This is a genomic window from Marinobacter sp. DUT-3 (assembly GCF_050379435.1).
In the GTDB taxonomy this organism is placed as follows: domain Bacteria; phylum Pseudomonadota; class Gammaproteobacteria; order Pseudomonadales; family Oleiphilaceae; genus Marinobacter.
Genome location: NZ_JBNRMG010000001.1, coordinates 633,520 through 748,291, shown reverse-complemented (window position 1 = coordinate 748,291; position 114,772 = coordinate 633,520). Strand labels below are relative to the sequence as shown.

The window sequence follows — 114,772 nt, the reverse complement described above, 5'->3', positions numbered from 1 at the left end:
CGCCAACGTCCCCATCATCGACCTGCGCGGCCCGGACCCCGGCATTGCCCACGACGCCTTCCACTCCTGGCAGGTACGGGCCCGGCTGCAAGAAACCCAGGGCCACGCCCGTAACCACGTGATCTGGTACGGCGCCTTCCCGCTGGCCGGCGATACCATCTTCACCACCGAAGCACTGCTGGTCATGGATCAGTGGCTGGCCGGCATAGAAGCTGATCAGGAAGCGACTCCGGTGCCGAACAAGGTCATCGCCAACAAGCCCGTCACCGCCAGGGACCGTTGCCTGTCGCTGTCCGCGCCGTTCTCTGCAGAAGGCCCCAAAGCGCCCTACACCGGTAACCTGCTTTATCCGGAGCCGCAAGTCTCCGGGCTGGATTCCGACCAGATTCCCACGTTTCCCGCAGAGCTGGGCCAGATACTGGACGTTGCCACCGGGCAAGTCTGTGGCCTGGATCTGGGCGACCTGGGGCTTCCCGACACCATCACCGACCCGCTCCAGCCCATCACAGACGAGGTCGTGAAAATCCAGGAACTGGTGGTCCAGACCCGCTTCGGCACCCCGCGCACCGTCGCCGGTGACTCCATCACCACACTGAACAACAAATGCCAACTGAAACCCGTGGACCCGGCGGACTATCCGGCCAGCATCCTCGACGGCGTGCTCACTTCCGATAACTTCGCCCAACAAGTCGCGGAGATCTTCCCGAACGGTGTCTGCGATTACAGCAAACCTCCGGTCGGCAAAGTGCCCACCCTGACCTGGTTGCAGTATGGCAATGAGAATGACGTCACCACCGGAGGCGAACCACTGCCCATACAGAAAGATACCGTCGCAGGCTGGGCTTCCCCGGCATTCGGGGTGAACCTGAACCCGAGAACCAATCCCTGATCCCTGCCAAACAGGGGCGGCGCCTGCTGCCCCTGTTTGGGTTGCTATCCTCCCTCCTCGCCCACAAGATAGAGACAGTTCAGCTATTTTCTCAGGGAGAGGACCATCATGCAGAAATCCACCATCCTCAAGATCGTTGTTGCCGTTGCCATCATCGTCGGCGGCATCTTGGTCGTCATGAAGGACGACCCGGCTGTGCCAACCGGAGACATCAACACCATCACCCCACTGCCAGATCAGGACAACCAGTAACACACGCCAGGGAACCGGTAACTTGACCGTAGAAACAACCCGGATAAAAGGGCTGACCATTGCCGCACTGGGCGTGCTGTTTATTACCCCGGACGCACTCCTCGTTAAGATCACCTCCGTCGACCCGGTTGTTTTCGTGTTCTGGCGAGGCCTTCTGCTGGCCATTAGCTTTTACGTGATCAGTTGGCTCAGATACCGCTCACGACTGGTACCCGAGATCCGCAAATGCGGCTGGAAAGGCCTGTTCTGCGCCGGCGCCTTTGCCATAAGCACACTGGGCTTTGTGGTGGGCATGAAAAACACCGCCGCCGGCAACGTTCTGGTGATCCTGAATACCGCGCCGGTGATTGCCGCCGTGATCGCGTGGGCGGTGTGGAAGGAGACCCTGCCCCTTAGAACCTGGGCCATCATCCTGGTGTGCGTCACCGGCGCCACGTTCATGGCGATTGGTGAATGGGGCAAGGGCAATCCGCTCGGGCTGATCATGGCATTCGTTGCCGCCACGGCCCTTGCCTCCAACCTCAACATGGCCCGCTCCAAACCAGACAGCGACATGAGCGTGATGCTGATGTTCGGCGCCCTGCTGCTGGCCGCAGTGGCCGCTCTGGCCGGCGGCGCACACATACCCTCACCCCGGGACAGCTTCTTTATCGCCCTGCTCTGCCTGGTGTTTCTCCCCATGGCCTGCATTCTTATCCAGATCGGCCCCCGCTACATTCCCGCGGCGGAAGTCAGCCTGATGCTGCTGTTGGAAACCGTGCTGGGCTCCTTCCTCGTCTGGCTGTTCCTTGGCGAAGTACCGCCCAGACTCAGCCTGATCGGCGGGGTTATCGTGTTCTCCGCCCTGGCCGTTCACGGCTGGATCGAAGTACGGAGGTACCGGCGAAGTCGCACGCAGTTGATCAACCCGGACCCGGCGCGGGAAGATACGCACTGACTGATCACAAGGAATCGAAGCCATGACCACCCTACCGCAACTGACCGACGCCCTGCTGACCCTGGAAAACCGGGTAGCCACCCTCACCCTGAACCGTCACGACCTGCGCAACGCCCTGACAGGATCCCACCTGATCGAGGACATCGTGAGCACCGCCGAATGGGTAAACCAGTGTGAAGATGTATCGGTACTGGTGATCACCGGCGCCGGCTCCGCCTTCAGCGCCGGCGGCAACATCCGCGATATGGCCAACCGCAGCGGTGATTTCGCCGGCGATGTGGCCGAATGCGCCGACCGCTACCGTAAAGGCATCCAGCGCATCCCCCTGGCCCTGCAGGATGTGGAAGTCCCCATCATCGCCGCCGTCAACGGCCCCGCCATCGGGGCAGGCTTCGACCTGGCCAACATGGCCGACATCCGCATCGCCTCGGAAACCGCAAAGTTCGGAGAAACCTTCCTCAACCTCGGCATCATCCCCGGCGATGGCGGTGCCTGGTTCATGCAGCGGCTGATCGGCTACCAGCGAGCCTTCGAGCTGACACTCACCGGCCGTATCATCGATGCGAAAGAAGCAAAGGAACTGGGCATTGTTCTGGAAGTCGTCCCCGCCGATGAACTACTGAACGCAGCACAAGCCATGGCAGACCGAATGGCCAGCCAGCCACCGAAAGCCACGCGCCTGACCAAGCGCCTGATGAAGATGGCCCCGCGGATGGAGCTGAAGGATTTCCTGGATGTATGCGCCAATTTTCAGGGCATGTGCCACAACGAGCCGGAGCATCTGGAGGCGGTTAATCGGATGTTGGAGGCTATGGCGAAGAAATAACGGCCTTTCCGTTAGCCGCATCAGGGGCAGCTTGAGCTGCCCCTGTATACTCAGCTTCTACAGTGCACCCGGGAACACATTGGCATCGAATTCGTCGCAGGTTTCATAAGACTCAACAGTATTATTGTTGACCTCCACGACAACGTCCGCGCCGGTGCCGGTGTCCATCCCGTAACGCACTTCAACCACACCATCCCCTGCCATACGATTGACCCCCTGGATGGGGCATAGGGTCTCCTGGGAGAGATCGATCACGACGGGGCTGGGCGTTGTATAGTCAACGTAGCCGTTCATTGCCGAGCTGATCAGTTTGAATTGCGTACTTAAAGACAGCTGGTCGCCCTCAACGCTGAGGGTAATGAGTGAGCCCTGCAATGCGACGTAACTTGTCCCTTTCTTGAACTCCAGAACATCAGAGGTCAGCGTCAGAGTGGCCTTTTCCGCAGCGGCATCAGAGGTTTCTGACCAGCTATCACCACCTTTGAGAGCGAATGGTGTGTCGGAGGCAACAAAGCTCCCGGAGATATTGAAAGTCTCCGAACCACTCCAGGATTCCGATCCGGAGCTGGAACTGCCACTTTCCTTGTAGGTGTAGGAACCGTTCAGCTCAACCTGACCGAAACTCACCGTCGTCAATCCACAATTGCTGAAGTCGTAACGCAGATCAGTGACGCCGGAGACAGAATTGTCGGTAACCTTGACCGAGCCGCCCTCATTTTCGCAAGCCAGATCCACGGAAGCAGCCTGCGCCTGAGCAGTCGCGCCATCTTGAGCGACCTCCCCCAGCCCGCCAGAGTTGATAACCTCTTCGACTTCAGTCACGAGGTCCAGGGCTTCTTCCGATGACTGATAGGCAGACGTCGTACCCTCGAAATCTTCTTGCGTGCTGAGCGATGCCTTACGGGTCGAATAGCCGCCATCGTCCAGAGAAAGCGAACCACCAGACGACACTTCACGATCACTCCCGCCTCCTCCACCGCCACCACCACAGGCGGACAAAACCAGAGCGACGGACGTCACCATGACCGACTTGATAAAGGTTTGCTGCTTCATATGATCTCATTCCCTTGGTTTTTCTTTGTGTTCACAGGGCACCCAGCCCCCGCCTTTTATAGCGGAATGTCGTGAAAATAACCATATTTGGCTTTCTGTGAGCGGTGGAGAGCATGACGGTGATCACGAAAGTTGGGGTGAGGTCATATGGTAGGAAGCAAATGGTGCCCGGAGCCGGAATCGAACCGGCACGGCCTTGCGGCCGAGAGATTTTAAGTCTCTTGTGTCTACCAATTTCACCATCCGGGCATCGGAGGGAGGTTTTGAGGGGCAGAATTGTATAAGGCCGTGTCGGCTAACGCAATTCCAATTGGCCACGGGGAAAGCTCATGCCGGTTTTACGGCCCTGCCCTTGTAGATATAGCCGGCGATTTTTGGGGCTTTCGGGATGTAGAGGTTGTCAAGTTCCAGAATGTCGAACCCGGTTTCGCGGATCAGGTCGGCTATCGGGCGGTTCAGGTGGCAGCCCCCGGCCAGTTTTTTCCAGCCCGGGGTGATCCGGTGTTGCCAGCGGCGAACGCCGTGATCGCACGACTCACCGTGCTCCAGGAACAGCAGTTCTCCGTCGGGTTTGAGTACCCGTTTCATCTGTTCCAGGGCCGCCCGCCAGTCGGGTATGGTGCACAGGGTGAAGGTCAGCAGAACGGTGTCTACGCTGTTGTCAGGCAGCGGGATTTTCTCTCCCGGCAGGTCCAGCCATTCCACGTTTACCGGTGACCGGCTGAGGTTTTCCCGGGCTTTTCGGCGCATGCCTTCGGACGGCTCCAGGCCGTAGACCAGGCTGACGGTGTCCGGGTTATAGAATTCCAGGTTGATGGCGGAACCCATGCCGACTTCCAGCACCACGCCCCTGGCCTTCGGTACGACCTGGCTACGCAGTTTCATCACCTGGCCCACGGAGCAGGTGCAGTCTATGATGTGAGGCAGTATTCGGTCTTCGTAAAAGCTCATTGGATTCGCCATAATTGTTATAGATCAAGGGGCAGAGACATTTTGTCCTGTTGGTCAGGGCCCTGTTTTTAGTAGCATGGCCCGCATCTGCCGGTAATAACAACTTTACAATATGAGCTTAGGCAGCGGCCGAACGGGTGCGCTTTGCCCGTTTTTGTAACGTGTGAGTAGTTACCGGAGGTTCCCAATGGAACTTGATCCTCTCATCCTATCGCGAATCCAGTTCGCGTTTGTGGTGTCATTTCACGCCATCTTTCCGGTGTTCACCATCGGGCTTGCTTCCTTCATCGCTGTGCTTGAAGGGCTCTTCTTTAAAACACGCAATCCGGTATGGGAAAAGCTTTCGGGCTTCTGGACCAAGGTCTTTGCCGTTGTCTTCGGCATGGGGGTGGTGTCTGGCATTGTGATGTCGTTCCAGTTCGGCACCAACTGGAGCAATTTTGCCCAGGCTTCGGCCAACTTCCTCGGCCCGGTTCTCAGTTATGAGGTGGTGACGGCGTTCTTCCTGGAAGCGGCGTTTCTTGGCGTGCTGCTGTTCGGGCGCAACAAGGTACCGGCCGGGGTTCACCTGTTTGCGGCCATTATGGTGGCGCTGGGAACCTTTATTTCCTCGTTCTGGATTCTGGCCGCAAACAGCTGGATGCACACTCCTGCAGGTACGGAACTGCGTGATGGCGTGTTCTACGTAACTTCCTGGAGCGAAGCCATTTTCAACCCGTCTTTCCCCTACCGCTTTATGCACATGGGGCTGGCGTCATTCCTGACCGGCAGTTTCGTGGTTGCCGGGGTCAGCGCCTGGTACCTGCTGAAGGGCCGCGAGATAAAGGCGAACAAGAAAGCGCTGTCGATGTGTCTCTGGCTACTGCTGTTCATCGCGCCGCTGCAAGCGGTTGTCGGTGATTTTCATGGCCTGAATACTCTGGAGCACCAGCCGATGAAGGTGGCGGCAATGGAAGGCAACTGGGAAACCTCTACCCATGTGCCGTTGTTGCTGTTTGCGATTCCGGACCAGGAAAACCAGACCAATCTGTTTGAGATTGGCTTGCCGGGCGTGGCAAGCCTCATCCTCACCCACGAATGGGATGGCGAGGTTCCGGGCCTGAACGAAATATCGGCCGATGAACAGCCCCCGGTTGCCTTGGTGTTCTGGTCATTCCGGGTGATGGTGGGCCTTGGCCTGCTGATGATCGCTTTTGCGGTGGCCGGTCTGATCCTCAGGGCGGGTGGTCGCTACTGGCGCTCTCCCTGGTTCCTGCAGGGGTTGCGGTTTATGAGCATTACCCCCTTTATTGCGGTACTGGCCGGCTGGATCGTGACAGAGACCGGCCGCGCGCCCTGGCTGGTGTACGGGATGATGAACCACGCTGATTCGGTCACCCCGTCCCTCACCGGCGGCATGGCCCTTTTCACTCTGATCGGCTATATCGTGGTGTACGCCCTGGTGTTCTCTGCCGGGGTCTATTATCTCATGCGTGTACTGTATGTCGGTCTGGAGGACTCACACGAAGACGACGATCATGAAGCGGAGCGCCCGAAACGCCCGTTGTCCGCAACCCATGTGCCCTTCGAGATTGAGCACAATGAAGGCGACCTTGTCGGTACCGCGAAACCCACCAAACACGGAGGCCATTGATTATGGAACTGTTTGATCTGCCCCTTATCTGGGCCTTCATTATTGGTTTTGGCATCATCATGTACGTGTTGATGGACGGGTTTGACCTGGGTGTTGGCATTCTCTTTCCCTTTGCGCCTTCCGAGGAAGACCGGGATACCATGATGAACACCGTCGCCCCGGTATGGGACGGCAACGAGACCTGGCTGGTGCTGGGCGGCGCCGGGCTATTGGCGGCGTTCCCGATGGTGTATTCCATCCTGCTGCCGGCCCTGTACATTGGTGTCTTCCTGTTACTGGCGGGGTTGATTTTCCGGGGCGTGGCGTTCGAATTCCGCTTCAAGGCCAACACATCCCGCTATCTCTGGAACTGGGCGTTCGCCGGTGGCTCCACGTTGGCGGCGTTTGCCCAGGGCGCGGTGGTTGGCGCCTACATCCAGGGGTTTGAAACCATGGATGGCGTGTACGTCGGTAGTGCCCTGGACTGGTTAACCCCGTTCACGGTGCTGACCGGGCTCGGCATGCTCGCCGGTTATGCGCTGCTCGGCACCACCTGGCTGATCCTGAAAACGGAAGGTCGCCTGCAGGACTGGGCGTACAAGCTGGCCCTGCCGCTGCTGGGTGGCGTGCTGGTGGTGTTTGGGATTATCAGTGTGTGGACACCGTTTGTGGATGACATGGTACGGGACCGCTGGTTCTCCAACCTCAGTGTGATCTGGATTCTGCCGGCGCTGACGCTGCTGTGTGCGTTCCAGATTTTCCGGTCGGTCCGCAAGCGCTCTGAAGGCATGCCCTTTGTTGCCACCATGGGATTGTTCATCTTTACCTACCTGGGCCTGATCGTCAGCCGCTGGCCCTATGTGGTACCACCGGATTACACCCTGTGGGATGCGGCCTCCGCCTATGAGTCCCAGCTGTTCCTGTTGCTTGGTCTGCTGTTCGTGATTCCCATTGTGCTGACGTATACCGCCTGGACGTATTGGGTATTCCGCGGCAAGGTCCGGGCCGGCGAGGGATATCATTAAGTGACCGAACCGACGCCTGCGGACGTCCGGACATGGCTGGGTGAACTGGCCCGGGGCAGCCGCTCCCTGATTCGGGGAGCGGTTATCGCGGGCACGGTGGCCGGGCTGGCCACCATTGCCCAGATGGCGTTGCTGGCACGCATTGTCTACCTCGGCGTGGTCGATAAAGCGCCGGTAACCGAACTGGGTGCCCTGTTCGCCGGGCTGGTGGCTGCCATCCTGGTTCGTGGTGTCGCCCAGGGCCTCCAGACCCGGGTGGCGGCCCAATGCAGCCGCAAGGTGCGCGCGGATGTCCGTCGCCAGCTCAATCGTCACTGGCGGGCCTGTGGCCCGGTTCATCTCGGGCAGCAATCCGCAGGTACGCTGGCGCGGGAATGGATTGACCATGTGGATGCCCTGCATGGTTATTTCGCCCGTTTTCTGCCGCAACTGGTGCTGGCCGTTGCGCTCCCGCTGATCATTCTGGTGGTGGTATTCTGGCTGGACTGGCTTGCGGGCATTTTCCTGCTGCTGTCCGCGCCCCTGATTCCGATATTCATGGCCCTGGTGGGGATGGGAGCGGAAAAGCTCAACCAACAGCATTTTGAAACCATCAGCCGGCTGTCCGGCCAGTTTCTCGACAAGGTGCGCGGGCTCACCACTTTGCAACTGTTTGGCGCGACGGATACCGCCATTACCGCCATTCGTGAACGCTCGGATCGCTACCGCAGAATCACCATGAAGACTCTGAAGGTGGCCTTCCTTTCCTCCGCCGTTCTGGAATTCTTTGCGTCGGTCGCTATTGCGGTCATCGCCATCTACATCGGGTTTGGCCTGCTGGGTTACATCGCCTGGGGCCCCGCCGGAGAGCTGACGCTGTTTTCCGGCCTGTTGGTGTTGTTGCTGGCGCCGGAGTTTTTCCAGCCCCTGCGTACCCTCTCCCAGCACTATCACGACCGGGCCGCAGCGCTGGGCGCCAGCGCCGAACTTCTGGCCAGGTTGCGCTCGACACCCGAACCCCATTCGCAACCAGTCACCCCGCCAACACAGCAACAGGGGGTAAATGGGAACAACAGCCGGATTAGCCTGCAGGGTATCTCGATGAGGTATGGCGATGGCCCGCCGGTTTTCAGCAATCAGTCCCTGGTCGTTGAACGGGGTGATATTGTTGCCCTGACCGGACCCTCCGGGGGCGGCAAGTCTACCCTGCTGCAAATCCTGGCCGGTTTTATCCGTCCCGATGAAGGCACTGTTGACGTGTTCGGCCAGCCCGCCGGCAGTTTCCGCTTTGGCTGGCTCGGGCAGTCCGCGTTTCTGGTGCATGGCAGCTGGGCGGATAACCTGCGGCTGACTACGCCGGATGCATCGGACATCGCCATCGAGGCGGCGCTGCGGCATGTGGGGCTGGGATACCTGATCGACAACCGGGACCAGGGAATCTACAGCACCGTCTCGGAGGATGGCCAGGGGCTGTCCGGTGGTCAGGCCCGACGCCTGAGCCTGGCCCGGATCTTTGTGGCGGATTATGACCTGATCCTGCTGGATGAGCCGACCGCCGGGCTGGACACCGACAGCGAGATTTTCGTGCTGGAGGCGTTGCACAAACTGTCGGTTGCCGGCAAAACGCTGATCTTTGCCACTCACCACCAGGCGCTGCTCACGCTGGCCAACCGTATTCTTCTGGTCTCGCAGGGAGAGGTTCGCAATGCCTGAGCTCAAACCCTGGCTGGCGCTGATCTTCCAGCGCCCGGGGCGGCTGATAACCGGCGGTCTGTTAATGTTGCTGACTCTGCTTGCCGGTATGGGGCTGCTGGCACTTTCAGGCTGGTTTATTACCGCAACGGCACTCACCGGACTGCTGCTGGCTGCCGGTGTGCAGGCGTCCCTCAATCTCTATATACCCGGTGGCGGTATCCGGTTGTTTGCGGTCACTCGGACCGTGGCGCGCTATCTTGAACGCGTCTACAACCACGATACGGTGCTGAGACTGCTCACTGATATCCGGGTTACCCTGTTCCGTCAGCTGTCCCTGGCCAGACGCGGCAGCCGGTCAGCCCTCAGGGGCTCCCAGTGGCTTTCACGGCTGACCAGTGATGTGGATGCGCTGGACACCCTGTACCTTCGCCTGATCGCCCCGACGGCGCTGGCCGCATTGGTGACCATGCTCCTGGTGATCACGGCGGCCCTGTTTTATAGCTGGCAACTGGCGCTGATCCTGCTCGCCCTGCTAACCGTGGCGTTCGTGGGGGCGACGGTGGCGGTATTTTTCAGAACCCGCGCGCTGACCTCTCGGCAAACCGACGAAACCGAGGAAATTCGCACCGGAGTGATAGAGCATCTGGATGGGTTTGCAGAGCTCACCGCCGCCGGACGTACCGGAAAGCATGCCGCCTGGCTGCTGCGTAACGCCTCCTGGGTGACACGGCAGCAGGCAGAGACGGAAACCCGCGTGGGCTGGCACTCTGCCCTCACCCAGGTATTGATCAACCTGGCGGTGGTTTGTGCGCTGTGGGTGGGGCTACAGCTCTACAGCATTGATGCCATTAGCGGTCCGGTCATGGTCTTGCTACCCATCGCGCTTCTGGGGTTGGGTGAAGTCTACGCCATGCTGCCTGACGCCTTTGGCCGACTCGGTGGCACGATAGCCTCCGCCGCAAGACTGAACCGGGACTGTCACGATACGCCTGATGGTCATCCGGCCCCGGAACCCAGCCCTGCCTTGAAGGAAAATGTAGCAGTCGAGATCCGTAACCTGACACTGCGGCACCCGAACCATCCGCCGCTGATGACCCATTTCAACCTGTCCGTCGAATGCGGGCAGTGGCTGGGAATTATCGGGGTATCCGGTTCCGGAAAATCCTCACTCGCCGACGCCCTGGCGGGACTGATAACGCCAACAGCCGGATCGCTGATCACCCGGGAATGTTGCTACCTGACGCAACAAACGGTGTTGTTCGAGGATACCTTGCGGTCCAATCTTTTGCTGGGTAATCCGGATGCCACGGATCAACAGCTTTGGAGCGTACTGGAACTGGTGGGTATGGCGGAACGATTCGTTCATGAGCCGGAGCAGCTGAATACCTGGCTTGGCGCCAGTGGCAGCCGTTTATCGGGAGGCGAGGCCCGGCGCATCGCCCTGGCCAGGGTGTTGCTGACGTCCCGCCCCATTGTCATTCTGGACGAGCCCTTCACTGGCGTGGATGCCACAACCCGCGACCGAATCAATGCGCGGCTGCAGGCCTGGCTCCGCGGGAAAACTGTAATCAGCCTGGGTCACGCGCCGGAAGCCATTCCTGGCTCCGGCGCGGTGGTTCACCTCAGCTAGGGTCGCTTCAGCGGGTTTCCACTACCTCAAAGGTCAGGCCCGCTTTGGAGGTCAGGCGCTCAAGCAGCTTGCCATCCAGCAGCGATGCCGGTGTCCAGAACCCCCCCGGCTGCTCGGCGGGCACATCAAACGCCAGGCACATGCCTGCCTCACCCAGCATTTTGCCGGTGGAACCGTACCCCGGGTCCTGATCGCCGGTCACCTTGGTGATAATGGTTTTGCCATCTTCGGTCCGGCCAACAAAACGCAGATCGTAGAACCCGGCTTTCTGGGCTTCCGGGCTGGGCCCTTCGCCGGGCTTGGGCACGAACTTCTCCACCAGCCAGCGGGTCGGCTTGATGGCAGAGGCGGTAAAGAACCCGGCCAGGCCGCCGATGATGGCGTAGGAAGCCAGTCGCCCCTTGGCGCCACGGCCGGTCATCATCGCTTCGTCGTAAGTGAATTCCTTGCCGTACCGGGCACCCTGCAAGGCGTTTGAGCGATGCACCACCCGGGTATTGATGGCCCCCATCACAAAGGGTGCCAACCAGACATTGAAGGTTTTGTCGAACTCGGCGCCTTTGAGGCTTGGCTGACGGGTTGTCGAGCGGTGCTCCGGCGGACAGATGGAGAACGGGTTCGCCAGTTCCTTTCGCAGCTGGGGATCCGCTGCGGCTTCCCTGGCCACGTTCATCATGGAAGCCACGGTACCCCCCGAAAACTCGCCTTTGGCGACCTTCACCCGCATACGAACATCACGACAAGGCGCGCCAAAGGTCTCCTCCGCTTTATTCTGCAGGAACCAGACGCCCATATCCGACGGGATGGAGTCAAAGCCGCAACAATGGACAATGCGGGCGCCGGACGACTGTGCCTCTTCCTCGTAGCGCTCGACCATCTTGCGAATCCATTGTACTTCCCCGGTCAGGTCGCAGTAATCGGTTCCGGTGCGCACACAGGCCTGAACCAGAGGCTCACCGTATAACGCGTAGGGTCCGACCGTGGAGATGATGACCCGCGTCTGGTCGCACATTACCTGCAAGCTGGACTCATCGGCGGCATCAGCAATGATGACTGGCAGTTCCGTACCTTTGGGCCCCAGATCGCCCTTGAGCTTGTCGAGTTTGCCCTGTGAACGTCCGGCGATTGCCCAGGAAACCGATTGCCCCACTCCGTAGGTCTCCAGCAGATACCGCGTGAGGATCTGCCCTACAAAACTGGTCGCCCCGAAGACCACCAGATCATAGGTTGTGTCCGTTGATTTTGTCATTGTTCATCCTTTTATTTATTACGTTGGAAAAAGTGCATGAAAATCGCGACGCCCAGGCCCCAGAAGCCGTTCAGTACCAGCCCGCCAATCCAGGTCTGGGCGGACACATCAAGGTTTTTCAGGGGAAATACGACCAGCATGGCAACCGCAGTGGGACCGATAGCGCCCACAATGACATGACCAAGCCAGAATTTTACGCCGGCCATCCTCCCCAGAACAGCCCACAACAGGACACCCCAAAGGCCTCCGAAAAACGCCAGGGATACCACCGCAGGTACGCCAAAAGGCGGTACAGCAGTCATGTTGAACGGCGCAGCTGGGACCATGCCCCCGAGGTAGAACAGTGCAAACAATCCCTGGTGGAAAACCAGGGTGGCGAGAAAGCCACTGACAAACGCCTTGAACCAAACCATGTAATATCTCCTGAAAATAACCGTCGGCACGGCCAATCGTTTGTCACAATGTATCCGGCACACTGCAGGAAACACAATGAAAAACACACACGTCCCGGAGGTCAACCTTGGTGACACTGTTACTGATACTGAGCCTGTTGCTTGCCGCCTTCAGTGCCTTTCTTTTCTGGCAGATCTGCGAGCAGCGTAAAGTCATCGCCCAGATGATGGAAAGTGATGACATCACAGAACCGGATCGGGACCCGGAGCTTATCCTTACGCTGCGGGTTGTGGATCCGATTTCCGTAGCCAAGCGGGAGTCCCGTTCAGCCCGCGTTCTGGCCGATCACCTGCCTGTTATGGTACGAAAAATGGTGTATCAGGAAGTGATGAAGGAGCTGGAACGGGAACTGGATGAACGTGAAATCGACGTGCAAATGCACATTGAATATCGCTGATTGAGGTAACCCATGTCTACTCTGATTGCCTCTGCCGCCCTGTTGACAGCAACCACAGCCGGCCTTTCCTACACATACTGGCAACTACTCGACAGCCGTCGCCGTCTACGGGTGGTGAACTCCCACCGTATTGCGGCGAACAGTGCCATCCAGAAAAGCCGGATGGACCTGCTGGAAGTCCGTAACCGTGCAAAGTTGCTGGAAGAAACCGTCACCGGCGGCGCGACAGCCGTGGAGAAGGTCCACAAGGCCATTTCCTCGACCACCTTTGGGCTGATTGATCATTTCTCCCGGGATGACCAGTTCCGTCAAACTGCCCGCAAGGCCCGGGAAACCCATGACCAGACCAGCCAACAGATCTACCATGGCGTGCGCACCACCAATCGGGCGCTGCACATACTGGCCGACACCCTGATTATCGGCAAAGCGGAAAAACGGATCGTTTCCAGGAAGCATAAAAAAAGGCACCCGTAGGTGCCTTTTTTCTGAGAGATCCGAAAGTTACAGAACTTTCTTCAACTCTTCCTCAAGCTGCGGAACCGCTTCGAACAGGTCCGCTACCAGGCCATAATCGGCAACCTGGAAGATCGGCGCTTCCTCGTCCTTGTTGATCGCAACGATCACCTTGGAGTCGGACATACCGGCCAGGTGCTGGATGGCACCGGAGATACCAACAGCGATGTACAGCTGCGGTGCAACGATCTTACCGGTCTGACCGACCTGCATGTCGTTCGGTACGAAGCCGGCATCAACGGCAGCGCGGGATGCACCCACGGCGGCGCCCAGCAGATCTGCTACCTGCTCCAGCATCTTGAAGTTGTCACCGTTCTGCATGCCACGGCCACCGGAAACCACAATACCGGCACTGCCGAGGTCCGGACGATCAGACTTGGCCAGCAATTCGCCTACGAAGGTAGACAGGCCGGCGTCTTTCACCACGTCCAGCTGCTCAACGGAGGCGGAACCGCCTTCTGCTGCAACCGGATCAAACGCGGTCGGACGCACGGTGATGACCTTGATGGCATCGTTCGCCTTCACAGTGGCGATGGCGTTACCAGCGTAGATCGGACGAACGAAGGTGTCTTCGGACTCGACGCGCATGATGTCGGAGACCTGAGCCACGTCCAGCAGCGCAGCAACGCGCGGCATGAAGTCCTTACCGGTGGTACCGGCAGCAGCCAGGATGTGGCTGTAGCCCTTACCCACTTCGGCAACCAGTTCACCCAGGTTTTCAGCCAGGAAGTGACCGTAAGCGGCGTTGTCGGCAACCAGAACCTTGTTGACGCCTTCGGCCTTGGCAGCAGCTTCCGCCACCGCACCACAGTTCTCGCCGGCAACCAGTACGTCGATGTCACCGCCGATGGCCTTGGCAGTAGCGACTACGTTGAGGGTCGCCTGCTTCAGGCTGCTGTTGTCGTGTTCAGCAATTACAAGGATGCTCATTTAGATCACCTTCGCTTCGTTCTTCAGTTTATCGACCAGCTCAGCAACGTCAGCTACCTTCACACCCGCCTGACGGGAGGCCGGCGCTTCCACTTTCAGAGTGGACAGACGATTGGCAATGTCGACACCCAGATCGGCCGGGCTCATGGACTCGAGCGGCTTCTTCTTGGCCTTCATGATGTTCGGCAGCGAAGCGTAACGCGGCTCGTTCAGACGCAGGTCGGTGGTGACCACGGCAGGCAGGTTCAGAGCCAGGGTCATCAGACCACCGTCGATTTCACGGGTGACGTTGACCTTGTCGCCTTCAACAACCACTTCAGACGCGAACGTGCCCTGACCCATACCGGTCAGCGCGGCCAGCATCTGGCCAGTCTGGTTGTTGTCGGAATCGATGGACTGTTTACCAAGGATAACCAGCTTGGGCTCTTCCTTTTCTACCACAGACTTGAGCAGCTTGGCCGCTTCGAGAGACTGAACCTCTTCGTCTGTTTCGATGTGGATACCACGGTCAGCACCCAGTGCCAGAGCAGTACGGATTTGCTCCTGGGCGGCCTTCGGGCCGATGGATACCACCACGATTTCACTGGCAACGCCCTTCTCTTTCAGGCGAACCGCTTCTTCTACAGCGATTTCGCAGAACGGGTTCATTGCCATCTTGACGTTGGCGAGATCAACGCCGGTGTTGTCCGGCTTGACGCGCACCTTTACGTTGTAGTCGATAACTCGTTTTACAGCGACCAGAACCTTCATAGATTCCTCGTTCTTCTACGATGGGTTTAATGACTCGCAATCAGAAACACTCTCAAAACACGACTCCACGTATGCGGAAAACAGAGTGTTTCTCGATTCCTGTCGTTTCGATGTGAGGCCGGAATTAAGGGCTTCAGACCGAACGTTCAAACAGCGGCCTCACGCGGGGCCTGCTGTCACGGCGGACTTATACTGCAGGCAAAGGTGCACGGGGTCAATAGCCCCATTCGACACGCCACGCCTGTTTTCACAGCCAACTGAACCGTGTTGACTCAGCAAAGCTGTGAGACGATACTAAAAAACGACTCAGAAAGCACGCTTAGTACCTTTATAAACAATGCCAAAGGACAGGCCAAATTTCAAACAAACGTTTGTTTGATTTCCGATATGCGCTACCCTTTAGGTTATCAAGTCGGGCTATTCGGCTTTGGGGAGTCGTCTATACGGAGTTTTACCGGTATGATAACCCCCCTGAATTATCCGCCTGCGGGCACATAATATCCATTAAAGAAGTATGAGGAGACCAACGTGGAACGCGAATCGATGGAATTTGATGTTCTTATCGTCGGCGGTGGGCCCGCTGGCCTTTCGGCAGCCTGCCGGGTCATGCAGCTGGCGCAGGAAGCTGAGCAGGAACTGACGGTCTGTGTCGTTGAGAAAGGTTCCGAAATCGGCGCTCATATCCTGGCCGGTACCGTATTTGAGCCAACCGCGCTGAACGAACTCTTCCCTGACTGGAAAGAGAAAGGCGCACCGCTCAACACCCCGGTTACCCGGGATGACATTTTCCTGCTGAAGAACCAGGAAAAAGCCACCAAGATCCCCAATGCCTTTGTGCCGAAGAACATGCACAACCACGGCAACTACATCATCAGCCTGGGCAACCTGTGCCGCTGGCTGGCTGAGCAGGCCGAAGCCCTGGGCGTGGAAGTCTACCCGGGCTTTGCCGCTTCCGAGACCATCATTGAAGATGGCCAGGTAAAAGGCATTATCACTGGTGACATGGGCGTGGCCCGTGACGGCAGCGAGAAAGACGGCTACATGCCGGGCATGGAGCTGCGCGCCAAGTACACCCTGTTCACCGAAGGCTGTCGTGGTCACCTGGGCAAGCGCCTGATCAATGACTTCAAGCTGGACGAAGGCAAGGACCCCCAGCACTACGGTATTGGTATCAAGGAACTGTGGGACATCGATCCGGCCAAACATGAGCCAGGTCTGGTGGTTCACTCCACTGGCTGGCCGCTGAGTGAAAGCGGCTCTACAGGCGGCTCCTTCCTGTACCACCTGGAGAACGGCCAGGTGTATGTCGGCCTGATTACCGACCTGTCCTACAGCAACCCGCACCTGAGCCCGTTTGGGGAATTCCAGCGCCTCAAGCTGCACCCGGAGTTCAAGCAGTATCTGGAAGGCGGCAAGCGTGTTTCCTACGGCGCCCGCGCCATCACCAAGGGCGGCTTCAACTCCCTGCCGAAGATGAGCTTCCCGGGTGGTCTGCTGCTGGGCTGTGATGCCGGCACCCTGAACTTCTCCAAGATCAAGGGCTCCCACACTGCCATGAAATCTGGCCTGCTGGGCGCGGAAGCGGTGTTCGAAGCCTTGAAGGAAGGCAAGTCCGGTGAGGAAATTACCAGCTTTGCCGATCGCTTCAAGGACAGCTGGCTCTACAAAGAGCTGTATGACGAGCGCAACTTTGGCCCGGCCATGCACAAGTTCGGCAACGTGGTTGGCGGCGGCATCGCCTTCTTCGAGCAGAACATCCTGCGTCGCAGCCTGCCGTTCACCCTGCACGACACCATCCCGGATTACGCCACCCTGAAACCGGCGTCCGAGGCCAAGGAGATCAATTATCCGAAGCCGGATAACACCCTGACCTTCGATCGCCTCTCCTCGGTGTTTATTTCCAACACCAACCATGAGGAAGATCAGCCGGTTCACCTGAAACTGACTGATCCGGACATTCCGCTGAAGGAAAACCTGCCCAAGTTCGACGAGCCCGCGCAGCGCTACTGCCCGGCCGGCGTATACGAGGTGGTTGAAGCCGAAGACGGCAGCGGCAAGAAGTTCCAGATCAACGCCCAGAACTGTGTTCACTGCAAGACCTGTGATATCAAGGATCCTGCCCAGAACATCAACTGGGTGACTCCGGAAGGGGGCGGTGGTCCCAACTATCCGAACATGTAAGTTCGGTTTCCGGTACAAAAAACGGCCCTTTATGGGTCGTTTTTTGTTTGGGGTGTCGGATTTTGAGGTGTCGGATTAGGCGCAGCCGTAATCCGACAAAACCTGCAGACATAAAAAAACGGCTCACAAGGAGCCGTTCTTCGATAACGCTTCGGAAAAGCTTAGTGCACGTGGCCGTGCTCTTGCTCTTCGTCGGTCGCATCACGAGTCTCTACCACTTCTACGTCGAAGTGCAGAGTCTGGCCAGCCAGCGGGTGGTTGGCATCGATGGTGACGGTCTCGTCGCCAACTTCAACTACACGAACAACCTGAGGGCCGCCCGGAGTCTGTGCCTGGAACTGCATGCCCGGCTCGATAGTATCAACGCCTTCAAATGCAGAACGGGGAACCGGCTGGATCAGTTCTTCGTTAACTTCACCGTAGCCTTCACCGGGCTCGACAGTAACTTTAGCCTGGTCACCGGCGTTCTTTTCGTTCAGCGCACTTTCCAGTCCGCCGATAATGTTTTGCGCACCTTCCACATAAGACAGAGGCTCACGACCTTCTACACGGGAAGAGTCAAGCTGCTCGCCCTGGTCATTAGTGAGTGTGTAATGGATGGTGACAACACGAGGTTGGGCCATGTGATCTCCTTGCGTGTCGCAATGACTGTTTAATTGAATTTGGGTAATCGCAAGTATTCATGAACAGCCATACTGCACAGAGGGACTAACGACCACCGGGCCTCGTTAGAGAGCCAGGCTCGGTAACAAGATCGAAAATACAGTTTAACAATTGTAGGACTGCCTTTTCTACCGTCAGTTATTTGGGGCGATGTCAGTCTTTTCAACTCCCCTGCCCGATTTCGTAAAAATTTCCGCCGCTCCACACTCCCAGTATCGGTGAGCCGTCATCCATCTGGCCCTCGCTGACATGCTCAGCCAGGTCGTAATACGCTGCTGTGACCAGCCTTGCCTCCAGACCATGCCGCACAACTACCACCGGTCGTGGCTCGTCGCTGCCTGGATAGCGCCCGACACTCAGCGGATGTTCGTTGCCGACAGCCAGGGTTTCCCCCACATTAGTTGTGAGGTATAGCGTCTGGTCGGTGCCCTTGCCCTTCACCTCAAGGGTGTGGGCAAGCAATGGTGCATCTTCCACCTGGACGCGCCATTTCTCGACCGGCGTTACCAGGTAATACTGGCCATCGTCTTCCCGGCGAAGAATGGTTGAAAACAGCCGGACAATCGCTTCTCTGGCAAGAGGTTCGCCTTCATAGATCCATTGTCCATCCCGGGTAATGCGGATATCGATGTCCCCGGACAGCTCCGGATTCCACTTGTCCAGCGGGGGCAGACCCTTGCCTGAGTCACCCGATTGCTCAACCTGCTTCGCAATGTTCTCCGGCTTATGCGCCATGATTTAAAGCCCTCTCATCCATTCCGGCCGCAAGGCCGCAGTGCCGGGGCTGGAAATCGCCAGATTCACTTCGTCCAGCAGCCGCTGCTTGTCGCGCCCAAGTGTGCCCTTCAATACCAGGTAATTGGAGGCGTGGTCACTGCGGAAGATCGTCCGGTCCAACTCCAGGTGTTCGAGAAACAGGCGGATCTCACGAAACAGGCCGTCCTGGTTCAGTGGTACGAAATCATCGCCAAATCCCTCACGAAATCGTTCCTCACCCTGCGGAAAGCTCACCACCAGTGTGGACAGATAATCCGGCTGGGTGTCACTGCAGAGTTTCGCGGTGTTGATGGCGTGCTGCTCTGACAGGGCTTCACCGCCAAGACCATTGAGAACCATCACCGAACTGGTCAGCCCCGCTTCGCGGATTTTCAGCAGGGCGGACCGGGTGGACTCGCCGGTTTCCCCTTTGTTGACCCGACGCAGGATCTCATCGTCACCGGATTCCATACCAACATACAGAATCTTCAGCCCCGCCTCCCGCAGCTGGACAAGCTCTTCAACGGATTTCCTGGCGAGGTTTCTTGGCAGGCAATAGCTGGATACCCGCTGGAGATCCGGAAACGCTGCTTTCAGGTCCGCGAGGATTTCAAGCAATCGGCGGGTGGGCAGTACCATGGCGTCACCGTCCGCCAGAAACACGCGGCGAACCCCGCCCAGGCTGCGTGCAGCCTTATCGATATCTGCACGTACGTCCTCCGGCTTTCTCGCCCGGAACTTCTTCTGGGGCTGAGTGTACATTTCGCAAAAGGTGCACTTGTTCCAGGAGCACCCATTGGTAACGGGCAGGATAAGGGATTTGGCCTCGCTGGGCGGGCGGAATACGGGTTCGATGTAATCAATCGGGAAACTGTACATAAATGATTCGGGTGCTCTCTGTTGGCTTTGACTCGCCTCGCTCAGGGCAGAAACTGTGCCCGTATATCGGCGCAACCAGGCCCTACTACCGGCATCTCCAACAATATGGCCTGGGAAGTCATGAACGGAATACCACGACGGTGCCCATCCACCAGCAAGGTAGACAGCGCACCCACAAATGGCATGTGCGACACCAGCATCAAGGGTGATGTCGCTGCCTCGAGCAATTCGTCGAGGCAGCGGCCGGGATCGTCATCCGGCGTTATGAAGTCCTTTTCAATAACCGGGCAATTGATAATTTCGGACATGATGGCCGCTGTCTGCCTCGCGCGGACCAGCGGGCTGCACCAGACAGCCTCCGGGCGCCAGGGTGATTCGGCGATGTCTGCCGCAACGGTGGCGACCGATGCACGCCCTGCTTCGGTCAGCTCACGTTCCTGATCGATGGTGTGCCACCCGGCCTCACCATGACGCATGACAATCAGATGCAAGGGCCACCTCCGGCTGTCACTGGTTGGTTATTGGCTAATGGTCCGGGGCAGAATAAATTCCACATCGGAGTTCTGAACCGACATCATCAGGCTGTTAATGACCGCACTGATGGACGCGGAGTCATAAAGAATCTCGTAGAGGCCACGGACCAGAGGCATGTAGATACCAATCGCCTCAGACTTTTCCTTGACCAGCTTCAGGGTGTAAATGCCTTCGGCCACCTGTCCCAGCTCCGCAACGGCATCGTCGAGCTTCTTGCCTTTACCGACCGCGTAACCGACCCGATAGTTCCGGCTTTTCGACGAGGTACAGGTCACGATCAGATCGCCGACACCGGCCAGCCCCATAAAGGTCATCGGGTTGGCGCCAAGACTGACGGCAAACCGGCTCATTTCCGCCAGGCCACGGGTCATCAGCATTGCCTTGGCGTTTTCCCCAAGGTCAAGCGCGGACGCGAGGCCGGAAACAATGGCGTATATGTTCTTCAGGGCCCCGGCCAGTTCAACACCGTAAACGTCCACGTTGGCGTAGACGCGAAAATACTCGCATCCGAGCAGGTCCTGTACGGCGCGGCGCACTTCCGGATCCTTGGCGGCAATAACAGTGGCGGTCAGGTCCTTGTTGACGATCTCGCCCGCCAGGTTGGGGCCGCTCAGCACACCGATACGACAGCGCGGGATCTCTTCCTGCAGGATTTCACTCATCAGTTTGAAGCCGTGCTCTTCGATACCCTTGGTCAGACTGATGACAATCTGGTCGTCGGAAAATTCCGCGCAATGGTCACGAATAACGACCCGAAATGCCTTGCTGGGAATCGCCAGGAATACAACCTCGGCCTTGTTGACGGCGGCCGCCAGGTTGGTGGTTGGCTGGATATCACCGGTCAGTTCGATGCCGGGCATATAGCGGCTGTTGACGCGGGTACTGCGGATCTCTTCTACCTGGGCTTCGTCGCGCATCCAGAAGTGTACGGTGTGGCCGTTATCCGCCAGCACTTTGGTCATGGCGGTACCGAAACTGCCGCCGCCCAGCACTGCAACATCACGGCCCGTGGAGGAAGCCCCTGTTGTTTGCGGGTCGTTTTTTTCAGGCATAGGTTGTCCGTTCTTTTATTGGATCGAATGAGGTCGCGGCTGCCATTCTCACAGGAGATGTGGCCGTGATCAGCCGTGCTCTTCACATTCCAGGGCGCGAACCAGATTCTTGAACTCTTCCCGGTTGCGGCTGTTCAGCCCCATCAGGACCCGGTGAGCGTCCAGTACTTTGTCGCGAACCTGCTGTTCGCTGGCACGCAGTACGGGAATTTCCTCGAGTTGTTCAATCCGGGATGCGGGCTCACGAACAATGATGAAGATCTTGTCGAAACCCATGGAAGTGATGATTCGGGTAATATCAGGGTTGGTGGATACCAGTGTGGGCAGGAAATGGCTTCGTTTCTGGGCGGCCATGGCGATCTTTGCCAGCAACCCCAGGGTGGTGCTGTCGATGATCTCGCACTCGGTAAGATCAATCACCACGGTTTTGAAGTCTGGATCCTGGGTGATGGACTCAACCAGATTATCCAGCGTCGAACACAGGTTCAGCCGGATTTCCCCGATAAACTTCAGGAGGTAAATACCCTGATTTTCAGCTTGCAGGATCTTGTAACCAGCCATGTTATACACTGCCACTATTCCGACGACGTGTTTTCTGAACCGGATTCGGTATCAGTAACCGAAACGATCGCGATATCGTCCGGCAACTCTGTAATCGCATCGAGATTCAGAGCCTGGTTCAGCGATGCGATAGTGTGACGACCTCCCGACACGAGTTCAAGTAGTGTCTGCTCCTTTTCATCCAGGCTTTTTGCCCGGATAACCTCAAGTATGCCATCCGAAAACAGAATGAGCCGGAACGGCTGCTCAAGCGGTACTTGATATACTTCCCACTCCGGTGCTTCAAATAGCCCTACGGGCAAGCCGCTTCCTTCCAGAAAGGATGTGCTGCCGCCCTCGAAGGAAAGAATCGGCATCGGGAAGTGGGCGCCTACCGCATAACTTAATGTACGCTCATTCACGGAGATTATGCCAACGAATACGGTTACGTGTTTACCGAGTCCGGTATCCAATAGCTCCGAATTGATCCTGCTCAGGAACCGGTCAGGGTACAGGATGTCATCACTGGACCCGCGCCGAAGGTTCCTCTGAAGCCGGTTGGTGAGGTTTTTCAGCAATACCGTAACGAACGCTGAGCTGGCGCCATGGCCGGAAACGTCGGCAATATAGACCAGCACTTTGTCTTTCGATATCCGGAAATAGTCCAGAAAATCGCCGCTCAGGTACAGGGATGGCTTGATCAGGTGAGACACGCTGAGGTTCGCCAGGCGCTGGTCGTTGTCCGGCAACATGCGCAGTTGTACCTTGCGCCCTGCCCGCTGATCCGCCCGCAACTCGGCAATCCCGTTGCGCAGGTCCCGGTTGGCTTCCTCCAGTTCCAGGCGGTACAGTTGGTTCAGTCGATTCACTCGAACCCGATCGAACAGCTTGCCGATGACATCGTCCAGGGCGCCCTTGTCGTCGGAACAATGCTTCAGGAAAAAGTCTGCGGCACCGGCACGAAGGGCATCCACCACAGCAGCGGAATCCGCTGCATCGGAACAGGCCACTATCGGAGTGAATGTTTCCAGGTCTTCCAGCCTTGAGGCCAGGTCATGGATCTCGGCGGGCAATATGTCGGCGAAGATAACATCAGGAACGGTCTGATCGAACATGTGGAAGGCCGCGCCAATGTCAGCGCATCCGGTGACGTAGAAGCCCCGTGCCTCCAGGTGCCGGCTCAATTCTGAGCGTGCCTTTTTGTCAGCATCAATAATTAATATGCGCTCGGTGCGCGAGGTCATGGCTTCTGCCCTAAACTACCATCGGTAAAGGATAAATCGGGTACTTAACGCCTATTCTGGCACGACCCTGTGATATAACAAGGCAAGTTTGATGATTTTGGGGGAACCAGGCAATGAGAAGTGCTGTAAATGACCTGCTCGGCGCATATGACAAGCTGATTATGGACCCCGTCCACGGCGGCATTCCACTCTATCGCCATGAAATACGGGTGATTGACCACCCTTTGTTCCAGCGCCTGCGCAACATCTGCCAGAACGATATTCTCAGCCTGGTATTCCCCGGGGCGACCCACTCCCGCTTCCTGCACAGTATCGGCGTCATGCATGTGGGCACCCGCATGTTCCGCTCGATGATTGATGCTTACCTGCGGGAAAAGCAGCTCAGCGAGAAAACCGATCTCAGCCTGAGCCAGCTGGACGCCATTGATTACCTGGCCAAAACCATCCGCCTCGGCTGCCTGCTCCACGACAGCGGGCATTCCAGTTTCTCTCACCAGTTCACTCAGGCGCGCCGCATCCGGGATCTGATGTCCCGCCGGGACCGGTTTGAAGACCTGTGGGAAGGTGTGGATTATTCCACCTACCACAGCAGCCAGCCGGATGAGCTTGAGCACGAACACTATTCGGTCCGCGTCGCCCATGAGGTTTTGAAGGATATCGACATCCGGGCCGCGGGGCTCGATGCCCGGGACGTTATCGGCATCATGGAGACCACCGACGTTCAGCCCAGTGAGGCGTTCCGCAAACACGCGCGGACGTTCTGGGCCTTTATCGCCGGGGATGATGCCCACTCCGGCGCCCTGAGCCATGCGGATATCCCCCGCCTGGTCATGGACCTGCTGTCTTCTATCGTGTCCGGGGAGATCGACGCTGACCGGGCGGACTATATGCTGAGGGACGGCTTTCACTCATCTGTGACCATTGGCGGTTTCAATCTTGATCACCTGCTCAGCAACCTGCGGTTCGGGTGGGATGTGTCTGAGCCCTGGCTGGGACTCGCCATCACCCAGAAAGGCCTGGGGGCACTGGAGGATTTTGTCTACAGCCGCCATCAGATGTATCGCAAGGTCTACGCGCACAAGACCGCCCTGGGCTTCGACTGGCTCCTGCGGGAAGCCATCAACGAAGTGCTGGAAGACGCGGAAAGCTTCGACTGGGTGGATACCTGCCTGAGCAACATGCAGTACTTTGCGGAGTTGACCGACAACTTCTTCTGGGAGGCCTTTCGCAAGGTCGCCCGCCGGTACCCCGACAGTTTTTCCCGCTGCATTGTGGATCGCATCAAGCTTAATCACCTGGATACCCGGGAAGATCTGTCTCCACAAGACATGGAGGATCATAGCCAATGGCTGGCGAAAGAGCTCGGATTGGACCCGGACCACGTGGTCACCTGCTCGATGCGTGCCCGTTTTTCCAACATCCAGGACAATTTTAACGGTATCAAGGTACTGGTCCGGGATCCGATTAACCGCCAGCGTTCATTGCGCAAGATTACCGACGTCAGCGCATTCTTCAGCAAGTTCAGTGACGGCACCATCACCCACTTTTACCTGCAGCCGGAGGTGACGCGGCCAGATGAGTGACCGCCGGTTACCGGGTCATGTTTTTAACCAGCGCGCTGGCGCTGTCAAAGGCACCCTCAACCCGGCCTCCGCACAGCCAGTCCCCCGCCAGCCCGATGCCCTCCCCGGGGAACCACAGGCATCCGGGCTTCTCGTTACTTTCAGAGCGCGCGTATAACCAGCGATGCGCTACGGTTTCGTCCGGGGAAAGATCTGTGCCGGTTACCGTCCGAAACGCCTCCAGCATCGTCGCGATGACCTCGGCAGGCGGCGTGTCCACATTTGCTGCGGACCATTGTGACGTGGCGTGAAGTACCCACCATTGACCCTCGCCCTCGCGCCCGGGTTTGCTGGAGTTATTGGCAACCCAGGACAGCACGTTATTGTCCGGACGCAAGCCATCGAATGCTTCATACGGCGCCGCCTTGAAATGGGCCGCCAAAGCCCAGCATGGTTGCATGGCGGCAACAGCGCCATCCAGCGATTGCGCCAGGTTCTGCAAACCGCTGTCTGCCAGAATATCTCTTGCCTGGGCCGGGGGAGCGGTAAGAACCACCTGGTCGAAAGGCCCGTGACATTGAGCCGCTGTATCGGTCAGAAACCAGCCACTGTCCTCCCGGGCCATCTGGGCAATGCGCACTTCCGCCTGGACGTCAACATTCGATGCCAGCGCCCGGCTGACCGCAGTCATTCTTGGAATGCCGACAAATCGTGGCTCTTCGGGGAACGCTTGCCAGTGCCCGTCGGACTGCTGGTAACCAAGGCGCGCCGGCCAGGAGCCAAACCTGTCCGTGCCGGCATGGCACTCAAGGAATGCCCGGAAATCCGGGTTACGGATGGTGAAGTACTGGGCGCCAATGTCAGCGGACCCGCCCCTAACCCGCTTTGCGGCAAGGCGACCGCCGGGGCCGCGGCTTTTTTCGAAGACCGTCACCCGGTGATTTTGCTGTTTCAGCAAAATTGCGGCAGACAGGCCTGCCAGACCTGAACCAACGACCGCTATGCGGCGTATATTCGGGCACTGGTTATTTTGGTCTTTCATCATTGATGGTGCATCCAGATACAGGTGTTTAAACGTAATGCAGGGCAAGCGTACGAAATATGCTCCCCGAAACACAAAACAGCAAAAGCTTACTCACGAAACAAAGGCAGTCTGGGTATGACCCGAGCGCAATACTGGCTAACAAACATTCTGAGATGGTTCGATTCCTCCGCTGGTTCGGATCACATCGATGCCACATCACGATCATTCAACTTTATACGAGTTATCCCGTTCATCGCATTGCATCTGGCGTGTCTGCTGGCCTTCTTCACCGGCGTCAGCGGATTTGCACTGGCCTTTGCGTTCGGCTTTTTCTTTTTACGGATGTTCGCGATAACCGGGTTCTACCATCGTTACTTCGCCCATAAAACCTTCAAGACCAGCCGCCCGGCACAATTCGTGTTTGCCATTCTGGGGGCAAGCGCGGCTCAACGGGGCCCCCTGTGGTGGGCGGCCCACCACCGCCACCATCATCAGCATTCCGACCAGGAGGAAGATCTGCACTCCCCGCATCAGGGCGGATTCTGGTGGTCCCATGCCGGATGGTTCACCTGTGATGCCGGTTTTGCGATGGACGAGCGGCGCGTCAGGGACTGGCTGAAGTTTCCTGAGTTGCGCTTCGTGAACCGTTTCGACTCGCTTGTTCCGGCCGCTGCCGCAGTGCTGATCTATGGCATCGGTGAGGCGCTGGCCGCCTGGGCTCCTGGCTTGGGCACCAACGGTTTACAGCTTCTGGCCTGGGGCTTTTTCATCTCCACGGTGGTGCTTTTCCATGCCACCGTATCCATCAATTCCCTGTCCCATGTATGGGGCAAGCGCCGGTTCGATACCCCGGATGACAGCCGTAACAATTTCTGGCTCGCCCTGCTCACCCTGGGTGAAGGCTGGCACAACAATCACCATCGTTGGCCACAATCGGTCCGCCAGGGCTTTCGCTGGTATGAAATCGATATTACCTGGTATGGACTCTGGGCGCTGTCCAGGCTCGGTATCATCTGGGATCTGAATCCGATTCCCAGGCACATACAGGAAGAAACACGGCAACTTGACGCGCAAAAGAGGAAGCAACTGTGAACACCGCCCCGGCAATCGAAGTTGGCACCCGGAATTCCTCCGTTCCCGGCACGCTCGAGCGCTTCCGGGAGCTGTTCAATTCGCTGGACGCCGGCAACCTGAACAAGCTGTCGTCGGTGTACAGCGAGAACGTTCAGTTCCAGGATCCGCTGTCTTCCGTGTCCGGACTGGATCAGCTTACCCGGTACTTCGCAGGCGCCTACGCCAACGTGCTGTCCTGCGAGTTTGAGTTTGGCGATGCCGTGATCACCGGGGAGCATGTGGCGATTACCTGGGTCATGCGTCTGCGCCACAAACGCATTCGACGCGGCAGGGAGATTCTCGTGGACGGCATGAGCCGGCTGGTTATCCATAATGGCAAGGTCACATACCACCGGGACTATTTCGATGCTGGCCAGTTGCTGTACGAACACCTTCCGGTGATCGGTCGTTTTATTCGCTGGATCAGGAGGGGCGCGGCATGAGTGGCAGGCTCCAGGTTCCGGAAAACATCTGGATTACCGGTGCCGGTTCCGGTATCGGTGAAGCGGTCTCCCGCGCGCTGCTCCAGCAGGGCCACAGACTGATTCTGACCGGCCGTCGGCGGGAACCTCTGGAGGCCATTCAGGCCGTAGCGCCGGATCGTGTGACTGTTGCGCCTGCGGACACCACCGACCCGCAACAGCTCGCGTCTATAGCTCCCCGGCTTGAGAGCCATGGCGAACTGAACATGGCCATCCTGAACGCGGGTACTTGTGAATACCTGGAGATCAGCCATTACAGCAGTGATGTCATCGCCAACAACCTGCAGACCAATGTGACAGGGACGGCACGCTGCCTGGATATTGCCCTGCCTGCACTCCGCCGGGCTCGCGCAAAGGGCCGTCCAGCGACTCTTGTGATCGTCAGTTCATCGGCCTGGTGGTTTCCTTTCGGGCGTGCCGAGGGCTACGGCGCCTCCAAGGCTGCGCTCAGCTATTTCGCGTATGCCCTCCGGGCCGACCTGGCTGCCGAAGGCATTGATGTCGTGGTGGTGTCCCCCGGCTTCGTGAAAACGCCCCTGACAGACCGTAACGATTTTCCGATGCCATTCCTGGTCACTGCCGAGGACGCTGCCCGGCGAATTGTGAACGGATTAGCCAGAGGGCGTCGCGACATCGCGTTTCCCAAACGTTTTACCTGGACGCTGCGGCTGCTTGGCGCCCTGCCCCGCGGAATCATTGACCGAATGGCTGCGGCGATGGCCCGGAAGAGCAACACTTAACAGGAATGATCAGATGAACGAACCACGTCAGCGCATTGCTGTCATTGGCGCCGGAGTTTCCGGTCTCACTGCTGCCTGGCTGCTATCGGAACACCATGATGTCCAGCTCTTCGAGGCTGGCGATTATGCTGGTGGTCATACCAACACCGAACACGTTCAGGCCGGCGGTAAGGAGTGGCCGGTCAACACGGGCTTCATTGTGTTCAATGACTGGACCTACCCCAACTTCATCAGGCTGATGGATCGGTTGGGCGTGGCATCGGAGGTCAGCGACATGAGTTTCAGCGTGGATTGCCACGCTAACGGTCTGCAATACAATGGCACCAGCCTGAACACCCTGTTTGCTCAGCGCAGCAACCTGCTGAATCTGCCATTCCTGAAAATGGTCCGTGAGATTCTCCGGTTCAATCAGGAATCCCGCGCCGATCTCGCATCAGGTGCCATCAATGATGAAGAAACCCTGGGCGAGTACCTGAACAGGAACCGCTATTCCCGCTATTTCCGCAACTACTACATTGTGCCCATGGGGGCTGCCATCTGGTCTGCGCCGGAAATTGTGCTGGAACGGTTCCCGATCCGCTTCTTCCTGCAGTTCTTCAACAATCACGGCATGCTGTCGGTGGATGACCGACCAACGTGGCGGGTTATCTCCGGCGGGTCCGCGCAGTATGTGAACAAAATGATGGACCGGCTTAGGGAGCATACCCACCTGAACAGTCCGGTGACGTCCGTTACAAGGTTGCCGGACAAGGTGCTGCTCACCGCCCGGGATCAGGAACACGAATTCGACCAGGTGATCTTCGCCTGCCACAGCGATCAGGCGCTGGCCATGCTCTCAGACCCAACGGATGCGGAGCGCAGTATCCTGGGAGCGATTGCCTACCAGCGAAATGACGTGGTGCTGCATACCGACCGTTCGGTACTGCCATCCAACCGGCGCGCCTGGGCGGCCTGGAACTACTTTATCCCCGGCCACAGCACCGAGCCGGTCTCCGTGACCTACAACATGAATATCCTTCAGAACTTCCACGATGCCCCGGAAACCTTCTGCGTCACGCTCAACCGCAGTCAGGACATCGCCAGTGAGCGCGTGATAAAACGTTTTGACTACGCCCACCCGGTGTTCACCCTGGAAGCCGTGGCCGCCCAGAACCGGTACCAGGAAATCGGTAATCGGAACCGCAGCCATTTTTGCGGTGCCTACTGGTTCAACGGGTTCCACGAAGACGGTGTACGCAGCGCCCTGCGTGTTACCAGCGCCTTTGGTGTGGAGCTCTAACCATGGTGATGCAACGGGCTGATAACATCGCCAGCGCACTCGCCAGCCAATGGCTGGAGGGTAGCATCCGCCACCGGCGCAAAAGCCCGGTTGGCCATGAGTTCAGCTACCACACCGGGATGCTGGCACTGAACCTGGGTGAATGGGACCGGGTAACCCGCATCAGCCGGCTGTTCTCCCTGGAGCGCTTCAACTGGCTGTCGCTGCACCGCAAGGATTACTTTGCTCCCGATTCAGGAGATCTTCTGGAGGCTGTCCGTCGCCAGGTCCGGCAGGCAACCGGATGGCAGCCAGACGGGGCCGTGGAGCTGATCACCCACCCGCGCTACCTTGGCTACGTGTTCAATCCGGTCAGTTTCTATTTTTGCTATGCCTCCGGCGATCGGCCCGAGGGCGGCGCTGTGCCCAGGGTCATTCTCGCCCAGATCACCAACACTCCCTGGCATGAGCGCCACGTCTATTGCCTGGAAACCACCGGGGAAACCGAAACCCGGAAGGGCTGGCGCTCGGAGCGGTTCGGTTTCAGCAAGCGCTTCCATGTATCGCCGTTCAATGGCATGGATCAGCATTACCAGTGGACCTTCAGTTTCCGCGGTCCGGAACTGCGTATTCACATGAACGTGCTCGAGGGTGGTCACAAACAGTTTGATGCCACCCTGGTGGTCCAACGCACCCCTCTGACACGTAAACAGTTACACCGAAGCCTGAGGCGGTTTCCGCTGGAAGCCCTGAAGGTCGCAGGCGGCATTTACTGGCATGCGCTGAAACTCAAGCTCAAGGGCGCGCCATTCTATTCCCATCCGGACAAACTGCGGAATTCCGACCCCGCCTACCGGCTGGGCCACAGCGACACCGGGCTTGATGTGACCGAAACAAACAACACCGAAAAGACAAGTGGAAGGGTCAGCTCATGGAGAACCTGAATACCTCACTGGAAACCGGCGAACGCAACACCCTTGCGCCGGTGACCAGTCGCGTTGCAAGACGGCTGGTGTGCCAGCAGTTGGCACAATTGAAGGAAGGCGTGCTGACGGTTCGCGAATCGGGTTATGACGATCTTGTGTTTGGCGATGGTGACTCCGGCCACGCGCCTGCGGAACTTGTCATCCATCACCACAGCACCTGGCGGGATCTGCTTACCGGCGGCAGCGTGGGAGCGGCGGAATCCTGGGTGGCTGGCGACTGGCATTCACCGGACCTGGTCGCCCTGCTGCGGTTCTTTACCCGCAACGTGGACCGGATGAATGCATTCGAGGACCGCTTCAGCTGGATCACCAAGCCGGCGCTGAAGAGCCTGCATTGGCTCAATCGCAATACCAAAGCGGGATCCCGCAAAAACATCAGCGCCCATTACGATCTCGGCAACGATCTGTTCGAGATGTTCCTTGATCCGACCATGATGTACTCCTCGGCCATCTATCCCGACAAAGACAGCACGCTGGACGAGGCCGCCGTTCACAAGCTGGACACCATCTGCCGTAAGCTCGACCTGAAGCCCGGTGACCGGGTCATCGAAATCGGCACCGGCTGGGGTGGATTTGCCATTCACGCCGCCAGGCATTACGGCTGCCACGTTACCACCACAACGATATCAGAAGAGCAGCTGACCCTGGCAAGACAGCGCGTCGCAGAAGCGGGCCTGGAAGACCGCATTACCCTGCTGTTCGACGACTACCGGGATCTTGAAGGCCAGTTCGACATGCTGGTGTCCATCGAGATGATCGAAGCCGTAGGGCCTCAGTTCCTCGACAGCTACCTGAGCCAGATCAGCGCACTACTCAAACCGGACGGACTGGCGCTGATTCAGGCGATCAACATGCCGGAGCAACGTTATCAGCGCGCATTGCGCAATGTGGACTTTATCCAGCGCTATATCTTCCCTGGAAGCTTTATTCCCTCTTTTGGCGCCATTCTGGACTCCGTCCGCAGGGGCAGCAACCTTGTGCTGACCCATGCCGAGGACATCGGATTCCATTACGCCCGCACGCTCCACGACTGGTGCGAGCGCTTCATGGCCAGCAGCCATCACCTTGAAGCCAATGGGTACGATCTGGCCTTCCGAAGGCTGTGGCAGTTCTATTTTGCCTATTGCGAGGCCGGCTTCAGTGAACGCGCCATCGGTGTCTCCCAGTTAATGCTCGCAAAACCCGGGAACAAGCGGGAAAATATCCTGAGCCTATGATTCGCTCCGAAACGTTGCGCAACGTCCTTAACTTTGTGCTTTTTCAGGCCGGCTGGCTGATCTGCGTGCTGTACCCCGGAATGCTTGCCGCCGGTGTCGTGGCCGTGTTCCTGGTGCTGCATTTTGTCCTGGTCAGCCAGCACCGCTGGCTCGAAGCACAATTCATCGGTTTTGGCACGGTGGTGGGTGGCGTTCTGGACGGCATCTGGTTTCAAACCGGAATTCTGGACGACGGCACCGGCGAGGTATTACTCACGCCGATCTGGCTGGTGGCGATCTGGGCCATATTCATGACCACCCTGTGTCATTCCCTGCAATGGATCGGCCGCAAACCATGGTTGCCGTGGGTTCTGGCCCCCATGGCAGGTCCGTTTGCCTATTGGTCCGCCAGTCAACTGGGCGCGGTTGAGCTGCCCCTGATGAATCTGTCGCTGCTGGCGCTGGCCCTGGGATGGCTATTGGTGTTTCCCCTGCTGTTGCTGGTTCGCAACGCACTGTATACGGAGCTCGCGTCATGAACATTCGATCCGCTGTTTCAGCCATTACGGCGTCGCTGGTGGCATGCGCGGTGTCCGCCGCCGAGTCAGAGCTCCGTTTCATCGGTAAGGCCAGTGAAGACGGCACCCCGGTTTACGAGGAACGACATCGCGTTTTGGGAGAATGCAGCGGCGGGCTCTGGCACCCGGATAGACACTCAGTCGATTACCAGCGCCCGGGCGGCGGCGATACCTTCGCCACCAAAGAACTGAACTACCAGCATTCTACCCTGCGACCGGAAGTTGAGTTTGAGCAACGGGATTTCGATGAAACCCTCTCCATAAAGCACGTGGATGACGACACCCTCAGGATCCGCTGGCAGAACCCATCGGGCGATGTCGAAAACTATGATGTCCCCTTCGATGAGACTGTTGTGGTGGATGCCGGCTTCGATAACCTGATCCGTCAAAACTGGAACGCAGTAACCGCGGGACAATCCGTCGACTTCCGGTTCCTGGGCCCGACCCGGGGTGAGCACTACGGCTTCGTCATTGAGCCTGCCAGCACGGAAAGGACCAACGCGGCCCACATCGTCCGTATACGGCCTTCCGGCTTTATTGCCCGTTTTCTGGTAGACCCTGTCACCCTGGGCTACAACGAATCCGGCGTCCTCACTGATTACTTTGGTCTGAGCAATATCCGCAAATCCAGAGAAGACAACTACACCGTCCACATCCGTTATGAAGTCACCCGGCAAGCGAATTGTGAACTGACTCCCTGAATGCGTCCTCTCAGCCAAGGCGGAATCCCTCGCAGGCTGTGATAAACTCCGGCGCTGAGCCCAAGCCAATGAGCCAGCGAATCAGAGAGTAATCACCCATGATCTTCGTTTCCTTCAATGTCAACAGTATCCGTACCCGCCTGCACCAGTTGGCAGAGGTGATCAACACGCTCAATCCGGACGTGATCGGGCTGCAGGAAACCAAAGTGACAGACCAGGATTTTCCTGTCGAAGCGATTCGCGAACTCGGCTATCACGTGCATTTCCATGGCCAGAAAACCCACTACGGCGTCGCCCTGCTATCGCGGCAGGAGCCTGACAAGGTGATCAAAGGTTACCCATGGGATGGCGAAGACGCCCAGCGCCGCCTGATTACCGGGCAGTTCTCAGCCCACGGCGAGAAAATCACCGTGATCAACGGCTACTTCCCACAAGGCGAAAGCCGGGATCATCCGGTCAAGTTCCCCGCCAAGGAGAAATTCTACAGCGACCTTATGCGCTACCTGGATGACCTGAAAGCGGAAGGCGGCCATGTGGTGCTCATGGGCGATATGAACATTTCACCGACGGACAGGGACATTGGCATTGGTGCGGATAACGCCAAGCGCTGGTTGCGCACGGGCAAGTGCTCGTTCCTCCCGGAAGAGCGGGAATGGCTAGGCCAGGTCGAGAGCCGTGGCTACACGGATGTTTTCCGGCATCTCCACCCTGAAGAAGCCGACACCTTCAGCTGGTTTGACTACCGCAGTAAAGGGTTTGAGCGTGAGCCCAAGCGGGGCCTGCGCATCGACCTGATCATGGCCAGCGACAGCCTTCTGCCATTGGCCAGGGAAGCCGGTGTGTCCTACGATATCCGTGCCATGGAGCGGCCATCGGACCACTGCCCGATCTGGGCCCGCTTCGACCTTTAATTCCGGAACCAGGCCGCGACATGAAAAAAATCAAAACCCGCGACCGTATACTCGATGCCAGCCTGATGCTGTTCAATGCCGTTGGTGAGCCCAACGTCACGACCCTGCTGATCTCCGACGAACTGGAGATCAGCCCCGGCAACCTGTATTACCATTTCAAGAGTAAGGGCGACATCGTCGAGGAATTGTTTGATCGCTATGAAGACGAGATGGTGGATCTGCTGTCAGTGCCGGAGGACGTGGAAGTCAGCCTCGACCAGCAGAGCTTCTTTCTCCACTTGCTGTTCGAAACCGTGGCGCGGTACCGTTTTCTCTATCAGGATCTGGTGAATGTCCTGTCCCGGCACGACCAACTGCAAAACCGCTTCAAGCGAATCCTGAAGAAGAAGACCGCGGCGTTTACCACGATATGCAGCAGCCTCCAGAATCAGGGCATGATGGATATCACTGACAGCCAACGTTCATCCCTGTGTGAACAGTTGACGCTAACTGCCTGTTATTGGAGTAGTTATGACAGCCTGTCCCACCTGGATAATCGGGACGCGGTTGACCCGGGCCGGGGCGTCTATCAGATGATGCAGCTGTTACTGCCCTACCTCGGCCCTGACGAGAAAGAACAGGTCTGCCTGATGAGCCAGGACTACCTGTAACCTGTCTACCCTGATCCGTTCACTCCTCCTCTGAGTGATCTTCGATCTCACCCCGTAACCGGTTCAATTCGGATTCCAGGGCTTCAATGCGCCGCTCCATTGCCTCGATTTCTTCGCGGCGATGAATCCCCAATCGGCGTAGCGCCCCGGATACCCGCTGGTCAAACATGTGCTCAAGCCTGTCCCAGGTGCCGGTGGCCCGTTCACGGACATCGCCAACACGATCCTCGACGGTCTTGATCTGTTTTTCAACGACGCCGCGGGTCTTGTTCTCCAGTTGCTCGCCTTCGTTCACCAGCCTCTCAAAGAACCGGCCGGCATCCTCTTCAGCCTTGGTATAGGCTCCCAGGCCAGCCAGCCAGATCTGGCGTGCGGAATCCTTTATCTTGCCCGCCAGTTGCGGATCATCCTGGGCTTTGTTTTCGTTTTCATCATCAGACATGTGACAACCTCGGGCTTGGAACTGCATTGTGGCTCTATTGTATTACAGGCAAGGGGGAATTTCAGTGGGTAGTGCACCCCTGTGACCCGCACAATGACAGGCGGCAGTATAAGCACTCAATCAATATGAAAAAATGTTTTCAAAGTATTGGCACTGTTGCTTGAAGTGTACAAATTATGGTCAATACTTCCCTATACCGGTGTCCCTGCTGACGCCGGTTTGTCTGGAAGTCTTTCATGGATACTACTCGCACGCCTCTGCCCGGCCATCAGCGCCGGGCTTTTTTAATGCATCCCTCCAGCCATATTCCTGTTACATCTATGCATATTCCATTTATAATCATGGCCAGCACAAGGTAATCACAGGGAGCCCTTTATGATCGACATTGCCTGGAACAGCTTCACCCCCTGGTCCGCCCTGGCCGGCGGCCTCTTGATTGGTCTGGCGGCCGCCGGCTTTATTCTCCTGAATGGTCGCATTGCCGGTATCAGCGGAATTCTCGGCGGCTTGCTTACTCCCCGCAGCAGCGATATTGGTTGGCGCGTCGCGTTTATTGCCGGCCTGGTTATCGCTCCAATCGTCTGGATCATAGCGGGAGATCTCCCGGAGATCCGGATAGAGGCTGGCTATCCGATGATCATTTTTGCCGGACTGCTGGTGGGAATTGGCACCCGCTTCGGCTCCGGCTGTACCAGTGGTCATGGGGTTTGCGGCATCTCACGCCTGTCGCCGCGCTCGCTGGTCGCCACCGTGTGCTTCATGGCCACCGGCTTCGTGACCGTTTATCTGGTTCGACATGTATTCGGAGGATAATCCAATGAAATATTCATTGTCGGCTTTTGGTGCGGGGCTGGTCTTCGGTATTGGACTGCTCATCTCGGGCATGGCGAACCCTGAAAAGGTGCTGGGCTTTCTGGATCTGGCCGGTGCCTGGGATCCTTCTCTGGCCTTCGTCATGGGCGGCGCCATCATTGTCGGAGTATTCGCCTTTACGGTTGCCCGTAAACGTACCCTGAGCTTTCTGGGCGCTGATATGAAACTCCCCGCCAACAAGCAGATTGACCGCCGCCTGATGGTCGGCAGCCTGATGTTCGGAGCCGGCTGGGGGCTTGCTGGCTTTTGCCCCGGGCCGGGGCTGGTGGCGCTGGGCGCGGGTGAAACCAAAGCCGCAGTATTTGTGGCGGCAATGATTGCCGGTATGGCGATCTTCGAGATGATTGAGCGGAGCCGGCGCAGCGCCTGAGGGAGAATATCCGGTAAAATAATACCAGGCCGCTCTGAAAGATCCTGTCTGCTATGTCATCATTGCGGCATACCTTCCATTCACATCCAAAGGCCTGTTTGCATTATGGACCTGAGAAAGATTGATGATCAGATAACCGTGGCTCCCCAGATCACCGTGGACGATGTGGCGGACATTGCCAGACTGGGATTCAAGACCGTTGTTGCCAACCGTCCGGACCAGGAAGAGCCGGGCCAGCCAGCGATGGCGGAACTTGAAGCAGCAGCCCGCGAACACGGCCTTGAATGGGTCTATATGCCGGTGGAGTCCGGCAATATCACCGATCGGGATGTGGACCAGTTCGCCCCGATGATCCAGCAGGCTGACAAACCCGTACTGGCCTTCTGCCGATCAGGAACCCGTTGCACCGTGCTTTGGGCCCTGAGCTCTGCCCGCGACACCGCCGCCGAGGAAATAGTCACCAAGGCATACAGCGCTGGCTATGACATTCGCGGCCTGGCCCCCAGGCTCGCACAACAAGCCGCCAAAAAGGGTTAAACCGGAAGAGCCATTCCCCACTACCGTCAGCCAGGACATTCCAGCATGCAGTACAAAGGAACAGAGAATTTCAACCACAGGCTCCCCGAGAAACTTGGTGTACTGGTCACCAATCTCGGCACGCCGGATGCCCCCACGCCTTCCGCACTTCGGCGCTATCTGGGGGAATTCCTGTCCGACCCTCGCGTGGTGGAACTGCCCAGGCCGCTCTGGTGGCTGATCCTGCATGGAATCATCCTGAGAATACGGCCGCGGAAGTCGGCTAAGGCCTACGCCGGCGTCTGGCGACCAGAGGGTTCGCCACTACTGACACACACAGCCAATCAGGCGGAAGGTATTCGCCAGGCGCTGGAAAAGAAATACGGCAATCAGGTCGTGGTCGGGTTCGCCATGCGCTATGGCAATCCAGCAATTGCCACTGTGCTGGATGAAATGCAGAACCAGGGCGTGCGCAAGCTGATGGTACTACCGCTCTACCCGCAATATTCGGCCTCAACCTCCGCCTCAACATTTGACGCTATTGCGAAGGACTTTACCCGCCGCCGCTGGTTGCCGGATTTCCGCTTCGTATCCCACTATCCGGATTATCCGCCCTACATTGAAGCCATGGCAGCCCACATCCGCGGCTTTTGGGAACAGCACGGGCGGAATGACAAGCTGATTCTGTCCTATCACGGTATTCCCCTGAAGTACCTGAAGAAAGGCGACCCCTACCATTGTGAGTGCCACAAGACATCCAGGTTACTCGCCGAATGCCTCGGCATTGGGCCGGACGAGTACCTGACCACCTTCCAGTCCCGTTTCGGGAAGGAGGAATGGCTGAAACCGTACACTGACGAAACCCTGAAGGCCCTGCCCGCCAAGGGTGTCCGTTCGATTGACGTGTTCTGCCCGGGGTTCTCTGCGGATTGTCTTGAAACCATTGAGGAAATTGACGAAGAGAACCGGGAATACTTTATGGAATCCGGCGGCGAGGGCTTCAGCTACATTCCGGCTATGAACGCAACGCCCGGGCATATTGATGCCCTGGTCCAATTGATTGAAGATAACCTTCAGGGCTGGTCACTTCCGGATAACAGTCCGGAAACGCTCCAGCAGCGTGACGCCCGGGCGCAGCAGCAACAGGACATGGTGTACCCGGGCGGGACTTCCTGAAGGTGCAACAACGATGAGACTGAACTGCGATCTTGGTGAAAGTTACGGCGCATGGACCATGGGTCAGGATGAACAGGTCATGCCCCTGATCGACATGGCAAACGTTGCTTGCGGCTTTCATGCCGGCGATCCCACGGTCATTCGCCGTACCATTGCCCTGGCCGCCCGACACGACGTTCAGATCGGCGCCCATCCTTCCTATCACGACCTTGTAGGGTTTGGCCGGCGGTCCATCGCTCATTCCGCAGAGGAAATCCAGGCGCTGATGCTGTATCAGCTTGGCGCCCTGGAGGGCCTGTGCCGTGCTGAGGGAGTGACCATCAGCTACGTGAAGCCCCACGGCGCGCTGAACAATGACATGATGAAAGACGCCACTCTTCTGCAGGCGGTCATGGAGGCCGTCCGGACCTTCCGAGCCGACCTGCCTCTGATGATACCGGTCACGGTCCATTATCGCCGGCACCAGCAGCTGGCCGGACAGGCCGGCGTCCCCCTCCTGATGGAAGCCTTTGCCGACCGCGCCTACGATGACCAGGGGCAACTGGTGTCCAGAAAGCAGCCAGGCGCGGTACACCATGAGCCACAACGCATCATCGACCAGGCCGTTTCGTTCGCCACCAAGGGCGGAATTAACAGCGTCAATGGCCAATGGCTGGAATTGCCGGCGGACAGTCTTTGCGTCCACGGCGATAACGACAGCGCTTTGGCCGCTGTGCGCGGCATACGAGACGCCCTGCATTCAGCGCAATGAAGATCTCCGCAATCTCCGAAGACAGCGTGCTCATTACCCTGGCGGATGCCATCGATGACACCCTTCCACGCCGCATTGCCCGGCTTTGCGAGCTTATCGAGGCGGACGGCAGCCAGGACTGGCTGGTAGACCTCGTGCCCTCCTACACCACCCTGCTGGTGATCTACGACCCGGAACGGATTGATTTCCGCCGCGTCATGGCACACTTGAGAAGATCCCTGCAGATGGGTGGAAAAACTGCTTCTGATAAAGCGTCCGGCAGCCAGTCCGGTCAGGCCGCCCGGGATATTCCGGTGTACTACAGTCCGGAAAGCGGCCCGGATCTGGAATGGATTGCCCGGGCAAACAATCTCAGCGTTGAAGACGTTATTGATTACCACACCGACGCCACCTACACCGTGTACGCCATGGGGTTTGCCCCGGGTTTCGCGTTTATGGGTCAGGTCGACCCGGCCATAGCCACACCCCGAAAAGACACTCCCCGTTCCCATGTGCCTGAGGGCTCCGTGGGTATCGCCAACCGGCAAACCGCGGTATACCCGAAAGCCTCCCCGGGCGGCTGGCAACTGATCGGTAAAAGCCCCGTCAAACTGTTTGACCCCACCAACCTGTCCCTGCTGAATGTCGGTGACCTGGTTCGTTTTCGCGCCATTACCCGGCAACAATTCATCGACCTGGGCGGTGAGCTGTGACAGGGCTTCGGGTGATCCATCCTGGCGCGCGTGCAACCGTGCAGGACAGCGGCCGGCAGGGGTATCGCAAACACGGTCTGTCAGCTGGCGGCGCTCTGGATATTCATAGCTACCACTGGGCCAACAAGCTACTGGACAACCCGACCAACTGCGCCTGCGTGGAAATCCTGTTGGGAGGTTTTGAAGCCGAGGCAGAGACCGACATGGTCATCGCCGTCGCGGGTGCCGCAACCAGCATTCGTATTAACGACGCTCCACGGGAAGGCTGGCAGAGCCTTCAGCTTCGCAAAGGAGATGTGATCGCCATCGACCCTGCCCGCACCGGGAGGGTCACCTACCTCGCGACCTCCGGCGGCTTTGATACCGCTACCTGGTTTGGGTCGCGTTCAGTCGTTGTGAGGGAGCAGATTGAAGGGATCGAACCGATCGGGCCCGGTGACCTCCTCGCACCGGCAGAGCACAACGCCGGATTCATCCCCCGCCGGGTTCCAGGGCGATTCCAGGGCAACTATTCAGAACGGCTGACCCTGAGACTGATTCCATCTGCCCAGTATTCCCTGTTTCACCGGGATGACCTGCTGAGACTGACAAGCAGCGTTTATCGTGTGGGAAACCAGTCAGACCGGATGGGATTCAGACTCGAAGGCCCCGCGCTGGAACGGGTACCGCCGGGTATTATTTCAGAAGGCATCCCAACGGGGTCGGTCCAGATCCCTGGAGATGGCAAGCCCATCGTCTTGCTGAATGACTGCCAGACCATCGGCGGATACCCGAAACCCGGTACGCTCGGCGCGTTGGACGCGGGACGGCTGGCCCAGAGACTACCGGGACAGGAACTGGAATTCTGTTTTGCCGATGTGACCGATATTCAGAATGAACGGGTCGTATTCCACCGTTTCTTCAGCAAAAGCCGCTGGCACGAGGATGGGATGGACCTGAGCTGGAGATAAGGCAAACGCCGTGATCAGAAAGCTTTTGAGAAGATGCAGAATCGGGGAATAATCAGGGAGTCAGGAAAAAATGGCGGTGGGCCAGGGATTCGAACCCCGGGAAGGCTACTAACCTTCGGCGGTTTTCAAGACCGCTGCATTCAGCCACTCTGCCAGCCCACCGTTTTTTCCATCGCCGTCATTGCGACAGCGGTGAGCATGATACCGGAATTGCCTGCCCTGTCAACGCCCTGCATAAAGCTGACCGGACTTTTCAACATTAACAGCATTTAATGGAATCTGGTGCGTGCTTTTCTGTCGTAAATGATTGAAAGTTGTGGTTGTGACATTATAGTGGTGTCAGTGACCAGACGTTTTACAAACGGAGATGACAATGGAAGACAGACGATTCGGCGTTCGCAACAATCAGGGAGCCTACTCCGCTCCCCAGACAGAGCGCGCGACCACTGGCATCAGCGCAGATGCCATGAAGGTGTTGCGCAACACCTATATGCTGCTGGGTATGACCCTGGCGTTCTCGGCCCTGACTGCCTTCCTGAACATGAACGGCACTCACCCGGGATTCCTGATCACGATTGTGGGCTACATCGGCCTGCTGTTCGCGACCTATAAATTGAAGAACAGCCCCTGGGGCATCCTCACCACCTTCGCACTGACCGGCTTCATGGGTTATACCCTGGGCCCGATCATCGGTGCACTCGTGGCTGGAGGCGCCTCTCAGATCGTCGCACAGGCACTCACGCTGACCGCTGTCGCATTTGTCGGGCTGTCCGCAACCGCGCTTATCACCAAGAAAGATTTCAGCTTCCTGTCCAGCTTCCTGACCGCTGGTGCATTTGTGCTGATCGGCGCCATGCTGCTGGCTTTCTTCATGCAAAGCTCCGTGCTTCACCTGGCGGTATCCGCAGGCTTCACGATCTTCGCCTCGATCATGATCCTGTTCGAGACCTCTCGGATCATCAAGGGCGGCGAGCGTAACTACGTAATCGCAACGGTGGGGCTGTATGTGGCTATCTACAACCTCTTCGTCAGCCTGCTGCACCTGCTGATGGCATTCAGCGGCGAAGACTGATCAATGACGGAACATTGATTCGGCCTGAAAGCCCCGGCATTTGCCGGGGCTTTTGCTTTCGGTACACTACCCCCCTGACCTCATCGGAATTAACCGTTACAGATGCCTGCTGACAAACATACGTTCACGCTGGTCATTACCGGCGCTCCCTACGCCTCACAGGCGCCTGAAACCGCCCTTGGGTTCGCCCGTGCCGCCGTCAGGGCCGGACACGGCATTGATCGTGTCTTCCTCTATGGTGACGGGGTCCATCTGGCCTCTTCGCTGGCATCCCCTCCCTCGGACGAAACCAACTGGACCCGCGCCTGGAGTGAATTCCTGGCCGAGCACGGCGTTCCCGGTATCGCCTGCATTGCCTCGGCGCTGCGACGGGGACTGGTTGATGAAGCGGAGCAGCGGCGCTACCAACTGCCGGCCAACAACCTTGCGGCGCCTTTTGAAGTTGCAGGACTCGGGGAATGGGTGGAGAGCACGGTTCAATCTTCGCGCGTTATCTATTTCCACGGTGGAGCCTGAAGCATGCACACGCTGATTGTGATTGATCAGCCCCCCTACGGCAGCTGGGGAGGACGGGAAAGCCTGGATATGGCCTTTTCACTGGCGGCTTTTGATCAGCCCGTGTCCCTGCTGTTTATCGATTCAGGCGTGCTCTGGCTGAAGCAGGGCCAGAACCCCCAGGGTATCCATCAGAAGTCGGTGGAGCGGAACCTGGCTGCGGCCGGCATTTTCGGGGTAGAGGCCATATTGGCGGACAAAGCGGCCTGCGAACGGTTTGGCCTCAGCGACGCCACCCTGATCGATGGCGTCAATCTGATTGAGAATACAGCCGAGACGCTGGAACAGTACCAACACGTCGTATTTTCAGGTTGAAACACCGACGCCCGGGAGACAGAACTGTTATGCACACACTTCATATCGTCAGCAAGCCGCCCGGACACACACGGTTTCGTGAGTGCCTTGGAATGATGGGCGTTCAGGACGCACTCCTGCTGACCGGCAATGCCGTCACGGCCCTGGCCGATTCAACCGTCACCCTGCCGGATACGGTGTATGCGCTGCAGGAAGATCTACGCGCCAGGGCGATTGAAACCGCACAGGATGCTTCAGGACACATCACTTTCGATGATATGGTCTACCTGACCACTCAGGCACAACGGGTTATCAGCTGGTAAATCATGGCAACGGTCATTCGCAATAACGAGGGGTTTCTGGAGGACGCATTTGCCTGGACCGAAGAGGTGGCCCGGGAAATTGCGTCAGAGGACGCAATTGATCTCTCAGAAAATCATTGGGAAATCATTATGTTCCTGAGGGGTTTTTATAAAGAACATGAAATGTCACCCCCCTCGAATCGCCTGTTCGTCAAGGCGGTCAAGGAAGCATTGGGCGAGGAAAAGGGAAACAGCATCTACCTGATGCAACTGTTCCCGGGCACGCCGGCCAAAACAGCCTGCCGCATCGCGGGGCTGCCCAGACCAACCAACTGTCTGTAGATTACTCCCGCGGGCCCAGGCCATTTTCGTGGGATTTACGCTCCAGATCCGCCGCGCTCCCCAGGAAGCTGCTCAATCCGTTCTCAAACAGCCCGGATCCGAACTTGAGAAACTGGCGGGTGGATTCCTTGACCGTGCTTTCAGGCAGTTCCCGTATCGTTTCCGCCACGCCTGCTTTCACGCCTCGCGTGACACCGGGCTCTATCTCTTTCGACGCTTCAATAAGCTCTTGCACCTTGCGGTCCAGATACGGGCGCACAACCCTGAACCAGAAGCCGGCAAGCACGCCCAGCACAACCAGGGCAGTAACGATAACCTGGGTCAGTAACATTAATCCGAATTCCATGCGTGACTCTCCTTGGAATAGGTGTTCAATAATCTAAAGCAGATGGTTGAGGGCGATAAACTGGAGAATGCCCGCTACGGCGCCGAACAACCCACCAACCACCATCAGTTGAATCTCTTCCTCCCGGAACGCCGGGCGAAGGATGTCCTGAAATTCCGATGGCCTCAGCGACTTCATCTGCCCGGCCAGTACCTCCGCAACGACTGGCGCCCGTTCACGATTGAAAGCAGGGTCACCGAAGACATCCCGGGTCGCGAGCACGGCCTTCTGGTTCATGGCCTTTTTCAGCTCTGTGTAACCGGTCATACCTACAGTGACCTGAGCAGTGAGCTTCATCAATACGGAATTGTCCAATAAGGGGCGGAGATGCTTCTGGATAATCGCTCGCGTACGGTCGCCGTGATTGCCGTTGATCATCGCGTCTGCGACTTTCTCGACCGTAATCAGCTCTTCCGCCACCAGGCGGGCCCACACATCGCTGATTTCTGGCTGCCGGCGCAGGAACAGGCCCTGGACCTTCCAGAACAGGATGCGCCTGGGCTTAAGGGGACTGAAGATCAGGTTGATCGCCAGCCAGTTGGTCAGGAAGCCAACGGCAAACCCGCCCACCGGCAACAACCAGGGTTCCGGGTATCTCGCCCACAATGGCGCGAGAATCGCGCCCAGCAAGGCGCCGATGATCGCCCCGCGATTGATAACGGAGCGAAGCTCGACCGAACCGGCCTGCTGGAAAATACGGTTCATCAGATCCGGGTGGTGTTCAAGCTCACGGCTGAGGAGGGTTTTGAGGTCCACCAGATCGTTGAGGTCATCCCCGAAATCCTCGACCAGGGATTCGATTCGCGAGGGCAACTGCTCCCTCGCCCACTCGTAGATCCGGTTGCGCAGAAACAGCGGCAGGTTATCCCACAATACCGGCTGGATTTCATACATCACTTCATCGATGTATTCGTCCAGTCGTGGATTCACCTGGGCTACCACCTGCTCGACGATCCGATGGGGTTCCAGTTTGCGGTAGACTGCGTTGAGGTCCCCGAACTGTTGCAGGGTACGATCAATACATATGTGCGCCATCTTCTCCGCTTTACGCGGGATAACGCCCTGCCAGCCGATCACGCCGATGCCGATAAACCGCACCGGATAGAAGGACATCTGAATAGCCAGCCAGTTGGTAAACCAACCAACGGCAGCCGCCATGAGTGGCACAGAAAGAAGTGCAACGTCGAACAAATCTAACCCCGGTTATAAAAGTGTCGCAGACTTGCTGTGCCCGCGATTGCGCCCTTATTTATCAGGCAGGCATGTTACCCGCCCATGGTTTTTGATTGTGTGACAGATGATGAAGTAATTGAAATGCAACGGCATTGGCCGTGTAGCCAAACAAGCGAGGGTAATGCGGCAGCAGCCAGGAGGGTTGCCAGGGCCCGGAATCAATCATCCGGAACCCGGCGAACTCGGTACGGGGATTACTGGTAGTACGCGTTCTCGGTAACGGTGTGATCCGTCACGTCCCGGACGGCGGTAATCTCGGGAACACGCTCTTTCAGAGTGGTTTCAACGCCCTGCTTCAGGGTCAGGCTCACCGCGCTGCAGCCCTGGCAACCGCCACCGAAGCGCAGAACCGCAACAGATTCGTCGACAATTTCCACCAGGGAGACATCGCCACCGTGGGAGGCCAGGTTGGGATTGATCTCGGACGCCAATACGTAGTTCACGCGGTCCGGCAGGGGCGCATCGTCGTCAACGTTCGGAACCTTGGCGTTGGGCGCCTTGATGGTAAGCTGGCCGCCCATCTGGTCCTTGGAATAGTCTACGTACGCTTCTTCGAGAAACGGTACGGAGTTGTGATCCAGAAACAGGGTGAACTTGCCCAGGTCCACTTGTTCGTCGGTTGGAACAACCTCGTTGGGCGGGCAATAGGCCAGACAGGTCTCAGCATTCTTGGTGCCGGGCTGGGTCACGAAGATTCGTACGCCCATGCCTTCCACGTCCTGCTTTTCGATAAGTTGTGCCAGGTAATCCCGTGCGGGATCAGTCACAGTAACCAATGCCATGTTTTCAACCCGTTTGAAAGTTTCACTTCATTTTAAGGGAGTTCGCCTGAACATGAAAGACCAAGTAAAATAGTCGGGCATTACGATGATGATGAATTTCCCCTATTGACGCCGATAGTTGACTATTGTCATCGGTACCGGGACGGAATCCTGCAATTTTGCTATGATCCCGCGCCGTTCAGTTAAATACGACGTTAAACACGACTTCCGGAAGTACGCTATGACCGATCGCACCACTCGCCTGGAACAGCTCCACAAGGCCCTGCAGGAACGCATTGTTGTCCTTGATGGCGGCATGGGTACCATGATCCAGAACCTCAAGCTGGACGAGGAAGCGTTTCGAGGTGATCGTTTTGCGGATTACGACCGGGAAGTTCAGGGCAACAATGACCTGTTGAACCTGACCCAGCCTGCCCTGCTCCGCAATATTCATGCGGATTACCTGGACGCCGGCGCGGACATCATTGAGACCAATACCTTCAACTCAACCCAGTTGTCCCAGGCGGATTACGGGCTGGAATCCATCGCCAAAGAGCTGAACGTTGCAGCCGCCAGGCTGGCGCGGGAGATCGCGGACGACTTTACCGCGAGAAACCCGGCAAAGCCGCGGTTTGTCGCCGGTGCCGTTGGCCCCACCTCGCGCACGGCCTCCATCTCTCCGGATGTGAACAACCCCGGCTATCGCAATGTCGATTTCCAGACCCTGGTGGACAACTATTACGAAGCGGTGGAAGGCCTGGTAGAAGGTGGCTCCGACCTGATCCTGATCGAGACCATTTTCGATACCCTGAATGCCAAGGCGGCCATTTACGCCACCCAGCAATATTTTGAAGACAGCGGCATTACCCTGCCGATCATGATTTCCGGCACCATCACCGATGCTTCCGGCCGCACCCTGTCTGGACAGACGACGGAAGCCTTCTGGAACTCGGTGGCTCATGCCAAGCCCATTTCCGTAGGCCTGAACTGCGCCCTCGGGGCCGACGCTTTGCGCCCGTACGTGGAAGAGCTGTCCACCAAGGCGGAAACCTACGTCAGCGCCCATCCGAACGCAGGTCTGCCCAACGAATTCGGCGAATACGACCAGACGCCGGAAGAAATGGCGGATATCATCGAAGGCTTCGCCAGGGACGGTTTCCTCAATATTATCGGTGGGTGCTGTGGTTCACGCCCTGACCATATCGAAGCCATTGCCGATGCGGTGGCCAAGTATCCGCCCCGCCAGATTCCTGACCGCCCCAAGGCCCTGCGCCTGTCCGGCCTGGAGCCATTCACCGGTGACGAGAACACCCTGTTCATCAACGTGGGTGAACGCACCAACGTCACCGGCTCCAAGCGCTTCCTGCGTCTGATCAAGGAAGAGCAGTACGAGGAAGCGTTGAGCGTTGCCCGTGACCAGGTGGAAAACGGCGCCCAGATCATCGATATCAACATGGACGAAGGCATGCTGGAATCGAAGGAGGTCATGGTGACCTTCCTCAAACTTGTTGCCTCCGAACCGGATATCTCCCGCGTTCCCCTTATGATCGACTCATCCAAATGGGACGTGATCGAAGCCGGCCTGCGCTGCATTCAGGGCAAGGCCGTGGTGAACTCCATCAGTCTCAAGGAAGGCGAAGAGGAGTTCATCAAGCGCGCCCGAGACTGCATGCGCTATGGCGCCGCCGTGGTGGTCATGGCCTTTGACGAACAGGGCCAGGCAGACACCTACGAGCGCAAGACCGAGATCTGCAAGCGCTCCTACGACGTGTTGACCGGCATCGGATTCAACCCGGGCGACATCATTTTCGATCCCAACATCTTTGCCATTGCGACCGGCATTGAAGAGCACAACAACTACGCCGTCGACTTTATCAACGCCACCCGCTGGATTCGGGAAAACCTGCCCCATGCCAGCATTTCCGGCGGCGTCAGCAACGTGTCCTTCTCGTTCCGCGGCAACGATGTGGTCCGTGAGGCGATCCACTCCGTGTTCCTGTACCACGCCATCAAGGCCGGGATGAACATGGGGATCGTGAATCCGGGCCAGCTGGTGATCTACGATGAGATCGATCCGGAGCTCAAGGAACTGGTGGAAGACGTCGTGCTCAACCGCAGGGACGACGGCACCGACCGCCTTCTGGAGATTGCCGAGCGCTTTAAGGGTAAAGGCGGCAAGACCCAGGAAGAGGACCTGGCCTGGCGTGAATGGCCAGTGCAGAAGCGTCTCGAACACGCACTGGTCAAGGGTATTACCAGCTACATCATTGAGGACACCGAGGACTGCCGCCTTGAGGCCGAACATCCCATTGAGGTGATCGAAGGTCCATTGATGGATGGCATGAACGTGGTGGGTGACCTGTTCGGTGACGGCAAGATGTTCCTGCCCCAGGTGGTCAAGAGCGCCCGAGTGATGAAACAGGCCGTTGCTCACCTGATTCCGTTTATCGAGGCGGAGAAGAGCGAAGGCCAGAAGGCCAAGGGCAAGATCCTGATGGCCACCGTGAAAGGCGATGTCCACGATATCGGCAAGAACATCGTGGGTGTGGTACTTCAGTGCAACAACTACGAAGTGATCGATATGGGCGTCATGGTGCCCTGCGACAAGATCCTGGAGACGGCGAAGAAGGAAAACGTCGACATCATCGGTCTCAGCGGTCTGATCACTCCATCCCTGGACGAAATGGTTCATGTTGCCCGGGAAATGCAGCGCCTGGATTTCCACCTTCCGCTGATGATCGGCGGCGCAACCACATCCAAGGCCCACACGGCCGTCAAGATCGAGCCCCAGTACAAGAACGACATTGCACTGTATGTCTCTGACGCTTCACGCTGCGTGAACGTTGCCTCGCAACTACTGAGCAACACAGCAAAACCTGCGTTGGTCGAGGCGGCCCGCACTGAGTACGATGAAATTCGCGAACGCCGCAAGAATCGTGGCGATCGCACCAAGCTGGTGTCATTGAAGGAAGCCCGTGACCGCGCGCCGGACATCGATTTTGATGGCTATCAGCCCCCGAAACCTGCCTTCACCGGCATTCGTGTCTTTGAGGACTATGACCTCAACGAACTGGTGGACTACATCGACTGGACGCCGTTCTTCATCTCCTGGGATATGTCCGGCAAATACCCGGCCATTTTCGATGACCCCAAGCGTGGCGAAGCGGCCCGCACGCTCTTTGACGACGCGCAGAAAATTCTGCGCCAGATGATCGATGAAAAGCGGGTGTCCGCGCGGGGCGTGATCGGTTTCTGGCCGGCCAACCGCAGGGGCGATGACATTGTTGTTTACAAGGACGACACCAGAACCGAGGAACTGACCACCCTGCACCACTTGCGCCAGCAGGATGATAAAGCCCCGGGCAAGCCAATGATGACGCTGTCGGACTTTGTCGCGCCGGAACAATCCGGCACCGCCGATTACGTAGGCGGCTTTGCTGTGACCACGGGGGTTGGCGCTGAAGAATTGTCCGTGGAATACAAAGACCGTAACGACGACTACAACGCCATTATGGTAAAGGCCCTGGCCGACCGGCTGGCCGAAGCCTTCGCTGAGCGGATGCACGAACGGGTGCGGCAGGAATTCTGGGGCTACGCCACGGATGAAAAGCTGGCCAATGAAGACCTTATCCGTGAACGCTATCGCGGCATCCGCCCTGCTCCCGGTTACCCGGCCTGCCCCGACCATACCGAAAAGGCTGCACTGTTCAGCCTGCTGGATGCGACCGGGCAAACCGGCATTGAGTTGACCGAGCACTTCGCCATGTTCCCGACCGCTGCGGTATCCGGCTGGTACTTTGCCCACCCCGAGTCCAAGTATTTTGCGGTCGGCAAGATTGGCGCGGACCAGGTCGAGGACTATGCTGAGCGCAAGGGTATTTCAAAGGCGGACGCAGAACGCTGGCTGGCTCCCAGCCTGGCTTATGACCCGGCTGAATAATTCACTGTAGCGGGATAGTTCCGATGGCAAACGAGGGAAAAGAGGACAACAGAAACGAAAAGTCCCGATCGGGAAATCCGGGGGTGCTGAAAATCATGCAAAGCATCATCGCCGGCGCTTTCGGCGTACAGTCGGACAAGCGCCGGCAGGAGGACTTTTCCAGCCACAGCCCGCTTCCCTATATCATTGCGGGCCTGCTGTTCACCATTGGTTTTGTCGTGACCCTGGTGATTGTCGTTAAACTGGTGCTGGCCGGACAGTAGGCTACTGTCCGCTTACCCAGACCACGGCAAATGCCACAACCAGCATGACCAGCAACACGGCTGCTACGGCATCAACACTGCTGTCAGAATGTGCGTTCTTCTTCATTCCGGATTCCTCCTGATACTGTTTTTTGTTATCTGGATCTGGCACACGGGATTGAGCCCCGCCAGAACACTCGCCCTTTAAAGTTAAGCACGGAATTGACATCCGTCCAGTGTTTTTCCCAATTCATTATCACCTAAATCGATAAACATATTTGGAAATAATCATTTTAAGAATATATACACGATGATATTCTGCCCACCAGAAAAGGCCTCAAAGCCTGATACCACGCGTTTTTGCAGGACGTTTTACTATGTACGTATACGATGAACACGATCGGCAGATAGCTGCCGAGCGGGTTGCCCAATTCCGTGACCAGACCGAGCGGGCTCTTGCCGGCGAACTGAGCGAGGACGAATTCCTCCCGCTTCGACTCCAGAACGGTCTTTACGTTCAGCGTCTTGCGCCCATGCTGCGGATCTGTGTCCCCTACGGCATGCTCCATTCCGGACAGCTACGCCGCCTGGCACGAATTACCCGTGATTACGATAAGGGCTACGCCCACTTCACTACCCGTCAGAATGTTCAGCTGAACTGGCCGGCACTGGAAGATGTGCCCGACATTCTGGCGGAACTGGCGGAAGTGGAAATGCACGCCAACCAGACCAGCGGTAACTGCATCCGTAACACGACCACGGATCAGTTCTCCGGCGTCCAGGTGGATGAAGTGGCCGATCCACGGCCGTACTGCGAAATCATTCGCCAGTGGTCCACTTTCCATCCGGAATTTGCGTTCCTGCCCCGCAAGTTCAAGGTGGCGGTGAATGCCTCCGAGAAAACCGACCGGGCCGCCATCCAGGTTCACGACATCGGCCTGCAGATGGTGCGCAACGATCAGGGCGAGCTTGGTTTCCGCGTTCACGTTGGCGGCGGCCTGGGCCGCACTCCAATGGTGGGTCCGGTGATTCGCGAGTTCCTGCCGGAGCTGGATCTGTTGACCTATCTTGAAGCCGTACTGCGGGTGTACAACCGTTACGGCCGCCGGGACAACAAGTTCAAGGCGAGAATCAAGATTCTGGTGAAGGCGCTGACGCCGGAAGGCTTTGCCGAGAAAGTAGAGGCTGAGTGGGCCCATATCAAGGACTCCCCCACCCGCCTGACCCGCGAAGCCATTGAGCGCATTCAGGGCTACTTCACCGAGCCGGACTATGACGCTCTGGAGAACGCTTCCGAACAGCTGGCCAGCCAGCGATTCGAGAATCGTCGGTTTGACCAGTGGCTGAGCCATAACGTCGACAGCCACAAGAAGCCCGGCTATGCGATCGTCACCCTGACCATGAAGAAGACCGGCACTCCGCCCGGCGATGTGTCCGATACACAACTGGAACAGATTGCCGAGCTGGCAGACCAATACAGCTTTGGCGAAGTTCGCGTCACTCACCAGCAAAATGTCGTGTTGGCTGATGTACGCCAGGACCAGCTGTTTGAGCTTTGGCAAGACATCGAGCCCATGGGCTTCGCGACCGCCAACCTCAACACACTGACTGACGTTATCTGCTGCCCGGGTGGCGATTACTGCGCCCTGGCCAACGCCAAGTCGATTCCGGTTGCCGAGTCTATCCAACGTCGCTTTGACGACATGGATTTCCTCTACGACCTGGGTGAGATTGATCTGAATATCTCCGGATGCATGAACGCCTGTGGCCACCACCACGTGGGCAATATTGGCGTTCTGGGCGTCGACAAGAAGGGCGAGGAGTTCTATCAGGTAAGTCTGGGCGGTTCCTCTCATCACGATGCGACCATCGGCAAGATTCTTGGGCCGTCTTTTGCCCAGGAGGACATGCCGGAAGTGATTGCCAAGATTATTGATGTGTACGTCAACAACCGGAAAGAGGAAGAGCCTTTCCTGGAGACTTACCGTCGGATTGGAATTCAGCCATTCAAGGAGCGGGTTTATGCCTGAAGTTATCACTAAAGACGGGGCCATCAAGCAGGATTCCTGGGTTGTTGTTCCCCGCCCGGCGGACGGTGATTCCCTGGATATTCCCGAAGGTCAGCCGGCGCTGATTCCTGTGGATCTCTGGCTGGCTGGCAAGGAGCATTTTGAGGGGCGCGATGATATTGGCGTCTGGTTCGACAGCCACGATGAGCCGGAGTTGCTTGAGGGTCAGGTCAATGAGCTGAAGCTGATTGCCGTGAACTTCCCCAAGTTTGCCGATGGCCGGGGTTACAGCATTGCGCGTCTGTTGCGGGAGCGTTTTGGCTACCAGTTTGAGCTGCGGGCAATCGGGGATGTTCTGCTGGATCAGTTGCAGTTCATGAAGCGTTGCGGGTTTGATAGCTACGCTTTGCGGGAAGATAAGGATGCTTCCAAGGCTGCCCGTGCTCTGAACTTTTTCAGTCAGGGTTATCAGGCTGCTACGGATACCGACGTGCCGCTGTTTCGTCGTCGGGCTTCTTAAACTTTTTTGACTCCCCAGACGAACAAAGGGGGAATGGGTTACCAAAACACGCCTCGAGACGTCCATGTGCGGCTTGGGCTCCGCCATCCATGGCTCCGCACAGTTTTGGTAACCCATTCCCCCTTTGTTCTGGCTGACTATTCAGACAGCCGTCCCTTCTAAAGAAAAGAATCGACTCTCTTAAAGAGCGTGATCTAGCACGATCTTGCCAGACGACTCCCCTTTCAAAAACGCTTTCAGCGCACCATCCAGCTCACCTCGACCAATGTCCCGGGCGGATGCTTCGGTTTTGGGGCACGCCCACTCGCCAGCGAACTTTTTCCAGACAGTGGCTTTATCTGCCAGCGGAATCTCTACCGAGTCCACGCCAAGCAGGTTTACACCCCGCAGGATGAACGGCAGAACCGTGGTTTCCAGTTGCGGGCCGGCGACGAGGCCGCAGCAGGATACGGAGCCGCCTGGCTGGATCTGTTTCAGGAGCTCTGCCAGGGGCTGTCCGCCGACGGTGTCTACGGCGTTGGCGAATGCGGGCTTGAGCATGGGCTTTTTCTCGGCGGTCAGGGCGTCACGGCCAACGACTTCGGAGGCTCCCAGGGCTTTCAGTTCGTCGGCGTGGTCCTGTTTGCCACTGATGGCGATCACGTCGAAACCAAGTGTTGATAACAGCTCTACCGCGACGCTACCGACAGCGCCGCTGGCGCCGGAGACCGCGACTTTGCCCTGCTCCGGGGCTGCGCCCATTTTGAGCAGTTTCTGGACGCACAGCCCGGCGGTCAGGCCGGCGGTGCCGTAGATCATGGCGGTGCGGTTTTCCCAGCCGTCGGGCATGGCAACGCACCAGGAGGCCGGGACGCGGATGTATTCACCAAAGCCGCCATCGGTGTTCATGCCCAGGTCGTAGCCGGTCACTATGACCTTGCTGCCAACCGCCGGCTCCCCAGTGGCGGATTCAATGACTTCACCAGCGGCGTCGATGCCCGGGGTATGGGGAAAGTTGCGGGTGACGCCTTTGTTTCCGGAAGCAGACAGGGCGTCCTTGTAGTTCAGGGACGAGTGACTGACCCTGATCAGCACCTCATTCGCCGGCAGGTCGCTGGTCGACAGGGTCTGTTCACTGCCAACGTACTCTCCGCCCTGCTCCTGTACACGCCAGGCTTTGAATTCGGTCGTTGTGGTCATACTGGTCCCCGTTTGTCTGTATCAGCTACTGGATTTTCTGGTTACGAAACGCACTCAGCAATTTCCATACGGTGTGCTCAAGGGCTGCGCTGGTCGCCAGGCCAAGCTTTTCCGGCAAGGTCCGTTTGCGCTGGTAACTCACTGAGATTACGTCTGCACTTTCGCAGGCCTCAATGAGATATTCGTCGGAGGTTTTGATTTCGTCGATCAGGTTCACGTCCAGTGCCCGGCGGCCAAACCAGATATCGCCATTGGCGACCGCCGAGATGTCGAGCTCCGGCCGGCGCTCGCTGACGTACTCCTTGAAAAGCACATGGGTATCTTCGAGATCTTCCAGGAATTTCTGCCGGCCTTTGTCGGTATTTTCACCAAACACCGTCAATGTACGCTTATGTTCGCCGGCGGTCAGGACTTCGAAATCCACGTTATTCTCTTTCAGGAGTCGGTGGAAGTTCGGCAGTTGGGCCACAACACCGATGGAGCCGAGTACGGCGAAGGGAGAGGCCACGATGCGGTCCGCCACACAGGCCATCATATAACCGCCGCTGGCGGCCACCTTGTCGACGCAGGCGGTCAAGTGCAGGCCCTTGCTGCGGATACGGTCCAGCTGCGCGGCCGCCAGCCCGTAGGAGTGCACCAGACCACCACCGCTTTCCAGTCGGATAACCACTTCGTCCGTAGCCGGATTCGCCACACTCAGTACAGCGGTAATCGCCTTGCGCAGAGGGTCGGTATCACTGGCTTTGATGTCGCCGTCGAAATCGAGGACAAACACTCGCTTCTTGTCTTCAGCCTGACCTTCCCCGGCTTTCAGTTTTTCCTTTTCTGCCTTGGCCCGGGCTTTCTCTTCTTTCTTGTGTTTCTTGGACCAGGCCTTGTGCTCATGACTGGAAAGCAAGCGGGCGTGCAGGGACTCTCGCAGTTTCCGATATTTTTCATTGAGCTTGCGAACCCTCAGTTCGCCGTCACCGTCGTCACCTTTATCCTTCTGGGCTGCTGACATGACCACCGAGATAACCACGACCAGGGCAACGACGATCGTCACGGCCTTGGCGATAAACAAACCGAACTCTGTCAGAAATTCCAAAGTGCTTCTCCAGCCAGATTTTAAAGCGGTGATTGTAACTTACAGGTGTCTTTGTGGTAAGCCGCCCGAAAATTTAAAACAAGCGTTCGATCGAGCTTGACACTGCTATGTTGGCACCATAAAGTCGAATGGCTGCGTCGGCTAACCCTGGCCTTCCGGAACAGGCTCACCGCCAGGGACGTCAAGCCGTCGCCAAGCCAAGACAATCATCAATAAGGGTAAAATAATGTCTGTAGCTCAGGTATTTGACAAACTCGAACAGAATTTCAACGCAGACGCAGCCGAAGGCCTGGATCTGGTATTCCAGTTCGATATCGAAGACGACAAGACCTACCACCTGGTCATCAAGGATGGCACCTGCAAACTCCACGAAGGTGCACACGACGATCCTTCCGTAACCCTGATCATGAACTCTGAAACCCTGCAGGGCATCGTGTCAGGCGAAACTGACGGTATGCAGGCATTCATGGCCGGCCAACTCCGCGCCGAAGGCGACATGATGCTGGCTACCAAACTGGGCGAGCTGTTCAAGATGGGCTAAGCAGTCCCGGACAGACAGACCTGAAAAACCCTGCTTTACTGAGCAGGGTTTTTTTATGCCTTTCTACAGGCCTACATCGTTCAGTGATGACTCGGCAAGGCGGAGCAGGTCTGCGTTACGATCTTCACGCTTGCCTATGCTCTCGATGTAATACTCCAGGGATGTCAGCGCATCCGCCAGAGCTTCCAGCACCTGTGGGGACGGCGCTTCCCGGGAATCCAGCAGTCGCTGCTGAATCGAGGCTGCAACCCGTTCCAGAACACTGGCGGCGCCGGGATCCCCGACCATATGCAACCCGCCCCAGATGCTGTGCAGCGTTCCAGGCAGGTTGGCAAGGTGCAGTTTATCGTAATCAGACTCAATAAAGGCGGTTATGGCACGCTTGGCCAGTGTCAGCGCGCTCCTGGCCTCATCGGCCACAACGTAAGTCGCTTCCTGCAGATACAGGGATTCATCGCGCTTACGTTCACCCGTTGCCAGGGCATCGGTTTCCGAGGTGATGCCACGAGTCACAATCTGCATTATGGCGTCTTCTATGCCAAGCACGGAATCCGCCAGTGCGTAGAGCTCGTCATCGGCAGGCGGTCGTGACTCAGACTCCCAGCTACGCAGGCGGGCTGCCTCGCCCCGGCATTTTCCGGCAAGCTGGTTCAGGTCCAGCATGACCAGGGTGTTACCGAGCCTCTCAAGGGTGTCCGCGATTGATGAGAATTCTGCCAGATCAGGTTCAATACCGCGCTCAATGATATCCAGCTTGTCCTTCAGCTGGTTCAGCTCATCCTGCAATGCTTCGGAAAGCGACTTGAGAACATCCGCACCGGGACCGTATAGCCTCCTTGCGTGCGCCTCCAGCATGGAGTCCGGGAACTCCGCCGGCGCCAGTCGGTACGCAGACAGAATGCCGGCCACCTCTGGATTGCCAGACCCGCTCCGGTAGAGGATATAGATCAAGTCGCGGATCAGTGAGTCGGGAGCGTCCTTGGAAGTGGCCACCTTGCCGACGTAGACCACTTCCCTGGCATACTTTTCTATCCGCATGAACATGCGCTTGCGGGCTTTGGTAAAAGGCATAGCCCGATCCAGCATGGTGTCCGCCACGATCGCGACAAGACACCACATCTGCCCCATCGGCGCTCCCTGGCACACCCTGGCCAGCCCCCTGGCGGCACGTCCGATCAGCTTTTTGCTGACCACGTCATTACGCTCCCGCAGAATGCCCAGCAGGGCGACCTGGAACGTCAGCCTCATGCGGCGCGCGAGGATTTCGTATTCTGATTCATTGCCCTCAAAGGGCTTAAGCGCGACCCCGGAACAGAAGTCCGGTCGGGCTTTGACATCAACGTCAAAGAAGCAGGATTCGGGGTAAGGTTTTTCCCTGCGGGCTTCGCGCAAGTCATTGATCACCGGGAGCAACAATTCCGGATGGTCCGCCCGCTGCTGGTGATAATATTCAACGTAACGGCGCAGAATGAACAATGCGCTGTTGAGCGTGGTCAGCAGAATGTTCTTGTCATCGTTGGCGCCGACAGGTACGTCGTTCGCCATGGTGACGGCTTCCTGGCACAACAGCGTGCCGCCGCGCAGTTCCACCAGAATGAAGATACCGCGAAGCTGATTCAGGAAGTCCACACAGTTTTGCAGATCTTCCCCACTCTCGCGGTTTTCCTGAAAGCGTTCAAGGCTGGACTCTGCCTGCTTTATGGTCTGCTCAATTTCACTTTTGACCAGATCAAAGGACTGTGACTTCGTCGCCAGAGACGATTGAACCATAAACGCTTCCTGTTGACTTCGCGGAAACTACCGCGTCCTGTTCTTGGAGTGTGACCCTGCCGATGGACTTCGAGGCCTTGTTATGAACCGGTTTTGTCCTGTCCGGTTAATTATTGTGTTCGCAAAAAACTGGCGAACTTATCATTACTTATAACATAAAACTCAAGTAGCTCAAGAAACCCGGAATGTAACAAAAAGTACAGCACGACCCAGTTCGCACTCTGGGTTCAGTGTACCCGGATCCGGCGTTACTCTCCCGGATTGTCCATACGCTCCCAGACGGTCCCGCCCGCCTGCTTGGAGAGCAGTTCCATGAACTCGTCATGGGCCGCACACTCATCTTCAGACGCTTTCAGAACCTTCAGCGGCTTCCGCTCGGCGGATAATCGACGAATGCCATCCATGCCGCTGTCATTGTCGGTACCGGCATCCAGGGAAAGTGCAGTCTGACCACCGGTCAGCAGCAGGTAGACATCCGCCAGGATCTCGGCATCCAGCAATGCGCCGTGCAACTCACGATTACTGTTATCAACGCCGTAGCGCTTGCACAGGGCATCCAGACTGTTTTTCTGGCCAGGATGCTTCTTCCGGGCAATAGCGAGGGAGTCCACAATACCGCAATGATCCGCGGTTTTGCGGACGGGTTTCAGGCGGGCAAATTCCGAGTCCATGAAGCCCACGTCAAACGCAGCGTTGTGAATGACCAGTTCAGCGTCCCGGATAAACTCGAAGAATTCGTCCGCGATTTCAGAAAACACCGGCTTGTCCGCCAGGAACTCATTGGTAATACCGTGGACCGTGATCGCTTCCGCTTCAACTTCACGCTCGGGATTGATGTAAACATGATAGTTGCGGCCGGTGAGCTGCCGCTCAACCATCTCCACACACCCGATTTCGATGATCCGATGACCTTCCGATGGATCAATACCCGTGGTCTCAGTGTCCAGTACTATCTGTCTCATACCCCTGCCCGTCTCTGATTACCCATTTGCCAGTTCTTCGACACCCCGGTTGGCAAGCTCATCCGCCAACTCGTTATCGGGAACTCCGGAATGCCCTTTCACCCAGTGCCAGTTAACAGCATGACGGGCCACCTGGCTGTCCAGTTCCCGCCACAGGTCCTCGTTCTTCACCGGTTTCTTTGCCGAGGTTTTCCAGCCGTTTCGCTTCCAACCGGCCATCCATTCAGTGATGCCTTTGCGGACATACTGAGAGTCGGTATAAAGCTCTATCTCGCAAGGCCGGTTTAAAGCCTCCAGCCCCTTGATGGCTGCCATCAGCTCCATGCGGTTGTTGGTGGTCTGCGGTTCACCGCCATGGAGAGTTTTCCTGGTCTCTCCGTATCGGAGCACCACGCCCCAGCCTCCCGGGCCAGGATTGCCCTTGCAGGCGCCATCGGTATAAAGCACAACCTTACCGGCCATTACTGCTCCCTGAATTGGATGATTTGATAGTGGATCGGCTGGCACATCCTCGCGATGCACCCACGGTTCCGGAACCGGGCAGTGTAATCACTTTCTGCTGTTTCCACACGGGGCGACGGGGAATGCGAGAGCAGACCCGCTTTTTCGCAAGGATACAGTAATAGGCACCCACCGGAAGAATCCCGTTACCACAGAGTTTCTCGAGCAGATTGCGGCGACGCTCCGTCACCGGCCTCTGCAGTGGCAAATGGTAAAAGCATGAGCGCGAAGACTCCACCGAAAAGTCCAGCAATCTGAGCCAGTCTTCCATACGGCTTTTCATCAGAAAACGCCCGCCCCATGGACCAGTACGAGATCTCGACAACAGCCTGCGCAACCCCCAGGTACTGATGGGGTTGAAGCCAATCAGCAGGATCGTACCCTCACCGCGTAGCACCCTGGAGGCTTCCCTCAATACCTGATGGGGATGGGGGGAGAAATCCGCCGTGTGGTGAAGTATCACCAGATCCATGGAGTCACCCGGGAAAGGCAATTCATCCGCATCACAGACGGCGACACCGTCGGGAATAGCCGGGCTCCAGTTCGGGGTGCTTACGATCTTCTGGGAGAAATCGGTGCCGCTGGCCAGCGGGAAACGATGACTGATCCCCACCTGCAGCTGCCTTGCCCCGGCCAGTTCGCTCAGATGGAAATCAACGCACGCACGCTGATCCGCAAGCAGCGCACGCCCAAGGGGCGTCTGGTACCACCTCTCAAAGCTGTCATGCCGTAAAGAGAAATCAACGGGTTCGCGCGATGCCATTGTGTTCTGCCCTCGGCCAGGTAATTTCCGCCCCCTTGGGGCGTTCCGGGTAATGCATTATCATAACAGGCACATCCATCTGGCACATGTAGGGCGCTATGCTGACCATCACCGCCATCCCGGCGTTTAACGACAATTACATCTGGTGTCTTGCGGATACCGATTCCGGCAAGGCTCTGATAGTTGACCCGGGCCAGGCGGAACCGGTCAGGGAACACCTCAGACAGCATGATCTGACGCTCGACACCATACTGGTGACCCATCACCATCCGGACCACGTGGGTGGGGTAAACTCCCTGGCCGGAGACGCACCGGATTGCAGGATCACCGGTCCGGCCGGGTCGCCATTCAAAGGAATTACCCAGGCAGTACGACCGGGCGACGAGGTCACTTGGTATTCGATGACCTTCCGGGTCATTGGCGTACCGGGGCATACCCTCGATCATATCGCCTACTTTTCCGCGACACCGGTCAACGACCACCCGGTGCTGTTTTGTGGCGACACCCTGTTTGTCTGCGGTTGCGGTCGCCTGTTCGAAGGCACGCCATCCCAGATGCGCGAGTCCCTCGCAAGCCTGAGAGACCTGCCCGATGACGCGCTGGTCTATTGTGCCCATGAATACACCCTGGCCAATCTCAGGTTCGCCCGGCACTGGCTGCCGGAGGATGACAACCTGCGGCGTTTTGAGGATAAATGCCAGGCTCTGCGCGATAAAGGGATGGCCACCGTACCCTCACTGCTAGGTGACGAGAAGCGACTGAACCCGTTTCTCAGATGGGATGACCCGGCGGTTATCGAATCGGCGCAAAGCTACTGCACCGACAACGGCTTGCCTTCGACTTCCGAGGATGAAGTGTTTGCCGCCGTCCGACATGGCAAGGATCACTTCTAACGCGGTTAACAAATCCTCTCAATGACGTAACCAGAGGTTTCTTGACCCCTTCTGACCGCGACCATAGAATCCTTTCAAAATTATTGCCATAACTTATTAAATGTGCCGGGCTTCCATACATATCCCGGCGTATACAGCCAGTCGGAAGTATTACTATGCCGGTCAGACAACTTTCCACGCTTTTGTTCGCGAGCGCCCTGATGGGCGGCTGCACTACCCTCGAAAATAGTACGCCTGACTGGATCAACCCCGCCACCTATCTCGGCGACAACAATGAGGACGGCGATAGCCCCCTCGACTCCAGGGAAACGACGGTTGCCGCCGGCGACGATGAGCTGAAGGAGTCCGTTGAATCCGGTGACAGCAGAGACAAAGACGCCCGCACAGAGCTCGACGAAGCCATCGCACCGGAACTGAAAGCCGCAGCGGAAGGTGCCAGGGACAAACTGGATTCTCCCCGGCAACAGGCTGACAATGACGCCGATGCCACAACAGACCTTTGGCACCGCCTCCGGGCCGGTTTTGAGCTTGATCACGACGTCACTGACCCCAGGGTAAAAAGCCAGCTCGACTGGTACCGTAAGCACCCGAGTTACATCCGCCGAGTGGTTGAGCGCGGCAGTCGCTATTTGCATTACATCGTTTCGGAAACCGAAAAACGTGGCCTGCCAACGGAGCTCGCCCTGCTTCCTGTGGTTGAAAGTGCGTTTGACCCTTTCGCCTATTCTCACGGTCGGGCTGCCGGGCTGTGGCAGTTTATTCCCAGTACCGGTAAATACTTCGGCCTGACTCAAAGCTGGTGGCACGACGACCGCCGAGACATTATTGAAGCAACAGACGCTGCCCTGACCTATCTGGACCGTCTGGCCAAACGGTTCGACGGCGACTACACCCTCGCCCTGGCGGCTTATAACAGTGGCGGCGGCACGGTTTCCATCGCCATGCGCCGAAATCGTAACGCCAACAAACCGACGGATTACTGGTCCCTGAAGTTGCCACGGGAAACCACCCACTACGTGCCCAAACTGATTGCCCTGGCAAAGATTTTCGACAAGCCCGAAGACTACGGCATCGAACTGCCGCCGCTGAGTGACGAACCCTATTTCGAAGTGGTGGAAACCGGTTCACAACTGGATCTTGCCCAGGCAGCAGAGCTGGCAGAGGTGGATGTCGACGAAATCTATCTGCTCAACCCCTCCTTCAACCGCTGGGCAACTGCCCCCGACGGTCCTCACCGCCTGCTGATTCCACGGGAAAAGGCCAGCACGTTCAGGGAGGCACTGAGCAAAATCCCAGAAAATGAACGAGTAGCCTGGCGCAACTATAAGGTGGTCGCGGGTGACAGCCTGAGCACCGTGGCAAAGAAGTTTTCCACCACAACGTCCGTTATTCGCCGTGTCAACAACCTCTCCGGCGACATGATTCGTGTTGGTCAACGACTGATGATCCCCTCCGCCAGCCAGAATTCCGACCAGTACGCGCTCAGTGCCAGTCAGCGTCTGGAGAAAAAGCAGTCGCGCAACCGGAAGGGTAATCGCGTCAACTATACCGTCCGGCGTGGGGACACGTTCTGGGATATCGCCCGCGAACATCGGGTCTCCGTTCGCCAGGTGGCGGCCTGGAACAATATGGCGCCGGGCGATCCGCTGATTCCCGGTAAACGACTCGTGATCTGGTCACAGACCACCCAACCAAAAACCACGGCCAGCAACGACCGGGGCAAGGCCATGGTTCGCAAGGTTGGCTACAAGGTGCGCAAGGGTGATTCCCTGTCAGCCATCGCCAGCCGGTTTTCAGTCAATGTGCGCGATATCGCAAGTTGGAACGACCTGAACTCCGCCCGTTATCTCCAGCCGGGGCAAAGTCTGGTACTCTACGTAGATATCAGGAACAGCCCCTGACAATTTCGCCAACGGCGGGAACTCCGGGCAATAAAAACAATCATTGATTCCTGGACGATTCACCAAAACGTGCGAGATCTATGACAACAACACGGACAACCTCATACCTTACGTCGTTTTGCTCACTGGCTTTGGCACTCCTGGCTGCCCCACTCCCCGCACAGGCGGCGGATGCCGATACCGCCACCGGACACGCCATCGCCATGCATGGAGCCCCCAAATACTCCGAGGGGTTCAGCCACTTTGATTACGTCAATCCGGACGCCCCCAAGGGCGGCACGCTACGCATGGCGGTCGTGGCGAACGGCTATGACTCCTTTAATCCGTTCGTGATTCGCGGTGTCGCCGCCGCCGGAGTCAGCAGCTATTTGTATGACACGCTGCTGGAATCGTCCGATGATGAACCCTTCAGCGCCTACGGGCTGATTGCGGAATCCCTGGAAACCCCGGAGGACCGCAGCTACGTCATATTCAACCTCCGTGAGGAAGCACGCTTCCAGGACGGCGAACCTATTACCGCAGAGGACGTCAGGTTCTCCTTCGAAACGCTTACAACGGAAGGACATCCGTTCTACCGGAATTACTACGCCGACGTCACCGAAGTCACCGTGGAAGATGAACACCGGGTACGCTTCGACTTTGGCGACACCAATAATCGTGAGTTACCACTGATCCTCGGACAAATGCCCATCCTGCCCGCCCATTACTGGGACGGCCGTGAGTTCGGTCGCAATGGTCTGAAACCGCCGGTGGGCAGCGGCCCGTACAGAATCGGCAGTTTCGAGGCCGGGCGCTCCATCACTTACAAACGGGTCGATGATTACTGGGCCCGGGATATTGGAAGTCGAAAAGGCCGTTTCAATTTCAATGAAATTCGCTACGACTACTACTCTGATGACACTGTGGCCCTGGAGGCTTTCAAGGCCGGCAGTTTTGATTTTCGCATTGAATCTTCCGCCAAGAACTGGGCCACGTCGTACAACGGCGACAAGTTCGACAACAACACGATTGTGACGGAAGCCATTGAGCATCAACGCCCCGCAGGCATGCAGGCATTTGTCCTGAATACCCGCAAATCGATGTTTTCGGACCCCAGGGTTCGGGAAGCGCTGTCTTACGGTTTTGACTTCGAATGGGCCAATAAAAATCTCTTCTACGGCCAATATACCCGCACAGAAAGTTTCTTCGAGAACAGCGAACTGGCCTCTACCGGATTGCCAGAAGGCCGGGAACTCGAGATTCTGGAGCAATATCGTGATCAACTGCCGGAGGACGTCTTCACCGAGGACTATCAGCCGCCGGTCATTGAAGGCAAAAACGGTCTCCGTCAAAACCTGCGCAAGGCGTTGCAGCTGCTCAAAGAGGCCGGATACGATATTCGCGACGGGAAAATGGTGAACACTGACAATGGCCAGCCGCTGGCGTTTGAAGTGCTGCTGCACCAGAAAAACTTCGAGCGTATTGTACTGCCCTTTAAAGATAACCTCGCCCGGCTTGGAATTGATGTATCCGTTCGGCTGGTCGATACCAACCAGTACGTTCAGCGCGTACGGCAGTTCGATTACGACGTGATTACCCAGGTGTTGCCCCAGTCCGACTCGCCGGGTAACGAGCAGCGGGAGTACTGGCATTCCTCCAATGTCGATGTGAATGGCTCCAGGAACTACATGGGCGTCAACGACCCGGTGGTTGATCAGTTGGTCAGCAAGGTTATCCAGGCCCCGGACCGGGAAGAACTGGTTCACCGCGTACGCGCGCTGGATCGCGTGCTTCTTCACGGTCACTATGTGATCCCCCAGTGGTATCTGCCCCGCGACCGTATTGCGTACTGGGGTTACCTGGAACGCCCTGACATGACACCCAAGAACGGCATTGATATCGACAACTGGTGGATTCAACCCTGACCCAATGATTGCGATCGGTACAACGGTGAAAGGGCTCCACTAGATGGGCGTATACATACTACGACGGCTGGCACTGATCATTCCGACGCTGATCGGCATCATGCTGCTTAACTTCGTTATCGTGCAGGCGGCGCCCGGCGGCCCCGTCGAGCAGCTGATCGCCGAAATGGAGGGTCATGGCGGGGGTGCCCTGGCCCGCGCCAGCGGCGGCGGCAGTGGCGGTGAAGTGGCCTCCTCCGACGGCGACACCCGTGGCTCACGGGGCATCCCGGACGAACTGCTGAAAGAGATCGAGGTCATGTACGGCTTTGACAAGCCGGCCCATGAACGCTTCTTCAAGATGCTGGGGGATTACGCCACCTTCAATTTTGGCGAGTCCTTTTTCCGTGAACGAACGGTGCTTGAGCTGATCGTTGACAAAATGCCGGTATCGATATCCCTCGGTCTCTGGTCCACGCTGATCATCTACCTGATTTCCATCCCCCTGGGCATTCGCAAGGCGATCACTGACGGTTCACGGTTTGATGTCTGGAGTAGCTCTGCCATTGTCGTTGGCTATGCCATTCCGGGTTTCCTGTTTGCCATCCTGCTGATCGTGCTGTTTGCCGGTGGCAGCTATTTCGACTGGTTTCCCCTTCGCGGGCTGACCTCCTCCAATTTCGACGAGCTTAACTGGTACCAGAAAATCGGCGACTATTTCTGGCACCTGGCGCTGCCGGTCACCGCCAATGTTATCGGCGGTTTTGCCACCCTCACCTTGCTGACCAAGAACTCGTTCCTGGATGAAATCAGCAAGCAGTACGTAGTGACGGCCAGGGCCAAGGGACTCGAGGAAAAGCAGGTACTCTATGGCCACGTGTTCCGCAACGCCATGCTGATTGTGATTGCCAGCATGCCGGGCGTACTGGTTTCGCTGTTCTTCACCGGTTCCCTGCTGATTGAAGTCATTTTCTCCCTGGACGGCTTGGGTCTGCTCGGCTTTGAAGCTGCACTCAACCGGGATTACCCGGTGATCTTCGGCACGCTTTACATCTTTACGCTGATGGGACTGGTGCTGAAACTTATCAGCGACATCACTTACGTGCTGGTGGACCCGCGCATTGATTTTGAAAGCCGGGAGGGTGCCTGAGGCATGATGTCACTCACCCCGATCCAGCAGCGAAGGCTGCGGAACTTTCGCAACAATCGCCGGGGCTTCTGGTCCCTGTGGGTCTTTCTGGCACTGTTCGGTTTGTCCCTGGTGGCGGAACTCATTGCCAACGATGCGCCCCTGGTGGTGTCCTATCAGGGTGATTTCTACTTTCCGGTAGTGGAGGCCGTGCCGGAGGAAACCTTTGGCGGCTTCCTACCCTCCGAAGCCAATTACCGGGATTCGTTCATCGCAGACGAAATCAAGGCCAATGGCTGGATGCTCTGGCCACCCATCCGCTTCAGCTATGACACCATCAATTATGATCTGGAGGTGCCCTCTCCCGCCCCGCCCAGCGCCGAAAACTGGCTTGGTACCGATGACCAGGGCCGTGATGTCGCCGCACGGGTGATCTACGGATTCCGGATTTCCGTGCTCTTTGGCCTGACACTGACCATTGCCAGTTGCATTGTTGGCGTTACCGTCGGGGCGATCCAGGGCTTCTATGGCGGCAAGATCGACCTGCTGGGCCAGCGATTCATCGAAATCTGGTCTGGTCTGCCGGTGCTGTACCTGTTGATCATTCTGTCCAGTATCGTCCAGCCCAATTTCTGGTGGCTGCTGGGAATCATGTTGCTGTTTAGCTGGATGGGCCTGGTGGATGTGGTCCGGGCCGAGTTTCTCAGGGCAAGGAACTTTGAATACGTTCGCGCCGCCAGGGCACTGGGGCTGGGTAATCGAAAAATCATGTTCCGGCACATCCTCCCCAATGCCATGGTGGCGACGCTCACGTTCCTGCCTTTCATTCTGACGGGCGCCATTACCGGGCTCACCTCGCTGGACTTCCTGGGGTTCGGCCTGCCTTCGGGGTCACCTTCGCTGGGTGAGCTGATCGCCCAGGGCAAGACCAACCTGCACGCGCCCTGGCTCGGTATCTCGGCTTTTGTGTCGCTGTCCGTGATGTTGACCCTGCTGGTGTTCGTCGGCGAAGCCGTGCGCGACGCCTTTGATCCGAGAAAAAACTGATATGTCCAAGCTGCTGGAAATCTCAGACCTCGCCATTCGCTTTGATCAAGATCATCTGGTGGTCGATGACCTCTCCATCGACATCACCCGGGGAGAAACCCTGGCCCTGGTGGGTGAAAGCGGCTCCGGAAAATCCGTTTCCGCGCTTTCCATTCTGCGGTTACTGGACGAACGACACGCCCGTTACCCTTCCGGGCGGATCCTCTTCCAGGGTGAGGACATGCTGAAGGCGGATGACAAAAGGCTTCGGCAAATTCGCGGGCACCGGATCAGCATGATCTTTCAGGAACCCATGACCTCCCTGAATCCCCTGCATACGGTTGAAAAACAGGTCAGTGAAACCCTCGCCCTTCACAAGGGATTGCGGGGCCCCCAGGCGCGCAAACGTTGCCTTGAACTACTGGAACTGGTTGGTATCCCTGAGCCTGAATCCCGACTGAACAGCTACCCTCACCAGTTATCCGGTGGCCAGAAGCAACGTGTCATGATCGCCATGGCGCTGGCCAACGAGCCGGAATTGCTGATCGCCGACGAGCCCACCACGGCGCTGGATGTAACCGTGCAACGTCAGGTCCTGGAACTGCTACGGGACCTGCAACGGGAATTCGGCATGGCCATCCTGCTGATTACCCACGACCTGTCCATCGTGCACCGTTATGCGGACCGGGTCGCGGTCATGGAACGGGGCAAACTGGTGGAGCTGGCCACCACTGAGCAACTGTTCAGCGCGCCGGAACACCCCTACACCCGTCGCCTGCTGGATGCCGAGCCCCCGGAGCATCCCGTCAGCACAGATCAATCAGATCAACCGCTGCTTGAGGTCAGCAACCTCGATGTGCGGTTTGTGATCAAAAAAAGCCTGTTTGGCCGAACAACCCGTTACTTCCACGCGGTTCAGGACACCAGTTTTACTCTGGCCCGCGGAGAAACCCTCGGCATTGTCGGGGAAAGCGGCAGCGGTAAAACCACCATCGGCCATGCCCTGCTCAAGCTCACGGGCGCCACCGGCAGTATTCGCCTGAACGGCGAGGAGCTGGCACATCTGGACCAGAAGCGGTTTCGGCCCTATCGCAGCCGTGTGCAGATTGTTTTTCAGGATCCCTTTGGCAGCCTGAGCCCGCGGATGTCCGTCGCCGAGATCGTTCGTGAGGGGTTGGAAATCCATACCCCGGCCAGTGCGGAAGAGCAGGACCGGAAAGTCATCCAGGCACTCTCTGATGTCGGCCTCGACCCGGAGGCAAGACACCGCTACCCCCATGAGTTTTCGGGCGGGCAGCGTCAACGCATCGCGATCGCCAGGGCCCTGGTGTTGCAACCGGAAGTCATCATTCTCGATGAACCCACTTCGGCCCTCGACCGCACGGTGCAGAAACAGGTTATCCAGTTGCTGCGGGATATCCAGGCCCGTTATCAGCTAAGCTACATCTTTATCAGTCACGATCTTTCGGTCGTAAGAGCGCTGAGCCATAAGCTGCTGGTGTTGCAGAATGGCAAGGTGGTCGAGTACGGAAACGCAACGGAGATATTCCAGTCACCGAAACAGGGCTACACTCAGGAACTGTTGAGTGCCGCACTGTTCTATCAAAAGCCTACGACCAATTGAGCGTTACCCCCTTTGATTCACATCAGGGATAATGCATGCAAACCGAGAACGCAGGGAGAAAACCAATGGGATTACTCAGTGGCAAGAAAGCACTGATTGTTGGCGTTGCCAGCAAACATTCAATTGCCTACGGCATTGCCGAAGCATTTGCCCGTGAAGGCGCGGAACTGGCCTTCACCTACCAGAACGAGAAACTTCAGTCCCGGGTTGAAAAATTCGCAGAGGGATGGGGTAGCAAGCTCACCTTCCCCTGTGATGTTGCCAGTGACGAAGAAATCGAAAATGTGTTCAAGGAACTCGGGAAGCACTGGGATAATATCGACATCATCATTCATGCGGTTGGCTATGCCCCGGCCCATGAGCTCGATGGCAATTTCGTCGATGTAACCACCCGTGAGGGCTTCAGGATTGCGCACGACATCAGCTCTTACAGCTTTGTCGCGCTCGCGAAAGGCGCCCGTGGCATGATGCACGAAAACAGCTCACTGCTGACACTGAGCTACCTGGGCGCCGAGAAGGTATTGCAGAACTACAACGTCATGGGTCTGGCCAAGGCTTCGCTTGAGGCCAATGTGCGCTACATGGCGGCAAGTCTGGGTCGTGATGGCATCCGGGTAAACGGTATCTCCGCCGGCCCGATCAAGACTCTGGCGGCATCCGGCATCAAGAGCTTCCGCCGTATGCTGGCTGAAAACGCCAGGCGCGCCCCCCTGCGCCGCAACGTGACCACGGCGGAAGTGGGTAACGCCGCAGCCTTCCTGAGCTCCGACCTGGCCAGCGGTGTCACCGGTGAGATCATGTATGTAGACGCCGGTTTCAACATCACCGGCATGGGCGAACTCGAGGACTGAGCTTGCTTTTCCACCGGGCTGTAACACGCCCGGTGGAGTCTTGCTAATCTTCGACCATCACCTTTGAGACAGCTTCCACCCAATCCAGGTAGGACGTATCGTCCGATTCCTGAATCCTGATACCCACCAGCCATTCGCCGGGACTGCCCTCATGGCACCACACCACCTCCACGGTGAATTGGAACGGCGAGTGCCCGCGCCCCAACGTTACACTGGCCGATAACAGTGCCCCAGTGGTTACCGGCAGAGACGTCACCAGACATAAGCCGCCGACGGAAAGATCCCTGATACGGCACTCCAGAATCCTCGCGCCCGACGACGGACCACCAGAGCTACCGGGCATCCCGGAATCCAGTTCCAGGGTCGCGTACGCACTGGCGAAAAGCCGATAGTCTCCCCGGGAGTCCTTACCTGCCGGCACGTCTTCGTTATTCCCGAAGTTGTAATCCACATCACTCATGGCTCTACACCCTGCTCCCTCAGTTGCGACCAACCCGTATTCGCCCCACGACCCGACTCAGGGTCTCATCAAATTCCGCGGAACTGCCCAGCACACGGACCTCCCCCGAAAGGACGCCCCGAACCAGTTCATCTCCGGGAAACTCCCTTCTGTTGAGACCGAGGCGATCAACAAACACCAGCTTGTTGGAAGCATTAATCCGTACGGCCAGCTTCAGCCTCACCGGATCACCGCTGGCGTCGTTCTCATTGAGAACAATCCAGCCACCGAGCTTTATGTTACCCACCAGCTTGCGCGCAGCCGCCAGCTTTTCCTGTTCTTCGCGCTCCTGTTCCGCCTGTTCGTCAGCCTGGCGTTTTTCCTGTTCTTCGCGCCTGCGCTTGTCGATTTCTGCCTGCCGTTCCGCTTCTTCTGCCTTGCGCCGGGCCTCCGCGGCTTCCTTTTCCCTCTTCAGCGCATCGGCCCGGTTGCGGGCTTCCCTGGCGGCTTTTTCCCGCAGCGCTTTCTGCTTTTCCAGCACAGTCGCAAGAGACGTGACCGCATCGGTGAGAATACGACCAAACGGCGTCAATGCCGGTAACGGGCGGATACGACCCTGGCTTCTTGCGGCCTCGAACTCCGCCCAGGGCTGCAGCCCCAGCTTTACGCCAGAGCCGTTCGTCCACAATATTTCAGCGGTGTCCGGCAATAACGCAAAAAAGTATCGCCGCTGTTCACCGGTTCCTTCCCCCTCGACAAACCAGTGACCTTCCAGCTCGTCAAGGCGTTGCTGATCCGGGCCTTCGAAAGACAACCAGGCGGTGTCCCAGGTAAAACCGGACTGACCCGACAGCCCATCGGCCAACTCCGGACTCTCTCCCCTCAGGCGAGCCATCATCACAGTCTGTATGCCTTCCAGAGCCTTTGTAGGCAGTGGTTCGCCCTGAACCCGTTGCCAGACATCCAGAATACGATCACCGATCTGCTCACCCACATGGTAAAGGCGGTTGCGGTCTTTGTCAGACAGTGCCGGGTCACCAATCCAGACCAGCCACTCAAGGAGTTTTCCGCTGTGCCGCCAGTTTTCACCATCCATGCCGCCAGACCAAACCACCTGCTTCAGTAGCGGCATCCAGTATTCGAAAATAAAGGCGATAATGGGCCTGGGTAACTGGCGATCATGGAGGGCACGCCCCACCAGGGCCCTGGCGGTCTGCTCGGCACGCCGCTGCCTGGCAGCGCCGCTCTCGGTTTCAAGCAGGCGCTGACGGAACCTGGATATCTGCTGAGCGCGCTTGTCGGAATCCATCTGCCAATCCCGGCAGAACGCCTCCAGAGGTTTCCGGGTACCCGTTTCGAAACAGGCCGAGACGGAAATCACCAGAGAGTCCAACTGGTCGAGCAATAATTTGGACGAGCGTCCTCCCGAATCGCTCCAGCCCCTCAGCTCCTGCAGGCCGTCCAGCCAGGACAGCAGGTTGTCGCTGAAGGCGGCCGCTCCCTCCTCGTTCATACGCCAGGCCAGGAAGAAGCGCAGGCGGGCAATCCGCCGGGCAAGCTCGGGGTGCAGCCCGCTGGTCTGCACGAACACATCCATGATGCGATCAGCCACATAGGCTGCGTTAATCTGGCGCACCGACCAGGTGAGGGAGACCGAACGTATCAGCTGTGTCACCCGTTCGTCCCGCTGCTCCGTCCAGCAGGAAAACAGCAATGGCTGCCAGTCGCTGACGGATTCCGTCGGGACTTTTCCGACCGGATACGGAAGGTCCGGTACTCGAATGCCGGACAGGACATCCGAAATCCTTTCCATTACCTGTCCAGGGGGCACTGCTGAAAGCGGTTTCCGCCGGTTCTGAGACATCCTTCATCCGCACGTAAGAAGCGTTGAAATGGGCTACCAAATGACGCAGTATAACCAACTCGCCGGGGTTTACCTCAATGTAGACCGGCTTGTTTAGTTAATATTGGCACGACCTGCAGGGTACCAGAATCCCTGTCTGAAGGGTCGCTGCACTGCTCAGAACCGGGGAAAACAACAGAATGTCGGGCAACAAACTTGAGAACATTAATGTGGCAAATCAGGAACAACTGATTACCCCTGAAGCGCTAAAGCAGGAACTGCCACTATCCAGCGCCGCAGCCGAAACCGTTGAGAAAGGACGCCAGGCCATCTATGACATCATGGATGGCAAGGATCACCGCCTGTTTCTGGTGGTTGGCCCCTGCTCCATCCATGATGTGGAAGCCGCTCGCGATTACGCCACCAGGCTCAAGAAACTTGCCGATGAAGTCAGCGACACGCTGCTGATCGTTATGCGTGTCTATTTTGAGAAGCCGCGCACAACCGTTGGCTGGAAGGGATTGATCAACGATCCGCACCTGAATGACACGTTTGATATCGAGCAGGGCCTGCACATTGGCCGCCGGTTGCTTCTGGACATTGCTGAAATCGGTCTGCCAACCGCGACAGAAGCGCTGGACCCGATTTCTCCCCAGTATCTGCAAGACACTATTTCCTGGTCAGCCATTGGCGCTCGCACCACTGAATCCCAGACACACCGCGAGATGAGCAGCGGCCTGTCCATGGCCATCGGTTTCAAGAATGGCACGGACGGCAGCCTCGACGTTGCGGTTAACGCCATGAACTCGGTTTCTCATCCTCACAGTTTCCTGGGCATCAACCAGCAGGGCCAGGTCGCGATCATTCGCACCAAGGGCAACAACTACGGTCACGTTGTCCTGCGGGGCGGCGGTGGTAAGCCCAACTACGATTCCGTCAGTGTGGCCCTGTGCGAACAGGCACTGGATAAAGCCGGCCTGCGCAAGTCCGTCATGGTGGATTGCAGCCACGCCAACTCCAGTAAGGACCCGGCTATTCAGCCACTGGTCATGCAGGACATTACCCATCAGATCCTGGAAGGCAACCAGTCCATCCAGGGCCTGATGGTTGAGAGCAACATCAACTGGGGCAACCAGTCCATTCCCGACAACCTGGCCGACCTGAAATACGGCGTATCCATTACCGATGCCTGTATTGACTGGCCAACCACCGAAAAGGCCATTCGGGATATGCGCGACAAGCTCCGCGACGTACTTCCGAAGCGAAAAGGCTGAGGTCAGACAAGAACGGGGAGCCCAGGCTCCCCGTTTTTTATGGTGTAGTGGAAATCGCCCCTATCCAGTCCAGGCGATCCCGTAAACTGACCACCTGCCCGATAATGACCAGCGTCGGAGGCTGTACCTGGCGCTTGTTCACCCGATCCACAATCGTCGACAGATCTCCGGTGATCACTTCTTGCTCAGGTGTGGTGCCTTTCGACACCAGCGCAACCGGCATATCACTGGCCATTCCGTGAGCCACCAGTTCCCGACAGATGATCGGCAGCCCCACCAAGCCCATGTAGAACACCAGTGTCTGGTTATTCTGGACAAAATCCCGCCAGGGCAGATCGCAGGTATCGTTTTTAAGGTGTCCAGTGACGAATCGCACCGACTGGGCGTAATCCCGATGAGTCAGCGGTATACCTGAATAAGCTGCACAGCCAGAGGCGGCAGTAATACCGGGCACCACCTGAAAACGGACACCGGCTTCAGCCAGGGTCTCGATTTCCTCTCCGCCACGTCCGAAGATAAAGGGATCGCCGCCTTTGAGACGCACGACACGACGACCTTGTCGCGCCAGCTCCACCAGGCGGTGATTAATCTGCTCCTGGGGCAGCGTATGATTGGCCCGCTGCTTTCCCACATGGATGCGCTCTGCGGACTCGGGAATCAATGCCAGGATCTGCGGTGACACCAGGCGATCGTACAACACCACTTCCGCCGAGTTGATCAATCGCCAGGCCTTCAGGGTAAGCAGCTCTGGGTCGCCCGGTCCCGCCCCTACCAGGGCGACTTCGCCGCTGGAGGTGTTGGGGTTGTCAGTGACCGGATTGGCCCTGTATCGAACTGGTGCATGCCCTGCCCTTACGCCCTTTCCTGGTGCATCGTCCCGATTAGTCATTGAATCTTTTCCAAACCTCCCATATACGGCTTCAAGACATCCGGAATCACAATGCTGCCATCGGCTTGCTGGTAGTTTTCCATGACCGCAATCAGTGCACGGCCCACCGCAAGACCTGAACCATTGAGGGTATGGACAGGCTCGGGCTTACCGGTTTCCGGGTTACGCCAACGAGCATGCATGCGCCGTGCCTGAAAATCACGGGTGTTGGAACAGGATGAAATTTCACGGAACTTGTCCTGGCCCGGCAGCCATACCTCGAGGTCATAGGTCTTGGCGGCAGAGAAGCCCATGTCGCCGCCGCATAGCGCAACCACCCGGTAAGGCAGCTCAAGCAGCTGGAGGACTTTCTCGGCATGGCCGGTCAGGGTTTCAAGCGCAGCTTCCGAATCTTCCGGACGGACCACCTGAACCAGCTCCACCTTGTCAAACTGGTGCTGACGAATCATGCCTCGCGTATCACGACCATAAGATCCCGCTTCGCTGCGGAAGCATGGGGTGTGGCACACCATCTGTAGTGGTAGCTCCTTGGCATCGAGAATGGTATCGGATACCAGGTTCGTTGCCGGCACTTCCGCGGTCGGAATCAGGTACAGGGGATTCTCGCCCTCGGTCTTGAACAGGTCTTCCTCGAATTTGGGAAGCTGCCCGGTGCCGTAGAGCGTCTCTGCGTTAACCAGGTATGGCACGTAGGTTTCGGTATAACCGTGATCACCGGTATGCAGGTCCAGCATGAACTGGGTGAGCGCCCGGTGCAGGCGTGCCACAGGCCCGCGCATCACTGCAAAACGGGAATGCGCCAGCCGTGATGCGGTTTCGAAATCCAGTCCTTTCAGGGCTTCTCCCAACGCAACATGGTCCTTCGGTTCAAACTCGAAAGATTTGGGAGTGCCCCAGGTCCGTATCTCGACGTTGTCGTCTTCGCTGTCGCCTGCCGGCACGTCGTCGTCCGGAAGGTTGGGGATGCCGGCCAGGAAGGCATTCAGCTGTTCCTGCAATGCACGGAGCTCGTCCTCAGCGTCTGACTTCTGCTTCTTGAGCTTTTCTACCTCGTCCAGCAGCGGCTGGATATCCTCGCCGGCAGCCTTGGCCTTGCCAATCGATTTGGAACGCTTGTTCTGCTCGCTCTGCAAAGTTTCCGTGCGCACCTGGATGGCACGACGGCGCTCCTCAAGCTGCTCGAAGGTGGCGGTATCAAATTCGACATTCTTGATGGCCAGCCGACGGGCGATCTCTTCTGTCTGAGTACGGACGCGTTTGGGATCGAGCATGATTATCCTGACTTTTCCGATTAGCAATATGTGTTGAATGACAGGCCATTATACCTGCACAGGCGCTGGTGGCTACCGTGCCGGAGCCTGCTCAGGAATAGCGTTTGCGGGAACTTTCGGTGTTGCGGGCATCCAGCCGCTGACGCTTTTCCGCCAGTTTGATCTCCAGCCCGCGGTGAACCGGTTCGTAGTAGCGACGTTGATGGATAGCTTCCGGCAAGTAGGATTCACCGGCCGCGAAAGCTTCGGGTTCGTCATGGGCATAGCGGTATTCATCCCCGTGGCCAAGGCTTTCCAGCAGCTTGGTCGGAGCGTTGCGCAGGTGGACGGGGACCTCGTAGTCCGGATCATTGCGGATGTCCGCCATGCACTGGTTAAAGGCCTTGTACACAGCATTACTCTTCGGCGACATGGCCAGGTACGTTACGGCCTGGGCCAGAGCCAGCTCACCCTCCGGGCTGCCCAGGCGCTCCTGCGCTTCCCAGGCATCCATTGAAAGCTGCAGCGCCCTCGGGTCGGCATTGCCAATATCCTCACTGGCGATACGAACCAGCCGACGGGCCACATACAAGGGATCGCAGCCACCATCGAGCATGCGACACAGCCAGTACAGGGAGCCATCGGGATCCGATCCCCGCACCGATTTGTGAAGGGCGGAGATCTGGTCGTAGAAGACATCGCCGCCCTTGTCGAAGCGGCGCAGGCTGGTCTGGAGTACCTGCTCGAGATGATCATCGGTAATTCGCAGAGCCCCCTGAGGATCTTCCTCGGCAAGGTCCGCCGCTACTTCCAGAATATTGAGCGCCCTGCGGGCATCGCCACCGGAGGCGGATGCCATCATGGCCAACACCGTTTCATCAACGGTTATCTGGCTGTTCAGGCCTTCTTCTGCTTCCAGCGCTCGCCGAAGGAGCACCAGCACATCGCTCTCTTCGAGATTCTTGAGGACGTAAACCCGGGTTCTCGACAACAGTGCGCTATTGAGTTCGAAGGAGGGATTCTCAGTGGTTGCACCCACGAAAATAAAGGTGCCATCTTCGATGTGGGGTAAGAACGCGTCCTGCTGCCCCTTGTTGAAACGGTGAACCTCGTCCACGAATAACAGGGTGTCCCTGCCTTCCGTATGCTTGCGGTTTTTCGCCCGCTCAACGATGGCGCGGATATCTTTCACGCCGCTGAGTACGGCTGAGACAGTCTCAAAACTGAGGTCACCAAGATTGGCCAGCAACTGGGCAAACGTGGTTTTACCAACGCCGGGCGGCCCCCACAAAATCATGGAATGGAGCTGTCCCTGCTCGACCGCTCGCCTCAGCGGCTTGCCAGGGCCCACGAGGTGGGCCTGACCAACGTATTCATCCAGATTTCGCGGGCGCATTCGGGCGGCGAGTGGGCGAAACCCCTGCTGCTGCCCGGAAAACAGGTTCTCCTGCATCAGGCCCCGTCCCGGATAACGTCCACCTCGTCTGGGTAATCGAGGGTGAAGGCGGTGTCTTCAATGGCCCTGTTAAGCTCGATATCGTCGAAGCTCAGCACACTGATCTGCGACAGGGAGTCTTCCATGCGCATTTCCTGGAGTTCGCCCTTGTAGAAAGTCAGGCGTAAAGACACAAACAGGGAGTCAGCGTTTCTCGGCTCCAGGGTAAATTCGCGGGTGTGCTCCCCTTTGTTGCGACCGGAGACCTTGTAGGTTTCATCAAGGTTCCCCACTTCGCCGCTCAGCAGTAATGCCGGGGTGGTCTGAACTCGTTCATCGAGGCTGTGAACGGTCACCTGCTCCAGGTCCGGATCGTATACTTCAACGGTGGAACCATTACTGACAATAAACTGGGGATACGGATCACGGGTTTCCCAGTAAAACAGCCCAGGGCGCTTGGCTTTCAGGAAGCCGCGGGATTCCTGAACCCGACTGCCGCCCTCATTGACAACAATCTGGATAAAGCGGGCCTGATAGGATTCGTAGCTTTCCAGCATTTGCGCCAGTTCGGAGGCATCCTGCTTACTGCCATCTTCAGCCTGTACCGCAAATGACGGCACCAGAACGGCCACCAGAAACGATATCCAGAACAGTCGGGCAAATTGTTTCATCGTCAGCTAACTCCTAGTCTCTTGGTGGGGGCGGTGCCAGCACTTCCCGCGCGCCATTATGGCCGGCGGCACTGACCACACCCGATGCTTCCATGGCATCAACCAGGTTTGCCGCCCGGTTGTACCCGATCTTGAATTTACGCTGAACGGAGGAAATGGAAACCCGACGCCCTTCGGTAACGAACGCCACAGCCTCATCAAACAAAGCGTCGCCTTCGTCACCACCACCCTCGGAAAGGGTCGGTACGCCGGGCAGATTTTCCCCTTCAGCGCCACTTAACACGTCATCTACGTATACCGGCTCGCCCCGTGCTTTCCAGGCACTGACCACCCGATGAACCTCATCATCGTCGACGAATGCACCGTGAACCCGAACCGGCAGGCCGGAGCCCGGGGGCAGGTACAACATGTCACCGTGGCCCAGCAATTGTTCCGCGCCGCCCTGATCCAGCACGGTACGGGAATCAATCTTGGAAGAGACCTGGAAAGACATCCGCGTCGGGATGTTGGCCTTGATCAGGCCGGTGATGACATCCACTGACGGTCTCTGAGTGGCCAGTATCAGGTGAATACCCGCTGCCCGGGCTTTCTGGGCGATTCGGGCAATCAGCTCTTCCACTTTCTTGCCGACGATCATCATCATGTCGGCGAATTCATCAATCACCACCACGATGAACGGCAGGGTTTCCAGCTCGGGGCGCTCCTGCTCATCGTTGGCCAGGTATTCGTCGGGTTTCCACAGCGGATCCAGTAGCGGTTCTCCAGCTGCTGCCGCATCACGGACCTTGCGGTTGTAACCGGCAATGTTACGAACACCCAGGTTGGCCATGAGACGGTAACGACGCTCCATCTCGGCTACGCACCAGCGCAATGCATTGGCCGCCTCTTTCATATCCGTGACCACAGGCGCCAACAGGTGCGGAATGCCGTCGTAAATGCTCAGTTCGAGCATTTTGGGGTCCACCATGATGAAGCGAACCTCTTCCGGCGTCGCCTTCAGCAGCATGCTCAGCAGCATGGCATTCACACCCACGGACTTACCGGACCCTGTGGTACCGGCGACCAGCAGGTGAGGCATTTTTGCCAGGTTGGCAACCATCGGGTTGCCACCAATGTCGTTACCCAACGCCAGCGTCAGGGCGGAGGAGGATTCCGTAAACACCCGGGCACCCAGAACTTCGCTCAGGCGAACCATTTCGCGCTCTTCGTTGGGAATTTCGATCCCGACAACGGATTTGCCCGGAATGACTTCCACTACCCGAACGCTCAGCACTGCCAGGGACCGGGCAAGGTCCTTGGCCAGGTTCGATATCTTGCTGACTTTTACCCCCGGCGCCGGCTTGATCTCAAAGCGGGTGATCACAGGTCCCGGATTGACTTCGACCACCTCAATGGAGACCCCGAAATCCGCCAGTTTTTCTTCCAGCAGCCGCGACATGTGCTCAAGGGATTCTTCCGAATAGCCCTTCTCCTTATGCTCCTCCGGCGGATCAAGCAACGTAATCGGAGGTATCGGGCTTTCCACGTCTTCCAGCAGGGATGGCTGGCTGCCCTTGCCGTTCTTGCCACTCGTGGCAGGCTCATCCCGCTTGAACGGCGATATCTTCAGTGCCCGGGATACGGGGCCGTCAGGTGCAGCCTTTTCTTTTCTGGCGGTGCCATTCACCGAGGGCGGATCCACCGGCTCCATATCATCCCGTGAACTGAAGCTTTCCAGACGTGCGGGTTCCTCGTCCGTCGAGGTGTGCAGGCCATCCATCGCCGGCTCCTTGCGGTCCGCTGACCTTTTGTCGGCCGGTGGCCCGGGCTGTTTGGGACCCAACCCCGGGATCTTTTGCCACCAGCGGACACCGGTCACTTTGCCCGACCGGGAGCTATCAACCCGATCCTTTACTACCGGCGGTTCCGGCTGCGGCTTCGCAGCCGATTCAGGCTTTTGTTTTTTAGCGGACTTTCCATCGGCACTGAACACATTCTTCAGCCAGGTGCCAAAACGGATAGTGGTCAGCCCCACCTGATCCATCAGCCAGAACCAGGACAAACCTGTGGTGACGGTAAGTGCAAACAGGAAAATTGAAATGAGCAGCAGGGTTGTCGCGGGCAGATTGAAAAACCGCACCATGGCTTCAGATACCGCAGCACCCAACACCCCGCCGGAAGACACTCCCAGGCCGAATACTGAGTACAGGGACAGCAGACTGGTCGCAGACAGCAGGATCAACAGGAACCCGCCGAATCGCATCATCAGCAAGGGCCAGTGGAGGTCCAGCGGGTCGTTCCGGCGGCGAATCAACATCACCGCGTAGCCTGCAATCATCAGCGGGAACAGGAAGGCCACGTGGCCGAAGAAGTCCATCAGCAGGCTGGCAATCCAGGCCCCGGTGCGGCCGGCGTAGTTATCGACACTGGTTTCATGGCCGATGCTGGCCCAGCCAGGATCAGAAGGGCTGAATGTCACCAGCGCCATTGCCAGGTAAATACACAGGGCAATCAGGGCGATCACGGCGCCCTCGCGGCTGCCCTGGGCGGCCAGCCGACGAAATCGCTGCTGTTTTTCGGTCAGTTCCCGTGCCTTTTGTGCTTTTGCAGACTCTGCCATGAATACTCAGACGTTTCCGTTACTGTTATTTTCAAGGGCCCTGAAGCCTCGCTCAAGATCGCTTTTCAGGTCCTCGACCGCTTCAATACCAACCGACAGTCTGACGAGGTTTTCTGTAATGCCGGCTTCCGCCTTGTCTTCCGGAGATAACCGACCATGGGTGGTTGTCGCCGGATGGGTAATCGTGGTTTTCACATCCCCGAGGTTCGCCGTAATGGAAATCATCCGGGTACCGTCAATGAATGCCCAGGCTTCTTCCCTGCCCCCTTTCAGTCGGAACGAGAGCACGCCACCGAAGCCGGTTTGCTGGCGTTTGGCCAGCTCATGTTGCGGGTGTTTCCCCAGTCCGGCATAGAATACCTCGGCCACTGCCGGCTGCTGCTCCAGCCACAGGGCCAACTCTAACGCATTGTCGCAATGGGCTCGCATACGGATTGGTAAGGTTTCCAGTCCCTTAAGGAATACCCAGGCGTTAAAGGGGCTCATGGTGGGGCCTGCCGAACGTAAGAAACCGTAGACCTCTTCCATCAGCTTGTCCGGACCTACCACAACACCACCGACACAACGGCCCTGGCCGTCGAGATACTTGGTGGCGGAGTGAATGACAATATCGGCCCCGTGCTCGAAGGGACGCTGCAGTACCGGCGTGCAGAAACAGTTGTCCACCACGAACAGGGCGTCATTCTGGTGAGCGAGGTCTGCCAGCGCTTTCATGTCAGCGACCTCGCACAGCGGGTTGGACGGTGTTTCAATGAACAGCATCCGGGTTTCCGGCCGGATGGCGGCTTCCCATTGCGCCATATCCGTCAGACTGACAAACGTGGTCTCCACGCCAAACCTGGCCATGTACTTCTGGAACAGCACATTGGTTGTGCCGAAGACGCCCCGGGAACAGATCACATGATCACCGGATTGCAGCAACGACATGCAGGTACTGAGAATAGCGGCCATACCGGACGAGGTGGCCACTGCCCTCTCCCCGCCTTCCATGGCCGCAATTCGGCCTTCAAACGCCTGCACCGTCGGGTTGGTGAACCTGGAATAGATGTTACCCGGCTCTTCCCCACCAAACCGTGCGGCAGCCTGGGCCGCACTGCCATAGACAAAACTGGAGGTCGGGAAGATCGCGTCACTGTGCTCCAGTTGGCCGGTACGGATCTGTCCGGCTCGCACCGCCAGGGTGTCAACTGACATGCCCTCAAGATCCGATTCCGGGATCCAGACCTGTTCGTCGCGGCAAAATGTCATGGTTTGCTCCTGAAATTCGCGGTGTGGCGGTTAGTCTTCATCGTTGTACAGATCAATGATGCCGTTGTCGGCGGATTCCCCTCCCGCCGCCTGGAAGCGATTCTCATCATTACGCATGGCTTCCAGCTTGTTGAGGTAGGCTTCGTCGACATCCCCGGTGACATACTTACCGGTGAATACGGAACACTCCCAGTCCTCAATGTCTGGATTCACGTCGCTGACACAGGTAATCAGATCACTCAGGTCCTGATACAGCAGCCAGTCAGCGCCAATCAGGTCGCGAATCTCATCTTCGGTTCGATCATGGGCAATCAGCTCGCTGGCCGACGGCATGTCGATACCGTACACATTCGGGTACCGAACGGGGGGCGCTGCCGATGCAAAGTACACATTACGGGCACCGGCATCCCGGGCCATCTGCACAATTTCCTTACAGGTGGTGCCACGGACAATGGAATCATCCACCAGCATGACATTCTTGCCACGGAACTCCAGATCGATGGGGTTGAGTTTCTGGCGCACTGACTTCTTGCGCATTTTCTGGCCAGGCATGATGAACGTCCGACCAATGTAGCGGTTCTTGATGAACCCCTCGCGGAACTTCACCCCAAGCAGGTGGGCCATCTGAAGGGCGGATGTCCTGCTGGTATCCGGTATCGGCATCACGACATCAATATCGTGATCCGGGCGCTCTCTCAATATTTTTTCCGCCAGGGTTTCCCCCATCCTGAGGCGTGCCTTGTATACCGACACCTTGTCGATGATCGAGTCGGGACGGGCAAAATAGACGTGCTCGAAAATACAGGGATACAGGTGCGGATTTTCTGAACACTGTTCCGTGTACAAGGTACCGTCGGTTTCAATGTAAACCGCCTCCCCTGGCGCGATGTCCCTGATCAGCGTATACCCGGCGGCACTCAACGCCACACTCTCGGAGGCAATCATGTATTCCTTGCCTTCGTCGGTTTCACGCACACCGTAACAGGCCGGACGGATGCCATTGGGGTCACGGAAACCTACGATACCGTACCCGGTAATCATGGCAATCACCGCATAGGCACCACGACAGCGCTTGTGAACTGCACGGACGGCAGAAAAGATTTCATCCTTGGTCGGATCCAGTTTGCCCAGCTTCTGGAGTTCGTGGGCAAACACGTTCAGCAGGACCTCGGAGTCCGAGTTGGTATTGATGTGGCGCAGATCAGTGCGGAACAGATCCTTGCTGAGATCGTCAGCGTTGGTCAGGTTACCGTTGTGAGCCAGGGTGATGCCGTAAGGGCTGTTTACATAGAATGGCTGGGCTTCGGCCGAACTCGAGCTGCCGGCCGTCGGGTACCGTACATGCCCTATCCCGACATTGCCGACCAGACGGCGCATATGCCGGGTGTGGAACACATCCCGAACCAGCCCGTTGTCCTTGCGGAGGTTAAACCGATCATCCTGAAACGTAACAATGCCCGCCGCATCCTGGCCCCGGTGCTGTAAAACGGTCAGCGCATCATAAAGCGACTGATTCACGTTGGAAGTACTGACTATGCCGACAATGCCACACATGGATACGGTAATCTCCGAAGCGTTATTACTGAATGTTAGCGGGACGCGGAAACAGGTTCCACGCCTTCTTTCTGCTGAGGTTCATCGGGACTGGCAGTCTCGTCGTCCGCCGGCCCCAGGAATCGGGCAAATTCATCCCCGAGTGTACGTCTGGACCAGTCTTCCACAACGGCCAGCCGATCAATCATGATAGAGGTTTTCCACCAGGTGTCCTGAGCCAAAGGGGTATAGCGAGTAAACGCAATGCCCACGATCACCACCACCACGCCACGAAGCAGACCAAACCCCATGCCAAGTACGCGGTCCGTGGCTGACAATCCGGTTGCACGGATAAGATGACCGATCATGTTATTGATAATGGCACCGATGATCAGGGTGCCAAAGAACAGTATGGCGAACGCTGCAACCAGGCGAACCAGAGGGGTCTCAACGGTACTTTCCAGCAGGGACTGCATCTGGGGATGGAATGTCCGGGCGATAATAAACGCGCCGACCCAAGTGACCAGCGACAGGGCTTCTTTAACGAAGCCCCGCTTTAGGCTGATAAGAGTGGATACGGTGATTAGGGCAATGATGACCCAGTCAATCCAGATCAGCGCTTCCATGAAAAACCCGGTGGTGATATTGAAGCGCGAATTCTAACAGGAAACGCCCCCGCACCAAACTGCCGGTTTCGCATAACACCTACGGAAGGCCGTGTTATTTGTCCCCGGTGGTCACCAGGCTGTTCAGACCAAACTCTCGATCGAGTGCTTTCTTGGCTCGTTCAGCCTCGGCTTTTTCCGCAAACGGGCCACTGAACACTCGGGTCAGGGTCGCATCGCCACGCTGTATTTCCTGCAGGTGGGAGCTGTAACCGGTATCGCGAACCTTGTTGCGGAGGTTCCGGGCATTATCGGCACTGCCAAAACTGCCCAACTGAACCACCCAGGCACCTTCCAGAGAGCCGGCGTATTCAGCAGAACCAGCCTGCTGAGGCTCTTCACCGTCATCCGGTTCAGGCCTGGATTGGTCTGCTACCGGCTGCGACACTGGCTCTTCCGGGGCAGCCTCAGGTTCCGGTTGCGGCTCTGGCGCCTGCTCAACAGGCTCTTCCACACGCTGTACCTGCTGGGAATCCCTGTCTGCGACTGGTTCGGGTTCATCCGTTTCCTCAAGCCGGTAGGCCGGAGCGTCTGCTTCCGGGGGCTCCGGGGCATCAACCTCGGGGAATGGAGGCTCCTCGGGAATCTTGATCGGGTTGGAGGTACGCTCGGAATGGGGCTCGTCAAACAGCATGGGCACAAAAATAACCGCGAGGGAAACCAGTACCAATGCGCCGATTATTCTTTGCTTAAGTCCGTCCACGTCTTGATGTCCCCTGTTTTATACCACTGGCGGCCACGGAAGTTGGCGATCAGGCCAGATACTAACCGCCTGCTGCGGAGAACTCAAAGTCTCTACCCGGGCATGACCAAACTTTAAGGCGGAAGTCCGCCATTTTATAACTCCGCCCCAAAGAACCGGCGGGTTTCCGCCACCGTATAGAACGAGCCAAAGGCAATCACCAGATCATCCGGCTTGGCCAGATTCATGGCCGCCTGAAGCGCACCGGAGACAGTATCGCACTCGGTAACATTGAGTCCGGAAGATGCAGAAGCTATCCGCCTCCCGAGCTCCCCGGCAGCCAATCCGCGATGACAATCCAGACCGCCCACGTACCAGTGGTCCACCACCGATGCCATGGCCGACACCACACCCTCGACATCTTTGTCGGAGAGCGCCCCATAGACCGCCAGAATCCGCCCTGCAGGCGATTTCATCGATTCAAGACGAATGGCCAGCCAGCGGGCCGCATGGGGATTGTGGCCGACATCCGCATACACGGCGGGGCTGTCACCCAGTTTTTCGAACCGGCCCGGCGCGCGGACCTGACCAATGACTGGAACAATCGAATCCAGCGACTGCTCAGGCTCCAGCTCGTGGAAGGCGACGATTGCGGCAGCAACACTGCCAAAAGGCAACGTTACTGGCGGCAGTGCAACGGTGACATTGCCGTCCCTGAAGTGAAGCGCCCTCACCTGCCCGGTCTCCTCCAGACTGTAGCTATCGCCCAGTCGATGCAACCTGACACGCTGTGCCGCCACCTGCTGCAAGACGGATCGCGGTGGGTCAATATCGGCATAGACCGCCGGAATGCCGGGCCTGAGGATGCCTGCCTTCTCAAAGCCGATCACCTCCCTGTCATTACCAAGGAAGGCAACGTGATCAATATCCACTGAAGTGATAATGGCCAGGTCCGGATCGAGCACATTGACGGCATCCAGGCGTCCGCCAAGACCGACTTCCAGGATCCAGTCCTCGACCCCTGCCCGGGCCAGCAATACGAAAGCCGCCAGTGTTCCGAATTCAAAGTACGTCAGCGTGACATTCTTGCGGGCGTTCTCGACTTCTTCGAACGCGGTAATCAGTTCGTCATCCGCAACGTTTTTGCCATTCAGCCGTACCCGTTCATTGTAATGCTGGAGATGAGGCGAGGTGTAAGCCCCCGTCGTGCGACCAGCGGCCATCAACAGGGACGCCAGACAGGCCACGGTACTGCCCTTTCCGTTGGTGCCGCCGACAGTGATAATCCGTGCGGCCGGTTTACGGGGAAACAGCCGGCGCAGCACCACCAGCACACGGTCAAGTCCGAGGTCAATTTCTGCGGGGTGAATGGATTCCAGGTAGGACAGCCACTGATCCAGCGTGGCTCCGGCACCCGGAGCTTCCGGGTGCCGGGACAGGTGGTCAGCTTTCGGGGGCATCGGTTTCCGGTCTTTCTGTCACTTCAAACTCTATCGGGTCTTCCGTCGCCGGCTTGTCATGCCCGGTAAACTTCGCCAGCACATGGGTGATACGCTCACGCATCTGGTGGCGATGGAGAATCATGTCGATGGCACCGTGCTCCAGCAGGAATTCACTGCGCTGGAAACCTTCCGGCAGTTTCTCCCGAACAGTCTGCTCAATGACCCGCGGGCCGGCAAACCCGATCAGGGCGTTAGGCTCGGCAATGTTCAGGTCACCCAGCATGGCCAGGCTCGCGGACACCCCACCGAACACAGGATCGGTCATCACGGAAATATAGGGGATACCTTCCTGCTTCATGCGCTCCAGCACAGCTGCTGTTTTCGACATCTGCATCAGGGAGAGGATCGCTTCCTGCATGCGCGCACCGCCGCTGGCAGAAAAACAAACCAGGGGAATACGTTCCTCAAGACAGACATTTGCCGCCTGCACGAACTTCTCGCCCACAACCTGACCCATGGAGCCGCCAAGAAAGTTGAACTCAAAGGCACAGGCCACCAAAGGCAGCCCAAGGGTTGTGCCCTTCATGGCTACCAGCGCGTCTTTCTCGCCAGTTGCCTTCTGTGCATGGGCAAGACGGTCCTTGTAGCGTTTGCTGTCCTTGAACTTGAGCCGGTCCCAGGGTTCCAGATCGGCTGCAATCTCTTCCCGGCCGTCGGGGTCCAGGAATACATCCAGTCTGCGCCGGGCGTTCACCCTCAGGTGGTGATTACACTTGGGGCAGACATCCAGGTTTTTTTCAAGCTCAGGCTTGTACAGGAAGGCGCCGCATTTGGGGCACTTCTTCCACAACCCTTCAGGTACGCCAGTGCGCTGCTTGGATTCCGAGCGAATCTTGCTCGGCATGATTTTGTCCAGCCAGTTACTCATGTTTTCATCCTGTCCTTTGATGCCTGCCCGTCTGGTTGCCTGAGATTCAGGAAGCCAGACCGTCCAGTGCTTCTCGCATCGGGTGAAGCAGATCCGTCAGTGCCCGTTTCAGCTGTTCAGGATCCACCTGATTTCTGGCTATTGTATCCACCAGAACGCTGCCAACAATTACACCATCGGATACCCGACCAACCGCTGCAGCGGTTTCCGCATCACGAATACCGAAACCAACCCCCACCGGCAAGGCGGTGATGTCGTGAATATGGGCAACCCTGGAGGCCACTTCATCCACATCTATCTTGCCAGCACCGGTGATCCCCTTGAATGAAACATAGTACACATAACCGGATGAGTGCTCACTGATTGAGCGGATCCGGTCATCGGTCGTCGTGGGCGCCAACAGGAAAATCGCATCGAGCTTGCGGGCGGTGAACAGTGGAGCCACTTCGTCCGCTTCTTCCGGTGGCAGGTCGACCGTCAGGATACCGTCGACTCCGGCATCGGCCGCCGCGTCCGCAAACGCCTCGTAGCCCATGGCTTCCATCGGGTTCAGATACCCCATGAGGACCACCGGCGTGGTGTCATCGGTTTCCCTGAACTGTTTGATCATAGCAATAACCTGGCGCAGCGAGGTGCCATGCTTCAGGGCCCGTTCACAGGCCAATTGAATCACCGGGCCATCGGCCATGGGATCGGAGAACGGCACACCCAGTTCGATAATATCCGCTCCAGCGTCTACCAGGGTGTGCATCAGACCAACGGTTTGGTCCGGGTGCGGATCACCTGCGGTAATGTAAGGGATCAACGCCTTGCGTCCCTGCCCTTTCAGGGACTTGAGCACCCCTTCAATTCGACTCATGCCTGCTCCTGTCTCTTGTACACTGAGTGTTTACCGTTAGATCAGACTTCAATGCCATCCAACTGGGCGATGGTGTGTATGTCCTTGTCGCCACGGCCAGAGACGTTAATTACGAGCACCTGATCCTTGTCCATGGTGGCCGCCAGTTTTACCCCATAGGCCACAGCATGAGCGGATTCCAGCGCCGGCATGATGCCCTCCACCCGGGTGAGCTTGCGGAACCCGTCCAGCGCTTCGTCGTCAGTCACTGACACATACTGGGCGCGACCAATGTCTTTCAGCCAGCTGTGCTCGGGACCAACACCCGGGTAATCAAGTCCCGCGCTTACGGAATGGGTGCTGGCGATCTGGCCATTCTCATCTTCCATCAGGTAGGTCCGGTTACCATGGAGCACACCCGGACGGCCCGCGCACAGCGGTGCCGCATGCTGGCCGGATTCGATACCCAGGCCACCAGCCTCTACGCCGTACATCTGCACACTCTCATCCGTGAGGAACGGATAGAACATGCCAATGGCGTTAGAACCGCCGCCCACACATGCTACCAGAGCATCCGGGAGCTTACCGGCCTGCTCAAGAGACTGTCTGCGGGTTTCGCGGCCAATCACCGACTGGAAGTCCCGCACAAGCAAGGGATAAGGATGTGGACCAGCGACCGTACCGATGATGTAGAAGGTTTCATCCACGTTGGCCACCCAGTCACGCATGGCATCGTTCATGGCATCCTTCAGGGTCTTGGTACCGCTTTCCACGGCATGGACCTCGGCCCCCAGAAGCTTCATCCTATACACGTTCAGGGATTGCCGCTTGACGTCTTCCGACCCCATGAACACATGGCACTCAAGCCCCAGGCGCGCGCATACCGTGGCTGTCGCAACGCCATGCTGGCCGGCACCGGTTTCGGCAATGACCCGCTTCTTGCCCAGGAAGCTGGCCAGCAGGGCCTGGCCAATGGTGTTGTTCACCTTGTGGGCACCGGTATGGTTCAGGTCTTCCCGTTTGAGCCAGATCTGGGCACCGCCGGTTTCACGGGTCAGGCGTTCGGCAAAATACAGCGGGCTGGGGCGGCCAACATAATTGGCAAGATCTTCATCAAACGTCTTCTGGAATGCCGGGTCCTTTTTCAGACGCAGGTACTCTCTTTCCAGCGTCATCAGCGAATCCATCAGGGTTTCCGACACAAACCGGCCGCCGTAGGCACCGAAGTGACCCCGTGCATCCGGAAGTGCGCTCAGCATTTCTTCAGTCAGTTTCATCGACACGGTGAACCTCGTTTATAAAGTCGGAAATTTTCGCGTTATCTTTCACGCCCTTGCTACTCTCCACACCGCCACTGACGTCCACCGCCCAGGGCCGGACCTGTGCTACAGCGCTGGCAACGTTATCAGATGCCAGACCTCCGGCCAATATCAGCGGTAACGGACGATGAGCCGGAATCAGTGACCAATTGAAACTCTTGCCGGTTCCCCCGTACCGCTGGGGGTCCCAGGCGTCTACCAGCAAACCGCTGGCGCCCGCGTAACGATCGTACGCCAACTCGATATCACCGGCACTCCGGACACGGACAGCCTTGATCCAGCGCTTGCCGAAACTGGCGCAGAATTCCGGTGATTCATCACCATGGAACTGGAGCAGGTCCAGGGGGACGGTTTTGAGGACCTGTTCAACCCACTCCCTCTCCGGATTCACAAACAACCCTACGGCACCGGTGAAAGCCGGCAAAATCGACACCAGATTCTCTGCCTGTGCAACGGTCACCGATCGGGGGCTTGGTTCGTAGAATACGAAACCCAGCGCATCCGCCCCCGCCTGTGCAGCAGCGCGAACATCCTCGGGTCGGGTTATGCCACAGATTTTGACTCGGGTTCTCATAGGCCTTGCGTCAATTGGTTCGATGGGTCCACGTGGGCTGCCGTGGTCGGTTGTAGTCATGCTCAAACCAGGGGCGGAGAAACCCCGGGCCACAGAGAGCGGACGGTATTCCGAATCGCTCAGGATAGCCCACATCCACCAGATACAACCCGAATGCCGGCGCGGTCACTCCAGCCACCGTCCGGTCTTTGGCCTCAAGTATCTCACGAATCCACTGCACAGGTCGCTTACCGGTACCAACCGCCATCAAGGCGCCGGCAATATTCCTGACCATGTGATGAAGGAACGCATTGGCCTGTATATCAATTACGACGAATTCGCCTTTTCGGCTTACCTGTATATGCTCCATAAAGCGATTGGGGGTGCGGGACTGGCAGCCAGCAGCACGGAATGAGGAGAAGTCGTGCTCGCCCTGAAGGAATTGGGCAGCTTCGTGCATCTTTTCCGCGTCCAGGGGGCGAAATGTCCAGCTGACCTGTCCACGCTGGATACCGGGCCGGACCGGGTGGTTATAGATCACGTAACGATAACGGCGATAGGTGGCGGAAAACCGGGCGTGAAAATCGCCAACGCCATTCCCAGCCCAATGCACGGCGATGTCATCAGGCAATGCCGTGTTGATGCCCATCACCCACGAACGCAGGTTGCGCACCGATGACGTGTCAAAATGAGCAATCTGGTAACTGGCGTGAACACTCGCGTCGGTACGACCGGCGCAGACCAGATCCACCTCGTGATCGGCCACTTTTGATACAGCCCGGGCCAGCTCCGCCTCAACCGAGCGAACACCGGATTTCTGTGCCTGCCAGCCGTGAAAGGAGCGTCCGTCGTATTCAAAAGCCAGGGCGACGCGGCCATCGCCTATGGCATTATCCGTGGTAAGTGCTTGCGGGTTCAGAAACAAGTGACAATCCGACTAACCTGTATAACAAAACAAAACGCCGGCTGTGGCCGGGTCAGCGCCCGGTAGCCGGCGTTCTGCGTTCGATGAGCCTGATTATAACGAATCAGGACAGATTTTTAAGAAGATCCTGCGCTTCTGTCTTCTGCTCATCGCTTCCTTCCAGCGAAACTTCCTCAAGAATGTCGCGGGCGCCGTCCACATCCCCCATTTCGATGTAAGCACGAGCCAGATCCAGTTTGGTCGCCGCTTCATCTGTACCTGCGAGGAAGTCAAAGTCGTCATCATCGCCCAGATCGGATTCGTCAAGATCTTCAACCGCTGTTTTGCGGGAATCCGCATCCAGTGAATCCGAAGCCACGGGTGGCTCGACATCCGTTTCTTCTGAAGTTTCAGAGGCATCGGCCGAAAATTCATCGGTTTCGCCGAGATCCGAAAGCTCCTCTGGTGTCTCGTCCTTGTTGTCCATCAGGGAATCCTCCAGATCAAGCTCCTCATCCAGCTCCGGAGCGGGCTCTTCAGTTTCCGGTGCATCGACTTCCGGTGTATCGGCATCGCCGGACTCCGAAAACTCTTCCATCAGCGCCAGGTCTTCGTCAGAAACATCCAGCTCAAGGTCATCCATGCCGGACTCTTCGCCTGCCAGGGGGTCATCGCCGGACTCGTCGGCAACCTTGTCGAGTTCCGCATCCAGCTCATCGAGGAAGGATTCATCGAGATCACCAAGCCCCTCGCCTTCCCGGGTATTGCCTTCAACCGGTTCCTCAAGCGATGGCGCCTCATTTGCCTTTTCGGCCGCGTCATCCGTGGTGAGATCGCTTTCAAGGCTGTCAAAATCTTCCAGAGACAATTCATCAGACAAATCGTCTGAAGCCTCAACGGATGCCGTGTCGGCGTCACCTTCCAGGGAGGAGTCCTCAAAGTCAAAGCTCAGGTCATCATCCTCTTCAACGCCCTCAACAGCGGGGACCTCATCATCCCTGGCTCCCTCAATGCCCGAGAGATCGTACTCGATCGTACCGTCGTCGGAGTCAGCCTCTGACTCAGACTTCTGCTCCACCTCCGGCTCTTCCGTCAACTCCAGGTCGGAGAAATCGGTATCAAATTGCTCAAGCTCGTCCGTGGACTGCTCAGGCTGACCGGACTCCCCCTGGTCGCCAAGGGTCTCATTCGTCAGATGGACGCCACTCTCGGACGATACTGTCTCCTCGCCAGACGTTTCTTCTTCCCGACCAAAGGAATCAGAACGTAACTGAGACTCCAGGTCATCAATACTGGGCATGGACTCCGCTTCGTCCAGCCTTTCCCGCAGCGTGCCGGCTTCCGCGATGGCGCTGTCATCTTCCAACGCCTCAATCTCACGGAACTGCTTATCAAACGATTCCCGATCCTGGGTGTCTGCGTACACGCCCAGCAGCTTCAGCCTGAGATCAGTGCGGCTGGGTTCCCTGGAAATCGCAGTTTCCAGGGATTGAGCCGCTTTATCCATCTGGCCGTAGGCGATATAGGTTTCCGCCTCAGCCATGGGATCACCCGCTGCCGTATCTGCAGGCTCATCGTCTTCAAGGCTCAGATCAAAGGTATCTGAGCCATCACCCTCTTCCCCATTCAATTGCTCATAGAACGCCTTTTCGCGATTTGCGTTACGACGCGCCAGAAGCAACAACAGCAATAAAAGCAGAATCAGGCCGCCGCCAAGGGCGATCTGATACAGGGGGTTATTGGTAATCGCATCTATGACATTGCCAGGGAAACTCTTGTCCGACTGTTGCGCCGGAGCAGCCGGCTGAGTGGCGGGCTCCTCGGTCGTATTTGGCTCTGTAACCGACGACTGAGTTCCGGGGGCGGGATCATCCGCCCCTTCTTCCGGACCAGGCCCATCCTGACCAGACAGTCCGGTATCGTTAGCTGCTGCCATGTCTTCTTCAGCGGGCTCGTCGCCCTTGGCTGCCGACAGATCACCATTGGCTTCAGCAACGTCGTCACCGGTTTCCAGTCCTTCAGGACCTCCTGCTTCAGCAGACTCACCGGTCGCATCCGCGGTATCGGTTGATTCCCCGGCGACGTCCTGATCTTCACTGACCGGTTGCTCTGACTCTCCCTGGCCAACGATCTCATCGTCGGCGGCCATGGGGTCTTCATCCATGGTCTTTTCTTCGCCAGGCTGGGCTGTCGCTGACGTCTCTTCATCACCGCCCATCTGCTGCATCTCAGCCAACTGGCTATCTTTCAACTCCAGCAGGCGTTGCAGAGTTTCGACCTGATCCTGAAGGTCTTCCACCCGGCTGTTCAGCTCCTCGGTTTCGCGGCGAGCACTTTCAAGCTCTTCCATCGCCACTGCAGAACCCGCATCGACGCCGCCAGCGGTCTGACCATCGCCACCTGCGGACCCGCCGTCTTCGCTATCACGGCTGCCTGAATCATCTGCCGCAATCAACCGCAGCTCATCACCACCAGCACCTGCGGTGTCCGGGGCAGCCTCGTCTGACGACCGGGATTCGGTGGCGTCCACCGTACGGGTCTGACTGGAAAGCGCCTCATTCTGCATCGAGACCTGGCGATTGGCCTCACCACGGCTACGACTACGAATCTGTTCCAGATCTGGAACCCTCAACACTTCACCGCGCTTGAGACGATTGATATTGCCATCAATAAACGCGTCTGAATTCAGATCCTGGATAGCCAGCATGACCTGTTGCGTAGAAACGCTGTCATTCGGCTTCACGCTTTGGGCAATTTTCCAGAGCGTGTCGGAAGAATTGGTTGGCCCAAGCGTACGGGGGCCAGCAGTGGTACGTGAAGATGAGGTACCGTCAGACAGGCGCTGCCCGGAAGGCTGCGAAGTTCCGGTGCTGACCTCAGGTGTCGTTGACTGACGGGTGGCCGGCGCAGACACCTGCTCCTGAATACCTGATTCTTCAGCGTAAACAGGTGGGTCTACCAGCAGTGAATATTCCCGCATCAGCCTGCCGCTTGGCCAGGTCACTTCCAGCAGGAAGTTCAGATATGGCTCGCGGAGCGGCTCTCTTGAGGATACGTTGACGATCAGATTACCGTCACTGCTGGTCGTAACCTCAAATTTGAGTTTGGTAAGGAAATAGTTCCGATCAATACCGACTCTCTGGTAATCGCCTTCAGAAGCGATATTGACGAATACATCGTCAGGATCGATTCCCTGGCTTTTACGCAGGTTGATGTCTGCTTCAAGAGGCTCATTGAGATAGGACTGCAGTTCAATTTCACCCAGCCCCAGGGCCTGTGCGACACCGGAACCGAGCCCTCCCGCCAGAGCCAGGGCAACCGCAAGCTTGCGTACCTTCATGCTTTTTCCTTACCAGTCTCCGTTATTCGTTACTGCTTTTTCAAACAGAATCGGACGAGGTTGGATGACTTCCGTCTGGTTTTCTATAGTTATTATGTAATCTTTTTAATTTTCAGTGGGCCAAGTATTGTTGATAAAGCCCGTTTTATCAATCAATCAGCTGCAGTCGTTGTACCATTTTTTTACAAAAAGCGCGGAACTTACTGTTACCGAACGGATGATCGGCTTGATCAGTACGGGAAGCAGTAGCCCTACCCAGGCACGAACACCTACAAACTCGCTTCTGAAAAATAACAGGGGCGAAGGCTGATTGCAGCCTCCGCCCCCTGACCGGCTCTCTGAAACCGGACACAGTTGGCATTTAATACCAACTGTTACACAGCCATTAACGCTCCTGGAGAATCCGGAGCATCCTGCGCAGCGGTTCGGCAGCCCCCCACAACAGCTGATCCCCCACGGTGAACGCGGAAATATATTCCGGCCCCATGGTCAGCTTGCGGATTCGGCCGATCGGTACGCTCAGGGTTCCAGTAACCTTGGCCGGGGTCAGCTCTTCAATGGTCGCATCACGATCATTGGGGATCACCTTCACCCAGTCATTGGCCTTCGCCAGAATAGACTCAATCTCGGAAACCGGAAGGTCCTTCTTGAGCTTGATGGTCAGCGCCTGACTGTGAGAACGCATCGCGCCAATCCGGACACAGATACCATCAATGGGAATCGGGTTGTCAGAGCGACCCAGGATTTTGTTGGTCTCAACGCCGGCTTTCCACTCTTCCTTGCTCATGCCGTTATCAAGCTGCTTGTCGATAAACGGAATCAGGCTGCCGGCCAGGGGCACCTGGAAGTGCTCGGTCGGAAAGCCATCGGAACGCATGGTTTCGGTGACCTTGCGGTCAATGTCCAGAATCGCTGACGAAGGGCTGTCCAGCTCGCTCTTGACGCTGCCGTTCAACTCACCCATCTGGTTGAGCAGTTCGCGCATGTTCTGGGCACCGGAACCGGAAGCCGCCTGGTAGGTCATTGGAGACACCCACTCGATCAGATCCTGCTCCAGCAGGCCACCCAGGGCCAGCATCATCAGGCTGACGGTGCAGTTACCACCGATGTAATCCTTGACGCCCTTGTCCAGCGCTTCGTCGATAACGTTGCGGTTGACGGGATCCAGAACAATCACGGAATGATCCACCATCCGCAGTGTGGATGCCGCATCGATCCAGTAGCCTGCCCAGCCTGCATCACGCAGTTTCTGGTAAACCTCGCCGGTGTAATCGCCCCCCTGACAGGTAACGATGACATCCATGGTTTTCAGGATATCGACATCAAACGCGTCCTGCAGGGGAGGAACGCCTTCCTTACCTACGTCCGGTGCCGGTTTGCCGGCCTGGGATGTGGTAAAGAATACCGGTTCGATATCCGCGAAATCGTTTTCTTCACGCATGCGTTGCATGAGGACAGAGCCCACCATGCCACGCCAGCCAATAAGTCCAACTCGCTTCATGTGCGACCTTTGAACCTCGTTTTATGCCCGCCCTCTGCCTTTATCGCTGGCAGGGACAGGATGGATGATCCCGCGGTAACTGCGTCCCGTTACCGTCGGGTCTCAAATACATTAACCCGGGCCGCGGCTTACAACGCCGCCAGAACCGCCTCACCCATTTCACGGGTGGACACCTTTTTCGCCCCTTCGGACATGATGTCCGCGGTACGAAGCCCCTGGTCCAGTACCTTGCTGACTGCCGCCTCAATGGACTCGGCGGCTTTTTCCTCGTTCAGGCTGTACCGCAACATCATGGCGGCACTGAGGATGGTTGCCAGCGGATTGGCCACGCCCTGACCGGCGATATCCGGCGCCGAACCGTGGCAAGGCTCGTACATGCCCTGCTTTTCCGAGTTCAGCGAAGCCGATGGTAACATGCCAATCGAACCGGTGAGCATAGCCGCTTCGTCCGAAAGAATATCACCAAACATGTTGCCAGTCACAATCACATCGAATTGTTTGGGGGCACGAACCAGCTGCATCGCCGCGTTATCAACGTACATGTGGGACAGTTCAACGTCCGGGTACTCCCGGCGCAGGTCTTCCATGATTTCCCGCCACAGGACCGTCACTTCCAGCACGTTGGCCTTGTCGACGGAACACAGTTTCTTGCCGCGCTGCTGTGCGGCCTCAAAAGCCACCCGCCCGATACGACGAATTTCCGATTCGGTGTAGGCGTAGGTGTTGTAACCCTGGCGCTCACCGCTTTCCAGTTCGCGCACACCGCGGGGCTGGCCAAAATAGATACCGCCGGTCAGTTCCCGCACGATCATGATGTCCAGACCGGAAACCACTTCCGGCTTCAGGGAAGATGCAGAAGCAAGCTGCGGGTATAGAATCGCCGGGCGGAGGTTGGCAAACAGCTCCAGACTGGAGCGCAGCCCCAGCAACCCCTTTTCCGGGCGTTTCGCCATCGGCATGCTGTCCCATTTCGGACCACCTACAGCGCCCAGAACAATCGCATCCGCCTTTCGGGCTTTATCCAGGGTGTCTTCCGGCAGCGGGCTGTCCGTTTCGTCGATAGCCGCACCGCCGACCAGCCCGGACTCAAAGGTCAGACCGAGGCCGAACTTTTCGTTGATTTTATGAAGCACTTTCTCGGCTTCAGCGACGATTTCCGGGCCGATGCCGTCACCCGGCAGCATTAGTACAGTTCTGGACATAGCTTTTCCTTGCAAGATTGCTGGTTTGTCGGATTACGCCGTTGGCTAATCCGACCTACTCTTGGGTTCTTGTAGGTCGGATTAGCGAAAGCGTAATCCGACACTGAGGCGATCAATTGCCGGCGTTAAATAACCACGGAGCCGTTTTCCGGCGGCTTTCTTCGTACGATTTAATCAGCTCTGCATCTTCCAGCGTGACGCCAATGTCGTCCAGCCCGTTTAGCAGGCAATGCCGCCGAAAATCATCAACATCGAAACTGAAGGACTCTCCGGACGGAGTCGTCACGGTTTTAGCCTCAAGGTCCACCGCCAATTGATAGCCTTCCTGAGCCTCGGCCTCCTGAAAAATTTGGTCAACCACTTTTTCTTCCAAAACAATGGGTAACAGGCCATTCTTAAAGCAGTTATTGTAAAAAATATCCGCAAAGCTGGGCGCAATAATCACCCGAAAACCGTAATCATCCAGCGCCCAGGGGGCGTGTTCACGACTGGAACCGCAACCGAAGTTGGCCCGGGCCAGAAGTACGCTGGCGTTCTTGTAACGATCCTGATTCAACACAAAGTCCGGATTGATCGGACGCTGGGAACAATCCTGGTCCGGTTTGCCTTCATCCAGATAGCGCAGTTCGTCGAACAGGTTCGGGCCAAACCCCGTGCGCTTGATGGATTTCAGAAACTGCTTGGGAATAATCATGTCCGTGTCCACATTGGAACGGTCCATGGGGGCGACAATGCCCTGGTGTTGCGTAAATGCGCGCATGGTTCTCTCCTGTGGATCAGTGCATCAATTCGCGGACATCAACGAAGTGGCCGGTAACAGCGGCTGCCGCGGCCATGGCCGGGCTCACCAGGTGGGTGCGACCACCGAAGCCCTGACGCCCCTCAAAGTTCCGATTCGAGGTAGAGGCACAATGCTCGCCCTGCCCCAGTTTGTCAGCATTCATGGCCAGACACATGGAGCAGCCCGGGTCACGCCATTCCAGACCGGCTTCGATGAAGATCTTGTCCAGCCCTTCCTGCTCCGCCTGAGCCTTCACCAGCCCGGATCCAGGCACGACCATCGCTTGCTTGAGTGTCGGAGATACTTTGCGCCCTTTCACTACCGCTGCGGCTTCGCGGAGATCCTCGATACGACTGTTGGTGCATGAGCCAATAAACACACGATCCAGCTTAATATCGGTAATGGGCATGTTCGGCTGAAGCCCCATGTATTTGAGCGCACGGACGATACCCTCGCGCTTGATGGGATCCGCTTCTTTCTCCGGGTCGGGCACATTGCCGTCCACACCGGCCACCATTTCCGGCGAAGTCCCCCAACTGACCTGCGGCTTGATAGCGGAACCATCAAGCTCCACGACTTTGTCAAACTCTGCGTCACCATCGCTGTGCAAGGTACGCCAGTAGTCAACGGCTGCCTCCCATTGATCTCCTTTGGGCGAGAACGGGCGGTCCTTGACGTAATTGATGGTGGTATCATCCACGCCTACCATGCCAACACGGGCACCGGCCTCAATGGCCATGTTGCAGATGGTCATGCGGGCTTCCATGCTCAACCCCTGGATGGCTTTTCCGCCGAACTCGATGGCGTAGCCGGTTCCACCTGCGGTACCAATCTTTCCAATGATGGCCAGTACGACGTCTTTGCCGGTGACTCCGGGTCCAAGTTTGCCGTTCACCCTGACCAGCATGTTTTTCATCTTCTGCTGGACCAGGCACTGGGTGGCCAACACATGCTCCACTTCCGAGGTGCCGATGCCGTGGGCGAGACAGCCGAAGGCCCCATGTGTGGAGGTGTGGGAGTCGCCACAGACGATGGACATGCCCGGCAGGGTGGCCCCCTGCTCCGGGCCAATCACATGGACGATGCCCTGGCGCTGATCCTTGATCTTGAACTCGAGGATGCCGAATTCATCGCAGTTCTTGTCGAGGGTTTCGACCTGGATACGGGATACCGGGTCCACAATGCCTTCAACACCACGGTCACGGTCGGTGGTGGGCACGTTGTGATCCGGCGTGGCGATGTTGGCGTCAATCCGCCACGGCTTGCGGCCCGCCAGGCGCAGTCCTTCGAAGGCCTGGGGCGACGTCACTTCATGAAGCAACTGCCGGTCGATATAAATCAATGCGGAGCCGTCGTCCCGCTGCTTGACGAGATGGTCGTCCCACAATTTGTCGTATAAGGTCTTGCCCGCCATGGTTCTCTCTCTCTTTGGGGGTTTCTGATTATGACTCTCTATAAGGCTATCTTACCGCTCCGCACTGGATAACCTCAATTCATGTTTTTTATTCTTTGCATTCCTTCTTGGCATATCCTATTTTTGCGTAAACGCGGCTCCGAGTGCCACCAATCTAGGCGATACAAGGGTTCCCAAATGGACTCCAATTCTTTAAGGGCGTTTATAACAATCGTTGATCAGGGCTCATTTTCTGAAGCCGCTGAAATCCTCCATCTGACCCAGCCTGCTATTTCCAAACGTTTGGCGGCACTCGAAAACCAACTCGGCCCTTCGCTGATTGATCGCAGCCACCGCCAGATCAGGCTTACGGACGCCGGCGCCCGGCTGCTCCCCCATGCCCGCAAGATCCTCGATGAGATTCATAACGCCCGGGTGGCGCTATCTCCGGATTCCGGACAGGTGGAAGGCGAGCTGCAGATCATCGCCAGCCACCATATCGGGCTTCACCACCTGCCTAACTGGCTGCGCCGGTTCAGCCGGGAGTTCCCGAATGTGTCGCTGAACCTGCAGTTTATGGAATCGGATGCGGCTTTTGAACAGATGCGCAAGCGCAACGCGGAGCTGGCGTTTGTCACCCTGAGCGACAGCATGGAAGGGAATTTCATGGTGTACGATCAGTGGCCCGACCCCATGGCTTTTGTGTCTGGGCCGGAACACCCGCTGGCAGGGCTTGAATCGCCCGGGCTGGAGGATCTCGCGGGGCATCCGGCGTTGCTGCCGGACACTACGACGGCGACCTATCGGGTGGTCAGCCGCCTGTTTCTGGAGGCCAACCTGCCCCTGCACCCACAAATGCCGACCAATTATCTTGAGACCATCAAGATGATGACCAGTGTCGGGCTGGGCTGGAGCGTGCTGCCAGTGAGCATGATGGATAACAGCGTTCGCCGTCTGGATATTGGGTTTCCGGTCACGCGGGTGCTCGGCGCCGTTGGTCTTTCCGGCCGTCAGCTCAGCAGTGCCGCGAGGGCTTTGATTGAAGTGGTTAAAGCCGAGGAAGACGGAGGCAGGCCGGACTAATTCGGCGCCAGGCTGCTTTCATCTTTCGGCGGGGCTCTGAGCCCTCGCCAGGTGATGACGATCGCCACCATCATTGCGATTGCCCCACCCCAGAACGCCGCTGATGTGCTGATACCATCCACCAGAAAACCCGACAACCACGCCCCCGCCGCGCCGCCGGCGCCAAACGTCAACCCGCTGTAGAGCGCCTGGCCCTGGCCATGGTGGTGCTGGCCAAAAAAGCCCTGGATGTATTGCACTGAAATGGCATGCAGGGCGCCATAAGAAGCCGCGTGCAGGAGCTGGGCAAACAGCAGCACAGCGACCACATCCGTTAACTCGGCAATTAACACCCAGCGGATCATGGTCAGCGTCAGTGCGCCGATGGCAATCTGGCGAACCGAAAAGTTCCGGGATAGCCGATGCATTACCAGAAACAGTCCGATCTCCGCCACCACCCCCAGGGACCACAACAGGCCAATGGACAACTTGCCATAGCCGTGTTGTTCCAGATGGATACTGAAGAAGGTGTAGTAAGCCCCATGAGATACCTGGAGCAGAAAATTCATCAGGAAAAATGACACCACCGCCGGATGGGTGACAATGGCCTTCAGGCTACCCTTAGGGGCTGGTGGCTTTCGCTCACCTCGCTCAGACGGCACCAGAAAGGCCGACACCGCTATCCCCGCAAACACCGGCAAAAGCAGCCATGGCAGCTTCTGGATAGGCACCCATTCCAGAATCCCGCCCACGAGCGCCACGGCGCCGATAAACCCGACAGACCCCCACAGCCTGACCCTGCCGTATTTGTCCTTTTGCTTCCCCAGAGCTCTGAGCGTGATCACCTCGTAGAGCGGCAGGATGGCATTCCAGAAAAAGGTAAACGCCAGCATGACAAGCAGCAGTCCGTAGAACCCGGGTTCCAGGAAAACACCGGCAAAAAACAGGGACCCGGTAATGGCGCCAAACCGGACCAACCGCACTCGCTGCCCCGACCGGTCTCCCAACCAGCCCCACACGCTGGGCGCGATGATCTTGGTGAGCTGGATGGTCGCCATCAGCGTGGCGATCTGGAGATAGGAAAAGCCCTGCCCCTCAAGGTAAAGGGACCAATAGGGAAGAAGCCCTCCCAAGAGGGCAAAGAACCAGAAATAGAGGTTTGAGAGCCGCCAGTAGATAACAAAACCTCTTTCGAGATATCAGAAATGCCTGGTGGCTTTGGCGGGAAACATGGTTCAAAAGCGTGGAGCGCCACGGATGGCGCGACCGAGCCCTACAGGGACGTATTCACGGGCGCTTTTTGAACCATGTTTCCCGCCGAAGCCGCTTCACCAATTGAGACCGCCTGCTGATTGTCGGATTACGCCTTTGGCTAATCCGACCTACGGAGTATGTGGGTTGGCGTCAGAGTTGGCCGAGAACCGGTGTAGAGACCTCCACATCGCCATTCTGTCCGCGATGGCGTAAGTAGTGGTCCATCAGCACGATGGCCATCATTGCCTCGGCGATCGGCGTTGCCCGGATACCCACGCAGGGATCATGGCGACCGGTGGTAATAACCTCCACGGGATTGCCGTCAACATCAATACTCTGCCCCGGTAACCGCAGGCTGGATGTCGGTTTCAGGGCAATACTGGCCAGGATCGGCTGACCGGAAGAAATTCCCCCAAGCACGCCGCCGGCGTTGTTGGACAGAAAGCCTTCAGGTGTCATTTCATCGCGGTGCTCGGTGCCTTTCTGCTCAATACAGCCAAAGCCGGCGCCAACTTCCACCCCTTTCACCGCGTTGATACTCATCAGCGCATGGGCCAGGTCTGCGTCCAGACGGTCAAAAATCGGCTCGCCCAGTCCCGGCGGCACCCCGTCAGCCACCACGTTGATCCTGGCGCCAATGGAATCCCCCTCTTTTCGCAGGGCGTCCATGTAGGCTTCCATCTCCGCTACTTTGTCGACGTCGGGACAGAAGAAGGGATTCTGGTGTACCTGATCCCAATCAAATTTTTCCGCCTTGATCGGGCCGAGCTGCGACAGGTAGCCCCGGATGCGGATGCCCAGGCGCTGCTCAAGAAACTTCCTTGCCACCGCGCCTGCCGCAACCCTCATGGCAGTCTCCCGGGCAGAAGAGCGACCACCGCCCCGGTAATCGCGAATGCCATACTTATGGGCGTAGGTGTAGTCCGCATGGGCCGGACGGAACTGCCCGGAAATCTTGGAGTAATCCTTGGATCGCTGATCGGTGTTTTCAATCACCAGTCCAATTGGAGTGCCGGTGGTCTTTCCCTCGAACACCCCGGACAGGATTCTCACCTCATCCGCTTCACGACGCTGTGTGGTATGTCGGGAAGTTCCCGGCTTGCGGCGATCCAGGTCCCGCTGCATGTCCTCTTCGGACAACGACAGTCCCGGAGGGCAACCATCAATAATGCATCCCAGTGCAGCGCCGTGACTCTCACCAAAGGTGGTAACTGTGAACAACTTTCCGAAGGAGTTTCCCGACATGATTCAGTATCTTATCCAGGTTTTATAAAAAAGTTCTCAGGATTTTTTCTGCCACTGGCGAAGGTCTTCTGCAGTCACCAGGAAGACGCCGTCACCACCATTTTCAAAATCCAGCCAGGTCAGCGGCATATCCGGATAGGCCTGCTCAAGGGCCACCCAACTATTGCCGACTTCGACAATAAGCAGCCCGCCCGGGTTCAAATGATCCGCCGCGCCAGCGATGATCCTGTGAGCAATGTGCAGACCGTCATCCCCGGCAGCCAGTCCGAGTTCCGGTTCATGGCGAAACTCATCCGGCATGCCGGCCAAATCCTCGGCGTCAACATAGGGCGGATTACTCAGGATAACGTCATAACGCCCTTCAATGCCGTCGAACACATCCGATTGAACCGTGTGTACCCGGTCGCCCAACTCGTGAAGCTCGATGTTGGATCTGGCCACGTCCAGGGCATCCGGCGAAACATCCGAAAGATCGACTTCCGCGTCTTCAAATATCGTGGCGGCTCCGATGCCAATGCAGCCACTGCCCGTGCAAAGGTCGAGAATACGCCCAACGGGGCGATCACCAAGCCAAGGTTGAAGGCCGCGTTCAATCAGTTCACCAATGGGAGAACGCGGAACCAGCACGCGCTCATCCACATTGAACGGCATGCCCATAAACCAGGCCTCACCCAGCAGATAAGCCAGCGGCACACGCTCTTCGATGCGCCTGCGCGTACGGCTGATAATAAGCTCCCGTTCTTCCCGGATGAGACGGGCATCCAGGAACAGCGTGTTGTTCTCCAGGGGCAGATTCAGGCTGCGCATCACCAGTTGCACGGCCTCATCCCACACGTTGTCCGTGCCATGGCCAAAATACAACTCCGAGGCGGAGAATCGGGAAGAAACGTACCGCAGGAAGTCCCTCACGGTATGCAGGTCATCGATGGGGCTGGTCACGGCATTCGGATTCCTGTGTGGGTGCGTATCTGGCCGGCATTATACGCTGTTTGCCCGCGCTACTGCAGCCCCAACCATCAACCCCGCTCAGACCGCGAGCGGGCCGGAGCTGGTGCGACTCTCCTCGTACCGGTCCAATGCCGCTGCCATGCGCTCCCGACCCAGCTGAATAAGCTCCGGCGCCTTGTGGTAATCGTAGCTGCGGGAGGCATTCTTCGGCACATTCACCAGCAAGTCCGGCGGATAACCGGCAATCTTGTACTGAACCAGGGCGCTCTGCATGGTTTCGATGGTCAGGTTCATAACGTCAAACTTGCCAATACCCAGCTTGTCCCAGTCGATGGTTTCATGGGTCAGTTCCGGATCATCCTGTATCTTTTCTGCCTGCTTTTTCTCTACGGCCTTGCTGATCTTGTCCACCGGCGAGTCACCGGTGGAGCCCGCCCCCTTGCGACTGGTGAAGGTTTTGATGGCGTCCCAGTCAAACCAGCGCGACGCTTTATCCCGGATAACGTTCACCCACTCTTCAGTATCACTGTCATCGCTTTCACCCGTGTCATTGAAGGCTGCATCGGGAATTCGGCGGCGGCGGTCATCCTCGCCGCTGAGGTTTACCGCCACAATCATATCGGCGTGGGAAGAAATGGTGGGAATGATGGGTAGCGGGTTCAACAATGCGCCGTCCACCAGAACCCGGCCATTCAGAACCAGCGGCGTCACGACACTGGGAATGGCAACGGAAGCACGAATCGCCTGATCAAGGGGCCCTTCCTGAAACCAGATTTCCTTGTGTGACAGTAAGTCCGTGGCAACGGCGGTATAGGCGATGGGCAGATCCTCAATGCGGGTGTCTCCTAACATGTCACGCACTACTGAGAATATCTTCTCACCACGAATGGCACCCACCGCATTGAAGGTCACATCCAGTAACCTGAGCACATCAAACTGGCCGAGCCCGGTCACCCAGTCCTTGTAATCCTTCATTTTGCCGGCCGCATACATTCCGCCCACCAGGGCGCCCATGGAACACCCGGATATGGCAATTATCTCATAGCCCCGCTCTTCCAGAACCTCGATCGCGCCAATATGGGCGTAGCCCCTGGCGCCACCGCTACCAAGAGTCAGCGCAACGGTTTTGCCCTTGCCCGGTTTCAACGGTTTCTTTTCGGATGACGCAGGCGATTTCGCGGCAGAGATACCGGTCCCCTCGACAACAGCAGACGCACCGTCCGCCGGATTCTCGCCCTGATCGGCATGCTTGTTTGTCGGTTTACTCACCCGGATCACCTCGTAATCACAACAATTTCGACACGATCACCCTGTCGCTCGGGAGACGGAAAAACAACGGACGGCCCGACGGTTATCAGTGTCTGTCGACTCTTTGATACCCCGCTTTTTTCGAGGACCTGTGACAGGGACTCCATGGCATTTTGTGCCCGCTCCATGGCTGCCTCCAAGGGCTCATCTTCCCCGAGTGACGCAAAACCGGTGAGTACCACCTGAGCGCCCTCTTCCTCTACCCAGTTATTCAGCATTCGACGATCCGTTGCACTCCATTCAAAGCGATGGGTGATGCCCCCCTGCCACGGTATGATGATTGGACCGCGGACCCGGGCATTGGCGGAATCAAGACCGGGAATTGCCGCGCCCTCACTGGCCTCCAGATGCTCGATCCAGACATATTCACGTTGGGTACCGCGAGTAACAGTGTAGACCAGGGTCAGCCAGGTCTTGCCGGATTCTCCCGTCACCGCGGCAACCAGGTAGTCCTGATCGGCATCACGCCCGTACAGCGTGGACTGATCAAAAATCTGGTTCGCCCAGACATTACTGCGACCACAACTGCGACCACTGCATTCGAACAGCACCTGGGCACCGCGTGACTGCAGAAGGGTCTGGTAATGCTCCCGAGCTTCGCCACGACTGGCATCCCGGTTAATCTGGTAAAGCCGGCCGACGCCCTTGACCGGAATCCGCGCCATGCGATCAGAGCGAATCGCGTTGTTGACCTCCCTGACCGGACTGAACAGAACCAGATGACCGGATGACACAACCGGAACTTCCTCTTCCAGTGAAGACTGGGGGAATGCATCCGGGAAACCGGACAGGTCATCCTCATCAGCCTGCGCAACGGGGGCGACGCCGGCCAACACAAGCAAACCGGCAATGAGATAGTTCAGTAGCGCTTTAACCGTCATGGTTGATAAAGGTCCTGATTGCATGGCTTACGGGGGTTACGTCCCCGTCAAAATGACAATGATGGCCGCCCGGCACGGTTACGGTTTCCATACGGGAAATGGCTTTCAGCCGAGGCTCCCAGCCTTTTCGGTGGGACAACAGGCCATCTTCGGCGCGAATGAAAAGCGTGCGGGTAGTGACCTTGTGCAGACAAGCAAGAACCTGCGATTCTTCCAGCATCATGATTGAAGGATGCCGGAGTCGGGGATCGGTGCGCCAGACATGCCCTTCCCCAACGTCTCTCATGTTGCGGGGGATCAGCGTCATCGCGGCCTCGGGGGACAATGGGCTCAGGCCACCTTCCCTTGCCTTGGCCGCAGTCTCTATATCTGGGTAGACCACTGACTTACCCGAGCCGGTCATGCGTTTTTTGATGGCTTTACGCAACTGCGGGATGGTGTCTTCCGGTGGCCGGCTGATCGGGCCAATGCTGTCAATCATCACCAGGCTGCGGACATGTTCCGGAAACGCCGCGGCGTAGAGCACACAGACGATGCCGCCGAGGGAATGCCCCACCAGATCCACCTGGTGGTCAGGACAATCACCGAAATGGCGCTCAACCAGTTCCGCCAGGTCGGATACGTAATCCATCAGCAGGTAACTCTGACCGTCCGGGCGATGGCCGGAATGACCGTGACCCGCCATATCCACTGCGTACACGTCACGTTCTGCACACAGCTCCGGCGCCAGGTGAGCAAACGTCAGGCTATTATCCAGCCAGCCATGGAGCATCAGAATCGGACAGGAGTCGCTTTGGCCATCGGCGGCGGGCCAATGCAGCCCGGCCAGTTCGATATTTCGCAGGGGCCAGTTTATCTCTTCACAGGATGCATCAACGGCCACATTTGGGGATAACGCAATATCATTCATTAAAGGGTTTGTTCGCTTCCGGTTACATGGTGTGGGTCGGACGGTCTGAACTCAGTGACCCGGCCAGATAGGACTCGATCTTGGTCCGCGCGGTTTCATCGTCCCCATTGAACTGGACACCGATACCGGCCGCCCGGTTCCCCTGAGCGCCTTTCGGGGTAATCCAGATTACCTTTCCGGCAACCGGGATCTTCTCGGGCTCATCCATCAGGTTGAGCAGCAGAAACACTTCATCCCCAAGTTGATACTGCTTCTGGGTGGGGATGAACAGCCCACCCTGCCGGATGTATGGCATATACGCGGCGTACAGAACGGCCTTGTCCTTGATGGTGAGTGTCAGAATGCCACTTCGTGCGCCAAAACCGGGGCCCATAGTTAACACCTTTCTGTCTGTATGGCTGTAAACGTTGTTTTGTCGGATTACGCCTGCGGCTAATCCGACCTGCTTAACTAATCCGACCTGCGGATCAAATTCCCTGATATTTCGCAATCATAGCAGCAGTTGACCGAAATCGCTCTCCCTGCAGTAGCCGATCGGGATCAGGCCGATGCCCGTTTACGTGGCATTAAATCCTGCCAGGCGATCAACAGCCGAACGGCTTCCAACTCCGGGTTCACATTGTATACGCCGGCAGACCTGGCCTCATGGATCAACGCCAGTATCTGGTGCGCGCGCCAGGGCGGGTTGAATTTGGCCAGATAACCGAGCATATCCGCCGCATCCGTATCCCTCGGGCTGCCGCCGGCCGTTATCCGGGCCAGGTCCGCGGCCCAGCCCTCAAACAGCCAAAGGGCGCCTTCCAACCCCATGGCTTTGAAAGGTTTTGCCGCTTCCCCCACCGTTAACTGCCCTTTCATGAACTGGCGAAACTGCGCCAGTGCCTGATCGCGCTGCGTCAGGAAATCACTGGTCAGATACTCATAGGCCAGTCTGGGCGCATTGCCGGAAAGCGCCAATGCTTTACCGCACAATTCGGCTGACGGCTGGTCTGCCTCGTCGAGCTTCATAACTTCCGCCGCCAGCCATCGGGCAGCCGCGTCGCCATCAGGAATCGCAATCAACAGGTTCTGGCACCGGGACCGGATAGTCGGTAAAACCGGACGCCCGCTTTCCTGCAGCAAAATCAGCACGACATCGTCGGATGGCTCTTCCAGGGTTTTGAGCAGGGCGTTCGCGGAGTTGATATTCAACTGGTCGGCACGATCAATAATGGCAATCTTGCGCTGCCCGACCTGCGGGGACGACACCGCAAACGAGGACAGGGCGCGCACCTGGTCTACCTTGATCATCCGCGATTTTTCCGGCGTGTATATCCGGATATCCGGGTGGGTACCCGCCGAAACCAGCTCGCATTGCTTACACACACCGCACGGCTGATGGCCGTTATCACTGTCGCTGGCCGGTTGTTCGCAGATCAGCAGCGCAGCCAGCCCGTCCGCGAACATCCGTTTACCGACACCACGCTCCCCGGTAACCAGCAGCGCATGGGGCAGCCGGTTCTCGGCAAGACGTTTCTGCAGGCTCTGCCAGGCTTCATGAAGCCAGGGCATGGACGCTTCGGATGGATTCAACCTGTTACCCTTCCAGTGCTGTTCTAGTGGTGGTTTTACGGGGCTTTGAGGAATCCCGTGATATCTGCTTTTTCATCGTGACCAGGAGGCGCCGCATCTGTTCGAGGGATTGACGCCCTCCCCTGTCCGGATCGCTGCCATAGTAATGCTTGTTAACCGTCCGGGCAAAAGCCCTGGCGGTTCCGGCGGCGGCAGGCCTGGCTGAACCAATCCTTTCGGCCAGTTGAGCCGGAGTCTCTCCGAATCGCACCGGAATGCCGGCACGTTCACAAAGCCGGTGCCACTGATGGATCAACCTTACCACGGGATCACGGCTTGCCGACCGACGCACCTGCCACGCCGAGAATGCGCCCGCCACCAGCAACGCCAACCCGACAATGCCCGCCGTCGCGTAACCCAGCTCCTTGAGCCCGAGCCCCCCGGGCAAACGGGACATCAGGTCCATCTGTGACTGACCCTGATAGCCAACGACCCAGCGCTGCCATTGGTAATTGATCCTGTCCAGCTGCAACGACGCCCATTGCAGCATGGGGATATTGCCGTACCGCTGCGGCGAAGCCCAGTCGTCTTCCAGGAAAGAGCCTTCACCGGCGACAGCATCCCGCAAACCAGATTCAATGCGGTCGGGAGCGATCGCAGCCGTCGGATCCACACGTACCCATCCCTCGCCGTCAATCCAGGCCTCCACCCAGGCATGGGCGTCGTACTGACGGACGATAAGGTACTCGTCATCAGCCCCGGGATCGCCACCCTGGTAGCCCACAACCACCCGTGCCGGAACGCCCGCCGCCCGCAACAAAAATGTGGTCGCGCCGGCGTAATGGGCGCAAAAGCCCCGCTTTGCATCGAACAGCAGGGCGTCAATGCCGTCTTCCGGCATGGCCGGCGGTCGCAGGGTATAGAAGTACTGCTGCTGCCGGAAGCGGGTCATCAACGCTTCGATCATGGCGCCAGAGTCGGGATAATCGGCTTTCAGCTCCTCCGCCAGCGCCCTGGCCCTGGGGTTACCGCGACTCGGCAGCTGGAGGTATCGGCGCAGGCTTTGCGGCGCATCAGCGTCATCGGTTTCACCGCCAGTCAGGGCCATTCGATAGCGCACGGCGCTGTCCGCCGGGCGACGAAACCGGAAAAGCCCCTCATCGGTTGGCAACACATTGTCCGAAACCGCCACGGAACCATCCAGCGCGAACGCCCAACGCTCATCCGTGGGCTCCATCAGGACATCGTATTGGCCAGATTCAAGATCTCCCGCGCCGCCGTCAACGGCCACCCTTCCCGGTCGCCTGAAGGGCTCATTACGCCCCTGGCGCCAGGTTTCTCCGTCGAGATAGTCGAGAATCAGTCCACGCCAGTACCGATCCCGGTAGGCCGGAAGATCATCGCCAAAGGTGGCCCGGAAGGCTCTCTCGCTGCTCTGTGCCAGGCTGGAGATATCCCCCGGCCGCATGGTGTCACTGATACCCGATCTTGCCTCACCGGACACCATAGGCACGCTCCATAACGGCGCCATCCTGGGAAAGAAGACAAACAGCAGAACCACAATCGGCAGCGTCTTCAGTAACATCGTACCCAGCCGACGCCAACCGGAGGCCATGGACTCCGGCAGGTCGGGCGCATTCAGGACCTGAAGCCCCACCAGCAACAGCCCGACCGCCACCAGATTCACGACGGCCCAATAGATCTCCTGATGAAACAGGAAATTCACGGTTGCCAGATACACCAGAATAAAAAACAGCACATAGAAATCCCGCGTAGATCGGGTCTCCAGCCATTTCAGACCAACCGCCAGCACAAAAAACGACGCCGCCGTGTCCACCGTAAAGCGACCCTGAACGGTGGCGATATAGACCGCGATCACCCCCAGCATAATGCCGGTTTTCAACCATTTCCCCGGTAACCGGACACGGCCGGACTGCGCCAGCCAACGCCAACCCGCAAGGACAATACAGCTGGCGACCAGCCAGAGCGGAAGTCGATCCCATTGAGGGGTGAGCAGCAGCGTAAAGCTGGCAATCACCCAGATCAGGGCCCTGGTGGGTAATACGGGTGCCTCCGTTCCCTGCAAGGTCTGTTGGCCGTAACCGCTGGCAAGGGTCATCAAACGCCCTCCCCGGCTACCGTTGACCCGGCAGCCTGGCCCCGAGTACCGAAAGCAGCCGTGGAATCATCCCGCGGCTTCTCCAGCCCAAACACCGCCAGACTCTTCAGGCACCGGCTGACATGGGCAGGTCCTGCGTCCGGACCTATCTCCTGTCCCGGCAGACTCAAACCGAAAGGAACGCCGGTTCGGCTGCGTTCAAGCACCTGGGCGGTGAGATAGCTGACTCTCAATTCCTGATCCACACCCGGAAAGGCCTGATAGTCGAGCCAGTGAGGGCTGCCCTGCTCACCTTCCCAGTCGGCAATCACCATCTGGCCGGTACGGGCGTATCGTTTCCATAACACCCGCTGGGTCAGATCCCCCTCCCGCCAAGGCCGCATATCCGCATGGTCATTGCCGTCCACGGAACGGGAGGTATCCTGATCATCGCCGTCTGTCACAGTACCCGTTGCTTCCGGTGCCGGAACCGGCCGCGGATAGACAATGCCGAAGGACGCCGGTCGCACCCAGGACCAGGCCTTGAGCAATCCGAACGGGAAGCGGGTTTCAACCCGGACCCGATCGGGACGAAAATACCCACGACGGGGGCTTTCAGCAGACAGCACCATATCCCCGGCCTGGCCTGCCGGAACGTGTTGCTGACTGAGGGTGTAGCGTTCACAGCTGAGCGATATGGCGACCGCATCGTGCCTGCCAGACACGGCACGGAACCGAAACGGGATCCTGTCGCCGGCAAAACCCTCGCCGGCCTGAACAAGGGTAAGCTCCAGGCCCGCCAGGTTCCGGTGGGTCTGGTGCATGGCCGCCACCAGAATCGCGCCCAGCATGAACGTGAGAAGGTAAATCAGGCTGTTCTGATAATTGATCCCGGTGATGAGCATGATGAGCAGCAGCATGCCAAACACCACCCCGGGCCCCGTGGGCAGTATGAAGATGTTGCGCTGGCTGAAAACCTGCTTGTCCGCGCGGGGAATCCTGCGATTGAGCCAGCGCTGCCAGCGTGTACGAATAGCCTGAACCATAAGGCTCCTGTTACCCAGCCAAGAACATTAGGCTGCCTATATAACCATCTTTTACGGGATTTTTATAACAATACTGACAATACACCGATGGTGATCACAAACCCGCCAGAAATCCCTTGAATTTGTGTCTGGCAATCCGAATACTGATTTATGGGGCGCTGACTGAGTGCCGTACCTTTTCAGACGCACCTCACCTTCGTGGATCACAGGCCAAGAGGCTATACCATGACACGCCCAACGTCTCTCTCCATTGCCATTACCAGCGCCACCGGCCTTGCCGTTTTCAGCTCCGCGCTGTCGGCCGGGGTACAAACCATGACATCCGATGAGATGGTGGAAACCTATGTGAAGGACTCCGCCGTTATTGTCGTCCCCAGGGATCAGCAAAAGAGCGCCGCAGACCGACAGCGTATTATTCGCTCCCTGACGATTTCCCCCGGCGAACCGGTGCTGACAGAAGCAGAAGAGGAAGCCTATCGGGAGGCCCTTCAGCGCTACCAGAAAGAAGGCAAATCCGACGCCCTGGAACAGGCCGAGGAAGAGTTTCTCCGCCGCGCTTTACTGCTGCCTCAGGAGGAACTGGCCCGCGCCCAACCCCGGGCGGATTTTGCGCCCACGATCCAGCCCATCATTTTTGGCCAGCAGGCCCAGATCCCGGATGAGCCTTTCACCCAGACATTCCTGAATGACCAGCTCGGTATTGGCTACGATGGCCAGAACGTAAACTTTTCCATTGGTAATCCCCCGGGCATTGACCGCATTGAAGTTCCCCACGCCATTAACGAAGGGCCGGTCACACTGACTCCACGGCCAGGGGGCGGTTTTGATTTGTCGATCGCGGTGCCGGATCAGTAACGGCGTTCAGGACCACCTGCCGGGATAGATCGTATTCCTGTAACGGTGCCTCGCGAGGCACCGTTTTTTGTTCGCAATTACCTGACAGACAAAAAAATGCCCCGCCAAAGGCGGGGCATAGTCAAGCTAGACTCTTTCGAGTGTTCGCTTAGTCAGCATGGCCATACACAGCCAGTCGGGTATCGCTGACGTGCAGGTTGTCGATGCCGATCGTACCGATGCTCTCGCCACCGATCACAGTCTCTGCAACGTTGATATCCATCAGGACATCCTCTACATCGATGCGCAGTACATCGGTAGCAGTGGAGGCGCCAAGACCGTCACCTTTGTAGATATCGAGACCCACGATAGCGAAACCAGCCTGAGCCAGACCCACTTTACGAGTTTCTTCATCGGTCAGGTTCGCCGGATCTTCACCGAAGATCGCAGCCAGACCTGCAGCGCCAAGGGTTTCACCACCGGACTCAGAGCTGTTGATGGTCATACCACGAACACCGATGCCGAGGAATTCAACGTCGAAGTTCATTTCTTCAACGGTGAATGCCGCGTCCAGATTCAGTGTGCCAGTGCCAGCCTGGCCATCCACGTCGTCAGTGTCTACGCGGATATCCAGGGCACCCAACAGACCCCAGGAGTCCATGTTGGACACCAGTACAGTGTTCTGACCGCCATTGCCATCCAGTTCCATGGAGTCAGCAGTGAAGCCCCAGTCGATAGGCACCGCGTTGCCATCGGCGTCTTGCTGCAATGAACCGACATGGATAATGGCATCGCCATCATCTGCGATGTCGATATCGATAACCAGTTGGTCAAGCAGGTTGCCCAGCCCGGAATCCTGGGCTGAATCCGTCTGGCTCACGCCAGCACCACCCAGCTCAATGCCCTTCACCGCAAAGCTGCCTTCATCGGTGTAGGTGAACTGACCAATGGAAACGCGGGTCTCAAGCTCGATAGTCACACCGGCCTGACCGGTGACATCGCCCATCATGCTGTCGTCCATGGCCTGCAGCTCGGCGTGAGCTGCAAAAGGCGCGGCGGCAACGGCTGTTGCCAATGCAAGTTTCTTCAGGCCTTTCATCTTGTTCTCCTTGATTGAACTTATTTTTGTATCCACTTGAACTTTTATGAGTGGGCCTTACCCACGCCTTCATTTAAGATTGTTTTACATTCCGGTTCCGTGAATGTATTCACAAATTGTCACAAAATGCTTCAGTTAGTTATATACTCAAATTTAATACTTATTTATCAATCGGTTAAAATTACGACTTCTGGCTTTTGTCATCGTAGAAAATCTGAAAGGGTTTCTCTTGAGACATGGCATTGCCGAACTCGGCGGTACCCTGCTCCAGTTCTATCGGAATCAGTTTGAGCCCGGAAACTCCGAGGCGATGTTCATGCTCGATCGCCATAATCCGAATCTGCTCGCCGTTCTTGTCAATCTTCCCCGGATAGGTAATAAGGGATGCGTGGATCTCGCCTCGACGGGCGATTGATTTCAGGCCCGCACGGTACATCAGGACCTTCGCCTCACCCGGAGCCTGCTGCGCTTCTTCCGAAAGCGCCATTTTCTTCACCTCACCGTCTTTCATCAGCATCCAGGCCATGGGCTGGAACACACCGGATGCCTCAAGCTCCTCACCCACGGAACCAACGGACACCTCTGTCATTTCCTTGAGATGTTTTTGTGCAAGTGCCACTACGGTTGCCAGCTCTTCCTCGGACAGCTTTCCATCTGAAAGGACGTGGTTGTCATAATCATCTGCATCCTGAGCCATGGCGGCTCCAGAGAAGGCCGCTGCAATCATCATGACGAACGCGAAAATACCAAAACGAATCAGGGATTGTGTTTTCATAAGTGGTTACTGCCTTTCGAAGTGTTGTTAATATGGCACCGCCCCGCACCGGGACGGTCTTCTTCAAGGCTACCGTTAACCTGTGCGTAATTTTGTTAAGTGTGTAACAACGTGCAAATATTCATTGCATACCCCCTCAACTGGTGACCGATCCCGTGACTGAACGATCCGAAAGAACCCTGGCCATCTCTCTGGAGGAGGCGAACAACGTCATTTCCCACATCTGTGGGACAAAGGGTTTTGTCGACTTTCATTCACCAGACCGGGGCGGGCGAATCCTGACGGCCTACCCTGTACAGAACTGGCGGATCCCGCTGGGAAAGCCAGCCTTTCTGCAAGTCATGGCCGATATCAAGGCGCAACACCGTGCCTATTCACTGGAGGGTTCCATATCCTCAGGCGGCCTGTTCGGAAGCCTTTTCTATGAAGCCGGCCGATGCACCGTGCCCGGCTTCAGTGATTCAGCGGCTCACCCGACGGAACATGGGGGATATGTTGGTCTTTATTTATGGGAGCTGTTCATAGCCGATGCCAATAACCCAGCCGAAGGGGCACACCTGGCTTTTCATCCCGCCTGCGATGATCACACTCAATCAACGGTCCTCGGGTTCCTCGGCCAGCCCTTTCCTGAAGCACACCCTGGTTTCCGGATTACCCGTCCATTCCAGGGCGATAAAGATAAAACCCATTACCTGAACGGAGTGGGCAAAGTTCTGGACTATATTCACGCTGGGGACTGCTACCAGGCCAATCTGTCCAACAAATACCTTGGTCAGTGGTCAGGCTCCCCCTACCAGGCCTACACCGCATTGACCAACGCCATCCCTGTCCCCTACTGCGCATACCTTGATGCAGGCGCATGGCAGGTTCTCAGTATATCGCCCGAGCTTTTTCTCAGTATCAGAGGCAGGCAGGTGGTCACCAAACCAATAAAAGGTACGCGGCCACGTAACCACGCATCGGTGCAGAAGGATAAAGATATTGCCGAAGAGCTGTCAGCTTCCATTAAGGACCGCGCGGAAAACCTGATGATTGTAGATTTGTTGCGGAACGACCTGTCCCGTTTCTGCCAGAGTTTCTCGGTCAGGGTGTCTCATCTTTTCGACATTGAATCCTATGAAAATGTCCATCAACTGGTCAGCACAGTGGAGGGCACCCTGGATGAGCACCACTCGCCTCTTGATGCCATGCTAATGGCATTTCCGGGAGGCTCCATTACGGGCGCGCCGAAGCGAAGAGCAATGGAAATCATCAGTGAACTGGAATGCCACGCCCGGGGACCGTATTGCGGCACACTGTTTCAATGGGATTTCAACAACAATCTGGAGAGCAATATCGCTATCCGCACTCTGATGACCGAGTCGAATGGCTCGATTCATTGCTGGGCGGGCTGCGGAATTGTTGCGGACTCGGATCCCGAGGAGGAATACCAGGAGTCTGTCACCAAGGTTGGCAAACTGATGCGGGTTCTGGAGTCCTTGTAGAGGACGCAACCTGTGCGCCCTCTAACAGTCAATCAGGCGCTGTGAACCGCACTGGCCTTGAGGAACTCCTGCCTGAGATCGTCAAACGTATGAACCGCCGGGAACTGCGGGAACTCGTCAATGACGTTCTGCGGGGCGTGGAACAGGATGCCGGCTTCCGCCTGGCTCAGCATGGTGGTGTCGTTGTAGGAATCCCCGGCTGCGATAACCCGGTAGTTCAGCAGCTGGAATGCCCTGACCGACTGGCGTTTGGGATCGCGCTGGCGCAGCAGGTAATTGGTGATCTGACCGTTTTCCGCCACTTCCAGCTTGTGACAAAGCAGCGCCGGGAAGCCCAGCTTGGCCATCAGCGGCATGGCAAATTCGTAGAACGTATCGGACAGGATGACCACCTGGAAGCGCTCACGCAGCCAGTCCAGAAACTCACTGGCGCCGGGCAGCGGGTCCAGTTCACTGATCACTTCCTGAATCTGGGGCAGACCATAACCGTGCTCATCCAGCAGCCGCAGGCGCTGCTTCATCAATACGTCATAATCAGGGATATCGCGGGTGGTGGCCCTCAGTTCCTCAATGCCGGTTTTTTCCGCAAACGCGATCCAGATTTCCGGGATCAGTACTCCTTCGAGGTCAAGGCACGCGAGTTCCACAGTGATCTCCTGATTGTCATAGTCAGTGTTTCCGGCGGCCAGCCTGGACGCTCGGGTTTCAATGGGCCCGTATGATAAGAAAATCCGCCGCCGAATGCATCGTGCTTCTTGCCCGCTATAAGGATATACAACCAGATTCCTTCAGCCGGGCCACACTTAATGGTAGATTTATCACACATTTATGAAGGACTACGCTTTTCATGACAGATGTTGGCGCGTTAAAGCAGGAACTCGAAGGACAGAGCCCAAGGGCCATTCTTAAAGCAGCCCTGGCGAAGTTCGATAATATTGCCATCTCCTTCAGCGGGGCCGAGGATGTCGCCCTGATCGAAATGGCCCATAAACTCACAGACAACCTCCGGGTATTTACCCTCGATACCGGGCGACTGCACCCCGAAACCTATGAATTCGTCGAGCGGGTGCGCAAGCACTATGGCATTACCATTGAAGTGCTATTCCCCGATGCTCAGGAAGTTCAGGATCTGGTCACCCGCAAGGGGATGTTCAGCTTCTACGAGGATGGCCACTCCGAATGCTGTGGCATTCGCAAGGTCAACCCGCTCCGCCGCAAGCTGGCCACCGTCGACGCGTGGATTACCGGGCAGCGCAAGGACCAGAGCCCGGGCACCCGCAACGACGTGCCGGTGGTGCAGATAGACGAGGCCTTCTCCACGGACGAACGGCAACTGGTGAAGTTCAATCCCCTGGCGGACTGGACATCAAAGGAAGTGTGGGACTACATCCGCATGACGGAAGCCCCATACAACAAGCTGCATGACAGAGGCTTCGTCAGTATCGGCTGTGAGCCCTGCACCCGGCCTGTACTGCCTGGCCAGCACGAACGTGAAGGCCGCTGGTGGTGGGAAGAGGCCACACAGAAAGAATGTGGCCTGCACGCCGGGAATCTGATCGCCAAAGACGGTCAGTAAGTCGGCAGCTCGACATCCCGGAACAGCTCTTCGATTTCCGATCGGCTGCCCTGATGCGCAACCGCCTCATCCACCCTCTCCTGGGTGAGATGGGGCGCGAAGCGCTGGATAAACTCGTACATATAACCGCGCAGGAAGGTGCCCTTACGGAAACCGATGCGGGTGACGCTGGGCCGGAACAGCTTGCGCGCGTCCAGGGCAACCAGGTCGGTATCAACCTTCTCATCAAATGCCATGCTGGCAATG

Annotated in this window: 111 protein-coding genes and 2 tRNA genes (2 of these 113 running past the window's edge); 51 read left to right on the top strand and 62 right to left on the bottom strand. The window is 57.5% G+C overall.

Features of this window, described 5'->3' with window-relative positions; genetic code table 11:
- The 4 genes from ACQUWM_RS03400 to ACQUWM_RS03385 all read left to right on the top strand — a co-directional run.
- A protein-coding gene (locus tag ACQUWM_RS03400) for a DUF6351 family protein (protein WP_428921175.1) crosses the window boundary here: on the top strand, window positions 1–889 show its 3' end. The gene continues 1,712 nt to the left of window position 1, outside the view; 889 of the gene's 2,601 nt are visible here — the last part of the coding sequence; the start codon falls outside the window, past its left edge; its stop codon occupies window positions 887–889.
- A gap of 108 nt (window positions 890–997) precedes the next feature.
- Complete coding sequence (locus ACQUWM_RS03395) at window positions 998–1,141, top strand: hypothetical protein (protein ID WP_407000528.1); 144 nt, start codon at window positions 998–1,000, stop codon at window positions 1,139–1,141.
- Window positions 1,142–1,163: 22 nt separating this feature from the next.
- A complete protein-coding gene (locus tag ACQUWM_RS03390) occupies window positions 1,164–2,078 on the top strand; it encodes a DMT family transporter (protein WP_428921174.1) in 915 nt (304 codons plus the stop codon).
- Between the two features lie 22 nt (window positions 2,079–2,100).
- The gene (locus tag ACQUWM_RS03385) at window positions 2,101–2,904 is read left to right on the top strand and encodes an enoyl-CoA hydratase-related protein (RefSeq protein ID WP_428921173.1); all 804 of its coding nucleotides are present in this window, start codon (window positions 2,101–2,103) and stop codon (window positions 2,902–2,904) included.
- 57 nt (window positions 2,905–2,961) lie between these two features.
- On the opposite strand, the gene ACQUWM_RS03380 is transcribed toward ACQUWM_RS03385, so the two are convergent.
- From ACQUWM_RS03380 to ACQUWM_RS03370, 3 genes are all read right to left on the bottom strand, one after another.
- A complete protein-coding gene (locus ACQUWM_RS03380) occupies window positions 2,962–3,957 on the bottom strand; it encodes a hypothetical protein (protein WP_428921172.1) in 996 nt (331 codons plus the stop codon).
- A 162-nt stretch (window positions 3,958–4,119) separates the two neighbouring features.
- A tRNA-Leu gene (locus tag ACQUWM_RS03375) sits at window positions 4,120–4,206 on the bottom strand.
- 78 nt (window positions 4,207–4,284) lie between these two features.
- Window positions 4,285–4,908 (bottom strand): class I SAM-dependent methyltransferase, encoded by a 624-nt coding sequence (locus ACQUWM_RS03370; protein ID WP_428921171.1) that lies wholly within the window; start codon window positions 4,906–4,908, stop codon window positions 4,285–4,287.
- 187 nt (window positions 4,909–5,095) lie between these two features.
- Here ACQUWM_RS03370 and ACQUWM_RS03365 point away from each other — a divergent pair, with 187 nt between their 5' ends.
- Genes ACQUWM_RS03365 through cydC form a run of 4 tightly spaced genes read left to right on the top strand, consistent with a single transcriptional unit; the run spans window position 5,096 to window position 10,849 of the window.
- Window positions 5,096–6,541 carry a cytochrome ubiquinol oxidase subunit I gene (locus ACQUWM_RS03365; RefSeq protein WP_428921170.1) on the top strand — a complete coding sequence of 482 codons (1,446 nt, stop codon included), beginning with the start codon at window positions 5,096–5,098 and terminating at the stop codon, window positions 6,539–6,541.
- A gap of 2 nt (window positions 6,542–6,543) precedes the next feature.
- Complete coding sequence (gene cydB, locus ACQUWM_RS03360; protein ID WP_407000522.1) at window positions 6,544–7,545, top strand: cytochrome d ubiquinol oxidase subunit II; 1,002 nt, start codon at window positions 6,544–6,546, stop codon at window positions 7,543–7,545.
- On the top strand, window positions 7,546–9,237 hold the full coding sequence (cydD, locus tag ACQUWM_RS03355; protein ID WP_428921169.1) for a thiol reductant ABC exporter subunit CydD: 1,692 nt from the start codon (window positions 7,546–7,548) through the stop codon (window positions 9,235–9,237).
- A complete protein-coding gene (gene cydC, locus ACQUWM_RS03350) occupies window positions 9,230–10,849 on the top strand; it encodes a thiol reductant ABC exporter subunit CydC (RefSeq protein ID WP_428921168.1) in 1,620 nt (539 codons plus the stop codon). Before cydD ends, cydC begins: the two co-directional genes overlap by 8 nt.
- Window positions 10,850–10,856: 7 nt before the next feature.
- On the opposite strand, the gene ACQUWM_RS03345 is transcribed toward cydC, so the two are convergent.
- Complete coding sequence (locus ACQUWM_RS03345; RefSeq protein ID WP_428921167.1) at window positions 10,857–12,098, bottom strand: saccharopine dehydrogenase family protein; 1,242 nt, start codon at window positions 12,096–12,098, stop codon at window positions 10,857–10,859.
- Between the two features lie 11 nt (window positions 12,099–12,109).
- Window positions 12,110–12,511: a hypothetical protein gene (locus ACQUWM_RS03340; protein ID WP_428921166.1), complete on the bottom strand. Its 402-nt coding sequence runs from the start codon at window positions 12,509–12,511 to the stop codon at window positions 12,110–12,112.
- A gap of 110 nt (window positions 12,512–12,621) precedes the next feature.
- Here ACQUWM_RS03340 and ACQUWM_RS03335 point away from each other — a divergent pair, with 110 nt between their 5' ends.
- Together ACQUWM_RS03335 and ACQUWM_RS03330 are read left to right on the top strand one after the other, a co-directional pair.
- Window positions 12,622–12,948, top strand: a complete 327-nt coding sequence (locus ACQUWM_RS03335; protein WP_407000917.1) for a hypothetical protein — start codon at window positions 12,622–12,624, stop codon at window positions 12,946–12,948.
- A 12-nt stretch (window positions 12,949–12,960) separates the two neighbouring features.
- Window positions 12,961–13,422: a hypothetical protein gene (locus tag ACQUWM_RS03330; protein ID WP_407000517.1), complete on the top strand. Its 462-nt coding sequence runs from the start codon at window positions 12,961–12,963 to the stop codon at window positions 13,420–13,422.
- Window positions 13,423–13,449: 27 nt separating this feature from the next.
- Here the strand turns inward: ACQUWM_RS03330 and ACQUWM_RS03325 are convergent, their stop codons facing one another.
- Window positions 13,450–14,391: an electron transfer flavoprotein subunit alpha/FixB family protein gene (locus tag ACQUWM_RS03325; protein WP_428921165.1), complete on the bottom strand. Its 942-nt coding sequence runs from the start codon at window positions 14,389–14,391 to the stop codon at window positions 13,450–13,452.
- The gene (locus ACQUWM_RS03320; protein ID WP_407000515.1) at window positions 14,392–15,141 is read right to left on the bottom strand and encodes an electron transfer flavoprotein subunit beta/FixA family protein; all 750 of its coding nucleotides are present in this window, start codon (window positions 15,139–15,141) and stop codon (window positions 14,392–14,394) included. It lies immediately after the preceding gene.
- Between the two features lie 528 nt (window positions 15,142–15,669).
- Between ACQUWM_RS03320 and ACQUWM_RS03315 the strand changes: the two genes are divergently transcribed.
- Complete coding sequence (locus tag ACQUWM_RS03315; RefSeq protein WP_407000514.1) at window positions 15,670–17,322, top strand: electron transfer flavoprotein-ubiquinone oxidoreductase; 1,653 nt, start codon at window positions 15,670–15,672, stop codon at window positions 17,320–17,322.
- 161 nt (window positions 17,323–17,483) lie between these two features.
- Here ACQUWM_RS03315 and ACQUWM_RS03310 read toward each other — a convergent pair whose 3' ends face one another.
- From ACQUWM_RS03310 to ACQUWM_RS03280, 7 genes are all read right to left on the bottom strand, one after another.
- The gene (locus ACQUWM_RS03310) at window positions 17,484–17,945 is read right to left on the bottom strand and encodes an FKBP-type peptidyl-prolyl cis-trans isomerase (protein WP_297794253.1); all 462 of its coding nucleotides are present in this window, start codon (window positions 17,943–17,945) and stop codon (window positions 17,484–17,486) included.
- A 202-nt stretch (window positions 17,946–18,147) separates the two neighbouring features.
- Window positions 18,148–18,720 carry a DUF1285 domain-containing protein gene (locus ACQUWM_RS03305; protein WP_428921164.1) on the bottom strand — a complete coding sequence of 191 codons (573 nt, stop codon included), beginning with the start codon at window positions 18,718–18,720 and terminating at the stop codon, window positions 18,148–18,150.
- Window positions 18,721–18,723: 3 nt separating this feature from the next.
- Window positions 18,724–19,620, bottom strand: a complete 897-nt coding sequence (locus tag ACQUWM_RS03300; protein WP_428921163.1) for a radical SAM protein — start codon at window positions 19,618–19,620, stop codon at window positions 18,724–18,726.
- A 41-nt stretch (window positions 19,621–19,661) separates the two neighbouring features.
- Window positions 19,662–20,111 (bottom strand): SixA phosphatase family protein, encoded by a 450-nt coding sequence (locus ACQUWM_RS03295; RefSeq protein WP_407000511.1) that lies wholly within the window; start codon window positions 20,109–20,111, stop codon window positions 19,662–19,664.
- Between the two features lie 27 nt (window positions 20,112–20,138).
- Window positions 20,139–21,206, bottom strand: a complete 1,068-nt coding sequence (locus tag ACQUWM_RS03290; RefSeq protein ID WP_407000510.1) for an NAD(P)H-dependent glycerol-3-phosphate dehydrogenase — start codon at window positions 21,204–21,206, stop codon at window positions 20,139–20,141.
- Between the two features lie 69 nt (window positions 21,207–21,275).
- Window positions 21,276–21,767: an STAS domain-containing protein gene (locus ACQUWM_RS03285; RefSeq protein WP_406985269.1), complete on the bottom strand. Its 492-nt coding sequence runs from the start codon at window positions 21,765–21,767 to the stop codon at window positions 21,276–21,278.
- A gap of 14 nt (window positions 21,768–21,781) precedes the next feature.
- On the bottom strand, window positions 21,782–22,990 hold the full coding sequence (locus ACQUWM_RS03280; RefSeq protein ID WP_428921162.1) for a PP2C family protein-serine/threonine phosphatase: 1,209 nt from the start codon (window positions 22,988–22,990) through the stop codon (window positions 21,782–21,784).
- Window positions 22,991–23,103: 113 nt separating this feature from the next.
- On the opposite strand from ACQUWM_RS03280, the gene ACQUWM_RS03275 reads away from it, so the two are divergent.
- Entirely contained in the window at window positions 23,104–24,573 is a 1,470-nt protein-coding gene (locus ACQUWM_RS03275) for an HD domain-containing protein (protein ID WP_407000508.1), read from the top strand.
- A 7-nt stretch (window positions 24,574–24,580) separates the two neighbouring features.
- Here the strand turns inward: ACQUWM_RS03275 and ACQUWM_RS03270 are convergent, their stop codons facing one another.
- Window positions 24,581–25,597: an NAD(P)/FAD-dependent oxidoreductase gene (locus ACQUWM_RS03270; protein ID WP_428921161.1), complete on the bottom strand. Its 1,017-nt coding sequence runs from the start codon at window positions 25,595–25,597 to the stop codon at window positions 24,581–24,583.
- A gap of 114 nt (window positions 25,598–25,711) precedes the next feature.
- On the opposite strand from ACQUWM_RS03270, the gene ACQUWM_RS03265 reads away from it, so the two are divergent.
- The 10 genes from ACQUWM_RS03265 (at window position 25,712) to ACQUWM_RS03220 (ending at window position 34,191) form a co-directional block, all read left to right on the top strand.
- Window positions 25,712–26,668, top strand: a complete 957-nt coding sequence (locus ACQUWM_RS03265; RefSeq protein WP_407000506.1) for an acyl-CoA desaturase — start codon at window positions 25,712–25,714, stop codon at window positions 26,666–26,668.
- Complete coding sequence (locus ACQUWM_RS03260; protein WP_407000505.1) at window positions 26,665–27,132, top strand: nuclear transport factor 2 family protein; 468 nt, start codon at window positions 26,665–26,667, stop codon at window positions 27,130–27,132. The genes ACQUWM_RS03265 and ACQUWM_RS03260 overlap by 4 nt, the downstream gene beginning before the upstream one ends.
- A complete protein-coding gene (locus tag ACQUWM_RS03255; protein ID WP_407000504.1) occupies window positions 27,129–27,911 on the top strand; it encodes an SDR family NAD(P)-dependent oxidoreductase in 783 nt (260 codons plus the stop codon). The genes ACQUWM_RS03260 and ACQUWM_RS03255 overlap by 4 nt, the downstream gene beginning before the upstream one ends.
- A 13-nt stretch (window positions 27,912–27,924) precedes the next feature.
- Window positions 27,925–29,190, top strand: a complete 1,266-nt coding sequence (locus tag ACQUWM_RS03250; RefSeq protein ID WP_407000503.1) for an NAD(P)/FAD-dependent oxidoreductase — start codon at window positions 27,925–27,927, stop codon at window positions 29,188–29,190.
- Between the two features lie 2 nt (window positions 29,191–29,192).
- Window positions 29,193–30,113: a DUF1365 domain-containing protein gene (locus ACQUWM_RS03245; RefSeq protein WP_428921160.1), complete on the top strand. Its 921-nt coding sequence runs from the start codon at window positions 29,193–29,195 to the stop codon at window positions 30,111–30,113.
- Entirely contained in the window at window positions 30,101–31,372 is a 1,272-nt protein-coding gene (locus tag ACQUWM_RS03240; protein ID WP_428921159.1) for a class I SAM-dependent methyltransferase, read from the top strand. Before ACQUWM_RS03245 ends, ACQUWM_RS03240 begins: the two co-directional genes overlap by 13 nt.
- Entirely contained in the window at window positions 31,369–31,890 is a 522-nt protein-coding gene (locus ACQUWM_RS03235) for a DUF2878 domain-containing protein (protein WP_407000500.1), read from the top strand. The genes ACQUWM_RS03240 and ACQUWM_RS03235 overlap by 4 nt, the downstream gene beginning before the upstream one ends.
- Window positions 31,887–32,630 carry a hypothetical protein gene (locus ACQUWM_RS03230; protein WP_428921158.1) on the top strand — a complete coding sequence of 248 codons (744 nt, stop codon included), beginning with the start codon at window positions 31,887–31,889 and terminating at the stop codon, window positions 32,628–32,630. Before ACQUWM_RS03235 ends, ACQUWM_RS03230 begins: the two co-directional genes overlap by 4 nt.
- A gap of 98 nt (window positions 32,631–32,728) precedes the next feature.
- Window positions 32,729–33,541, top strand: coding sequence for an exodeoxyribonuclease III (gene xthA / locus ACQUWM_RS03225; protein WP_428921157.1), 813 nt, complete (start codon window positions 32,729–32,731; stop codon window positions 33,539–33,541).
- 20 nt (window positions 33,542–33,561) lie between these two features.
- Complete coding sequence (locus ACQUWM_RS03220; RefSeq protein WP_407000497.1) at window positions 33,562–34,191, top strand: TetR/AcrR family transcriptional regulator; 630 nt, start codon at window positions 33,562–33,564, stop codon at window positions 34,189–34,191.
- A 19-nt stretch (window positions 34,192–34,210) separates the two neighbouring features.
- Here the strand turns inward: ACQUWM_RS03220 and ACQUWM_RS03215 are convergent, their stop codons facing one another.
- Entirely contained in the window at window positions 34,211–34,633 is a 423-nt protein-coding gene (locus ACQUWM_RS03215; RefSeq protein ID WP_407000496.1) for a phasin family protein, read from the bottom strand.
- 375 nt (window positions 34,634–35,008) lie between these two features.
- On the opposite strand from ACQUWM_RS03215, the gene ACQUWM_RS03210 reads away from it, so the two are divergent.
- The 7 genes from ACQUWM_RS03210 to ACQUWM_RS03180 all read left to right on the top strand — a co-directional run bounded on the left by ACQUWM_RS03210 (window position 35,009) and on the right by ACQUWM_RS03180 (window position 39,961).
- Window positions 35,009–35,446 carry a YeeE/YedE family protein gene (locus ACQUWM_RS03210; RefSeq protein ID WP_428921156.1) on the top strand — a complete coding sequence of 146 codons (438 nt, stop codon included), beginning with the start codon at window positions 35,009–35,011 and terminating at the stop codon, window positions 35,444–35,446.
- Between the two features lie 4 nt (window positions 35,447–35,450).
- A complete protein-coding gene (locus ACQUWM_RS03205; protein WP_407000493.1) occupies window positions 35,451–35,876 on the top strand; it encodes a DUF6691 family protein in 426 nt (141 codons plus the stop codon).
- A 105-nt stretch (window positions 35,877–35,981) separates the two neighbouring features.
- Complete coding sequence (locus ACQUWM_RS03200; RefSeq protein WP_428921155.1) at window positions 35,982–36,413, top strand: TIGR01244 family sulfur transferase; 432 nt, start codon at window positions 35,982–35,984, stop codon at window positions 36,411–36,413.
- Between the two features lie 45 nt (window positions 36,414–36,458).
- A complete protein-coding gene (gene hemH / locus ACQUWM_RS03195; RefSeq protein WP_428921154.1) occupies window positions 36,459–37,568 on the top strand; it encodes a ferrochelatase in 1,110 nt (369 codons plus the stop codon).
- A gap of 13 nt (window positions 37,569–37,581) precedes the next feature.
- On the top strand, window positions 37,582–38,319 hold the full coding sequence (locus tag ACQUWM_RS03190) for a 5-oxoprolinase subunit PxpA (RefSeq protein WP_428921153.1): 738 nt from the start codon (window positions 37,582–37,584) through the stop codon (window positions 38,317–38,319).
- Window positions 38,316–39,011: a 5-oxoprolinase subunit PxpB gene (pxpB, locus tag ACQUWM_RS03185; RefSeq protein ID WP_407000489.1), complete on the top strand. Its 696-nt coding sequence runs from the start codon at window positions 38,316–38,318 to the stop codon at window positions 39,009–39,011. The genes ACQUWM_RS03190 and pxpB overlap by 4 nt, the downstream gene beginning before the upstream one ends.
- Entirely contained in the window at window positions 39,008–39,961 is a 954-nt protein-coding gene (locus ACQUWM_RS03180; protein ID WP_428921152.1) for a biotin-dependent carboxyltransferase family protein, read from the top strand. Before pxpB ends, ACQUWM_RS03180 begins: the two co-directional genes overlap by 4 nt.
- Window positions 39,962–40,032: 71 nt before the next feature.
- Here the strand turns inward: ACQUWM_RS03180 and ACQUWM_RS03175 are convergent.
- A tRNA-Ser gene (locus tag ACQUWM_RS03175) sits at window positions 40,033–40,123 on the bottom strand.
- A 211-nt stretch (window positions 40,124–40,334) separates the two neighbouring features.
- Between ACQUWM_RS03175 and ACQUWM_RS03170 the strand changes: the two genes are divergently transcribed.
- From ACQUWM_RS03170 to ACQUWM_RS03150, 5 genes are all read left to right on the top strand, one after another.
- On the top strand, window positions 40,335–41,033 hold the full coding sequence (locus ACQUWM_RS03170; RefSeq protein WP_407000487.1) for a Bax inhibitor-1/YccA family protein: 699 nt from the start codon (window positions 40,335–40,337) through the stop codon (window positions 41,031–41,033).
- 102 nt (window positions 41,034–41,135) lie between these two features.
- Complete coding sequence (gene tusD / locus ACQUWM_RS03165) at window positions 41,136–41,549, top strand: sulfurtransferase complex subunit TusD (RefSeq protein WP_406985246.1); 414 nt, start codon at window positions 41,136–41,138, stop codon at window positions 41,547–41,549.
- A gap of 3 nt (window positions 41,550–41,552) precedes the next feature.
- Entirely contained in the window at window positions 41,553–41,903 is a 351-nt protein-coding gene (locus ACQUWM_RS03160) for a DsrE family protein (RefSeq protein ID WP_407000486.1), read from the top strand.
- 29 nt (window positions 41,904–41,932) lie between these two features.
- A complete protein-coding gene (gene tusB, locus ACQUWM_RS03155; protein WP_428921151.1) occupies window positions 41,933–42,205 on the top strand; it encodes a sulfurtransferase complex subunit TusB in 273 nt (90 codons plus the stop codon).
- Between the two features lie 3 nt (window positions 42,206–42,208).
- Complete coding sequence (locus ACQUWM_RS03150) at window positions 42,209–42,526, top strand: TusE/DsrC/DsvC family sulfur relay protein (protein WP_407000484.1); 318 nt, start codon at window positions 42,209–42,211, stop codon at window positions 42,524–42,526.
- Window position 42,527: 1 nt separating this feature from the next.
- Here ACQUWM_RS03150 and ACQUWM_RS03145 read toward each other — a convergent pair whose 3' ends face one another.
- The 3 genes from ACQUWM_RS03145 to nfuA all read right to left on the bottom strand — a co-directional run bounded on the left by ACQUWM_RS03145 (window position 42,528) and on the right by nfuA (window position 44,926).
- Window positions 42,528–42,872 carry a hypothetical protein gene (locus ACQUWM_RS03145; RefSeq protein ID WP_407000483.1) on the bottom strand — a complete coding sequence of 115 codons (345 nt, stop codon included), beginning with the start codon at window positions 42,870–42,872 and terminating at the stop codon, window positions 42,528–42,530.
- A gap of 33 nt (window positions 42,873–42,905) precedes the next feature.
- Window positions 42,906–44,102 (bottom strand): DUF445 domain-containing protein, encoded by a 1,197-nt coding sequence (locus tag ACQUWM_RS03140; RefSeq protein ID WP_407000482.1) that lies wholly within the window; start codon window positions 44,100–44,102, stop codon window positions 42,906–42,908.
- 236 nt (window positions 44,103–44,338) lie between these two features.
- Window positions 44,339–44,926: a Fe-S biogenesis protein NfuA gene (gene nfuA, locus ACQUWM_RS03135; protein WP_407000481.1), complete on the bottom strand. Its 588-nt coding sequence runs from the start codon at window positions 44,924–44,926 to the stop codon at window positions 44,339–44,341.
- Window positions 44,927–45,146: 220 nt separating this feature from the next.
- Here nfuA and metH point away from each other — a divergent pair, with 220 nt between their 5' ends.
- The 4 genes from metH to ACQUWM_RS03115 all read left to right on the top strand — a co-directional run bounded on the left by metH (window position 45,147) and on the right by ACQUWM_RS03115 (window position 51,616).
- Window positions 45,147–48,845: a methionine synthase gene (metH, locus tag ACQUWM_RS03130; RefSeq protein ID WP_428921150.1), complete on the top strand. Its 3,699-nt coding sequence runs from the start codon at window positions 45,147–45,149 to the stop codon at window positions 48,843–48,845.
- 23 nt (window positions 48,846–48,868) lie between these two features.
- Complete coding sequence (locus ACQUWM_RS03125; protein WP_407000478.1) at window positions 48,869–49,108, top strand: DUF2970 domain-containing protein; 240 nt, start codon at window positions 48,869–48,871, stop codon at window positions 49,106–49,108.
- A 356-nt stretch (window positions 49,109–49,464) separates the two neighbouring features.
- Window positions 49,465–51,117: a nitrite/sulfite reductase gene (locus ACQUWM_RS03120; protein WP_407000477.1), complete on the top strand. Its 1,653-nt coding sequence runs from the start codon at window positions 49,465–49,467 to the stop codon at window positions 51,115–51,117.
- On the top strand, window positions 51,110–51,616 hold the full coding sequence (locus ACQUWM_RS03115; protein WP_407000476.1) for a DUF934 domain-containing protein: 507 nt from the start codon (window positions 51,110–51,112) through the stop codon (window positions 51,614–51,616). The genes ACQUWM_RS03120 and ACQUWM_RS03115 overlap by 8 nt, the downstream gene beginning before the upstream one ends.
- 180 nt (window positions 51,617–51,796) lie before the next feature.
- Here the strand turns inward: ACQUWM_RS03115 and ACQUWM_RS03110 are convergent, their stop codons facing one another.
- Window positions 51,797–52,795: a YhdH/YhfP family quinone oxidoreductase gene (locus tag ACQUWM_RS03110; protein ID WP_428921149.1), complete on the bottom strand. Its 999-nt coding sequence runs from the start codon at window positions 52,793–52,795 to the stop codon at window positions 51,797–51,799.
- 25 nt (window positions 52,796–52,820) lie between these two features.
- On the bottom strand, window positions 52,821–53,882 hold the full coding sequence (gene sohB / locus ACQUWM_RS03105; RefSeq protein ID WP_407000474.1) for a protease SohB: 1,062 nt from the start codon (window positions 53,880–53,882) through the stop codon (window positions 52,821–52,823).
- Between the two features lie 226 nt (window positions 53,883–54,108).
- Between sohB and ACQUWM_RS03100 the strand changes: the two genes are divergently transcribed.
- Window positions 54,109–54,423, top strand: coding sequence for an SCP2 sterol-binding domain-containing protein (locus ACQUWM_RS03100; protein ID WP_406985233.1), 315 nt, complete (start codon window positions 54,109–54,111; stop codon window positions 54,421–54,423).
- Between the two features lie 63 nt (window positions 54,424–54,486).
- Here ACQUWM_RS03100 and ACQUWM_RS03095 read toward each other — a convergent pair whose 3' ends face one another.
- From ACQUWM_RS03095 to ACQUWM_RS03080, 4 genes are all read right to left on the bottom strand, one after another.
- On the bottom strand, window positions 54,487–56,193 hold the full coding sequence (locus ACQUWM_RS03095; protein WP_407000473.1) for a chemotaxis protein: 1,707 nt from the start codon (window positions 56,191–56,193) through the stop codon (window positions 54,487–54,489).
- 248 nt (window positions 56,194–56,441) lie between these two features.
- Window positions 56,442–57,155 carry a DNA polymerase III subunit epsilon gene (gene dnaQ / locus ACQUWM_RS03090; RefSeq protein WP_407000472.1) on the bottom strand — a complete coding sequence of 238 codons (714 nt, stop codon included), beginning with the start codon at window positions 57,153–57,155 and terminating at the stop codon, window positions 56,442–56,444.
- Between the two features lie 18 nt (window positions 57,156–57,173).
- Window positions 57,174–57,617, bottom strand: coding sequence for a ribonuclease HI (rnhA, locus tag ACQUWM_RS03085; RefSeq protein WP_407000471.1), 444 nt, complete (start codon window positions 57,615–57,617; stop codon window positions 57,174–57,176).
- A complete protein-coding gene (locus ACQUWM_RS03080) occupies window positions 57,607–58,419 on the bottom strand; it encodes a class I SAM-dependent methyltransferase (RefSeq protein ID WP_407000470.1) in 813 nt (270 codons plus the stop codon). Before ACQUWM_RS03080 ends, rnhA begins: the two co-directional genes overlap by 11 nt.
- 98 nt (window positions 58,420–58,517) lie before the next feature.
- Here ACQUWM_RS03080 and gloB point away from each other — a divergent pair, with 98 nt between their 5' ends.
- The 7 genes from gloB to ACQUWM_RS03045 all read left to right on the top strand — a co-directional run bounded on the left by gloB (window position 58,518) and on the right by ACQUWM_RS03045 (window position 67,726).
- Complete coding sequence (gloB, locus tag ACQUWM_RS03075) at window positions 58,518–59,312, top strand: hydroxyacylglutathione hydrolase (RefSeq protein ID WP_428921148.1); 795 nt, start codon at window positions 58,518–58,520, stop codon at window positions 59,310–59,312.
- A gap of 155 nt (window positions 59,313–59,467) precedes the next feature.
- The gene (locus ACQUWM_RS03070; protein WP_428921147.1) at window positions 59,468–61,213 is read left to right on the top strand and encodes a LysM peptidoglycan-binding domain-containing protein; all 1,746 of its coding nucleotides are present in this window, start codon (window positions 59,468–59,470) and stop codon (window positions 61,211–61,213) included.
- 80 nt (window positions 61,214–61,293) lie between these two features.
- A complete protein-coding gene (locus ACQUWM_RS03065; RefSeq protein ID WP_428921146.1) occupies window positions 61,294–63,117 on the top strand; it encodes an extracellular solute-binding protein in 1,824 nt (607 codons plus the stop codon).
- Between the two features lie 43 nt (window positions 63,118–63,160).
- Entirely contained in the window at window positions 63,161–64,246 is a 1,086-nt protein-coding gene (locus ACQUWM_RS03060; protein WP_407000464.1) for a microcin C ABC transporter permease YejB, read from the top strand.
- Between the two features lie 6 nt (window positions 64,247–64,252).
- Window positions 64,253–65,272: an ABC transporter permease gene (locus ACQUWM_RS03055; RefSeq protein WP_407000916.1), complete on the top strand. Its 1,020-nt coding sequence runs from the start codon at window positions 64,253–64,255 to the stop codon at window positions 65,270–65,272.
- Window position 65,273: 1 nt separating this feature from the next.
- Window positions 65,274–66,875 carry an ABC transporter ATP-binding protein gene (locus ACQUWM_RS03050; protein WP_428921145.1) on the top strand — a complete coding sequence of 534 codons (1,602 nt, stop codon included), beginning with the start codon at window positions 65,274–65,276 and terminating at the stop codon, window positions 66,873–66,875.
- A gap of 65 nt (window positions 66,876–66,940) precedes the next feature.
- Entirely contained in the window at window positions 66,941–67,726 is a 786-nt protein-coding gene (locus ACQUWM_RS03045) for an enoyl-ACP reductase FabI (protein WP_428921144.1), read from the top strand.
- Window positions 67,727–67,769: 43 nt separating this feature from the next.
- On the opposite strand, the gene ACQUWM_RS03040 is transcribed toward ACQUWM_RS03045, so the two are convergent.
- A complete protein-coding gene (locus ACQUWM_RS03040; protein ID WP_407000462.1) occupies window positions 67,770–68,186 on the bottom strand; it encodes a PilZ domain-containing protein in 417 nt (138 codons plus the stop codon).
- A gap of 19 nt (window positions 68,187–68,205) precedes the next feature.
- Entirely contained in the window at window positions 68,206–69,978 is a 1,773-nt protein-coding gene (locus ACQUWM_RS03035; protein ID WP_428921143.1) for a DUF1631 family protein, read from the bottom strand.
- Between the two features lie 230 nt (window positions 69,979–70,208).
- Here ACQUWM_RS03035 and ACQUWM_RS03030 point away from each other — a divergent pair, with 230 nt between their 5' ends.
- A complete protein-coding gene (locus ACQUWM_RS03030) occupies window positions 70,209–71,282 on the top strand; it encodes a 3-deoxy-7-phosphoheptulonate synthase (RefSeq protein ID WP_407000460.1) in 1,074 nt (357 codons plus the stop codon).
- A 37-nt stretch (window positions 71,283–71,319) separates the two neighbouring features.
- On the opposite strand, the gene cobA is transcribed toward ACQUWM_RS03030, so the two are convergent.
- From cobA to leuC, 20 genes are all read right to left on the bottom strand, one after another.
- Entirely contained in the window at window positions 71,320–72,171 is an 852-nt protein-coding gene (cobA, locus tag ACQUWM_RS03025) for a uroporphyrinogen-III C-methyltransferase (protein ID WP_407000459.1), read from the bottom strand.
- On the bottom strand, window positions 72,168–73,442 hold the full coding sequence (gene serS / locus ACQUWM_RS03020; protein WP_428921142.1) for a serine--tRNA ligase: 1,275 nt from the start codon (window positions 73,440–73,442) through the stop codon (window positions 72,168–72,170). Before serS ends, cobA begins: the two co-directional genes overlap by 4 nt.
- Before the next feature lie 91 nt (window positions 73,443–73,533).
- Window positions 73,534–74,874 carry a replication-associated recombination protein A gene (locus ACQUWM_RS03015; protein ID WP_428921141.1) on the bottom strand — a complete coding sequence of 447 codons (1,341 nt, stop codon included), beginning with the start codon at window positions 74,872–74,874 and terminating at the stop codon, window positions 73,534–73,536.
- Window positions 74,874–75,527: an outer membrane lipoprotein chaperone LolA gene (gene lolA, locus ACQUWM_RS03010; protein ID WP_407000456.1), complete on the bottom strand. Its 654-nt coding sequence runs from the start codon at window positions 75,525–75,527 to the stop codon at window positions 74,874–74,876. Before lolA ends, ACQUWM_RS03015 begins: the two co-directional genes overlap by 1 nt.
- Before the next feature lie 13 nt (window positions 75,528–75,540).
- Window positions 75,541–78,126 (bottom strand): DNA translocase FtsK, encoded by a 2,586-nt coding sequence (locus ACQUWM_RS03005; RefSeq protein WP_428921140.1) that lies wholly within the window; start codon window positions 78,124–78,126, stop codon window positions 75,541–75,543.
- 6 nt (window positions 78,127–78,132) lie between these two features.
- Complete coding sequence (locus ACQUWM_RS03000) at window positions 78,133–79,374, bottom strand: O-succinylhomoserine sulfhydrylase (protein WP_407000454.1); 1,242 nt, start codon at window positions 79,372–79,374, stop codon at window positions 78,133–78,135.
- A gap of 30 nt (window positions 79,375–79,404) precedes the next feature.
- On the bottom strand, window positions 79,405–80,928 hold the full coding sequence (gene purF, locus ACQUWM_RS02995) for an amidophosphoribosyltransferase (RefSeq protein WP_428921139.1): 1,524 nt from the start codon (window positions 80,926–80,928) through the stop codon (window positions 79,405–79,407).
- Between the two features lie 35 nt (window positions 80,929–80,963).
- Window positions 80,964–81,533: a CvpA family protein gene (locus ACQUWM_RS02990; RefSeq protein WP_428921138.1), complete on the bottom strand. Its 570-nt coding sequence runs from the start codon at window positions 81,531–81,533 to the stop codon at window positions 80,964–80,966.
- A gap of 94 nt (window positions 81,534–81,627) precedes the next feature.
- Window positions 81,628–82,275: an SPOR domain-containing protein gene (locus ACQUWM_RS02985; protein WP_428921137.1), complete on the bottom strand. Its 648-nt coding sequence runs from the start codon at window positions 82,273–82,275 to the stop codon at window positions 81,628–81,630.
- Window positions 82,276–82,409: 134 nt separating this feature from the next.
- On the bottom strand, window positions 82,410–83,714 hold the full coding sequence (folC, locus tag ACQUWM_RS02980; protein ID WP_428921136.1) for a bifunctional tetrahydrofolate synthase/dihydrofolate synthase: 1,305 nt from the start codon (window positions 83,712–83,714) through the stop codon (window positions 82,410–82,412).
- Window positions 83,698–84,624 carry an acetyl-CoA carboxylase, carboxyltransferase subunit beta gene (gene accD / locus ACQUWM_RS02975; protein WP_407000449.1) on the bottom strand — a complete coding sequence of 309 codons (927 nt, stop codon included), beginning with the start codon at window positions 84,622–84,624 and terminating at the stop codon, window positions 83,698–83,700. The genes folC and accD overlap by 17 nt, the downstream gene beginning before the upstream one ends.
- A gap of 46 nt (window positions 84,625–84,670) precedes the next feature.
- Window positions 84,671–85,483, bottom strand: coding sequence for a tryptophan synthase subunit alpha (trpA, locus tag ACQUWM_RS02970; protein WP_428921135.1), 813 nt, complete (start codon window positions 85,481–85,483; stop codon window positions 84,671–84,673).
- A gap of 41 nt (window positions 85,484–85,524) precedes the next feature.
- The gene (gene trpB, locus ACQUWM_RS02965) at window positions 85,525–86,733 is read right to left on the bottom strand and encodes a tryptophan synthase subunit beta (protein WP_406985279.1); all 1,209 of its coding nucleotides are present in this window, start codon (window positions 86,731–86,733) and stop codon (window positions 85,525–85,527) included.
- Complete coding sequence (locus ACQUWM_RS02960) at window positions 86,726–87,355, bottom strand: phosphoribosylanthranilate isomerase (RefSeq protein ID WP_428921134.1); 630 nt, start codon at window positions 87,353–87,355, stop codon at window positions 86,726–86,728. The genes trpB and ACQUWM_RS02960 overlap by 8 nt, the downstream gene beginning before the upstream one ends.
- Before the next feature lie 10 nt (window positions 87,356–87,365).
- Complete coding sequence (gene truA, locus ACQUWM_RS02955) at window positions 87,366–88,259, bottom strand: tRNA pseudouridine(38-40) synthase TruA (protein WP_407000447.1); 894 nt, start codon at window positions 88,257–88,259, stop codon at window positions 87,366–87,368.
- 103 nt (window positions 88,260–88,362) lie between these two features.
- The gene (locus ACQUWM_RS02950; protein WP_428921133.1) at window positions 88,363–91,578 is read right to left on the bottom strand and encodes a FimV/HubP family polar landmark protein; all 3,216 of its coding nucleotides are present in this window, start codon (window positions 91,576–91,578) and stop codon (window positions 88,363–88,365) included.
- 385 nt (window positions 91,579–91,963) lie between these two features.
- Complete coding sequence (asd, locus tag ACQUWM_RS02945) at window positions 91,964–93,079, bottom strand: aspartate-semialdehyde dehydrogenase (RefSeq protein ID WP_407000445.1); 1,116 nt, start codon at window positions 93,077–93,079, stop codon at window positions 91,964–91,966.
- A 128-nt stretch (window positions 93,080–93,207) separates the two neighbouring features.
- Entirely contained in the window at window positions 93,208–94,281 is a 1,074-nt protein-coding gene (leuB, locus tag ACQUWM_RS02940; protein WP_428921132.1) for a 3-isopropylmalate dehydrogenase, read from the bottom strand.
- Between the two features lie 112 nt (window positions 94,282–94,393).
- Window positions 94,394–95,041, bottom strand: a complete 648-nt coding sequence (gene leuD / locus ACQUWM_RS02935; RefSeq protein ID WP_428921131.1) for a 3-isopropylmalate dehydratase small subunit — start codon at window positions 95,039–95,041, stop codon at window positions 94,394–94,396.
- Between the two features lie 16 nt (window positions 95,042–95,057).
- A complete protein-coding gene (leuC, locus tag ACQUWM_RS02930) occupies window positions 95,058–96,476 on the bottom strand; it encodes a 3-isopropylmalate dehydratase large subunit (protein ID WP_428921130.1) in 1,419 nt (472 codons plus the stop codon).
- Window positions 96,477–96,653: 177 nt separating this feature from the next.
- Here leuC and ACQUWM_RS02925 point away from each other — a divergent pair, with 177 nt between their 5' ends.
- On the top strand, window positions 96,654–97,538 hold the full coding sequence (locus ACQUWM_RS02925; protein WP_428921129.1) for a LysR family transcriptional regulator: 885 nt from the start codon (window positions 96,654–96,656) through the stop codon (window positions 97,536–97,538).
- Here the strand turns inward: ACQUWM_RS02925 and ACQUWM_RS02920 are convergent.
- The 10 genes from ACQUWM_RS02920 to ACQUWM_RS02875 form a co-directional block, all read right to left on the bottom strand.
- Window positions 97,535–98,695 (bottom strand): MFS transporter, encoded by a 1,161-nt coding sequence (locus ACQUWM_RS02920; protein ID WP_428921422.1) that lies wholly within the window; start codon window positions 98,693–98,695, stop codon window positions 97,535–97,537. The two genes, ACQUWM_RS02925 and ACQUWM_RS02920, sit on opposite strands and share 4 nt — an antisense overlap.
- A 226-nt stretch (window positions 98,696–98,921) precedes the next feature.
- Window positions 98,922–100,016, bottom strand: coding sequence for a chorismate synthase (gene aroC, locus ACQUWM_RS02915; protein WP_428921128.1), 1,095 nt, complete (start codon window positions 100,014–100,016; stop codon window positions 98,922–98,924).
- Between the two features lie 36 nt (window positions 100,017–100,052).
- Window positions 100,053–100,955 carry a 50S ribosomal protein L3 N(5)-glutamine methyltransferase gene (gene prmB / locus ACQUWM_RS02910; RefSeq protein ID WP_428921127.1) on the bottom strand — a complete coding sequence of 301 codons (903 nt, stop codon included), beginning with the start codon at window positions 100,953–100,955 and terminating at the stop codon, window positions 100,053–100,055.
- 87 nt (window positions 100,956–101,042) lie between these two features.
- The gene (locus tag ACQUWM_RS02905; protein ID WP_428921126.1) at window positions 101,043–102,233 is read right to left on the bottom strand and encodes a patatin-like phospholipase family protein; all 1,191 of its coding nucleotides are present in this window, start codon (window positions 102,231–102,233) and stop codon (window positions 101,043–101,045) included.
- A gap of 5 nt (window positions 102,234–102,238) precedes the next feature.
- Window positions 102,239–103,153 carry a DUF4892 domain-containing protein gene (locus ACQUWM_RS02900; RefSeq protein WP_428921125.1) on the bottom strand — a complete coding sequence of 305 codons (915 nt, stop codon included), beginning with the start codon at window positions 103,151–103,153 and terminating at the stop codon, window positions 102,239–102,241.
- Window positions 103,143–104,063, bottom strand: coding sequence for an alpha/beta fold hydrolase (locus ACQUWM_RS02895; RefSeq protein WP_428921124.1), 921 nt, complete (start codon window positions 104,061–104,063; stop codon window positions 103,143–103,145). The genes ACQUWM_RS02900 and ACQUWM_RS02895 overlap by 11 nt, the downstream gene beginning before the upstream one ends.
- Before the next feature lie 22 nt (window positions 104,064–104,085).
- Window positions 104,086–104,436 (bottom strand): PilZ domain-containing protein, encoded by a 351-nt coding sequence (locus ACQUWM_RS02890; RefSeq protein ID WP_008171779.1) that lies wholly within the window; start codon window positions 104,434–104,436, stop codon window positions 104,086–104,088.
- Window positions 104,437–104,603: 167 nt separating this feature from the next.
- Window positions 104,604–105,614 carry a DNA polymerase III subunit delta' gene (gene holB, locus ACQUWM_RS02885; RefSeq protein ID WP_428921421.1) on the bottom strand — a complete coding sequence of 337 codons (1,011 nt, stop codon included), beginning with the start codon at window positions 105,612–105,614 and terminating at the stop codon, window positions 104,604–104,606.
- A 25-nt stretch (window positions 105,615–105,639) separates the two neighbouring features.
- Window positions 105,640–107,733 carry a transglutaminaseTgpA domain-containing protein gene (locus ACQUWM_RS02880; protein WP_428921123.1) on the bottom strand — a complete coding sequence of 698 codons (2,094 nt, stop codon included), beginning with the start codon at window positions 107,731–107,733 and terminating at the stop codon, window positions 105,640–105,642.
- Window positions 107,733–108,758 carry a DUF58 domain-containing protein gene (locus tag ACQUWM_RS02875; protein WP_428921122.1) on the bottom strand — a complete coding sequence of 342 codons (1,026 nt, stop codon included), beginning with the start codon at window positions 108,756–108,758 and terminating at the stop codon, window positions 107,733–107,735. Before ACQUWM_RS02875 ends, ACQUWM_RS02880 begins: the two co-directional genes overlap by 1 nt.
- 225 nt (window positions 108,759–108,983) lie before the next feature.
- Here ACQUWM_RS02875 and ACQUWM_RS02870 point away from each other — a divergent pair, with 225 nt between their 5' ends.
- A complete protein-coding gene (locus ACQUWM_RS02870; protein WP_428921121.1) occupies window positions 108,984–109,613 on the top strand; it encodes a hypothetical protein in 630 nt (209 codons plus the stop codon).
- A 148-nt stretch (window positions 109,614–109,761) separates the two neighbouring features.
- On the opposite strand, the gene ACQUWM_RS02865 is transcribed toward ACQUWM_RS02870, so the two are convergent.
- Window positions 109,762–110,691, bottom strand: coding sequence for a DUF6160 family protein (locus ACQUWM_RS02865; protein WP_428921120.1), 930 nt, complete (start codon window positions 110,689–110,691; stop codon window positions 109,762–109,764).
- Between the two features lie 181 nt (window positions 110,692–110,872).
- Entirely contained in the window at window positions 110,873–111,466 is a 594-nt protein-coding gene (locus ACQUWM_RS02860; RefSeq protein ID WP_428921119.1) for a hypothetical protein, read from the bottom strand.
- A 155-nt stretch (window positions 111,467–111,621) separates the two neighbouring features.
- Here ACQUWM_RS02860 and ACQUWM_RS02855 point away from each other — a divergent pair, with 155 nt between their 5' ends.
- Window positions 111,622–112,950, top strand: coding sequence for an anthranilate synthase component I family protein (locus tag ACQUWM_RS02855; RefSeq protein WP_428921118.1), 1,329 nt, complete (start codon window positions 111,622–111,624; stop codon window positions 112,948–112,950).
- Between the two features lie 32 nt (window positions 112,951–112,982).
- Here the strand turns inward: ACQUWM_RS02855 and thrH are convergent, their stop codons facing one another.
- A complete protein-coding gene (thrH, locus tag ACQUWM_RS02850; RefSeq protein WP_407000428.1) occupies window positions 112,983–113,597 on the bottom strand; it encodes a bifunctional phosphoserine phosphatase/homoserine phosphotransferase ThrH in 615 nt (204 codons plus the stop codon).
- 200 nt (window positions 113,598–113,797) lie between these two features.
- On the opposite strand from thrH, the gene ACQUWM_RS02845 reads away from it, so the two are divergent.
- Window positions 113,798–114,526 (top strand): phosphoadenylyl-sulfate reductase, encoded by a 729-nt coding sequence (locus tag ACQUWM_RS02845; RefSeq protein ID WP_428921117.1) that lies wholly within the window; start codon window positions 113,798–113,800, stop codon window positions 114,524–114,526.
- Here ACQUWM_RS02845 and cysB read toward each other — a convergent pair.
- A protein-coding gene (gene cysB, locus ACQUWM_RS02840; protein ID WP_406985184.1) for an HTH-type transcriptional regulator CysB crosses the window boundary here: on the bottom strand, window positions 114,520–114,772 show its 3' portion. The gene runs 725 nt beyond the window's last position; only the last 253 of its 978 coding nucleotides appear in the window; its start codon lies off the right edge, out of view; its stop codon occupies window positions 114,520–114,522. The two genes, ACQUWM_RS02845 and cysB, sit on opposite strands and share 7 nt — an antisense overlap.

Coding starts and splice junctions, on each gene's coding strand:
- ACQUWM_RS03395 (WP_407000528.1), top strand. CDS start 998: ATGCAGAAATCCACCATCCTCAAGATCGTTGTTGCCGTTGCCATCATC.
- ACQUWM_RS03385 (WP_428921173.1), top strand. CDS start 2,101: ATGACCACCCTACCGCAACTGACCGACGCCCTGCTGACCCTGGAAAAC.
- ACQUWM_RS03380 (WP_428921172.1), bottom strand. CDS start 3,957: ATGAAGCAGCAAACCTTTATCAAGTCGGTCATGGTGACGTCCGTCGCT.
- ACQUWM_RS03370 (WP_428921171.1), bottom strand. CDS start 4,908: ATGAGCTTTTACGAAGACCGAATACTGCCTCACATCATAGACTGCACC.
- ACQUWM_RS03365 (WP_428921170.1), top strand. CDS start 5,096: ATGGAACTTGATCCTCTCATCCTATCGCGAATCCAGTTCGCGTTTGTG.
- cydB (WP_407000522.1), top strand. CDS start 6,544: ATGGAACTGTTTGATCTGCCCCTTATCTGGGCCTTCATTATTGGTTTT.
- cydC (WP_428921168.1), top strand. CDS start 9,230: ATGCCTGAGCTCAAACCCTGGCTGGCGCTGATCTTCCAGCGCCCGGGG.
- ACQUWM_RS03345 (WP_428921167.1), bottom strand. CDS start 12,098: ATGACAAAATCAACGGACACAACCTATGATCTGGTGGTCTTCGGGGCG.
- ACQUWM_RS03340 (WP_428921166.1), bottom strand. CDS start 12,511: ATGGTTTGGTTCAAGGCGTTTGTCAGTGGCTTTCTCGCCACCCTGGTT.
- ACQUWM_RS03330 (WP_407000517.1), top strand. CDS start 12,961: ATGTCTACTCTGATTGCCTCTGCCGCCCTGTTGACAGCAACCACAGCC.
- ACQUWM_RS03325 (WP_428921165.1), bottom strand. CDS start 14,391: ATGAGCATCCTTGTAATTGCTGAACACGACAACAGCAGCCTGAAGCAG.
- ACQUWM_RS03320 (WP_407000515.1), bottom strand. CDS start 15,141: ATGAAGGTTCTGGTCGCTGTAAAACGAGTTATCGACTACAACGTAAAG.
- ACQUWM_RS03310 (WP_297794253.1), bottom strand. CDS start 17,945: ATGGCCCAACCTCGTGTTGTCACCATCCATTACACACTCACTAATGAC.
- ACQUWM_RS03305 (WP_428921164.1), bottom strand. CDS start 18,720: ATGGCGCATAAGCCGGAGAACATTGCGAAGCAGGTTGAGCAATCGGGT.
- ACQUWM_RS03300 (WP_428921163.1), bottom strand. CDS start 19,620: ATGTACAGTTTCCCGATTGATTACATCGAACCCGTATTCCGCCCGCCC.
- ACQUWM_RS03290 (WP_407000510.1), bottom strand. CDS start 21,206: ATGCCTGAAAAAAACGACCCGCAAACAACAGGGGCTTCCTCCACGGGC.
- ACQUWM_RS03285 (WP_406985269.1), bottom strand. CDS start 21,767: ATGGCTGGTTACAAGATCCTGCAAGCTGAAAATCAGGGTATTTACCTC.
- ACQUWM_RS03280 (WP_428921162.1), bottom strand. CDS start 22,990: ATGACCTCGCGCACCGAGCGCATATTAATTATTGATGCTGACAAAAAG.
- ACQUWM_RS03275 (WP_407000508.1), top strand. CDS start 23,104: ATGAGAAGTGCTGTAAATGACCTGCTCGGCGCATATGACAAGCTGATT.
- ACQUWM_RS03270 (WP_428921161.1), bottom strand. CDS start 25,597: ATGATGAAAGACCAAAATAACCAGTGCCCGAATATACGCCGCATAGCG.
- ACQUWM_RS03265 (WP_407000506.1), top strand. CDS start 25,712: ATGACCCGAGCGCAATACTGGCTAACAAACATTCTGAGATGGTTCGAT.
- ACQUWM_RS03255 (WP_407000504.1), top strand. CDS start 27,129: ATGAGTGGCAGGCTCCAGGTTCCGGAAAACATCTGGATTACCGGTGCC.
- ACQUWM_RS03250 (WP_407000503.1), top strand. CDS start 27,925: ATGAACGAACCACGTCAGCGCATTGCTGTCATTGGCGCCGGAGTTTCC.
- ACQUWM_RS03245 (WP_428921160.1), top strand. CDS start 29,193: ATGGTGATGCAACGGGCTGATAACATCGCCAGCGCACTCGCCAGCCAA.
- ACQUWM_RS03240 (WP_428921159.1), top strand. CDS start 30,101: ATGGAGAACCTGAATACCTCACTGGAAACCGGCGAACGCAACACCCTT.
- ACQUWM_RS03235 (WP_407000500.1), top strand. CDS start 31,369: ATGATTCGCTCCGAAACGTTGCGCAACGTCCTTAACTTTGTGCTTTTT.
- ACQUWM_RS03230 (WP_428921158.1), top strand. CDS start 31,887: ATGAACATTCGATCCGCTGTTTCAGCCATTACGGCGTCGCTGGTGGCA.
- xthA (WP_428921157.1), top strand. CDS start 32,729: ATGATCTTCGTTTCCTTCAATGTCAACAGTATCCGTACCCGCCTGCAC.
- ACQUWM_RS03220 (WP_407000497.1), top strand. CDS start 33,562: ATGAAAAAAATCAAAACCCGCGACCGTATACTCGATGCCAGCCTGATG.
- ACQUWM_RS03215 (WP_407000496.1), bottom strand. CDS start 34,633: ATGTCTGATGATGAAAACGAAAACAAAGCCCAGGATGATCCGCAACTG.
- ACQUWM_RS03210 (WP_428921156.1), top strand. CDS start 35,009: ATGATCGACATTGCCTGGAACAGCTTCACCCCCTGGTCCGCCCTGGCC.
- ACQUWM_RS03205 (WP_407000493.1), top strand. CDS start 35,451: ATGAAATATTCATTGTCGGCTTTTGGTGCGGGGCTGGTCTTCGGTATT.
- ACQUWM_RS03200 (WP_428921155.1), top strand. CDS start 35,982: ATGGACCTGAGAAAGATTGATGATCAGATAACCGTGGCTCCCCAGATC.
- hemH (WP_428921154.1), top strand. CDS start 36,459: ATGCAGTACAAAGGAACAGAGAATTTCAACCACAGGCTCCCCGAGAAA.
- ACQUWM_RS03190 (WP_428921153.1), top strand. CDS start 37,582: ATGAGACTGAACTGCGATCTTGGTGAAAGTTACGGCGCATGGACCATG.
- pxpB (WP_407000489.1), top strand. CDS start 38,316: ATGAAGATCTCCGCAATCTCCGAAGACAGCGTGCTCATTACCCTGGCG.
- ACQUWM_RS03170 (WP_407000487.1), top strand. CDS start 40,335: ATGGAAGACAGACGATTCGGCGTTCGCAACAATCAGGGAGCCTACTCC.
- tusD (WP_406985246.1), top strand. CDS start 41,136: ATGCCTGCTGACAAACATACGTTCACGCTGGTCATTACCGGCGCTCCC.
- ACQUWM_RS03160 (WP_407000486.1), top strand. CDS start 41,553: ATGCACACGCTGATTGTGATTGATCAGCCCCCCTACGGCAGCTGGGGA.
- tusB (WP_428921151.1), top strand. CDS start 41,933: ATGCACACACTTCATATCGTCAGCAAGCCGCCCGGACACACACGGTTT.
- ACQUWM_RS03150 (WP_407000484.1), top strand. CDS start 42,209: ATGGCAACGGTCATTCGCAATAACGAGGGGTTTCTGGAGGACGCATTT.
- ACQUWM_RS03145 (WP_407000483.1), bottom strand. CDS start 42,872: ATGGAATTCGGATTAATGTTACTGACCCAGGTTATCGTTACTGCCCTG.
- nfuA (WP_407000481.1), bottom strand. CDS start 44,926: ATGGCATTGGTTACTGTGACTGATCCCGCACGGGATTACCTGGCACAA.
- metH (WP_428921150.1), top strand. CDS start 45,147: ATGACCGATCGCACCACTCGCCTGGAACAGCTCCACAAGGCCCTGCAG.
- ACQUWM_RS03125 (WP_407000478.1), top strand. CDS start 48,869: ATGGCAAACGAGGGAAAAGAGGACAACAGAAACGAAAAGTCCCGATCG.
- ACQUWM_RS03120 (WP_407000477.1), top strand. CDS start 49,465: ATGTACGTATACGATGAACACGATCGGCAGATAGCTGCCGAGCGGGTT.
- ACQUWM_RS03115 (WP_407000476.1), top strand. CDS start 51,110: ATGCCTGAAGTTATCACTAAAGACGGGGCCATCAAGCAGGATTCCTGG.
- ACQUWM_RS03110 (WP_428921149.1), bottom strand. CDS start 52,795: ATGACCACAACGACCGAATTCAAAGCCTGGCGTGTACAGGAGCAGGGC.
- ACQUWM_RS03100 (WP_406985233.1), top strand. CDS start 54,109: ATGTCTGTAGCTCAGGTATTTGACAAACTCGAACAGAATTTCAACGCA.
- ACQUWM_RS03095 (WP_407000473.1), bottom strand. CDS start 56,193: ATGGTTCAATCGTCTCTGGCGACGAAGTCACAGTCCTTTGATCTGGTC.
- dnaQ (WP_407000472.1), bottom strand. CDS start 57,155: ATGAGACAGATAGTACTGGACACTGAGACCACGGGTATTGATCCATCG.
- rnhA (WP_407000471.1), bottom strand. CDS start 57,617: ATGGCCGGTAAGGTTGTGCTTTATACCGATGGCGCCTGCAAGGGCAAT.
- ACQUWM_RS03080 (WP_407000470.1), bottom strand. CDS start 58,419: ATGGCATCGCGCGAACCCGTTGATTTCTCTTTACGGCATGACAGCTTT.
- gloB (WP_428921148.1), top strand. CDS start 58,518: ATGCTGACCATCACCGCCATCCCGGCGTTTAACGACAATTACATCTGG.
- ACQUWM_RS03070 (WP_428921147.1), top strand. CDS start 59,468: ATGCCGGTCAGACAACTTTCCACGCTTTTGTTCGCGAGCGCCCTGATG.
- ACQUWM_RS03065 (WP_428921146.1), top strand. CDS start 61,294: ATGACAACAACACGGACAACCTCATACCTTACGTCGTTTTGCTCACTG.
- ACQUWM_RS03060 (WP_407000464.1), top strand. CDS start 63,161: ATGGGCGTATACATACTACGACGGCTGGCACTGATCATTCCGACGCTG.
- ACQUWM_RS03055 (WP_407000916.1), top strand. CDS start 64,253: ATGTCACTCACCCCGATCCAGCAGCGAAGGCTGCGGAACTTTCGCAAC.
- ACQUWM_RS03050 (WP_428921145.1), top strand. CDS start 65,274: ATGTCCAAGCTGCTGGAAATCTCAGACCTCGCCATTCGCTTTGATCAA.
- ACQUWM_RS03045 (WP_428921144.1), top strand. CDS start 66,941: ATGGGATTACTCAGTGGCAAGAAAGCACTGATTGTTGGCGTTGCCAGC.
- ACQUWM_RS03040 (WP_407000462.1), bottom strand. CDS start 68,186: ATGAGTGATGTGGATTACAACTTCGGGAATAACGAAGACGTGCCGGCA.
- ACQUWM_RS03035 (WP_428921143.1), bottom strand. CDS start 69,978: ATGGAAAGGATTTCGGATGTCCTGTCCGGCATTCGAGTACCGGACCTT.
- ACQUWM_RS03030 (WP_407000460.1), top strand. CDS start 70,209: ATGTCGGGCAACAAACTTGAGAACATTAATGTGGCAAATCAGGAACAA.
- cobA (WP_407000459.1), bottom strand. CDS start 72,171: ATGACTAATCGGGACGATGCACCAGGAAAGGGCGTAAGGGCAGGGCAT.
- serS (WP_428921142.1), bottom strand. CDS start 73,442: ATGCTCGATCCCAAACGCGTCCGTACTCAGACAGAAGAGATCGCCCGT.
- ACQUWM_RS03015 (WP_428921141.1), bottom strand. CDS start 74,874: ATGCAGGAGAACCTGTTTTCCGGGCAGCAGCAGGGGTTTCGCCCACTC.
- lolA (WP_407000456.1), bottom strand. CDS start 75,527: ATGAAACAATTTGCCCGACTGTTCTGGATATCGTTTCTGGTGGCCGTT.
- ACQUWM_RS03005 (WP_428921140.1), bottom strand. CDS start 78,126: ATGGCAGAGTCTGCAAAAGCACAAAAGGCACGGGAACTGACCGAAAAA.
- ACQUWM_RS03000 (WP_407000454.1), bottom strand. CDS start 79,374: ATGACATTTTGCCGCGACGAACAGGTCTGGATCCCGGAATCGGATCTT.
- purF (WP_428921139.1), bottom strand. CDS start 80,928: ATGTGTGGCATTGTCGGCATAGTCAGTACTTCCAACGTGAATCAGTCG.
- ACQUWM_RS02990 (WP_428921138.1), bottom strand. CDS start 81,533: ATGGAAGCGCTGATCTGGATTGACTGGGTCATCATTGCCCTAATCACC.
- folC (WP_428921136.1), bottom strand. CDS start 83,714: ATGCCCCCGAAAGCTGACCACCTGTCCCGGCACCCGGAAGCTCCGGGT.
- accD (WP_407000449.1), bottom strand. CDS start 84,624: ATGAGTAACTGGCTGGACAAAATCATGCCGAGCAAGATTCGCTCGGAA.
- trpA (WP_428921135.1), bottom strand. CDS start 85,483: ATGAGTCGAATTGAAGGGGTGCTCAAGTCCCTGAAAGGGCAGGGACGC.
- ACQUWM_RS02960 (WP_428921134.1), bottom strand. CDS start 87,355: ATGAGAACCCGAGTCAAAATCTGTGGCATAACCCGACCCGAGGATGTT.
- ACQUWM_RS02950 (WP_428921133.1), bottom strand. CDS start 91,578: ATGAAGGTACGCAAGCTTGCGGTTGCCCTGGCTCTGGCGGGAGGGCTC.
- asd (WP_407000445.1), bottom strand. CDS start 93,079: ATGAAGCGAGTTGGACTTATTGGCTGGCGTGGCATGGTGGGCTCTGTC.
- leuB (WP_428921132.1), bottom strand. CDS start 94,281: ATGTCCAGAACTGTACTAATGCTGCCGGGTGACGGCATCGGCCCGGAA.
- leuD (WP_428921131.1), bottom strand. CDS start 95,041: ATGCGCGCATTTACGCAACACCAGGGCATTGTCGCCCCCATGGACCGT.
- leuC (WP_428921130.1), bottom strand. CDS start 96,476: ATGGCGGGCAAGACCTTATACGACAAATTGTGGGACGACCATCTCGTC.
- ACQUWM_RS02925 (WP_428921129.1), top strand. CDS start 96,654: ATGGACTCCAATTCTTTAAGGGCGTTTATAACAATCGTTGATCAGGGC.
- aroC (WP_428921128.1), bottom strand. CDS start 100,016: ATGTCGGGAAACTCCTTCGGAAAGTTGTTCACAGTTACCACCTTTGGT.
- ACQUWM_RS02900 (WP_428921125.1), bottom strand. CDS start 103,153: ATGACGGTTAAAGCGCTACTGAACTATCTCATTGCCGGTTTGCTTGTG.
- ACQUWM_RS02895 (WP_428921124.1), bottom strand. CDS start 104,063: ATGAATGATATTGCGTTATCCCCAAATGTGGCCGTTGATGCATCCTGT.
- ACQUWM_RS02890 (WP_008171779.1), bottom strand. CDS start 104,436: ATGGGCCCCGGTTTTGGCGCACGAAGTGGCATTCTGACACTCACCATC.
- holB (WP_428921421.1), bottom strand. CDS start 105,614: ATGCCCTGGCTTCATGAAGCCTGGCAGAGCCTGCAGAAACGTCTTGCC.
- ACQUWM_RS02880 (WP_428921123.1), bottom strand. CDS start 107,733: ATGACCCTTGCCAGCGGTTACGGCCAACAGACCTTGCAGGGAACGGAG.
- ACQUWM_RS02875 (WP_428921122.1), bottom strand. CDS start 108,758: ATGGTTCAGGCTATTCGTACACGCTGGCAGCGCTGGCTCAATCGCAGG.
- ACQUWM_RS02870 (WP_428921121.1), top strand. CDS start 108,984: ATGACACGCCCAACGTCTCTCTCCATTGCCATTACCAGCGCCACCGGC.
- ACQUWM_RS02865 (WP_428921120.1), bottom strand. CDS start 110,691: ATGAAAGGCCTGAAGAAACTTGCATTGGCAACAGCCGTTGCCGCCGCG.
- ACQUWM_RS02860 (WP_428921119.1), bottom strand. CDS start 111,466: ATGAAAACACAATCCCTGATTCGTTTTGGTATTTTCGCGTTCGTCATG.
- ACQUWM_RS02845 (WP_428921117.1), top strand. CDS start 113,798: ATGACAGATGTTGGCGCGTTAAAGCAGGAACTCGAAGGACAGAGCCCA.